The organism is Branchiibius sp. NY16-3462-2 (assembly GCF_001594145.1).
GTDB lineage: Bacteria > Actinomycetota > Actinomycetes > Actinomycetales > Dermatophilaceae > Branchiibius.
In genome coordinates, this window is the sequence record NZ_LVCF01000038.1 from 171847 (window position 1) to 282290 (window position 110444).

Consider the following 110444-nt stretch of genomic DNA (forward strand, 5'->3'; position numbering starts at 1 on the left):
GAGCGGGGCGAGCACCGCCTGCTCCTGGATCCGGAACGAATCCAGGGTGTTCTGCACGCGAGCGCGAAGGTCGCGAGCTTCCAGCGGGTCGGCCACAGGCCCATTCTCGCAAGCGCGGCGGTGTCTCACCAATCGCGGGGCGAACGGTGGACGCCCCACTGGTCCGTACACTTCCGTCATGCCCATCGATCGACCCGCCGCGACGTCGTCGCGCCCGCTGATACCGGACCTGCTGCGTCGCGCCGAACCGGCTTTCAGTTTTGAGTTCTTCCCCCCGAAGGACGACAGCGCCGAAACCCTGCTCTGGGAGTCGATCCGCCGGGTCGAGCCGGTGGCCGCCTTCGTCTCCGTGACGTACGGCGCGGGCGGAAGTACCCGCGATCGCACCGTGCGCATCACCGGGCAGATCGAAGCTCGCACCACACTGACGACGATGGCCCACCTGACGTGTGTCGGGGCAAGTGTTGCCGATCTGCGCTCGGTGATCGGGGCGTACGCCGATGCGGGCATCCGCAATGTGCTGGCTGTGCGCGGGGACCCGGCGGGTGGCCTGGGCACTCCGTGGACGCCGCATCCGGGCGGATTGGACCATGCCGATCAGTTGGTCGGGTTAGTGCGCGGCCTGGGGGACTTCACCGTAGGCGTCGGGGCTTTTCCCGACCGGCATCCGGAGTCGGCGTCGCTGGCCGACGATGTCGAGGTGCTGGTTCGCAAGGCCGACGCGGGCGCCGATTTCGCGATCACCCAGATGGTCACCGACGTCGATGCCTACCTGCGGTTGCGCGACGAGGTAGCGCAGCGGCGACCGGACTTCCTGGTCGTCCCGGGGCTGTTGCCGGTGACTGCCTACGGCCAGTTGCAGCGGATGACCAAACTGAACGGTCAACCGTTGGCCCAGTCGGTTCTCGACCGTCTCGAAGCCGTCCAGGACGACCCGGACGCGGTTCGTGCCGAAGGGATCGCCGTCTGCACCGAACATGCTGGGCGGATGCTGCAGGAGGGGGCACCCGGTGTGCACTTCATCACGATGAACCGGTCGACGGCCAGCCTCGAGGTCGTGAGCAATCTGGGTCGACGGGCCAACGTGCCCGCCGCGTCCTGATACTGATTTCAGGGCTGTGACCTGGGCGTTCGTGCAGCAGGGGAGACTGTCGGACCCCACGGCTAGCGTGGGCGGTATCTCGAACAGACGTTCGGGAACCTCCGCCGTCAGGAGCCGTGATGACCGCAACTGTTCCGCGTCCCACCCGCACGACCAACCCGCGACCGGTGCCCGCACCGGTGGCCGATCCGCAGGTCGGCGATCTGCTGGATCGCTGCCGCACCGGTCTGCTCACCGCCGGCAACGCCACCAGCGCCGCTGACCGGTTCGCGACCGCTCATCTGGCGGCGTTACGCGCGGCAGCCGCGATGCTCGCGGCCCGACCACTACCCGCGCGGCGTACCCGGTTGCGCAGTGTCTGGGACATCGTCCCCCTGGTGGCACCCGAGTTGGCCGAGTGGTGCCAGTTCTTCGCGGCCACCGCCCGGCGACGTGCGGCGCTGGAGCGCGGTTCGGCCCAGGTCAGTCCCCGCGAGGCCGATGATCTGGTGCGCCAGGTGGGTCTGTTCCTCGATGACGTGACCGCCCGACTCGGTCTTCCGCCGGTGACCTCGGCGCCGCCGTTGCTACGACCGGTGGTCTGCTGAGCGGACTTCGCTCACAAGTAGGCCCGTATGGCTACCGGATTGCTGGTGGGCGACATATCCTTTTCAGTAGTTAGTAGCAACTGCGTCATCGCCCGTTCCGCCGGGCGAGGCTATTTCATGGGAGGTCACAGTGCCGCTCTCCGATCACGAGCAACGGTTGCTCGACCAGATGGAGCGTGCGCTCTACGCCGAGGACCCGAAGTTTGTCTCCAGCATGGCTGCGGTGCCCCACCGACTGCGTCAGCGCCGTCGACTGCTGCTCGGCGCCTTGGTGCTGCTGGTCGGGATCGGCCTGGTCGTGCTCGGTGTGGCCTCGCAGTTGGTGTGGCTCGGCGCCGTTGGTTTCGTGGTGATGGTGGCCGGTGCTGCGTACGCCGTGACGCCGTCCCGGCAGACGTTGGAAGCCGTCGACGGCTCGGCCCAGCGGACGACCGGGTCCGTGAACGTCTCGAAACGACGGTTCGGCCGGAGCAAGAGCACCGGGTCGGACAGTTTCATGCAGCGCCTCGAAGAGCGCTGGGACAAGCGACGGCACGAAGACACCTGGTAGGACCCGGGTCCATCGCGGACGGGCAAGTTACTTAGGGTTGCCTTCGTGACAACGCGATTGACGGTAACCCGGACCGAAGACCTCACCCCTGGCCTGCGTCGGGTCTGGTTCCACAGCGACGACCTGTCGGCCTTCGAGGGCAGTACGGACACCGATCGCTACGTGAAGTTGATCTTCGCCAGGGGCGGTCAGCCGCTGCCGGACCCGGTGGACGTTCGCGCAATGCGGCGAGACGGCGTACCGCAGGATCAGTTGCCCGACGTGCGCACCTACACCGCGCTCTTTCCCGACGTCGCAGCCGGCACGCTCGCGATCGACTTCGTCGTCCACGGGGACGAGGGGGTCGCCGGCCCCTGGGCGGCGCAGGCCGCGCCGGGCCAGACCCTGCAGGCCAACGGCCCTGGTGGTGGTTATCGCCCCGACTCAACCGCCGACTGGCATCTGCTCATCGGTGACGAGTCGGCGGTGCCAGCCATCGCCGCTGCGTTGGCGGACCTGGGTCCCGAACCCACGGTGCGGTTGTTGCTTGCCGTACCCGATGCCGCTCACGAGGTGTCGTTGTCTCTTGGCGCTGACCAACAGGTGCAGTACGTCGCTGACCCGTCGGCGCTCGTGGCTGCGTTGCAGGAACTGCCCTGGCTGCCGGGACGCGTGCAGGTCTTCGCCCACGGTGAAGCGCAGGCCATCATGCACGGCGTGCGTCCCTACGTCTTGAAGCAACGCGGGGTGCCGCGCTCGGATGCGTCGATCTCCGGCTACTGGCGCCAGGGTCGCAGCGAGGATTCCTTCCGGGTCTGGAAGCAGGAGTTGGCTGCCGCCGAAACGGCCGGTTGAGCCCCGCCCTCCACTTGCCCCCCAGCCGCCTGGTCTTGTGCCAGGATGACGGGCGTAAGCGCGGTTCCCATCCTTGGTGCGGACGAGGTACTCGATGCCAGCTCAGAACGGCTACGGCAAGGTCGACGGTCCGGCAACGGACGCCCTTCTCAAGGCTGGCCGGTTCTTCACCAAATGGGACGAAACCGACGACGAGAGAGTCGTTTTCCGCGAAGGCGGTCGCGCCGGTGACGTGTTCTACCGGGACCGCTGGAGTCACGACAAAGTCGTCCGGTCCACCCACGGGGTGAACTGCACCGGGTCGTGCTCGTGGAAGGTCTACGTCAAGGACGGCATCATCACCTGGGAGACCCAGCAGACCGACTACCCCTCGGTCGGCCCGGATCGTCCCGAGTACGAGCCCCGCGGATGCCCGCGGGGCGCGGCCTTCTCCTGGTACACCTACTCGCCCACCCGGGTGCGCTATCCCTACGTGCGTGGCGTCCTGCTGGAGATGTTCCGCGAGGCCAACCAGCGCCTGGGCGACCCCGTCGCGGCGTGGCACGAGATCACCACCGATCCCGAGAAGCGGCGCCGCTACCAGTCGGCCCGGGGTAAGGGCGGGTTGGTGCGCAGCAGTTGGGCGGAGGCGATCGAGATTGCCGCGGCGGCCCACGTGCACACGATCAAGGAGTACGGCCCGGACCGGGTTGCCGCGTTCTCGCCGATCCCGGCGCAATCGATCGTGTCGCACTGCGTCGGGACGCGCTTCTACCAACTCCTCGGCGGCGTGATGACCAGCTTCTACGACTGGTACGCCGACCTGCCGGTCGCGAGTCCGCAGGTCTTCGGTGACCAGACGGACGTGCCGGAGTCCGGCGACTGGTGGGACGCGACGTACCTGATGATGTGGGGCTCGAACGTCCCGGTCACCCGCACCCCGGACGCGCACTGGATGGCCGAGGTCCGCTACCGCGGCACCAAGATCGTCACGGTCAGTCCGGACTACGCCGACAACACGAAGTTCGCCGACGAGTGGATGCCCGCCCAGGCCGGCACGGATGCGGCCCTGGCGATGGCGATGGGCCACGTGCTGCTGCGGGAGTTCTTCGTCGAGCGCAGCGTGGACTTCTTCACGAATTACGTACGCACCTACACCGACCTGCCCTTCCTGGTCCGGGTCGAGGAAGGCGAGGGGGAGTACACCGGGTCACACGTCGCGGGCAAGTTCCTCACTGCCGCCGACCTGGGTGCGGCCAATCCCGAAGATGCCTGGAAGACAGTGCTTTTGGACGATGCGACCGGGGAACCGGTGGTGCCGAACGGCTCGATGGGTTTCCGGTACGCCGAGTCCGGGGTCGGCCGGTGGAACCTCGATCTGGAGGGGGTCACGCCGGCGCTCTCGATGCAGGGCGACGGCAGTGAGCCGGTGGAACTGCTGCTGCCCGCCTTTGTCGATCCGGACGGGACCGGATCGGTGCTGCGCCGCGGTGTGCCCACCCGGATGGTCGGCGGCCAGCGGGTCACGACCGTGTTCGACCTGATGCTCGCGCAGTACGGCGTGTCACGCGACGGTCTGCCCGGCCAGTGGCCGTCGGGTTACGACGACGTCACTGCGCCCTACACGCCCGCGTGGCAGGCGGAGATCACCGGTGTCCCGGCCGAGCAGTGCATCCGGATCGCCCGCGAGTTCGCGACGAACTCCGAACAGTCCCAGGGCCGTTCGATGATCATCATGGGCGCCGGCATCTGCCAGTGGTTCCATGGCGACACCATCTACCGCTCGATCCTGTCGCTGCTGATCCTGACCGGTTGTATGGGGCGCAACGGTGGCGGCTGGGCGCACTACGTCGGGCAGGAGAAGTGTCGTCCGATCACCGGTTGGATCTCGCTCGCGAACGCGCTGGACTGGAGTCGCCCGCCGCGCACGATGATCGGCACCGGCTTCTGGTACATGCACACCGACCAGTGGCGCAACGACGGCTATTCGGCTGACTCGCTGAATTCGCCTCTGGCCAAAGGTCATCTAAGCGGGATGCACACCGCGGACGCCCTGGCCCAATCGGCCCGGCTGGGTTGGATGCCGTTCTATCCGCAGTTCTCCACCAACCCGATCCAGGTCGCACAGGATGCCCAGAGCGCCGTGGACGACGGCAGCGCCGCGACACCGGGGGAGTACGTCGCCGGCGCGCTGCGGGACGGACGCCTGCAGCCCTCGATCGAGGACGTCGACGATCCCCGCAACTGGCCGCGCACGCTGACCCTGTGGCGCTCGAACCTGATGGGTTCCTCGGCCAAGGGCAACGAGTACTTCCTCAAACACCTGCTCGGCACGCACCATAACGTGATGGGCTCGGAGAACCCGAATGCCCCGCGGCCCAAGGACGTTCGCTGGCACGACGAAGCGCCGATCGGCAAACTCGACCTTTTGCTGTCGGCCGACTTCCGGATGACTTCGACCACGCTGCTGTCGGACATCGTGCTGCCGGCGGCTACCTGGTACGAGAAGCACGACCTGTCCTCGACGGACATGCACCCCTTCGTGCACGCGTTCACCCCGGCCATCGACCCGCCGTGGGAGGCCAAGTCCGACTTCGAGTTGTTCCATCTGCTCGCGCAACGGTTCTCCACGCTCGCACAGACCCACCTCGGGGTCGTCAAGGATCTGGTCAGCGTCCCGGTCCAACACGACACACCCGGCGAGGTGTCCCAACCCGGCGGCCGGGTGGTCGATTGGCGCGACTCGGACGCGCCCGGCACTCCGGGCAAAGGTATGCCGGTCTTCCAGGTGGTCGAGCGGGACTACACCGCGATCGCCGACAAGCTGGCCACCGTTGGGCCACTGGCGGATTCGCTGGGGTTCACAGTCAAGAACGTCACGTTCGATGTGTCCGAGCAGACCAAGAAGCTGGCCGCTATCAACGGGGTGATGCCCAGCGGTGCGGGCGCCGGGCGACCCGCGATCGACACCGACTCGCACCTCGCCGAAGCCATCCTGATGTACTCCGGCACCACGAACGGCCAGTTGGCGGTCCAGGGCTTCCGCACGTTGGAGAAACGCGTCGGCAAGACCCTGCACGACCTGGCCGAGGGTTCGGAGGAGAAGCGGATCACCTTTGCCGACACGCAGGCCCAGCCGGTTCCGGTCATCACCTCACCGGAATGGTCCGGCTCGGAGACCGGCGGTCGGCGCTACGCGCCCTTCACCGTGAACATCGAGCGGCTCAAACCGTTCCACACCCTGACCGGCCGGATGCACTTCTTCCTCGATCACGACTGGATGCAGGATGTCGGGGAGGCGCTGCCGATCTACCGGCCACCGCTGGACATGCACCGCCTGTTCGGCGAACCGCGGGTCGGTGAGGATGGCGCGGCGCAGGTAACGGTGCGCTACCTGACGCCGCACTCGAAGTGGTCGATCCACAGTGAGTACCAGGACAACCTCTTGATGCTGTCGCTGTCCCGTGGGGGACCGACGGTGTGGATGAGCCCGGCGGACGCCGGACGTATCGACGTACAGGACAACGATTGGGTCGAAGTGCTCAACACCAACGGTGTGCTGGTCGCACGGGCCGTGGTCAGTCACCGCATGCCCGAGCACGTCGTCTACGTGCACCACGCGCAGGAGCGCACGATCGACGTACCCAAATCGGAGGCCACCGGACGCCGCGGCGGGATGCACAACTCGGTCACCCGGCTCCTGGTCAAACCCACCCACCTGATCGGCGGGTACGCCCCGTTGTCCTACACGTTCAACTATCTCGGGCCGACCGGCAACCAGCGCGACATCGTGGCGACAGTCCGCAAGCGCTCGCAGGAGGTGACGTACTGATGCGCGTCATGGCCCAGATGGGCATGGTGATGAACCTCGACAAGTGCATCGGCTGTCACACCTGCTCGGTGACCTGCAAACAGGCCTGGACCAACCGGGCCGGTACCGAGTACGTGTGGTTCAACAACGTGGAAACCCGTCCAGGACAAGGCTATCCGCGTCGGTACGAGGATCAGGAGAAGTGGCGGGGCGGCTGGACGCTGAGCAGTCGCGGCAGTCTGAAGCTCAAGGCTGGCGGTCGGGTGCAGAAACTACTGAGCATCTTCGCCAGCCCGGTGCAGCCCCAGCTGGCGGACTACTACGAGCCGTGGACCTACGACTACGACACGCTGGTCAAGGCGCCCCTCGGCGACGACTTCCCGGTGGCCCGGCCCAAGTCATTGATCACCGGGCAGAACACCAAGATCACCTGGTCGGCCAACTGGGACGACAACCTCGGCGGCAGTACGCGATGGGGCCACCTGGACCCCGTGGTGGAGAAGCTGCGCCAGGAGTCCGAGCAGGCGGTGCAGTACGAACTGGAGAAGACCTTCATGTTCTATCTGCCGCGGATCTGCGAACACTGCCTGAATCCCTCGTGCATGGCCTCCTGCCCCTCGGGCGCCATCTACAAACGGGCCGAGGACGGCATCGTGCTGGTGGACCAGGACCGGTGCCGCGGCTGGCGGCAGTGCATCACCGGCTGCCCGTACAAGAAGATCTACTTCAACCACAAAAGCGGCAAGGCCGAGAAGTGCACCTTCTGCTATCCCCGCGTCGAGGTCGGACTGCCGACGGTGTGCTCGGAGACGTGTGTGGGGCGGCTGCGCTACCTCGGGCTGTTCCTGTACGACGTGGACAAGGTCACGGACGCGGCGACGACTCCCGACGAGGGCGATCTCTACCAGGCGCAACTGGACCTGTTGCTCGACCCCGACGACCCCGAGGTGATCGCGGCGGCCCGGCGCGACGGCATCCCCGATGACTGGATGGACGCCGCCCGCCGGTCCCCGGTCTACGCGCTGGCCAAGAAGTACAAGGTGGCGTTGCCGCTGCATCCGGAGTACCGCACGATGCCGATGGTCTGGTACGTCCCGCCGCTGTCGCCGGTGGTGGATCTGCTGTCCGAGCAGGGGCACGATGCGGAGAGCAAGGACGTGCTCTTCGGCGCCATCGAGGCGCTGCGCATTCCCGCCGCCTATCTCGCCGAACTGTTCACCGCCGGCCGCACCGACATCATCACCGAGGTGCTCAGCAAACTGGCCGCGATGCGTTCCTACATGCGCGACGTGAGCATGGGCCGGGACGGCGATCCGAGCATTCCCGCGTCGGTGGGGATGAGCGAGGAATCGCTGTACGAGATGTACCGCCTGATGGCTGTGGCCAAATACGAGGAGCGGTACGTCGTGCCCACCGCCCACGTCGAACGTGCCCATGAACTGGAGGAACTCGGCTGTTCGCTGGACTACGACGAGGGTCCGGGGATGTACGAATCGGGACCCTTCGGCGAGGCCAGTGGGCGGCCTGCCCCGGTCGCGGTCGAGACGTTCAACGCGCTGAAGGAGCGGCAGACCGCTGACGCCGCGACCCGCACCGACTCCTCGGGCCAGTTGACCGGCCGGGTCAACCTCCTCAACTGGGACGGCAACGGGACACCACCGGACGGTGTCTTCCCGCAACGGGAGTCACGATGAGACTGCTACGCGGCAAGCAGCAACGCGACGACCGAGTGGTCTACCTGGTCGCCAGTCGGGTGCTCGAGTACCCCAATCCTGAACTGCTGCAGTCTGTTCCACAGTTGCGGCAGGCGCTGAGCGAGCAACCGGACGCGGCCCCGCAGCCCCTGCTCGGCGTACTTGACCACCTGGCCGGCCAGGACCTGGAAGTGCTGCGGCAGACCTACGTGGACACCTTCGATCTGTCGCGCAAACACGCGCTGTACCTGTCCTACTGGACCGACGGCGACACCCGGCGCCGCGGTGAGGTGCTGGGCCAGTTCAAACACGTCTACCGCGAGAGCGGTTTCCTGGTCGACACGCACGGCGAGCTGCCGGACTACCTGCCGATGGTGCTGGAGTTCACGGCGATCGTGGACCCCGTCGCCGGGCGCGAACTGCTGATCGCCTACCGCGCGAGCCTGGAACTGTTGCGGATCGCGCTGGTCGAGCACTCCTCGCCGTACGCCGATGCCGTGGCGGCCGTGTGCGCGACGCTGCCCGGCCGGTCCCCCCAGAACCGCGCCGAGGTGATGGCCATGGCCGGTCTGGACAAGCCGCCGGGTGTGGAACCGGTGGGCCTGGCACCGTACGGACGCACCGAGCTGCCGTTGCACGCCGTGACCGGAGGGAGCCGCTGATGGACGTGTTGCTGTGGGGCGTGCTGCCCTATCTGTGCATCGTCAGCCTGGTGGGCGGCACCATCTGGCGGTACCGCTACGACAAGTTCGGCTGGACCACCAGGTCCAGTCAGCTGTACGAGTCCCGGCTACTGCGGATCGGTTCACCGCTGTTCCACTTCGGCATCCTGCTGGTCTTCTTCGGGCACGTGGGCGGGCTGCTGATCCCGGAATCCTGGACCGAGGCGCTCGGGATCAGCGAGGGGGTGTACCACTTCAACGCGTTGTTCTTCGGGATCATCGCCGGCGTCTGCACCCTGGTCGGCATCGCCATCCTGATCTACCGCCGGCGCACCACCGGACCGGTCTTCATGGCCACGACCCGCAACGACAAGCTGATGTACGTCCTGCTGGTCGCGGCCATCGTGCTGGGGCTGTGGACGACCCTGGTCAGCGTCGGCGCGGGCAGCGAAGCGCACAACTACCGGGAGACGGTCTCGCCGTGGTTCCGCTCGGTCCTCTACCTGCATCCGGATGTGGATTCGATGGCGGCTGCGCCGATCCAGTTCCACATCCACGCGCTGGTGGGGATGCTGCTGTTTGCGGTCTGGCCGTTCACCCGCCTGGTGCATGCATTCACGGCGCCCCTGAACTACCTGTTCCGGCCCTACATCGTCTACCGCTCGCGGGACGAGGGCGCCACCGGCGCGCGGGCCGCGCGGCCGGGTTGGAGTCCGGTCGGGACCTCGGACCGGGACCGGTCCCGCTGAGCGACACCCTTCGATACGTCACCGTCGATCCGTCGATAAGGAGAAGTCCGCGATGAGTACAGCTGAGCAGCCGACTGGGGGTGAGCTGTCCGGCCAGGGCAAGAATCTGGCGCTGGCCACGTTCGCCTTCGCCGTCACCTTCTGGGCGTGGAACATCATCGGCCCGTTGGGGGTGCGCTACACCGAGGAGATGCACCTGTCAGGCACCCAGAAGGCCCTGCTGGTGGCCACGCCCGTCCTGGTCGGATCGGTCGGCCGGATCCCGGTGGGGGCGTTGACCGACCGGTACGGCGGCCGGCTGATGTTCCCGGTGGTCACCCTGCTCGTGGTGCCGTTCGTGCTCCTTGTGGCGTTGGCGGGTCAGGCCAAGTCCTTCCCGATGATGCTCATCTTCGGGTTCTTCCTGGGAATCGCCGGCACGACCTTCGCCATCGGCATTCCGTTCGTCAACCAGTGGTACACCAAGGACCGGCGGGGTTTCGCCACGGGCATCTTCGGTGCCGGTATGGGTGGTACGGCACTCTCCGCGTTCTTCACCCCGCGCATGGTGAAGGCCTTCGGCTACATGCCCACCCACCTGATCTTCGCGGTGGCTCTGGTCCTGACGGCGATCCTGTGCTGGCTGGCCATGCGGGACTCGCCGCTGTGGAAACCCAACAACGCTCCGGTGGTGCCCAAACTGAAGGCCGCGCTGAAGCTGCCGGTCACCTGGCAGATGTCGTTCCTCTACGCCGTGGCGTTCGGTGGGTTCGTCGCGTTCTCGACCTACCTGCCGACCTACCTGAAGGACATCTACGACTTCAACCTGACCGATGCCGGTACCCGCACCGCCGGCTTCGCGATCGCCGCCGTCGTGGCCCGGCCGATCGGGGGCGTGCTGTCGGACCGGATCGGGCCGCGCCAGGTCGTGGGCATCTCGATGCTGGGTACGGCGATCTTTGCCGCTGTGGTCGCCTTCCAGCCACCGTTGGAGTGGCCGGCGGGGATCTCGTTCGTGCTGCTGGCCTTCTTCCTCGGACTGGGCACCGGCGGCGTCTTCGCGTTCGTCGGCAAACAGGCTCCCGCCGCCGAGGTCGGCACCGTCACTGGTCTGGTCGGAGCCGCCGGGGGACTGGGCGGGTACTTCCCACCGCTGATCATGGGGGCGACCTTCGGCCTGGTGTTCTCCGGCTACGGGTTCGGGTTGATGCTGCTGGTGATCGTTGCGCTGATCGCTCTGGTCTTCACCTACACGGGGATCAAGGACCGCGCGCCGGCCTCCTGACCGTCAGCGAGTCGCCAGCAGGCCTGCAACCCAGATCAGCGCCACGATCACCGCGGCGGTGAGTTCGACGGCGATGCTGGTGACGACCGCCTTCACCGCGTGCTTGGTAGAGGTCCAGGCATCGGCGACGGTGCGGGTGCGACCCAGTTCGGCGATCAGCACGCCGACGACGAAGCCCACGAACAGGCCGACGACCGGGATCACGAAGAAGCCGACGATCGCGCCGATAGCCCCGATCAGGATCACCCGGCCGGGGACTCCGGCGGCGGCCATGCGTTTGCCGGGCACGGTGTACTGCACGATCCAGCCGATCGCCGCGACGACGCAGGCCGCCGCGAAGAACCACCAGGCGACGCCGCCGGTCGACCAGGCCCACAACAGGACCCCGAGCAGGCTGAGCGCCAGCCCCGGCAGCACGGGGACGATCAGCCCCACGATGCCTACGGCGATCAGAAATCCGGACAGAAGGGTGACGGGGTGCACCCGGTCAGCCAAGCACACCGAAACGCGAACGGGACGGACCCGAAGGCCCGTCCCGTTCGTTCACATCAGCCCTGGCCGGTCAGCCCTCCTTGGGCTCCACCAGCCGGTCAGTCTCATCGATGACCTCTTCAGCGATGGCCTGCAGCTTCGGCAGGTGCTCACGCCCGTGGTGGGCGCAGAACAACAGTTCGGTGTCGCCAGCAAGGCGGGCACGAATGAATGCCTGCGCGCCGCAGCGGTCGCAACGGTCCGCGATAGACAAAGTAGGGGCGAGTGCAGTCGTCATGACGGTCTTCCTCTCCTCGAAAACCCAATATCTCCTGCTGGTGCCAACAGTGAATCACGCCAAACCCTTCCCGGATCGCACCTTGGGACAGCGGTTCTGGAGAATGTGTCGTACGTCACGTGCAGCACCCCTCCATCCCAACACATCTGAAGCGGCCGCGTCGTGTGGCGTGCACAGGACCGCCCTCGAGGAGGGTTTACCCTGCGGTCGTGAGCACCGCTGCGTCTTCTGCCCAGGACTACACCGCCCGGCACCTACAGGTGCTGGAGGGTTTGGAGGCGGTCCGCAAACGGCCGGGGATGTACATCGGGTCGACCGACGAACGCGGCCTGATGCACTGTGTGTGGGAGATCATCGACAACTCCGTCGACGAGGCTCTCGGGGGGTACGGCGACGACATCCAGGTCGTCCTGCATCACGACGGAAGCGTCGAGGTCCGCGACAACGCCCGTGGTCTGCCGGTCGACATCGAGCCGCGCACCGGGTTGTCGGGGGTGGAGGTGATCTTCACCAAGTTGCACGCCGGCGGGAAGTTCGGTGGCGGCGCGTATACCGCCTCCGGTGGCCTGCACGGGGTGGGTGCGTCCGTCGTGAACGCGCTCGCGGCACGGCTGGACGTCGAGGTGGACCGCGCCGGGAAGACCTACGCGATGAGTTTCCGGCGTGGCGAGCCGGGGGTGTACGACGACAAAGGCGAGCCGTCCCCGGACGCCCCGTTCACGCCGTACGTCAACAACAGCGAGCTGCGGGTGGTCGGCAAGGCCAAGCGGGGCACGTCCGGGACCCGGATCCGCTATTGGGCGGACCCGCAGATCTTCGTCAAGAACGCCACCTACGACTGGGAGGGTCTGCTCGGGCGGGCCCGGCAGACGTCGTTCCTGATCCCGGGGCTGACCATCACCGTGCGCGACGAGCGCGGCGAGGAGCCGGTGCAGGAGCGCTTCCAGCACGACGGTGGGATCAGCGAGTTCACCGAGTTCCTGGCCCCCGATCCGGCGGTGACCGACGTGTGGCGGCTGGATGGTTCGGAGACGTTCACCGAGACGGTGCCGGTGCTGGACGGCAAGGGGCACATGGTGTCCCAGGAGGTCGAGCGCGAGTGCGGCGTCTCGATCGCGCTGCGCTGGGGGACCGGCTACGAGACCACGATGCGGTCCTTCGTGAACATCATCGCCACGCCCAAGGGCGGCACCCACCAGGCCGGCTTCGAGCAGGCCGTGCTGAAGGTGTTCCGCAAGCAGCTCGAGGTGAACTCCCGGCGGCTCAAAGTCGGCAGCGACAAGGTGGAGAAGGACGACATCCTCGCCGGAGCGACCGCGGTGGTGACCGTGCGGCTGGCCGAGCCCCAGTTCGAGGGGCAGACCAAGGAGGTGCTGGGTACGCCGGCCGTGCGGCAGATCGTCGCCCGTGTCGTCGAGCGCGAGCTCACCGCCCGCCTGACCTCGACCAAGCGGGACGACAAGGCGCAGTCGTCGCTGGTGCTGGAGAAGGTCGTCTCGGAGATGAAGGCCCGGATCAGCGCCCGCATGCACAAGGAGACCCAGCGCCGGAAGACAGCGCTCGAATCCTCCTCTCTGCCACCGAAACTCAAGGATTGCCGGTCGACCGATGTGTCCCGCACGGAGTTGTTCATCGTGGAGGGTGACAGCGCGCTGGGGACCGGTCTGGCCGCGCGCAACTCCGAGTACCAGGCGCTGCTGCCGATCCGGGGCAAGATCCTGAACGTGCAGAAGGCGTCGATCGCGGACATGCTCAAGAACGCCGAGTGCGCCTCGATCATCCAGGTGATCGGCGCCGGGTCCGGGCGGACCTTCGATCCGGAGATGGCGCGGTACGGCAAGGTCATTCTGATGAGCGACGCCGACGTCGATGGTGCGCACATCCGCACGCTGTTGCTGACGCTGTTCTTCCGGTACATGCGCCCGATGGTCGAGCAGGGTCGGGTGTATGCCGCGATGCCGCCGCTGCACCGGATCGAGACCGTTGCGCAGGGCCGGGCCAAGGGTGAGGTGATCTACACCTACACCGAGCAGCAGATGCGCACCACGATCCGCGATCTGGAGCGCAAGGGTCGCTCGATCAAGACGCCGCAGCGCTACAAGGGCCTGGGCGAAATGGACGCCCACCAGCTCGCGGACACCACGATGGATCCGCGGCAGCGCACCCTGCGGCGGGTGTCGCTGAAGGACGCCGCTCGGGCCGAGGAGATCTTCGACCTGCTGATGGGTTCGAAGGTCGAGCCGCGGCGTGACTTCCTGGTCGAGTCTGCGGATTCCCTTGAGCGAGAACGGATCGACGCCTAAGACGCGAGCTTTACTTCACCCTCCGGGGTGATGTCCCTTCGGGGGCGTGGCGCCGGTGGGTCGCTCCGGCGCTGCCATGCTCACGAGGTGAAGCAACCAGTAGGAGCCCTCCAGGAACCCAAGCGCTCGGTGACCTTGGGCATCGATCCTGCAGTCGCTCCCACGCCGCCGACGGTGCCCTGGGCACTGCGGTTGGCGCAGAACCTGTCGCTGCCGATGCCCGGCGCCGGGGACACGCTCACCTTGTGGGACGCGCTCAGCCGGCTCGCGGCGTACGACCTGACCGCGGCCCGCGCGCTCGAGCCGCACGTCGACGCGCTCTCGATCCTGGACCAGGCCGGTCTGACTCCCTCCGAGGTGGGAGGTACGGCGCGCAGCACCTGGGGGGTGTACGCCGCGGAGGGCCCGGCCGGCAAACTCACGGCCTGCCAGGACGGTGACCAATGGGTCGTCGACGGCGTCAAACCGTGGTGCTCGTTGGCGAATCAGGTCTCGCACGCGCTGGTGACCGCCTGGACAGGGTCGACGACGCGGCGGCTGTTCGCGGTGTCGATGTCGGACACGCAGGTGCTGGACGTGCCGTGGGTCTCCCGCGGGCTAACCGAAATCGTCTCTGCTCCAGTGCAATTCGATGCTGTTCCAGCGGTCCCGATCGGGGACGACGGGTGGTATCTGCATCGGCCCGGGTTCTGGTGGGGTGCGATCGGCGTCGCCGCCTGCTGGTACGGGGGAGCGGCGGGGGTCGCCGAGCGGTTGCGGCCGCGGCCGGGTCGGGAGCCCGACCAGATCGCGGGCCTGCACCTCGGTGCTGCGGATGCGGCGCTCTACGCCGCCGCCTGCACCCTGCGCGAAGCCGCCTGCGTGGTCGACGATCCCGGCGACCGCTCCCGCGACGAGCTCACCGCCCGGCGGGCCCGCGCCATCGTGCGGGCCGCCTGCGACGACATTCTGGGGCGCGTGGCGCGGGCGACCGGACCGGCGCCGTTGACCTTCGAAGAAGAGCACGCCCGGCGGGTGGCTGACCTGTCGGTGTATATCTGCCAGGACCACGCCGAGCGCGACCTTGCCGCTCTCGGAGCACTGCTCGCGTGACGACGCCGGTGTTCAACCACCGGGATACCGGTCGCAGCGAGGCGGATTGGCTGGCTTCGCCGGGTTGGCAGCAGGTGCGTCCGATCCGGCTCAGCGCGGGCGTGGGGACGCGCGGCCTGGTGGTGATCGCAGCCCATCCGGACGACGAGACCCTGGGCGCCGGTGGTGCGATCGCGCTCGCCCACGCTGCCGGGATCCCGGTGCAGGTCCTCATGGCCACGGACGGTGAAGCATCCCACCCGGAGTCGCCGACCCGTTCCCGTCGCGAACTGGCGCAGTTGCGTGAGGTCGAGGTGCGCCGTGCGCTTTCGTTGCTGGCGCCCGGGTGCGAGGTGCGCCACCTGCGGCTGCCGGACGGTCAGCTGGCCGATCACGAGTCCGAGCTGCAGGACGCGCTCGGCAAATGGGTGGCCGAGCTCGATGTGGGCTGTGTCTTGCTAGCTCCGTGGCGGGAGGACGGGCATCCCGATCATGCCGCTGCCGGCCGGGTCGCGGCCCGGGTGGCGCGGGAGTACGGCGCGGCGCTGGGTGAATACCCGATCTGGGCGTGGCACTGGGCTCGGGATGAGGACGTGCCGTGGTCGCAGCTCCGCTCGTTGCCGCTGGATGATGCGACGTTGCTGATCAAGCAGGCTGCGCTGGCCGAGCATCACTCCCAGGTCAACCCGTTGTCATCGCAGCCGGGGGACGAGACCTTGCTCGGCCCGGAGATGCTGGAACACTTCGACCGGCCGTTCGAAGGTTTCATCGACGTCTCCGGCCGGTGGGACGAATCCATCTTCGAGCGGCTGCACTCGGCAGCCGTGGATCCGTGGTCGGTGCGCAGCAGTGCGTACGAACGTCGGAAGCGGAAGCAGACCCTGGATGCACTGCCGACCGGCCGTTTCGAGCGGGCCTTCGAGCCGGGGTGTTCCATCGGTGAATTGACCGCCGCCTTGGCGGACCGTTGTGACGAACTGCTCGCGGTCGACCTCAGTGCTACGGCGGTCCGTGCGGCCAGGGCTCGCACCGCGGCACTGCCCACCGTGAGCATTGAGCAGCACGCGGTGCCCGACTGGTGGCCGGCGGGCGATTTCGACCTGATCGTGCTGTCGGAGATCTGCTACTTCCTGGACGTCCAAGGCCTGCGTCAGTTGCTGCTCGAGACGCGCTCCAGTCTGCGATCCGGTGGTCATGTGCTGCTGTGCGATTGGCGCCATCCGATCGACGGCTGGGCGTTGGATGCTGCCCGCGTCCACCGTGCCGCGCACGAGATCCTCCGACTACCAACGCATTTCACGCTGAGCACCGACGACATGATGTTGGAAGTCCTCGGTCCGGCGCCGGTGGATGGGGGAGCGGTATGACCAACCTGGGGGTCGTCGTACCGGCACGGAACGAAGCTGACCTGCTGCCGGATTGTCTTGCGGCGCTGAGTCGTTCGCGCGCAGCGCTACGTCAGTGGGCGCCCCAGGTCTCCGTCCGGTTGGTCCTCGTGCTCGACTCGTGTGTCGACGCCAGCGCGCAAGTGGCGCAGGTCTATTCGCAGATCGAGACGGTAACCGTTGACGCCGGTTGCGTGGGCGGAGCGCGCCAGGCGGGTATCGATCATCTGCTGCGATCGGGTTCGGCGGTCCTGGGTGACTGGTTCGCGTGCACGGACGCTGATTCGGCGGTTCCCGCCGACTGGCTGATCACCCATTACGAAGCGGCCCGCGCGGGCGTCGATCTGCTGCTGGGTTCGGTGCGCCCGGACCGTGGGCCGCTGAGTCCGGAGGATTTTGAGGAGTGGCAGGCACGGCACGACCTGGGCGACGGACACGGGCACGTATTCGGCGCCAACCTTGGATTCGGGGTGCGCACGTTGTCGGCTACTGGTGGCTTCCGGCCCCTGCCGGTCCATGAAGACGTCGACCTGACCGTCCGGACCCGGGACGCCGGCTTGACCGTTGTGGCTACCGGTGCCAGCCCGGTCGTCACATCGGCGCGACACAGCGGCCGCACCCCGGCCGGATTCGCGTCCTATCTGCTGCGGGAGTTCGGACCGCTACCCGATCAGGCCGCAGCTGGCTGAACGTGCCGCGTCGCAACTAGTGACGAGATCGCCACGACTTGCTGGCTCCAGCGGCCCGGCCCCCCACGACTCGTGACGAAACCGCCACAACTGGTTCGGCGAGGCGACCGTCCGTCCTTGCTTTTGCGGTACGCCTCTAGGGGCGATGCGTTGGTTCGACCACGGCCTAGCGTGGGCAAGAACCGAGGAAGGGAACGTCACGATGTCCGATAAGTCCCAGCAGCCAGCAGCGGCTCCGCCCGTGGTGGATCGCTCAACCTTTGACGCGGCCTTGGCGGAACAGGTCGCCCAGGAGAAGGAACTGACCCGTCACGGTGACCGGGTCTCAGCCAGCCGACGACGGTTACCGATGGTCGAAGTGGAGAACTATCAGTTCGACGGCGAACACGGTCCGGTCACGCTGACCGAACTCTTCGGGGACACCTATCTGCTTCTCGTCCAGAACTTCATGTTTGGCCCGGACTGGGAAAAGGGCTGTCCCAGTTGCACTTTCGCCGCTGACAACCTTCCGTTCAACATGGAACGTCTGGATGAGGAAGCGATCGCGTTCGCGATGATTTCGCATGCACCGGTGGAGAAGCTCAAGGCGTGGCGCGCGGAGCGAGGTTGGCCGTATACCTGGGTGTCGTCGTACGGGACGAGCTATCACGACGACTGGGAGTGGAACTCGACGTTTCCAGACGGGAGTAGCGGTCCGGTGCCCGGCTACTCCTACTACCTTCTGAAAGACGGCGTCCCTTACCTGACCTACACCACGCGCGCCCGGGGGACGGAGGCGATCCTGCCGGTCGCGCACATCATGGACCGCACGGCGTACGGGCGTCAGCAGGATTGGGAGGACAGCCCGACCGGCTGGCCGCAGTACCCGACGTACGGCTGAACGTGCGGCAGGATTGCTCCATGGCTTTGCAGATCGCGCAGGACCCGGCAGCTGACGAAGTGCTCGCCAACGACCCCCTTCTTGGCCGCGGGCGCTTCGCGGGTGCGGATCCCGATCATGCGGCGTTCGTACTGCGACGTTGCGAGGATGACTGAGGCGACCATCTCCCCGGCCGGTGTCGTCATGTCCTGGCCATAGTGAGCGCGACGAGTCTGCCTTCACTAATGCGTCCACGTCGGTCGCATGGGAACCGGCGGGGCTAGTCGGGCGGGATGATGTATTGGTCCACGTCGAGGCCGCAGTCGAAACTGGCCAGACGCCTCAAAGTCTCTACCGAAAGCCCTAACGCTGGCGTGGGAATGTCGATCCATGACTGGCCATCGCCTCCTACGACAACCTCGCCGTACATCGAGATGACCAGATTGATTTGCACCGACAGGTCTCGCTCGGCTGAAGCCCTCAACAATGCCTGTCGAACGGGCTCGAACGTGTCGAGCAGATCGATGATGACGGTCTCGCTGTCGGCGGTTGACGACTTAGCTGTTATCCAGCACCAGGCCGAGGCAGGGTAAGTGCGGTCCGGGCCCAAAGGGTCACCTCGTTGCCGAGTCCTGGTGGGCGTAGCTCCGAGAAGGTCAGTCAGCCATACGGAATCGACATCGTCGCCGGTATAGGGCCCGTAGATGCACAGCTCCGCGTATTGCTCGATCCGCCGTTCTGAACCTGCCGCCGATCGCACAGCATGTTTGGCATTACTCACCTGCGCTACGACCGTTCACAATTCATGCAATCCCTCACGCCGCTGCTCTCGAGCAAGCCCAGCAATCTCCCATCGCGGGTCCACGACGAGGGAGCGTTCGTCATCTCCGCATCCTGTCATCGCCTAGCCATCGACGTCGAGACAGGCGTCGTAAGAGATGAGAGGGGTCCTATTCTGGGGGCCATGGCGTTGCAGATTGCGCAGGACCCGGCAGCTGACGAAGTGCTCACCAACGACCCGTTCGGGTTGTTGGTCGGCATGCTGCTGGACCAGCAGTTCCCGATGGAACGGGCGTTCGGGGGACCGCTGAAGATCAAGGATCGCTTCGGCACCCTGTCGCCGGAGAAGATCGCCGCCGCTGACCCGGAGGCGTTTGCGGACCTGTGTGCGACGCCGCCGGCGATCCACCGCTACGGGCGCTCGATGGCAGGACGCGTGCAACAACTGGCGGTCGTCGTGTGGGATGAGTACGGAGGTGACGCGGCCTCCATCTGGACGACGGCCGGCTCCACCGCCGAGTTGCTCAAGCGGCTGAAGGCGTTGCCCGGGTTCGGGGATCAGAAGGCACGGATCTTCGCCGCGCTGCTCGGCAAACAGCTGGGTGTGCAGCCGGACGGTTGGCGCGAAACCATTGGTCCGTACGCCGAGCCGGGCAGCTTCCGCTCAGTCGCGGACGTGGTGGACGAGGCGTCGTTGCAGAAGGTCCGCGAGTTCAAGAAGGCGGCGAAGGCCGCGGCCAAGGGTTAGGTCTGCGGGTCGCCGAAGTCGACCATCCAGCGGATGCCGAACTCGTCGGTGACCTCACCGAAGAAGTCGCCCCACGGTGCCTGGTTCAGCGGCACCTCGATGGTGCCGTTCTCTGCGAGGGCATCCCACCAGCCGCGCACCACATCGGGCTCGTCGCCGGTCAGCGCGACGACACCGTTCGGCGGCAGATCCATCGAACTGGGCACGTCGGCGCCCATCAATGTGTGACCGGCTGCAGTCTTGAGGAAGCCGTGCATCACCCATTCCTTCTCGGCCTCATCGACCGGCATGTCGAACATCGAGAACGGTGCCAGGTCGAGATCACCGCCGAAGACCGCGTGGTACTTGGTCATCGCCTCCCGGGCGTTGCCGCGGAAACTCAGGTACGGGTTGAGACGGGTGGTCATGGCTCTCCTGATGTCGGGTGTTCCGACCGTAACCATGGTGGGCGTATCCCGTGGCACCCCAGCGGGTCTTCAGATTCACGAATTAGCGTCGGGATCCGTGCACCGGCGAGGCTTTCTGATCACGACCGCGTTGACTGTTCTGGGGCTCGCGAGTTGTTCCTCGCAGCGACCTGACGCGGCCACCTCGGCGTCGGCCTCGACCTCCAAGAGCACCTCGCCTGGCACGCAGCAGTTCCGGCCGCCCACGGGAATCGTCAAGGCAGCCGTACCTCACGGCACGATCTACGCGCTGCCGGGCAACGGGCGGCATCTGGCACTGACCGTCGACGACGGTACGGACGCCACCGTCGTCGCGGCGTACGCGAAGTTCTGCGCCGACACCGGAATGCGGATCACCTGCTTCGTCAACGGGGTGAACCGCGGATGGACCGACAGCCGGGCTGTCCTTGCGCCGATGGTGGAGTCCGGGCAGGTCTTCCTGGCCAATCACACCTGGTCCCACCCGGACCTTCGCACGTTGAGCGCCGCCGAGGTCAGCGACCAGGTGACGCGCAACGAGAAGTTCCTGCGATCGACCTACGGCGTGAGCGGGCGCCCGTTCCTCCGTCCCCCGTTCGGGCACTACAACGCGGCGCTGGCGCGGCAGTTGTCCGATCTGGGCTACCCGGCGATCACTATGTGGCTCGGCAGCCTGTCCGATGCCAGCGTCATCGCACCAGCGCGCGTGGTCTTCCACGCCAAACAGTGGTTCCTGCCGCAGCATCTGGTGATCGGCCACGCCAATCATCCCGCGGTGACCCACGTCTATGGACAACTCGTCGACATCATCAAGGAGCGGAACCTGCAACCGGTGACGCTGGCCGACGTGTTCAATGTCGATGCGTGAGGCCACACTGCACGTATGACACCTGAACGCACTGACCCGCCCTTACAGGCTGACGAGCCAACGATGTTGCTGGCCTTCCTTCAGTACCACCGGGACACCCTGCGGCAGAAGACCGCCGGACTGGACGCCCGTCAGCTGGACACGGTGCTCCCTCCGTCGGAGATGACTCTCGGCGGAATGGTGAAACACCTTGCCGCTGTTGAGGACAACTGGTTCCAGAATGTCCTGCGTGGAGTGACCGAGCTGCCGCCGTGGACAAACGTTGACTGGGACGACGATCGCGACTGGGACTGGCACAGTGCGCGCGACGACGATCCGTTGACGCTGTTCTCGTTGCTGGAGCAGGCGCAGGAGCGTTCTGATGTCGCCATCGGGCAGGCGCTGTTGGCCGGCGGACTGGACGCTCTGTCGGTGGGGGCGGATCGGCACACCGGCGAGTCGTTCACGCTGCGCTGGATCCTGTTGCACATGATCGAGGAATACGCGCGCCACAACGGCCATGCGGACTTGATCCGCGAGTCTATCGACGGGTCAATCGGCGAGTGAGACCTCGAAGAAGAACGACGGCTTGGCCACCTTCACGCAGGAGTCCTTGAGCTCCGGGCCCGCCACGCGGCGTACGTCGACCGGCCAGGCCCGCCCGTCGCGGTGGGTGACCTCACCCCGCCAGCCCTCGCCGTCCGGATGTAGGTCGGTGCGCAACGCGCGTAGGGATAGCTCCGAAATGCTCTGGCGCACAACGGACTCCGCGGACTGCGCCGGGGGAGCGAGCACTGACCGACCCCGGTCGTACGCCGAGTGATTGAGTTCCACCGGGATCTCACCTTTGCGTTCGGCCGGGATGATCGCTGCTGCGGAATCAGTCGTCAATCGGGCGTAGGTCTGCCCCGACGGCAACGCAATGCCCGTCGGCGCGAACCGGTGGCCGCCGGTGTGCGAGCACTCCCACACCCGCTCCGGGAACTGCTCCTGCAGGGACAGCGCGATGGGTCGACCGCGCACGGCACAACACACGTCTCGTTTGCTGTTGGTGCAGATCAGCAACGCCGGGTCGCGGGTCTCATCGAGGGTGTCAAGCGTCTCGGTCACCGCATCAGGGTCGTCACCGGCCAGTAAGGACCACGGCGTCCGCAACAACTCGGCCGGATCGTCGACGGTGCCGACCAGCAGCCACGGGTCAGTGGCGAGTCCGCCCGCGATCAGCACCGTGGGCTCGGTCGTGCCAACGTCCACGTGCCGGCCCGGCCGCCGGATGAGCAGCAGACGACCACCGTGGTCCGAACAGGCTTGTGCCAGAGCTGATCCCACCGACGGGTCGAGGTGGGACTCGGTGACAGCCTCTCGTCCCCACGGGCCGTTCTGCTCCAGGGCAACCCAGAACGCCGCCTGCGACGCCGTGCCGAGGGCGGGCAGCCCGGCGTCGTCCCATTGCGCCGAGCACGAGTCCGGGAGCGGCTGCGTCACTCGGCCTCCGGCCGCGCGGACACGCCGGGCAGGACACTGGACGACAACGCGGCAATCGGCGCAGCCGCCGGGGTTCCGCTGCCGTCGCGACGGCCCGGTTCGGTGGGCAGTGCGACCTGGGTCCCGGAGGAAGCCGCCGCTCGCACCGGTGGCGTCCCGACGTAGGCCAGGATGAGTTCGTCCTCCCCGCGCAGGAACCGGTGGGCTCGCACGCCGCCGGTCGCCCGGCCCTTGCCCGGGTACTCCTCGAACGGGGTGACCTTCACCGAGCCGGTCTCGGTGCCGGGAAGGGCGCCGGAGGAGCCGGCGATCGTGACCACTGTGGCGGCACCGGTCACCGCACCGAAGAAGACGACGCGCTGGCCGCTCGCGAGCTTGATCCCGGCCATGCCACCGCCAGCGCGACCCTGCGGTCGGACGGCGGACGCGGAGAAGTGCAGCAGCGAGGCGTCGCTACTGATGAAGACGAGTTCCTCTGTGTCTGAGGCTAGTTCGACCGCGCCGACGACCTCGTCGCCATCCTTGAGAGTGATGACTTCGAAGGAGTCCTTGGCCGGATAGTCCGGGTTGACCCGTTTGACGACACCGTCCTTCGTGCCGAGGGCGAGGCCGGGGGAGTCTGCCTGCACCGAGCACAGGGTGAGGATCCGCTCGCCCTTCGGTAGGTCGACGTACGCCCCGATCGGCGCTCCACCGGCGAGGGCAGGCGGGTCGTTCGTCGGCACCAGGGTCGGCAGTTCCAGAGCCGACAGTCGCACCACGCGTCCCGCAGAGGTGACGGCACCGAATTCGCCGCGGACCGTCGTACGCACAGCGCCGACGATCACATCGTGTTTGCGCCGGCTGCCCTCTGTTGCAAGCGGATCCACGTTCGTCGTCCGCGCCAGCAGACCCGTCGAGGACAGCAGCACGAAGCACGGGTCGTCGGTGACCTCCAGCGGCGTGTCAATCGAAGCCGGTGTGCCCGCCGACTCCAGCAGGATGGTGCGGCGCGGTGTGCCGTGGGCCTTGGCGACGTCGGCGAGTTCGCTGGAAACCAATGTCCGCAAACGGTTTTCGTCACCGAGGATGGCTTCGAGCTCTTCGATCTCGCGGCGCAGTTCCTCGGCTTCCTTCTCCAACTCGATGCGGGAGAACTTGGTCAGGCGACGCAGTTGCAGGTCGAGGATGTAGTTGGCCTGCACCTCGGTCAGGTCGAAGACGTCGATCAGCCGCGTGCGCGCCGTACCCACATCGTCGCTGGTCCGGATCACCTGGATGACCTCGTCGATATCGACCAAGGCGAGCAACAAGCCATCGACCAGGTGCAGGCGGTCCTTGCGCTTGTCCAGGCGGAACTGGGTGCGTCGGCGGACCACATCGATACGGAAGTCGACATAGACCTTGAGCAGATCCTTCAGCCCGAGCGTCTGCGGCTGGCCGTCGACCAGCGCGACGTTGTTGATGCCGAAGGACTCCTCCATCGGCGTCAGTTTGTAGAGCGTCTGCAGAACGGCTTCGGGATTGAAGCCGTTCTTGACCTCGATCACCAGGCGCAGACCGTTGTTGCGGTCCGAGAGGTCCTTGACGTCCGAAATGCCTTGCAGCTTCTTGGAACTGTGCAGGTCCTTGATCTTCTCGATGACCTTCTCGGGGCCGACCAGATAGGGCAACTCGGTGACCACGATGCCCTTGCGGCGCGGGGTGATGTCCTCGATGCGAGCGGTCGCTCGGGTCCGGAAGGTGCCCCGGCCGGTGAGGTAGGCGTCGCGAATGCCCTCGAGCCCGACGATCTGCCCGCCCATCGGCAGGTCGGGCCCGGGCACGAAACGCATCAGGTCGTCCAGCGAACAGTCCGGGTGCTTGATCAGATGCCGGGCTGCGCCGATGACCTCGACCAGGTTGTGCGGCGGCATGTTGGTGGCCATGCCGACCGCGATGCCCGAAGCCCCGTTGACCAGCAGATTGGGATAGGCCGCGGGCAACACCGCCGGCTGCATGAACTGTTCGTCGTAGTTCGGGACGAAGTCGACGGTGTTCTCATCCAGGCTCTGCGTCATCAGCAGGGCGGCAGGAGCCAGCCGCGCCTCGGTGTACCGGCTGGCGGCGGGACCGTCGTCGAGCGAGCCGAAGTTGCCGTGCCCGTCGATCAGCGGCAGCCGCATCGTGAACGGCTGCGCCATCCGGACCATCGTGTCGTAGATCGCCGTGTCCCCGTGCGGGTGGTACTTACCCATCACCTCACCGATGACCCGGCTGCACTTGACGTGCGGGCGGTCCGGGCGCAGCCCGAGCTCGGTCATCGCGTAGAGGATCCGGCGCTGCACCGGCTTCAAGCCGTCGCGCGCATCCGGCAGCGCTCGGGCGTAGATGACGCTGTAGGCGTACTCCAGGAACGCCGTCTGCATCTCGTCCTCGACGTCGATGTCGATGATGTGCTGCTGGTCGTCGGGGACGAAGCCGTCGTCGTTGTTCTTCTTGGTCGCCATCCGGGCTGGGTGCTCCTCGCGCGTGCTGACAGTCCTGCCCATCTTCCCGTACGCCGAGTGGTCACCTGCCGCCGGACACGCTGGGCCCGGTGTGCCCAGGTGGACAGCCCGTCAGTCGAACCAAGCGGCGACGGTCTTCACCCCCTGGATCACGAAGCTGACCCCACCAATGGCCATCAGTGCGAGCACGAGCATGAACGCGCTGATCCCAACGACCTCGAGCGCTTTCTCCCAGCGGCTCTGTTCGAAGTCGGGATCGCCGGAATGCTCCCACGCCAGGGCGTGACCCTCTGCGCGCTCGGCCTCCGCACGCAGTTGCGCCAACCGTTCGGCCACGACCGGCGTCGCGTCGCTCTCCGCTGCGCGCCACCCGACGACGCGCATGCGCAGCACCGGATCCGGGTAGTCGCGAGCGAAGGCGGCGAGTTCCTCCGGGTCGGCGTCTTCCGCCAGGAAGGACCAGCGGCCCGCCTGTCCCGCGTGGCCTTCCCTGCGGTAGAGGTCGGCCAACTGAAGCCGCAGGTCCTGCCGCTCGGGGTAGCTGCCCACCAGTCCGCGCAGTCGTTGCCGGGCCATGGCGACATCGCCCGCTGCCAGATCTTCGGCAATCCGGTGCTGGGTCTCCTTCTCGGCCATCCGAGGATTCTGCGGGTCAATGCCTCTCGGCAGCAACCGGTTTCCCGGCACCCCCCCCACCGGGTTCGGTGATGGATTGCCGGTTCCAGTCGTTGAAACCAGCAATCCGTGACCAAACCCGGGTAGAGCCCCCAGCGACGGCGTGCTCCTACAGGCTGTCTCGCCAGGTGACGAATTCCTGCAGCCGGTCGAAGTCGTAGTCCGGGCCACCCGTGCCGACGGTGAACTGCGTGACGCCCTGCTCCAGCAACTTCGGCCCGATCTGCGTGGCCGGACCAGCGTCGCCTGGCACGCCCAGCGAGATCTCGATGTCCGAGAAGTTTCGGCCCACCGCGTCGCAGTGCCCCTTCAACACCGAGATCTTGTGATCGAGCGTCTCGCCGGTGACGAAGGTGTGCCACACGTCGGCGTGCTGGGCGACCAGGCGCAGCGTCTTCTTCTCGCCACCCCCACCGATCAGGACCGGGATCTTGCGCGTGGGAGCCGGGTTGAGCTTGCCGAGGCGTGACTCGATCCGCGGCAGGTCGTCGCGCAGTTTGTCGAGACGACCACCCGCGGTGCCGAAGCTATAGCCGTACTCGTCGTAATCCTTCTGGAACCAACCGGATCCGATACCCAGGATGAGGCGGCCGTCACTGATGTGATCGACCGTGCGTGCCATGTCGGCGAGCAGTTCGGGGTTGCGATAACTGTTGCACGTCACCAGTGCACCGATCTCGACGCGCGACGTCTGCTCGGCCCACGCGGCCAGCATCGTCCAGCACTCGAAGTGCTTGCCCTCGGGCTCGCCATAGAGCGGATAGAAGTGATCCCAGTTGTACACAATGTCGACGCCGAGATCCTCAGCGCGGGTGACCGCGTCCCGGATCTGCGCGTACTCCGCGTGCTGCGGCTGTAGCTGAACACCGATGCGAACAGGCCGTGTCGTCATAGGCTCGATAGTAGGGACCGCGTCTGCGCAGGAACGCCCAGGTGGAGGGGATCGTGGAGGGAAATCTCGAGGCGGCGGCGCGTGCCGCGCTCGATCCGCACGTCTGGCACTACATCAGCCGGGGGTCCGGCGACAACGTGTCCGTCGACGAAGCCACCGACGCCTGGCGCCAGTACCGCTTCCGGCCGAGAGTCCTGCAGGACGTCCGGCACGTTGACACCGGCCTGGAGTTGTTCGGCCATTGGCGTACGCCGATCGGCATCGCCCCCAGCGCGTTCCACCAGCTCTACACACCGCGAGGTGAACTCGCTACTGCCGCAGCGGCTCTCGCGTGCGGCGCGCCGATGGTCCTGTCCAGCCGCACCACGACCCGCCTGGAGGACGTCGCCGCCGCGCTCGGTGGACCGTGGTGGTTCCAGGTCTACGTCATGCGTGAGCCGAGCATCACTGCCGCGACAGTACGGCGGGCGCGCGACGCGGGAGCCAGCGCTCTGGTGCTCACCGGTGACACGCCGTACGTCGGCTATGTCCCACCGACGGGCACGGCCCGGCCGCTGCCACTCACCGACGAACTGGCCCTGGTCAACGTCGCCGAACACCTCCCAGACCGCGACATCGACGACATCTGGGACCTGATCGACCAGGACGCCGGTATCACCACCGACACGATCGCCTGGTTGGTGCAGGAGTCCGGGCTCCCGGTGATCGTCAAGGGAGTCCTGCGTGGCGATGAGGCGATCCGCTGCGTCGAAGCGGGCGCCAGTGGCATCTGGGTGAGCAACCACGGTGGTCGGCAACTGGACGGTGCCGTGCCGACCGCGCACGCGTTGCCCGAGGTCGTCGCAGCAGTCGACGGGCAGGTGCCGGTCGTCGTCGACGGCGGAATCCGTTCCGGCACAGACGCATTGGCAGCACTGGCCCTCGGCGCGAGCGCGGTATTCCTCGGCCGCCCGGTCATCTGGGGCCTGGCCGACGACGCGGCAGCCGGCGCCGCGCAGGTCGTCACCCAGGTGGCCGACCAACTGCGCCACGCGATGGGCCTGGCCGGGGCGACGCGCCTGGCGGATCTCGACCCGAGTCTGGTGTTCGGCACCCCGACTTTTGGATCAGGATCCACCCTCAGAAGCTCTTGACGGGTGAATTGCGTTCCAAAAGTGGGGAAGGGCTCAGCCCGCGGGCGTGAACGGCTCCCCGAAGCGCCCGGAGTGGAAGACCTCCTCGACGCCACGTCGCGCCCGCTTGCGCGGACTACCCGTCGGCTTCTTCTCGGCGGAATACCCCAGCGCCACCACGCCCACGATGTTGCGGTCCTCGGGGATGGCCAGCGCGGAACGTACGGCGGGCAGGTCCTCCACCTGCACCCCGAAGAACAGCGCGCCCAGGTCCGCGTCCACCGCCAGCAGCAGCATCAGCATCGCCGCCATCCCGGTGTCGACATCCCAGTAGAAGACCGGCCAGTGCTCCTCCTGCCCGTCCTGGAACGGTTTGTCCTTCTCCTGGTAGCGCTTCAGATACGTCGACTTATCCGACAGGCACACGATCAACGTGGGCGCATTACGGACCCCTGCCAGCCACGATCCGGGCCAGTTCTCGCTGGCCATGGCGGCCCAGAACGGGTCCCGGTCCGGGCCCTGCAACACCACGAAGTCCCAGCCCTGGCTGAATCCCGCGCTCGGGGCCCGAAGTGACAGCTTCGCTATCTCAGCCAGCACGTCCGGCGGCACCTGACGGTCGGGGTCGTAGTTGCGGATCATCCGCCGCTTGCGGATCGCGTCTGTGAGTTCCACGTGCCACTGGTATCACGGCCGGGTATCAGGGGTGCGGACTACCCTGGGATCGTGCCGGAACCCATCGTCGATCAGCCGGTCGTCGATGCTGCCACCGAGCCGCCCCACCCGGCGCGGATCCCGTGGCGCGGCATCTCCGTCGCCCTCGGGATTGCCTTCGGGCTCATGGTCGCTGCGCTCGGGGTGTACGCCGTCACGTTGCAACCTCTGGGCGGGCAGGTGCGGCGCGGATACGCCATCGACCCGGGTCAGGTCGTCGCAGGTACGAACCTGACCAGCCCCTCGGTCGAGGCCCCGAGCCCGCAACCGCCCGAACCCGTACCGCCGGGACTGCGCAGTTGGTCGGTGTCCAACGCCGGTGCGGGTTCAGTGTTCGCCCTGGGCGCGGCTGACTGCTCGGATGACGTCTGCCCGGTTCTCCTGCGGTCATCGGATGACGGCACGTCCTGGAACGCAGTGCAGACCTTCAACAACGCGGATACCTCTAGTGCCAGAGGCGATTTCGTGCCGTCCGTGCAACCGGACCGTGCCATCACCCAGACCCGGTTCCTGGATCCCCAGCGCGGGTACGTCTTCGGTGGCGACCTGTGGCTCACCCGCGATCGCGGGCAGACGTTCAGCCGGATGCCGCACGTGGGTCAGACGGTGCTCGATGTCGCGGTCGACGCACCCAGGAACACCGTCGCGGTGCTCGCGTCGGACGGCTGTGTCCAGGGCACCTGCACCGGGCCGATATACCTGAGTCTGATCAAGCCGTCGGACAACTCGGTGTCCGGGGTGACGGCAAGTCTGGTGCCCACGATCGCGGTGAGCGCCGGATCGCTGGTGCTGTCCCACGGCAAGGTGTTCGTCCAGGTCAGCGGCAGCCCGACCGGGCCGTTCGATGCTTACGCGGTCAAGGGCGGTGCCCTGGTACCGATGAAGGGCCCGACCGCGTGCCGGGGGACCGGGATCGGTGCCCTGACCGGTGTGGCAGGAGCGCGGGGGCTGTACGCCGTGTGCGCACCCGTCGCGGCAGGTGACCGCACGTCGTACACCGTCATCCGGTCCGACAACGACGGGGGCTCATGGGCGGTGGCGTCCGTGGGCGCGCTCGTCCTGCCCGCGATCGGCCAGGTGAGCCTGGCCGCGCCGGACCCCTCGGTGCTGGTGGCCGCCAGTGGCGGTCCACGCGGCGATGTGGGCTTCGTGCCGAAGGGATACGCGGCGTTGGTGCGGTCCGACAACGCGGGGCGAACCTTCTCGCCACCCACGACACCGCCGACATCAGCCACCGGTTTCGACGATGTGATCGCCACCGATGATTCGAGGCTGTACGCCATCCCGCGCACCACCTCGGGATACTGGACAAGTGACGATGATGCGACTACCTGGCGCTACGTCGACCCGGCGGTGGAGAAGCGATGACTGACTACCCCCAGCACTGGGAGGCCGATGTCGTCCTGCGGGACGGCTCGGTGGCCCAGGTGCGGCCCATCCGACCCTCTGACGGTGACGCACTGCGCGCGTTCCACGACGCCCAGTCACCCGAATCCACCTACCTGCGCTTCTTCGCGCCGATGAAGCACCTGTCGGACAAGGACGTGCACCGCTTCACCCACGTCGACTACATCAATCGGGTCGCTCTGGTGCTGCGCAGCGGCGACCGTCTGGTGGGCGTCGGGCGGTTCGACCGGTTCGATGACGGCCGCAAGGCTGAAGTGGCGTTCAACGTCGCCGACTCCTTCCAGGGCCGTGGGGTCGGGTCGGTGCTGCTGGAGCACCTGGCCGCGATCGGTCTGGAACTCGGGGTGGAGGAGTTCGTCGCCGACGTCCTGCCGCAGAACGTCAAGATGCTGTCGGTGTTCACCGAGGCGGGTTATGCGGTGAAGCGGGCCTTCGAGGACGGCGTCGTGGCCCTGTCGTTCCCGATCGAGCCCACCTCGGCTTCGCGACAGGTCGTGGTGGCCCGGGAGCAGCGAGCCGAGGCCACCAGTCTGCGGGCGTTGCTGGCTCCGCAGTCGGTTGCCGTCGTGGGGGTCAGTGAGAAGCCGACCCGGCTGGGTCGGCGCGTGTGGCAGCAGGTGGTTGACGGCGGTTTCACCGGCGACCTCTTCGCGGTGAACTCGTCTGTGCACCAAGCGATCCCTGATGTGAAGATCTACGAGCGGGTCACGGATCTGCCGCAGCCGGTCGATCTGGTGGTGATCGCCGTACCCGCAGCCGCGACGCTGGCCGTCGTCGACGATTGCACGACGCTCGGGGTGCGCGCGGTGACGGTTCTGTCGGAGGGATTCGCCGAAGCCGGCGGGGACGGTGTGCGGTTGCAGCGCGAACTCCTGCGCCGCGCCCGCTACGGAGGTATGCGGGTGCTGGGACCCAACTCCTTCGGGCTGATCAACGCAGAGACGCCGATCCGGCTGAACGCCTCGTTGGCTGACCGGTTGCCCGACCCCGGCGGCCTCGGCCTCTTCTCCCAGTCCGGTGCTCTCGGCGTCGCCGTTCTCGACTTCGCCCAGTTGCGGGGTCTGGGCATCAGCCAGTTCGTCAACGCCGGCAACCGGGTCGACGTCTCCGGCAACGACGTGATGCAGTACTGGATCGAGCACGAGGAGACCACCCTGGTCGGGCTCTACCTCGAATCCGTCGGTAACCCGCGCAAGTTCTCCCGCATCGCGCGGCGCCTGTCCGAGCGCAAACCGGTGATCGTGATCAAACCGGGCACTTCGTCGTACGGCGTGCCCGCCGGTCACCGGGTCCGCGGCACCCACGCGGATCCCGAGGCGTTCCAGGCGATGCTGGACCAGGCGGGCGTCATCCGCGTCGACGATCTGCACCGGATGTTCGACGTGGCCCAGTTGCTGCTGCACCAACCGGCGCCACGGGGCCGCCGCGTGGCCATCGTCGGCAACTCCGATGCCCTCGGAGCCATCGCCGCCGACACCGCGGTCAGCCACGGGCTGGAGGTCACCCGCGGACCGGTGAACCTGCCTGCCGAGTCGGCTCTGGACGATATGCGCGAGGCGCTGCGTGACGCGTTCGCCGATGCATCCGTGGACGCCGTGGTCACCAACTTCATGCGCCAGCAGCAGGGCGACGGCCATGAAGTGGGCGCGATGCTCGCGGAGATCAGCTCGGTCAGCGAAAAACCCTGTGTGACAACGATCCTCGGCGTTCAGGGAGTCTCGGATTCGCTGGCGTCGGGGACTCTGGAGGACGGTAGCCGCCGGGTGGTGCCCGCCTATCCGTTGCCCGAGGACGCCGTACGCGCCCTGGCTCTGGCGGCCGGGCGCAGTGACTGGACGGCCGCTGACAGGGGCGAGTTGGTGCTCCCTGAGGGCATCGACCCCGAAGCTGCCGGCGCGTTGATCGATCGCGTCCTGGAGCAGAGCCCGCATGGCCGCGACCTGCAACCCGATGAGGTGCAGGAGTTGCTGGCGGCTTACGGCATCACGGTGTGGCCGGCGCGGCCGGTGAAGTCGGCCTCGCAAGCGGAGTCGGCGGCCAAGGACATCGGCTATCCGGTTGTGGTCAAGTCAGTGTCGCCGCGGGTGCGCAGCCAGACGATCACCGCTGTCCGCGCCGATCTGCGGCACAAGGTCGCCGTCCGTGACGCGTGGACCGCACTGCACGAAGCTCTCTCCCCGACCGGGGACGCAGAGTTGGTGGTCCAGCACATGGCCACACCCGGCGTCGCCTGCGTGGTCGAGTCCGGTGAGGACCCGCTCTTCGGTCCCGTTCTGCGGTTCGCGATCAGCGGCGCTCCCGAGGAGATGGGCGACGTCGGCTACCGGATCCCACCACTGACCACCGGCGACGTGAGCGACCTGATCGACTCGGTGCGTGCAGCGCCGCTGCTGCACAACGTCGGTGGCGGCGGAGTCATCGACCGCCCCGCCCTGGAGGACCTCATCGCACGCGTCGCGGTCCTGGCTGATCAACTGCCGCAGGTCGCTTCCCTGCGACTCAGCCCGGTCAACACCCACCCCGGCGGAGTCGACGTGCTGGACGCGCGCTGCTCGGTCGCGCCACCGCAGTCCCGTCAGGACACCGGCCGGCGGGCCCTGTCCTCCGGCTGATTCCGGTGGCTGATCCACACGCCCGCCTCACGCGCTGGGTCCGAAGTGCGAAGATGGCCAGCATGTCGGTCACTCGTCAGGTCACCTCCGCGTCGCTGCCCAAGGCACTGGTCGATGACATCTCCAACGCCGGGTACTACCCCGCGCTGGTGTGCGACGTCGTGGCGGCCGCGCTCGGCGGCGACCAGGTGGTGTCCCATCTGGTGCACTGCGAGACGACCTTCGATGCCACCACGGTCCGGCGGCACATCACCGTGCTGATCCTGACCCCGAGCCGCCTGGTGCTCGCCCACACTGACGACCACGGGCCCGCTGAGACCGAGGGCGCCGGATCCTTTGCGACTGCGACGACCGAGACGGTGCCGTTGACGGCGGTACGTGGGGTGATGCTGGCCCACGTCGTGGCCGATCCGGAGAACTACGAACCCGGTTCGCTGGGCCGCGAACTCACCGTCACGATCGGGTGGGGCACGGTGTCCCGGGTGGATCTGATGCCCGCGAGTTGTGCCGATCCCGAGTGCGAGGCCGACCACGGGTACGACGGCACCATCACCGGCGACGACGTCGCGTTACGGATCAGTGCCGACGCGGACGGTGACGCTGTCCTCCAGCAGGCGGTCCGGTTCGCCGCCGCGCTCTCGGCCGCCCTCGCCGGTTGAGCACCGACCTGCCCGTCCCCGGCTACGGCGGCAACGACCTGGCCGGGGTGCTTCCGCGCGTCGTGGCCTCGCTGGGGGTCCGCCACTCGCCGTACGCCGAGTGGTTGCCCGCCCTGGCACCGGCGCGATCCGCCGTGGTCGTCCTGGTCGACGGCCTCGGGCTGGAGTTGCTGCGCACCCGCAGCGGTCACGCGCCGTACCTGCGCAGCCTGCTCGCCACGGCACCAGACCAGGCCGGAAACGCCGGATTCCCCTCGACCACGGCGACCAGCATGGGCACCTTCGGCACGGGGTTGCCGCCCGGTCAGCACGGACTGGTCGGCTACGTGGTGCGCGACCCCGCCCGGGATGTCCTCTTCAACGAACTGGACTGGATCAACGGGCCGGATTCGCTGCGCTGGCAACCGAATCCGACGGCGTTCGAGATTGCTGGTCGCGACGGCGTCGAGGTCACGATGATCGGTGCGGACTACTTCGACGGGTCCGGACTGACCCGGGCCGCGCTGCGGGGAGCCAGGGTCGTCAGTGCCTACCGCCTCGCCGATCGGGTCGATCTAACGCTGGCGGCGCTGCGCGGCAGGGGACGACGGCTGGTCTACCTCTACTGGGGCGACATCGACCGGATCGGCCACACCAGCGGCCCTGCCTCGCTGCAGTGGGTCGAGGAACTCGAGCGGGTCGATGCCGAGTTGGCCCGGTTGGCGGCCGCGCTGCCCGGGGGAGTGTCGCTGACGATCACCGCTGATCACGGCATGGTCGATGTGCCCTTCGAGGACCGGGTCGACCTGGCCGCCGATGCCGAGTTGGTGGCCGGGGTGCACCTCACCGGCGGCGAGCCACGCGCCCCGCAGCTCTACACCGTGCCCGGTGCGGCCGCCGACGTCGCGGCGACCTGGCGCACCCGGATGGCGGACGACGCGTGGGTGCTCACCCGCGAGGAAGCCATCGACACCGGTCTGTTCGGCCCGGTCGCGGCCGGCGTCCGCGACCGGATCGGCGATGTCCTGGTGGCGATGCGCTCGACCGGCTGCGTCTACGACTCACGCACGATCAAACCGGTGCTGCTCGAACTCGTCGGCCAGCACGGCTCACTCACCGATGCCGAACTGCTCGTGCCGGTGCTGCACGCGCCGGCGTCCTGAACGAGCGGGATACTGGACCCCATGGCCGATCTGGTGTTCTTCGCCGGGACGATGGACTGCGGTAAGTCCACCCTGGCGCTGCAGATGGACCACAACCGGCGTGCTCGCGGCCACCGGGGGGTGCTCTTCTGCAAGTTCGACCGCGCCGGGCAGGAGATGATCTCCTCCCGGTTGGGCCTGCAACGCCCGGCAGTCGAAGTCGGCGACGACATGGATTTCTGGGCCTACCTGGTCGACCTCGCCGTGGGCGGGACGGTGGTGCAGTACCTCATCTGCGACGAGGCCCAGTTCTACACCGCCGCCCAGGTCGAGCAGTTGGCCCGGATCGTCGATGAGATGGACATCGACGTCTACGCCTTCGGGATCACTGCCGACTTCCGCACCCAGCTCTTCCCCGGTTCCAAGCGACTGGTCGAACTCGCCGACCGCGTCCAGGTGCTGCAGGTCGAGGCGCTGTGCTGGTGCGGCCGCCGGGCCACGCACAACGCCCGGTTGGTCGACGGCGAGATGGTCACCGAGGGGGAGCAGGTGATCGTGGGCGATGTCGACGATTTCGAAGCCCGCGCGTCGCTCCCGGATTCGGGCGATACCGCAAACCACAGTGGGACAGTGGAATACGAGGTGTTGTGCCGGCGCCACCACATGCGCCGGATGACCTCCGCACGGGCGCAGCAGGCCGCGGCCCAGGTGCTGCCGTTCGACGAAGTGCGTCCGTGACCGACGACCGCGGGCCGGACCCGCACGAGGACCAGACCCCCTTCCGGTACGCCGATGGGTCGCCGATGTGCCCCGACGAGGCTCCGACGTGGCCGCCGCTGCGCGTTCGACGCCAGGCAGTGACCGCGCCGCTGCCACAGGTCGAGCGGACCGAGCCAGCGCCCGTCGCTGACAGTGACTCACAGGACAGCGACGCGGACGACACCACCCAGACGGTGACGTCGCCGCGGAAGGGTCGACGCGTCGTACGGGCGACCAAAGCCGCACCGAGTCGGTTGTTGCACGCCACCCGGCGCGCCACCGAGGCCCAGGGCGCGGGGGAGAGCGGCCTGTCCCGGTTGATCGAGGTGCACGCCCTGAGTTCGGCCGGCGACGCGGCGCTGGCGGTCGGCCTGGCCGGCACGGTGTTCTTCGCGGTGCCCAACGGGCAGGCCCGCAGTCAGGTGCTGTTGTTCCTGCTGCTCACGATGCTGCCGTTCGCGATCATTGCGCCCCTGGTGGGTCCGATGCTGGACCGGTTCCGGCGCGGGCGGCGGTGGGCGATTGGCGCCACGCTGGCGGGGCGAGCCTTCCTGTGCTGGGTCACCGCGCAGACGATCGAGGACCATTCGAACTGGCTATTCCCTTGTGCGCTGGGCGTTCTCGTACTCTCCAAGGCTTACCTGGTGACCCGGTCGGCGGCGGCGCCCCGGTTGTTGCCGCCGCAGCTGACGTTGGTCGAGGCCAACGGCCGACTGTCGCTGGCCGGCGTCATCGGTGCCGGGGTCGGCGGTGTGCTGGCGGGGGTGGCCGCCAAGGTCGGCCCGGCGTGGTCGCTGCGAGTGGCCTTCCTGCTGTTCGTCATCGGCACGGTGCTGGCCATCCTGCTGCCGGCGCGGGTCGATTCCAGCGCGGGTGAGGAACCCACCGATCTGGTGGATCTGGCGCGTGGCCAGGGGATGTCGGCCCTGGGCATCGGGCCGGACGTGGTCACCGCGCTGCGGGCCAACGCCGGTCTGCGGTGGTTGTCCGGCTTCCTGACGATCTTCCTGGCGTTCCTGGTGCGCGCGCATCCGTTCCCCGGGTGGGAGGACCGCCAGACGTTGCTGTTCGCCCTCGTGCTCGGTGCAGCGGGTGTGGGCAATGCGCTCGGCACGGTCATGGGGGCGCTGCTGAAGATCGCCAGCCCGCGGATGATCGTGCTGGGCACGTTGCTCGCGGACGCCGTCGTCATCCTGGTCGCAGCGGTCCGGTTCAGCATCGTCACCGCGGTGCTGGTCGGTCTGGTCGCCGGCTTCGGCCAGCAACTGGGCAAGCTCGCACTGGACTCACTGATCCAGGACACCGTGCCGGAGGAGCGCCGCACGAGCGTCTTCGGCCGCTCAGAAGCACTGCTTCAGTTGTCCTGGGTCTTCGGCGGATTGGTAGCGGTGATCGTCCCGCTCAACGCGACGGTGGGCACCATCGTCGCTGCGGTGCTCGTGGTGGGGTGGACCGCCGTGGTGATCACCTGGCACACCGGTCACCGGCTCCCGGTGCCCCGGCGGGCACGGACGCGCGGCGCGAGGGCCGGGGACGTCGATCCGTTCAGTCCCGGGCGCGACGACCGAACATGATGTCGTCCCAGCTGGGCACGCTGGGCCGACCGGACCGGGACGCTGACGGGCGTTCGGGAACGTCCGTTGCGTCGTCCTCGTCGATGACCTCACCACCGACGGTGGGCGCGTCGTCGAGATCGATCTGTGTGTCCTCGTCGATGACTGTTTCGCCCTCGGAGATGTCGTCGTCGTACAACTCGGCGTCGGCGAAGTCGTCCTGGGCCAGCGCCTCGGTGAGGACCTGCTCCGGCGGCGTGGGGTCGTCGACCTGGGTGAACAGGTCGACCGTGCCGGTCACCGGATCGATCTCGTCGGCATCGGTCGGCGTGGCCTCCGGCTCCCGCGCGGGCGCGTTCTCCGCCGGCGGCTCAGTGGCTGCAGCGCTGCGCTGACGGCCCTGCTTGTTGCGTCGGTTGGCGCCCCGGCGACGGATCGCCGACACCAGATCGACGGGCGCCCCGTCCTGCTCAGGTTCCTGCTGCGGCTCTGCGGCGGCCGCCAGCGGTGCCGTGTCATCGTCCTCGACGACTGTCGGCTCGGGTTCGGCCGCAGCAGGCTGAGGGGCTGGTTCACCGCTGCGGGAGAAGGGTCCAGCAGGGCGGCCGGGTCGCCGCGGCGGGGCAGCGGCCCCGTGTTCCAGACCGCCCTCGGCGATCACGTCGTACGGCGCGGCCACCCGCCCGGCAGGGATCAGGCCGGCGGGGGAGTCGTCCTCGCTGAGCCAGCGGGACTCATCGTCGATGGGCACGGCTCGGCGGTCGGACGGGTCGAACGCCCATTCCGCCCGGCGGGCGCGCCCACCGGCCTCGAAGGCGCACACGACGGTCCACGCGTTGGTGGTGACATCGCGCACGGCGTCCCAGTCCAACTCCTCGGCGTCAACACCGCGACCCGCAAGGCGCTCGGCGACCTGCTCGGCGAAGGTGCCCTCCGGGGTCGGCAGACCCTGGACCAGTGATGAGACGTACTGTCGTTCGGAGCGGATCGGCGGTTCGTACCGCTCGACGCGGCTGACCTCCCAGCCGGTGCGTTCGGCGACCTCGTGCACGGTTCCGCCGGCGCGCAACATGGACTGGACGTCTTTGGCGGTGGCGGGTGCCGCCAACTCCGGCAACTGCGCGGCCGGCCGCGGGGCGCGGCGCAGCGTCGCACGCAACTCGTCACTGAGCGCGAGGGTGAACTCGGCCCCGTTGTCGTCGGAGAGCACCAACTGCCCGCCGTCGTCGCTCACGCGCGTGAAGTGCAGCTCACTCATCGTCCCGCCCCATGTCGGATGTGCCAGATCGGTGTGCGCCGGTGCTGGACCGGCCCACCGCCCAACGATGCCACGCCGGACCCGAAGGAATGCCGGTGGCACGCCGGAGCGGCAGTGCTCGTAGGGTTTGGATGTGTCTACTTCTCAGCCTGCGCCGGCCTCCGTCGAGCCGTACGACGCCGTCGTGCTGCTCTCGTTCGGCGGCCCTGAGGGCCCGGAGGAGGTCATGCCGTTCCTGCGACGGGTGACCGGCGGCCGGGGGATCCCCGATGAGCGGCTGGCCGAGGTTGCCCACCACTACGACCGCTTCGGCGGCAAGAGCCCGATCAACGATCAGTGCCGGGAGTTGCGCGCCGCCCTGGAGGGCGACCTGCGCCGCCGCGGCATCGACGTACCCGTGCTGTGGGGTAACCGCAACAGCAAACCGTTCCTGACCGACACATTGCGGGACGCGTACGACGCGGGCGCCCGCCGGGTGCTGGCCGTCACCACCAGCGCCTACTCCTGTTACAGCTCCTGCCGGCAGTACCGCGAGAACATCGCCGACGCACTGCAGGCGTTGCAGGACGAGGGTCGTGAACTGGTGGTCGACAAGGTCCGTCAGTACGCCACCCACCCCAGCTTCGCGCGGGTCAATGCCCGGTTGGTCACCGACGCGGTGCGCCAGATCGGGCAACCGGACGATGACAAGCTGCGGATCGTCTTCGTCACCCACTCGATCCCGGAGGCGATGGACGACACCTCCGGGCCGGGCGACGGCGAGGGAAACCTCTACGAGCACCAGCACGATGAGATCGCGCACGTGATCCTGGACGAGGCCGGCTTCACGCTGGACCGCGAACTGACCGGTGCCCTGGTCTACTGCTCGCGCTCTGGTCCGCCGACCCAGCCGTGGCTGGAACCGGACGTCAACGACCACCTGCGCTCGCTGGCCGCCGACGGCATCACCGACGTCGTGGTCGCCCCGATCGGCTTCATCTCAGATCACATGGAGGTCAAGTTCGACCTGGACGTCGAGGCGCGCGAGACCGCCGACGAACTCGGCCTGAACATGGTGCGGGTGCCCACGGTGGGGGTCGATCCCGAGTTCGTCATCGGACTGGTCGATCTGATGACCGAGCGGGCGGCCCAGGCCCGCAACGTGCCGGTGGAGATGGTCGCGTGGCCCGGTGAGGCGATGCCGCCGGTCTGCCGCCCCGGCTGCTGCCCCAATCTGCGTGAGGCACGTCCCGCCGCGTGTGGCATGGACTGATCGGCGTGGGTGAGGATCTCAGCCTGCCGGCGCTCGGAACGCTGGAGACCATCTGCCGCGAACTGGCTGTGCAGGCCGGTGAACTGATCGTGCGCGAACGACCCGAGCACCTCGCGGTCGCCGACACCAAGTCCAGCGCCACGGACGTGGTCACGATCATGGACCGGCGCAGCGAGCAACTGCTGCAGGAGCAGCTGCGGGCACGCCGCCCCGAGGACGGGATCCTGGGAGAGGAGGGCGCGTCGGTCGAGGGCACCAGCGGCATCACCTGGATCGTCGACCCCATCGACGGGACGGTGAACTACCTCTACGACATCCCGGCGTACGCCGTGTCCGTGGCTGCGTGCGTCGGTGACCCCCGTGGGGAGTGGGAGAGCGTCGCGGGTGCGGTGTTCAACCCGGTGAGCGGTGAGTTGTTCCACGCCCGCCGCGGTGGTGGGGCCTTCCTGCGCTCGACCGGTGCGGACCCATCGGTCACCGCCCTGTTCGTCAGCGGCGAGCAGGATCTCGGGCAGGCGCTGACCGGGACCGGCTTCGGGTACGACGCTGCCAAACGGGCCCAGCAGGCGCAGATCCTGACCCGGGTGCTGCCGCAGGTGCGCGACATCCGACGGGCCGGGAGTGCCGCGCTGGACCTGTGTGCCGTGGCGGCCGGTCGGCTCGACGTGTACTACGAGTCCGGGCTGAACGCGTGGGACCGAGCGGCCGGTCAGTTGATCGTCACCGAAGCAGGTGGTGTCGTGCGAGGCGCCGGGGCACAGCCGTCGCGCGACCTGACCCTCGCGGGGCCGGCGGTACTCGTGGAGGCGCTGCACGACGTACTGCAATCAGACCCGCACTGACCCGGTTGTCCGGCCGATGGAATGTACCGGCCGGTAAGGGTGTTCCTTGGCCGTGCGAGCACGTATGCTGCCGCCTCCTGGAACTGACAGCGGAGGAATCCGCCAAGGGACCCGGTGCAGCGCCGATAGCGGAGGTAGGGCAGAATTCCGGGCCGGACGGGCACATTTCAGGTACGGCGTGCGTTAGACCGCGCACAGGTGCGCATTGTTCGCGTGGGCGCACCACACAGATTTTCGAACCAGAGAACGAGAGAAGCGAGTAACCCTCGAGATGGCAACTGATTACGACGCCCCGCGCAAGACAGACGACGACATCGAGCACGACTCGATCGAGGAGTTGAAGTCGCGACGGGTCGACAAGAACGCAGCCAGCGTCGATGTCGATGAGTCCGAGCAGGCCGAAGGTTTCGAGCTGCCCGGTGCCGACCTGTCCGGCGAGGAGTTCACCGTCACGGTGATCCCGCGCCAGGCCGACGAATTCACCTGCTCCCGGTGCTTCTTGCTGCACCACCGCAGCCAGCTGGCCAAGGAGGTCGGCGGACTGCCGGTCTGCAGCGAGTGCGCGGCCTGAGCCGCCCGTGAGCGCATTGCGCATCCCGGTCAGCCGGATCGACCCCGATCTGCCGCTGCCGGCCTACGCCCGCCCGGGCGATGCAGGGATGGACCTGCTGGCCCGGGTGGGCGTTACCTTGGCGCCCGGTCACCGGGCGCTGATCCCGACCGGTATCGCGATCGCGTTGCCGGAGGGGTACGCCGGGTTCATCCACCCCCGCTCGGGCCTGGCGGCCCGGCACGGCATCACCACGGTCAACGCGCCCGGCACGGTGGACGCCGGCTACCGCGGTGAGATCCACGTGAACCTGATCAATCTGGACCCGCGGGAGTCGTTCGCGATCACCCGCGGTGACCGCATCGCGCAACTGGTCGTGCAGGCCGTGACCGTGGTGCAGTGGGAGCCGGTGGCGGCCCTGCCGGACAGCGTGCGCGGGGCGGGCGGGCACGGTTCGACCGGAGGCTTCTCCCGGAAGTAACCTCAGAAGAGGGCGACCGGGTCAGGGACCGGCCGAACAACGATTCAAAGGACAGCAGTGGGCATCTTCAAGAAGCGGGCCAAGGACGGCGCCGCGACCGGCGACACACCGGATGAGGTCATCGAGGACGCCTCCGAGCAGGTCGCGACCGGCGACTCGACGGATGAGGCTTCGCCCGAGGCTGCGGCTGAGGAAGTCGCCGAAGAGCCCGTAGCCGCCGTCGACCGCTCCGCCGGGCCGTTCGACGTCACCGAGGTCGAGGACGATGTCGAACGGGTTGACTTCGGCTCGTTGCGGTTCGTGGTGTACCCGGATCTGCAGTTGCAGGTCGACGCCGACGAGACGACCCAGCAGTACACCGGGGTGACGGCCATCGTCGAAGGATCCGCGTGTCAGATCCAGGCGTTCGCAGCCCCCAAGAGCCGCGGCGTGTGGCGCGAGATCCGCGGCGAGATCGCGGACAACCTGATCGCCGGTGGCGGGAGCACCGACATCATCGACGGCCCGTTCGGTCCGGAACTGCACGCCAAGATGCCCAGCCAGGGTCCCGACGGGCGCTCCGTGCTCGCCCCGGCCCGGTTCGTCGGCGTCGACGGTCCACGCTGGTTCCTGCGAATTGTCCTGTCCGGTAACGCTGCTGTCGACGACTCAGCCGCGCAGCCGCTGCTGGACTTCGCCCGCTCGGTGGTCGTGGTCCGCGGCAGCGAACCGCGTGCCCCGCGCGAATTGCTGGAGCTGACGTTGCCCGAGGCGCTGACGCAGGCGCCGGACGAGGCTGCCGCGCAGGACCTGAACCCGTTCGAGCGCGGTCCCGAGATCACCGAGGTGCGGTGACATGGGCCTGTCGCGAACTTTCAAAAGGCTGGCGCGCAGCGCCGAGGCACACGAGCAGGACGAACTGCGCGAGACCCTGGACGAGCTGGGCGGTACGCCGATCGACCAGGTCGCGGACAAATGCGTCACCGAATGCTGTGGCACGGTGCGGTCGGTCAGCCTACGGCCCCGTCAGAACGACGTTCCCGCGTTGGTCGTCGACCTGGACGACGGACACCGCACGATGAACCTGGTCTGGCTGGGCCGACGCACCATCGCGGGCATCGAACCGGGTGTCTTCTTGAAGGTGAAGGGTCGGGTGCTGTTCAAGAAGGGCGTGCCCACGATCTACAACCCGGCCTACGAGATCAAGCCGGTCACCCACAAGGGCTGACCGGCCCGGCTCAGAACGATTCGATCGTCCGGATCGTCTCGGGGCTGCGTCCGGTCAGGGCGGCGCCCAACTCGGCCTCCGCGTCCGAGGTGGTCAGGAACAGCAACTCATCCAACGCCTCGACGGTGTCGTCGTCGCTGGGGGCCAGCGGTTGCTCATCGCGGATGATCCCCACTAGCACCGAATCGGCCGGCAGTTTCAGCTCGCGCACCGCGCGCCCGATCGTCGGACTGTCCTCCGGCACGGTGATCTCCACCATCGTCGCCCGGCCCTGCTGGAACTGGAACAGCCGCACCAGGTCACCGACGGTGACGGCTTCCTCGACCAGAGCCGTCATCAACCGGGGCGTGGACACCGCGACGTCGACACCCCACGCGTCGTCGAACATCCACTCGTTCTTGGGGTTGTTCACCCGGGCCACGGTGCGCCCGACACCGAACTCGGTCTTGGCCAGCAGGGAGACCACCAGGTTCGCCTTGTCGTCACCGGTCGCGCAGACGACCACGTCGGAGTCCTCCAGTGAGGCCTCTACGAGGGTCGCGATCTCACAGGCGTCCCCGAGCAACCACGACGCATCGGGCACCTGACGGGTGCGCCGCTCATCGGCGTACTTGTCGATCAGCAGGACCTGGTGACCGTTGTGCAGCAACTCCCGGGCGATGGAGCGCCCGACGCTGCCGGCTCCGACGATGACAACTCGCATCATGAATCCCTTACTCAGTCAGCGGGTTTGGTGGCAGCCAGCTGGGCTTCCACGTCGGCGAGGCGGTCAGTTTGGACCAGGAGCTGCAACAGGTCGCCTTCCTGCAGGACGGTGTCCGGGGCCGGCAGCATCGCTTCGCCGAGGCGGGTGAGATACGCCACCCGGGTCCCGGTCTCGCGCTCGATGACGCGCAGCGGCGAACCGATCCAGGAGCGGTGCGGGGGCACCTCGGCGAGGGTGACGCGGCCGCTGGGGTCGGTGTGCAGTTGGACGGCGCCCTGCGGCACCAGCCGGCGCAGCACCTGGTCGGCGGTCCACCGTACGGTCGCGACGGTCGGGATGCCGAGGCGCTGGTAGATCTCGGCACGCGCCGGGTCGTAGATCCGCGCGACGACGTGGTCGACGTCGAAGGTCTCCCGGGCCACGCGGGCGGCCAGGATGTTGGAGTTGTCACCGGAGGACACAGCGGCGAAGGCGTACGCATCACGAATTCCGGCCCGCACCAGGGTTTCCCGGTCGAAGCCGACCCCGGTGACCCGGCGGCCCTCGAAAGTCGGACCCAGACGGCGGAAGGCGGACTCGTCCTGGTCGATCACGGCGACCTGTTCGCCGCGCTGCTCCAACGCGAGCGCCAGGGTGGAGCCGACCCGCCCACATCCCATGATGACGAAGTACACGCCTGGAACGGTACCGGAGTCGTCGCACGGCCAAGCCAGGCGGCATACTCTCGGCTTGTGTCAGGAACCAGTCGGGCGCTGAAGCGTCTCGTCGTGGGCCGCGCCATGCGCAGCGACCGACTCGGAGATACGTTGCTGCCCAAGCGGTTGGCGCTGCCGATCTTCGCCAGCGACGCGCTGTCGTCGGTCGCGTACGCCCCCGACGAGGTCCTCATCGTGCTGGGCAGCGCCGGCGGTGCGTTCGCCTTCACCCACTCCTGGCAGATCACCCTTGGTGTGATCTTCGTCATGGCCGTGGTCGTGGCGTCGTACCGGCAGAACGTGCACGCCTACCCCTCCGGGGGCGGTGATTACGAGGTGGCCACCGTCAACCTCGGCCGTCGCGCGGGCCTGGGCGTCGCGTCGGCCCTGTTGGTCGACTACGTCCTCACCGTGGCGGTGTCGGTGTCCTCCGGCATCCAGAACGCCTCCGCCGCGCTGCCGTTCGTGCGGGGCAAGGAAGTCATCTTCGCGGTCCTTGTCGTGGTGCTGCTGACCGCGATGAACCTGCGCGGCGTCCGCGAGTCCGGTGCCGTCTTCGCCGTCCCCGTCTATTTGTTCATGCTCGGGGTCTTCACGCTCGCCGTCGTCGGATTCGTGCGCAAGATCAGCGACAACCTGCCGCTGGCCGAGAGCGCGCAGTTCACCCTCGGGCCGCAGGAGGGGATGGACACCCTCGGGCAGGTCGCCATGCTCTTCCTGCTGCTTCGCGCGTTCTCGTCCGGCTGTGCAGCCCTGACCGGCGTCGAGGCGATCTCCAACGGGGTGCCCGCGTTCCGCAAACCCAAGAGCAAGAACGCGGCGACCACGTTGCTCATGATGGGCGGCATCGCCATCTTCATGCTGGCCTCGATCGTCACCCTGGCCAACTGGACCGGTGTGCAGATGCAGGATCCGGACCACCCGGGCAACCTGTTGCTCAACGGCAAGCCGGTCGAGAACTACCACGAGGACACCGTCCTGGCGCAGTTGGCCAAGTCGGTCTTCAGCGGCTTCACCCCGGGCCTGGTCTTCATCGCGATCATCACCGGCGTGATCCTGATGCTGGCGGCCAACACCGCGTTCAACGGCTTCCCGGTGCTCGGTTCGATCCTGGCGCGGGACGGCTGGCTGCCGCGTCAGTTGCACACCCGTGGTGACCGGTTGGCCTTCTCCAACGGCATCATCACCCTGGCCGGGATGGCCATCGTGCTGATCGTTCTCTACGACGCCGAGACGACCCGGTTGATCCAGCTTTACATCGTGGGTGTGTTCGTCTCCTTCACCCTGAGCCAGACCGGCATGATCCGGCACTGGAACCGCCATCTGCGCACCGAGACCGACCCCATGGTGCGTCGCCGGATGATGCGCTCGCGGGTGATCAACGGTGTCGGCGCTGTGATGTCGGGGCTGGTGCTGATCGTGGTGCTGCTGACGAAGTTCCTGCACGGCGCGGGTTACGCGGTCGCGGCGATGGTGGTCCTGTTCTTCCTGATGAGCGCGATCAACCGGCACTACGAGCGGGTCGGTCGCGAACTGGCGTTGGCCGAGGCCGACGACACCCAGCAGCTGTTGCCCTCGAGGGTGCACGCGATTGTGCTGGTCTCCAAGCTGCACAAGCCGACCATGCGGGCGCTGGCCTACGCCCGAGCGACCCGGCCCTCGGTGCTGGAGGCAGTGACCGTCAACGTGGAGCCGTCCGAAACCGAGGCGCTGCAGGCTGAGTGGGAGAAGCGCCAGATCCCGGTGCGCCTGAAGATCATCGCCTCGCCCTACCGCGAGATCAGTCGCCCGGTGATCCAGTACGTGAAGTCGATCCGTCGGGACAGCCCGCGGGACGTGGTGATGGTCTACCTGCCCGAGTATGTGCTGGGTAAGTGGTGGGAACAGTTGCTGCACAACCAATCCGCGCTGCGACTCAAGGCGCGGTTGCTCTTCACGCCGGGTGTGATGGTGGCCAGCGTGCCGTGGCAGCTGGACTCGGCCCAGGGCCACGAGGAGCGGGTGTTCGACGGTCCCGCACCGGGCGCCGTACGTCAGGGTCGTTGACGTGCCCGGCCGCCGATCCGCTCATCGCCGCCCGCGCTCGCGGCAGACCCGGGGCCGGTCCCTGGTCGGGACCGAACTGACGCTCGAGGTCGGCAACGTCGCCCACGGTGGGTTCTGCGTGGCGCGCGCCGATGGCCGGGTGGTCTTCGTGCGGCACACGCTGCCGGGGGAGAAGGTCGTGGCGACGGTGACCGAGGGGGACACCGAGTCCCGTTTCCTGCGTGCCGATACCACGTCGGTGCTGGACGCGTCGCCCGAGCGTCGTTCTGCCCCCTGCCCGTACGCCGGTCCGGGGGCTTGCGGGGGCTGCGACTGGCAGCACACGTCGGCGGCTTACGGACGCGTCTTGAAGGCGCAGGTCGTGGCGGAGCAGTTGCGACGACTGGCGGGTCTGGACCTGCCGGTGACCGTGGAGCCGGTGCCGGGGGACACCGACGGGCTGCGCTGGCGGACCCGGGTGGAGCTGGCTACGGCCCCGACGTTGCGATTCGGCATCCGCAAGCATCGGTCGCACGACGTGGTGGCTATTGACGACTGTCTGATTGCGGTCGAATCCGTCGCTGCGACAGGGATTTTCGATTCGCCGGCTGATCAGGGTGTCAGTGGAGCGGACATCGCGGTCGGTTCTGACGAAGTAGTCGTCGTTGAACTGCCCAACCATGACCCGGTGCCGTCGGTGCGCCAGGAGGTCCTGGACCGGTCGTTCCAGGTCTCGGCGCGTGGCTTCTGGCAGGTGCATCCCGGTGCCGCAGCGACCTTCACCTCGGTGGTGCTGGAGGCGTTGGCTCCGCAGCCGGGGGAGCACGTGCTCGACTTGTATTGCGGCGTAGGGCTTTTCACCGCCTTCCTAGCCGCCGCGGTTGGGCCGTCAGGCCAGGTGCTTGGCGTCGAGGGCGACCACCGGGCGGTGCAGGACGCTCAGGACAACATTCCAGCTAACGCATCCGTCGTGGCCTCGGACGTGGCCGCGTTCTTCGAATCCGGTCAGGTGGAGACTTCGCTCGGAGCGGTCGATCTGCTGGTGCTGGATCCGCCGCGGTCCGGAGCGGGACGTGAGGTCATGCAAGCCGCGCTGGCCCGCAAACCCCGCCGCGCGGCGTACGTCGCGTGCGATCCGGCCGCTCTCGCCCGGGACCTGGCCTACGCGGCCGAGCACGGTTACCGACTGGCCTCGTTGCGGGCGTTCGACGCGTTCCCGATGACGCACCACGTCGAGTGCATCGCGATCCTCGAACCCGCCTGACCGTGTCCCCTGGTTCCTACGTTCGCGGCGTCAGAGTTGCATGGGCAGTCAGAGTTTCAGGCGAGTCAGCACCTCTCGCGGTGTAAGAACCGCGACGGCGAGATTCTCGGCCGCGTGTAGGTCATCGTCGCCGGTGGCAATCACGTCCGCGGCGGCACGAAGTGCAAGAGCTACGAGGTAATCGTCCTTGCGGTCGCGCGTAGCCCGGGGTGGATCAGGAATGTCCGCGTGCCACTCACCGAGTCGACGCATCTGCTCCTCGAATGCGGCGCCGGCTCCCGGTTTCACGTACTTGGCCAGCTTGGGTCGGCCGAGCACGTCAATCACCTCGCCTACCAAGTGCGCGGTCACAATGGGAACAAGGGTGCCGTCGTCAATGAGGCCAAGAATGGCTCCGGGAGCGCCAGAGGGCGTGATCGTGGTGGAGATGAACACGTTCGGGTCGATGACGATTCGACGCGGTGGTGCACCCGTCACCCCGCGGTGCGCTCCGAACGGGCAGCCGCGAGTTCGGCCTGGGCCAGCGCCATCGCCTCGTCTTCAGAGATTTCTTCGCCAGTCCGGTATGCGGCCATGGTCTCGGCCAAGCGACCACCTCCGAGGCCGCGTCGGATGGCCGCGGCCAGCACTTCGCTGCGAGATTGTCCAGACTCCGCCGCCTGAGCGTCAAGCAACTCAACGAGGTCGTCGTCGACGTTGACCGGAAGAATGGTCATTGCAGGACTCCCCTCGGCAGGCTGGCGGGATTGGTGCGTTCGCATTCTATCCGCGTGAGTACGGCGGTCGGCTGACCATGTGCGGGTATACCGCGACTTCGTCTCGTCGCGGTTTCGTCAACAGTTGCGGTGTCTGGGCTTGATCACCCAATGATTGGTGGTGGTTTCGTCAATTGTCGAGGCGTGCCCTACGACTGGTTCAACGGTGCCAGCGCTTCGCCGAGTTGGGTGACGCGGCCCTCGACGTGACCGTTGGCGATCAGGTTCACCGTCACCCCGTCGACGCCGCGGTCGAGCAGCGACTGGACACCAGCCGCCACCTCCGAACTGTCGCCGATCAGCACCGACCCAGCGCGCTGGCCCGCCTCCGGGTGATCCGCGACGAACGCGTCGAACTCCTGCTGCGCCTGCTCGTGGGTCGGGGCGATGCAGGCGCTGGCCTGGATGCTGACAGTGATCTCCGAGCGGTCGCGGCCGAGGCGTTCGCAGTGACCGGCCAGCGCGTCCAGCTTGCGCGGGATCTCATCCGGTGCGCAGATCAGGTTGGACTCATCGCCGTACTGCGCCACCAGACGCAGCGTCTTCTTCTCGCCGGCGCCACCGATCAGGACCGGGATCGGGCTGAGCGGTGCGGGGTGGTTCATCGCGTCATGGACTGTGTAGTACTTGCCCTCAAGAGACGGGTTCTCGCCGCGCAGCATCCCGGTAAGGATCTGCAGCGATTCCTCCAGCTTCTCGAATCGCTCTGTGAACGTGTCGAATTCGTAGCCAAGACTGTTGTGTTCGAGCTCGAACCAGCCGGCACCGATACCTAATTGGGCGCGGCCACCGGACACCACATCGAGCGCCGTCACTTCCTTGGCCAGCAGCGTCGGGTTGCGGTAGGTGTTGCCGGTGACCAACGCCGACAGCCGCACGCGTTCGGTGTGCTGCGACAGCGCCGACAGCAGCGTGTAGCACTCGAGCATCGGCTGGTCCGGAGAGCCGATCATCGCCAGTTGGTAGAAGTGGTCCATCACCAGGACCGTGTCGAAACCCGACGCCTCGGCCTCGCGGGCCTGGCGCACCACGGTCGGAAACAGCTGATCGGGCGCGCTGTCGGGGTAGCTGAAGTTGGGGATCTGGTAGCCCAAACGTGTCATGTCTTCGACGCTACTCGCGCAGGAACTCCCGCGCGCCGCGCAATCGGGTGGCCAGGCTGGCCTGTGTAGCACTGCTGTCCAGACGTACGTCGCGTGGTCGCCACCGCTCCATGTCCTGGGTTCGCGAGGGGAGGCAATCGGGATCCAGCCCGTCACGGGTCGCGATCAGCTGGCCCAACTCGAGCCGGGACACCGCATCGGCGCCTCCCACGTGGTGGATGCCACTGCGATCGCCCAGGGCCAATTCCAGCAGCGCAGACGCGAGATCGGCCACGTGCACCGGGCAGCGGAACTCATCGGTGAACAGGAATCCCGCACCGCCAGAAGCCAGTTCGTGCACGAACTGCTCCGGCTGCGACCGGCCGTCGGAGCTGATGATCAGCGACGACCGGGCGATGATCGCGCCCGGGTCGATCGTCGCAACGGCGACCTCGGCGGCTGCCTTCGCTGCGCCGTACGGGGTAATAGGAGACGGATCGTCGCTCTCGAAATAGGGGGAGGGTTGACCCGCGAACAGCGCGTCCGAACTCACGTGCACCAGGCGGGCACTCACGGCAGAGGAAACGCTGGCGAGCCGGGCGGCACCCAGCGCGGCGACCTGCCAGTCCGCGCCGGCGTACGCCGCATTGATGATGATCTCGGGCCGCACGTCGGCGAGAACGTCGCTGACGTCTGAGGGGGAGCGCAGGTCCAGATGCCGCCACGTCACCCACGGCTCCCCGGGCCACCTCGCGAAGGTGCCGACCGGATCGTGACCCTGCTCGAGGCAGCGCAGCAGCAACTCGCCACCCAGCAGACCGGTCCCGCCGACGATGAGGATGCGCACCCGCCGATCGTAGGGCCGCAGGGCTGCCGGGACGCCGGTCGCGGTGGGAGGATCGGAGGGAGCCACACCCCACGTCAGGTTAGGTCTGCCTTCGCTGAAAGACCGCGGGCCGATGTGAGAACATTATCTTGACGTCAAGATAAATCGATCGGACGAAGGAGTCGTCGTGAGCAGCGACAGCTTTGGTGCCAAGGGCACGCTGGAGGTAGGGGACAACTCCTACGAGATCTACCGGATCAACACCGTCGAGGGGAGTGCGACGCTGCCGTTCAGCCTGAAGGTGCTGCTGGAGAACCTGCTGCGCACCGAGGACGGCGCTAACGTCACCAAGGAGCAGATCAGCGCCCTGGGCAGCTGGGACGAGAACGCCCAGCCCGACACCGAGATCCAGTTCACCCCCGCGCGCGTGATCATGCAGGACTTCACCGGTGTGCCGTGTGTTGTGGACCTGGCCACCATGCGCGAGGCCGTCGTCGACCTCGGCGGTGACGCCACCAAGATCAACCCGCTGGCTCCCGCCGAAATGGTCATCGACCACTCCGTCATCATCGACGTCTTCGGCCGCCCGGATGCCTTCGAGAAGAACGTCGAGATCGAATACGGCCGCAACCGCGAGCGCTACCAGTTCCTGCGGTGGGGCCAGACCGCGTTCGATGACTTCAAGGTCGTCCCCCCGGGCACCGGCATCGTGCACCAGGTCAACATCGAGCACCTCGCCCGCACCGTCATGACCCGCGACGGCAAGGCCTACCCCGACTCCTGCGTCGGCACCGACAGCCACACCACCATGGTCAACGGCATCGGCGTCCTCGGCTGGGGCGTCGGCGGTATCGAGGCCGAGGCGGCCATGCTCGGCCAGCCGGTCTCGATGCTGATCCCGCGCGTCGTCGGCTTCAAGCTGAGCGGCAAGATCCCCGCTGGCGTGACCGCGACCGACGTCGTGCTCACCATTACCCAGATGCTGCGCGAGCACGGTGTGGTCGGCAAGTTCGTCGAGTTCTACGGCGAGGGTGTCGCGTCCGTGCCGCTGGCCAACCGCGCCACCATCGGCAACATGAGCCCCGAATTCGGTTCCACCTGTGCGATTTTCCCGATCGACGAGGTCACGCTGGACTACCTGCGCCTGACCGGCCGCTCGGACGAGCAGGTCGCGTTGGTCGAGGCCTACACCAAGGAGCAGGGCCTGTGGCACGACCCGTCGGTCGAGCCGCGCTTCTCCGAGTACCTCGAGCTGGACCTGTCGACGGTCGTCCCGTCGATCGCCGGCCCGAAGCGCCCGCAGGACCGCATCGTGCTGGCCGAGGCCAAGGACTCCTTCCGCAAGGTGCTGCCGACGTACGTCGCGCACGAGGAAGGCCCGGCCAAGGACGATGAGTCGTTCCCGGCGAGCGACCCCGGCGACCTGGCCGGTTCCGGTGGGGAGAAGCCGAAGAACGGTACGGCGAACGGCCGGGCCTCCAAGAAGGTCACCGTGACCGACGGTGGCAACACCTTCGAGATCGACCACGGCATCGTCGCGATCGCCTCGATCACCTCCTGCACCAACACCTCGAACCCGTCGGTGATGATGGCGGCCGCGCTGCTGGCCAAGAACGCCGTCGACAAGGGCCTGGCGTCCAAGCCGTGGGTGAAGACGTCGATGGCCCCCGGTTCGCAGGTCGTCACGGGCTACTACGAGAAGGCGGGTCTGTGGCCCTACCTGGAGAAGCTCGGCTTCTACCTGGTCGGCTACGGCTGCACCACCTGCATCGGTAACTCCGGTCCGCTGAACGACGCGATCTCCGCAGCGATCAACGAGAACGACCTCGCGGTCACCTCGGTGCTGTCGGGTAACCGTAACTTCGAGGGCCGGATCAACCCCGACGTGAAGATGAACTACCTGGCCTCGCCGCCGCTGGTCATCGCCTACGCACTCGCGGGCACGATGGACTTCGACTTCGACACCGACCCGCTGGGTCAGGACAAGGACGGCAACGACGTCTTCCTGAAGGACATCTGGCCCAGCCCGGACGAGGTCGAGTCGACCATCGCCTCCTCAATGGACCGCGACATGTTCATCAAGGACTACGCCGACGTCTTCGCCGGTGACGAGCGGTGGCAGTCGCTGCCCACCCCCGAAGGTGACACCTTCGAGTGGGCGGAGGACTCGACGTACGTGCGCAAGCCCCCGTACTTCGAGGGCATGGCGCACCAGCCCAGCCCGGTCAGCGACATTTCCGGCGCGCGCGTGCTGGCCAAGCTGGGTGACTCGGTGACCACCGACCACATCAGCCCGGCCGGTTCGATCAAGGCCGACAGCCCGGCGGGTCAGTACCTCACCGAGCACGGCGTGGAGCGCAAGGACTTCAACTCCTACGGCTCGCGGCGCGGCAACCACGAGGTCATGGTCCGCGGCACGTTCGCCAACATCCGGTTGCGCAACCAGTTGCTGGACGACGTCGAGGGCGGTTACACCCGCGACTTCACCCAGGACGGGGCGCCGCAGGCGTTCATCTACGACGCCGCGGAGAACTACGCCAAGGCCGGCACGCCGCTGGTGGTGCTGGGTGGCAAGGAGTACGGCTCCGGATCGTCGCGTGACTGGGCCGCCAAGGGCACCCGGTTGCTGGGCGTGAAGGCCGTGATCACCGAGTCGTTCGAGCGCATCCACCGCTCCAACCTGATCGGTATGGGCGTGCTGCCGCTGCAGTTCCCGCAGGGCGAGAACGCCGACTCCCTGGGCCTGGATGGCACCGAGACCTTCGACATCACTGGCGTGAAGGCGCTCAATGAAGGTACGACGCCGCGCACCGTGCACGTGAAGGCCACCAAGGAGGACGGCTCGGTCGTGGAGTTCGACGCGGTGGTGCGCATCGACACTCCCGGAGAGGCCGAGTACTACCGCAACGACGGCATCCTGCAGTACGTGCTGCGTTCGCTGGTGAAGTAGGCCCGATTACGTACGCCGCGAAGGGGAGTCCCGCTGGGGGGCTCCCCTTCGTCGTGCTTGGGTGAGCCCGTTGACGTATGGCAACTATAGTTGCTGAACCTCTACTATAGTTGCCATAGGAGGTAGTCGTGGACTCACGCCATCCGCTAGCAGTCATTACGCCCACCCTGGACGGCGACGTCTTGATGTGTCTGGCGCGCGCAGAGGAGAGCTTCACCCCGGGGCAGCTACAACGAATGCTGCCTGACGCTTCGGTGCACGGTATCCGGAAGGTCCTCAATCGGCTTGCGGCTCAAGGAATTGTGGCGACTTCGCGGGGCGGAGGCGCTGCGGTCATGTATTCGCTGAATCGGGATCACCTCGCCGCGAATGCCGTGATGGATCTGGTGTTCCAAGCACAGCGGTTGGCTGATCGGCTTGAATCCGCGCTGAGTAGATGGCAGGTAAAGCCCTGGTACGCGGCCCTTTTCGGTTCATGGGCGCGTGGATCCGCGCAGGGAGATTCCGATGTAGACATTTTCTTGGTCCGGCCGGCCGCAACCGACGACGAGGTGTGGGATGCGCAGGTGCTCGACCTCGAGCAGGCAGTCACGAAGTGGACCGGAAATGATGCGCAATGCTTCACGGTCGACCGAGCAGATCTCAAGTCTCTGAACAACGATCCGGTTCTTGGCTCGATTCAACACGAAGGGCTCACTCTCCACGGGAGCAAGAGTGACTTCTCGCGCCAGTTCCGGGCCGTATCTCCGCAGCGCGCATGAGGACAAAGCGCTCCAGCCCGGCGGTGATCGCGGGACGTCTCGCCAAAGCCGCCCAGTTCGCAGATGTCGCGCGCGGCCTGACCACTGATTCGGAGGCGGACTCGGCGGACGCATTCGTCGCGCTTGCAGTGCTGTCGGGAATCGCATCGTCTGACGTGATCTGTTGCGTTCGTCTTGGCGAATACTCCAGCGGGCAAAGCCATTCCGAGACGGTGTCCTAGAGACCGCAACACGCCTCAGCTAGGTCCGAGACCGCGCTTTCTACACCCGGTCGAGCAGCCAGGCGTGACTCACCAGTTGGTGCGATCGGTTGCCAACGCGGCGTACGCATATCCGTCGACCCAGCCCAACTCGTGATGCCACGAGTCCTGCACGCCATGCCGCTCGCGGCGCATGCCAGCCTTCTCCAGCACCCGGGCGGACGCACTGTTGTCGGCGAAACACCCTGCGGTGACACGGCGTAGACCAAGATCGACGAACGCCGCGTGCAGTAGTCCCCGCGCGATGGCGGTCGCCACTCCGCGCCCGGAGCACGCCGGCCGCACGATATAGCCGATCCCCGCCTCCGTCCCTTTGGGCCAGCCGGGCTGATGCATCCCGTCGGCGAGTTCGAGGAATCCCATCCCCACGGCGCTGCCGTCGAGGATCGCCACACAGGAGAAGTCGGTGTCGCTGGTGGCGACGGCCGACCACTCGGCCCGGAAGGCCTCCGGATCAACGTGGGTCCGCAGCATCCACCGGTTCACGTCCGGCAGGTTCCGGAACGCCAGGAGGTCCTCGATCTCAGAGGCCGATGGATAGCGCAGGGTCAGTCCATCAACCAGTTTTGGCCAGGGTCGCGGCATGCGACTCATCCTGCGAGCCGCCAGGATCGCTGTCGACCGATTTTCGACCCAGGTGGCGGGTCAGCCGACTGGCCGGACCGCCTCGGCCAGCCGATCGGCGTACTCATCGGGTTGTTCGATGTAGGAAAAGTGGCCGGACCGCTCGAACGAGACGACCTCGCCGCCGTCGACCTGCGAACGGAAGGCATCGATGATCGCCGGTGGACAGACCAAATCCTTGGATCCCACGAAAAGGTATGAACGGCAGGCAAGTTGGGCCAGACGAGGTGTGCGATCGCGGTAGAGGTCCCCAACAAGCGGTAGGTGGCTGACGCCTTTGGCCCAGTCCAGGTCGGTGGGAGCCTGGCTGGCAAGTTCAAGGTAGGTCGCCAGGCCGTTCTCGTCATAGGTGAACAACCGCAGGTAGTCCGGGCCCAGTTCCTGCATGGCAGACAGCACCTGCGGGTCGAACATCAGCCGCTGCGGCGACTGCGCTGCCCTGCGGCAGATCCCGGCCGCCTCCGACTTGCCGGCAGCTTCCAGGAGACTTGCGGCGACTGGCAGTCGATAGCGGTCCGTGGCGTCGCAGTCCCACGAGGGGCAGTCGAAGACCGCCACCTGGATCGACTCCGGATGCTGGAGCGCATAGTCCAGCAGGTAGCCACCGCCGGCGGAATGACCCACCGCGCTCCACCAGCCGGTCACCGACGCTGGTCATGAAGTCCCAGCATGAGTTGCCGGGGCCACCGTGGACGAAGAGAACCGGCACAGCATCTCGTGGCCCGCGGTCATCGACGTACACATGGACATCGTTGATCTCGATGAGGCCGCTCACGCACGCTCCTTGGTCTGCCGGATGGTCCCCAGGGTGTTTTCAGGCCCGGAAGTCCCCAGCGTAAGAACTTTCGGTGTCCAATAGGTGATTGGAAACAATTTCCCGACCGGAGGTTCGCACTGTGTCTGCTCCATCGTCCCGTCAGTCCGTCCGCAGCAGCGTCGCTACGGGTCGTCTTCCCAACCTCAGCCGTCGTCAGCTCGTCGTCGGGGGCGGTGCCCTGGCCGCCGGTGGACTGCTGCTCGGCGGGCCGGCCGGAGCGGCATCTGCCACAACCCGGGCGGTCACCAGCACCGATCAGAAGATCGCCAACCACCACTTCCGCGCACCGTTCGATTTCCTGCGTGGCAGTCGCGACGGCGCCATCCCGACCCGGCTGGGCCTGCGTCTTGGCCACACCAGCAAGACCCGCACGTACGCCGATCTGGCCCCTGGCAGCCCCACCGTCACCTATGACTACGGCTCCTGGACGTCACCGTGGCTGAGCAGTGGTTTCGCCCTCAACGAGTTGATCAGTTCGTGGAACGCCGACACTCCGAACGGCACCTGGATCGAGTCCCAGGTCCGCGGTGTGGATGAGACCGGGACGACCTCCGACTGGTTCGTGCTGGGTCGCTGGTGCAGCAACGACCTGGCCGACGGTGGCGCGATCAGCCGCACCTCGGTCGACGACCAGGCCACCGACATCGCGACCGTGTGGACCGACACGCTGCACGTCTACAGCGGCCACACCTTTAGCAAGGTCCAGTTGCGAATCCTGTTGATGCGCAAGGCCGGAACCCGGTTGACCCCAACCGTCAGCTTCTTCGGTGCGGTCGCCTCGAACCTGCCGGACGACGTACCGTCGACCAGCTCGTTCGGGCTGCGCAGTGGGATCGCGCTCCCGGTACCGCCCTACTCCCAGGAGTTGCACGAGGGGCAGTACCCGCAGTGGGACAACGGCGGCGAAGCGTGGTGCTCGCCGACGTCGACCTCGATGGTGGTCGCCTACTGGCGCCGTGGCCCGTCCGCCAAGGACCTTGCCTGGGTCGAGCCCAAGGTGGACCCGCAGGTGGCGTACGCCGCGCGCAACACCTACGACGCGGCGTACGAAGGATGCGGCAACTGGCCGTTCAACACGGCGTACGCCGGGCGGTGGGGTCTGGAGGCGTACGTCACCCGGCTGCGCAACCTGCGGGAGGCCGAGCCGTTCCTCCGTGCTGGCATTCCGCTGATCACCTCGATCGCCTTCGAGCCCGGCGAGCTCGACGGTGCGGGTTACAGCACCGACGGTCACTTGATGGTGCTGGCCGGCTTCACCGACAAGGGCGACGTGGTCATGAACGACCCCGCTAGTCACCTGATCAAGTCCGATGCAGCCGTCCGCACGACCTACCGGCGCGACCAGTTCGAGAAGCTCTGGCTGGCGGCCAGCGGCGGCACGGCGTACGTCATCCACCCGCCCCACCTGCGCGCCAGGCACTGAGGGAGCCGCCCAGCGGGCGCGCGCGTCGTAGACTCAGGGGACTTTGAGGAAAGGCGTGCGTACCTGTGGGACTGCTCGACGGCATTAACGGCCCGGCCGACGTCAAGGCGATCCCGGCGGAGAGGTTGGACGATCTCGCTGCGGAGATCCGGACGTTCCTGGTGGAGTCGGTGTCGCGCACCGGTGGTCACCTGGGACCCAACCTCGGCGTGGTCGAGCTCACCATCGCCCTGCACCGGGTCTTTGACAGTCCGAAGGACGCGATCGTCCTGGACACCGGCCACCAGTCGTACGTGCACAAACTGCTCACCGGTCGGCACGACTTCTCCAAGCTGAAGAAGCAGGGCGGTCTGTCGGGTTATCCCAACCGCGCTGAGTCCGAGCACGACGTCGTCGAGAGCTCGCACGCCTCTACGTCGCTGTCGTGGGCAGAGGGCATCGCGAAGGCACGCGTGTTGTCCGGCCAGAGCGACCGGCACACGGTGGCCGTCATCGGAGATGGCGCGCTCACCGGCGGGATGGCCTGGGAGGCGCTGAACAACATCGCCGTCGACACGGATCTGCCGCTGGTGATCGTCGTCAACGACAACGAGCGGTCCTATGCCCCGACGATCGGTGGGCTCGCCGATCACCTGGCAGCGCTGCGCACCACCCGCACCTACGAGCGGATGCTGGACTGGGGCAAGGACACGCTGCAGCACACACCGGTCGTCGGACAGGCGATGTTCGAGACGCTGCACGGGGTGAAGAAGGGCCTGAAGGACATCGTCGCCCCGCAACAGGGGATGTTCGAGGACCTGGGGCTGAAATACGTCGGGCCCGTCGACGGACACGACGTCGGTGCGGTCGAGCAGGCGCTGACCCGCGCACGGGACTTCGGCGGCCCCGTCCTGGTGCACGTCATCACCCAGAAGGGCCGGGGCTATCAACCGGCGCTGGAGGACCTGGCCGACCACATGCACGGCATCGGCAAGATCAACCCGGAGACCGGGCTGCCGTTCGAGGTGTCGGGGAAGATCTGGACGGACGAGTTCGCCGAGGAGATGGTGCGCGTCGGCCAGGAGCGTCCCGACGTCGTCGCGATCACCGCTGCCATGCTGATCCCGGTCGGGTTGGACAAGTTCGCCGCGGCCTACCCCGAGCGGGTCTTCGACGTCGGGATCGCCGAGCAGCACGCGGTCACGATGGCCGCCGGACTGTCCTTCGGCGGCATGCATCCGGTCGTCGCGATCTACTCGACCTTCCTGAACCGGGCCTTCGACCAATTGCTGATGGAGGCCGCGCTGCACAAGCAGGGCGTCACCCTGGTGCTTGACCGCGCAGGGATCACCGGCTCGGACGGTCCGTCGCACAACGGCATGTGGGACATGGCGATCGCCTCGATCGTGCCCGGGCTGCGCCTGGCTGCTCCCCGCGACGGCCAGCAGGTCGTCCTTCAGGTGCGCGAGGCGCTCGATGTTGACGATGCACCCACGGTGGTGCGTTTCCCCAAGGGTGACGTCGCCGAGCCGCTGACGGCCGTCGCCCAGCGCGGAGGGCTCGACGTCCTGCTGGACACCCCGGACGCACCCGATGTGCTGCTCGTCGGAGTGGGTGCGATGTGTGCGACAGCTCTCGGTGTCGCGGAAAAGCTTGCGGCGCAAGGGATTACCTCGCGAGTCATCGACCCGCGGTGGGTGCTGCCCATCGCACCGGCTCTGGTCGAGGAGGCCCGCGCCGCCGGCCAGGTGGTCGTGATCGAAGACGGCCTGGTGACCAACGGGGTGGGGCAGGCGCTGGGCTTCGCGTTGCGTGATGCTGCCGTAGCCACCCCGTTGCGCACGTTCGGTGTGCCGCAGGAATTCCTGGAGCACGCCTCCCGTGGGCAGGTGCTGGACGCCATCGGCCTGACCCCGGACGTCATCGCGACGAAGCTGATCGCCGACCTGACCTGAGCCTCAGTCGACCCACTGACTCCGCTGGGTCAACACGTCCTTCAGCAGGTCGGCGCGATCGGTAAGGATGCCGTCGACACCCAGGTCCAGCAGTCGTGCCATGGTGTCCGCGTCATTCACCGTCCACACGTGCACCTTCACTCCGGCGGCGTGTGCCCGAGCAAGCAGCGACGGCGTGAGGATCCGCAACCGGCCGTGCCACTCGGGGATCTGCAGGATGTCGACTCCACCAAACGGCCTGTGCCGCAACGGTGTCCAGCGCAACAGTTTGGCGCCCGCGATGACCGACTGCCCCGCTGAGGTCACCACTGGTTGCGACAGCCGGGCCAGCACCGCCCGGCGCCGTTGATCGGAGAAGGCGGCCACACAGACGCGGTCGTGCGCCCGGTGTTTCTCGATGGTCGCGGCTAGGGGGCCGATCGCCGTACCTGCCTTGCAGTCGATGTTGACCCGCAGATCGGGCCAGGTCTCGAACAGCTCGTCCAGGGTGGGGATGGGCTGGGTGCCGCCGATCCGGGCTTGGCGTACGGCGCTCCACGGCAATGCGTTGATCGCCCCTGACCCGTCGCTCACCCGGTCCAGGGTGTCGTCATGGAAGGCGACCAACACGCCGTCGGCGGTCGCGTGCACATCGGTCTCGACGTACCGGTAGCCCAGGTCAACGGCCGCAGCGAAGGCGGCCCGGGAGTTCTCCCAGCCGTCACGGGAGAAGCCACGATGCGCCATCGCGATCGGGGCGGGCCAATCGAGGAAGCCGCTCACGCAGGGATTATGTCGCGCGGATACGCTCGCGGGGTGTCACTTAACCAGCAGGAGATGGTGATCACGAGCAGCGAACTGCAGGCCAACCTGTCGCTGTGCGGACTCAGCGTCGAGCAGGTCGCCGCGGACCTGGTGCTCGCTCCTGACTATGTCCGTTCACTGCTCGCACTCTCCGGCGCTCAGGATCCGGCCGACGTGTGGTTGCTGCGGGACTACCTCGAGCAGGCGGTGGTCGACTCCGGCGGGACGCCACGGCCGTTCACCGTGCTCACCGAGGACAGCCGGCACCTGGCGCGCCGCTGGTTCCGGCTGCGCGAGGCGCCGCGCCACGCGTGGTGAGGTTCAGGCGAAGGTGATCTGCAGGTCCGGGTTGCGCACCGCGGCGCGCGCCGCGGCGGTGCGGTGCCAGGCCGCGGTGTACCCCGCATAGCGTGGCAACGCCCGGATGAAGGAGCGGTCATCGGTGTAAACCGTCACCTGCTCCTGCTCGGACATTCCGCTCACGACGGCGTCAGTGAACCGGCCGATAGCCTCGACGACTTCCTGCAGGTCGTCGGGCAGGCGTTCGTCGCCGGCAAGAATCCGGCGAAGGCGCGGTACGTCGATCTCGAGCAGCCGTGCCGCGGCGACCTCGGACAGATCCAGCAGTTGCAGTGCACCGGTCAGTTCGGCCGATCGCAGAAGTGTTGCCATGTCACCAGCGTGGCAAACAAGTGACCTGCGTCACGTCCTACGAAGCGACTGAAATTCATCCTCTTTTTAGCGGAGGTAAAGGAGTCGTTCACTTGCGCAATCGTTCCGCGGCCTCCGGCTGCGCGCTCCGCCGCGCGATTAATCAATCGCGGAGCTGTCTGCCGCGATTCGTCGACCTCGCTGCTACGGCGCCGACTCCGCTGCGCTCCGTCGACACCTACGCGCTCGCTCCTCCTCAATCGCGGAAGGCTTGTATGTCCGCGCCGATCTCGTTCAGCCGCGAGAACAGCTCCTCGTAGCCACGATTGATCACGTAGATGTTGCGCAGCACGGACTCGCCGGGCGCCGCCAGCATCGCCAGCAGGATCACCACTCCCGGGCGCAGGGCCGGCGGGCACATGATCTCCGCCGAGCGCCACTTGGGTGTCGGGCCGTTGATCAGGATCTTGTGCGGGTCCATCAACCGCACGTTCGCGCCGAGCGTCCCCAGCTCGGTCAGGTAGATCGCGCGGTTCTCGTAGACCCAGTCGTGGATCAGCGTCTCGCCGTTGGCCATCGCAGCAATCACCGCGAAGAACGGCAGGTTGTCGATATTGACGCCGGGGAACGGCATCGGGTGGATCTTGTCCTTGGGCGCGGTCAGCGTCGAGGGGATCGTGGTCAGATCCACCAGGCGCGTCGCGCCGTTGGCCGAGGTGTATTCGTCGCTGGTCTCGTACTTCAACCCCATGTCGGCCAGGATCGTCAGCTCGATCTCCATGAACTCGATTGGCACCCGGCGGATCGTGATCTGCGAGTCGGTGACGATCGCCGCGGTCAGCAGCGACATCGCCTCGATCGGGTCCTCCGAGGGGCTGTACTCGATGTCCACGTCGATCTCTTCGACCCCGCGAACGGTCAGCGTCGTCGTCCCGATGCCCTCGACCTGCACACCCAGTTCGCCCAGGAAGTAGCACAGGTCCTGGACCATGTAGTTCGGGCTGGCGTTGCGGATGATCGTCGTGCCCGGGTAGCGCGCGGCGGCGAACAACGCGTTCTCGGTGACCGTGTCCCCGCGCTCGATCAGGATGATCGGCCGCGTCGGGTGCACCGAGCGGTCGACCTTGGCGTTGTAGTGCCCGTCGCGCGGAACCACGTCCAGCCCGAAAGACCGCAGTGCGTGCAGGTGCGGCTCCACCGTGCGCTCACCCAGGTCGCAACCACCCTGCATCGGCAGCTTGAACTCATCGAACTCGTGCAGCAACGGCCCGAGGAACATCAAGATAGTGCGCGTACGCCGAGCCGCGGCTTCATCCATCGCCTCCAGTTCCAGCCGGGCCGGGGGAGTGATCTCCAGATCAGAGGAGTCCGGCAGCCAGCGGGTCTTCACTCCGATGGAGTTGAGCACCTCGGTGATCCGGTTGACCTCTTCGATCCGGGCCAGGCTGCGCAGGGTCGTCTTGCCCTTGTTCAGCAGCGCGGCGCACAGGCAGGCGACTCCGGCGTTCTTGCTGGAGCGCACATCGATCGTGCCGGACAGCTGACGACCACCATTGATCCGCAGGTTGATCGGCCGGTTCGGATCGGGCAGTCCGACGACGTCGGTGTCCAGGGCCTCACTGATCCGGGTCAGCATCTCCAGACTGACGTTCTGCTTGCCCTGCTCGATGCGCGCGATCGCGCTCTGGGACGTCTGCAGCGCCTCGGCCAACTCGGCCTGCGTCAGCTTCTTGTGCATCCGCGCGTCACGGACCAGACCTCCGATACGCGACAGCGTCTGCGCCGTCGATTCGGAGGCAGTAGTCGTCAAGGTGTCGGTCATGCGGACCAATGTAACTCATATATGAGATAAGGCCGATCGCCCGACACGCGTGTGTCGGGCGATCGGCCTCAACGGACTGGGTCATATGCCCCAGGTGGTATGACCAGGGTCACGCACCGGTCGGCACGGAGGCAACGCCCGCCGGCAGGAAGCGCTGTCCGTTGACCTTCTCGGAGACGCCGAGACGGTCCAGCAACGGCGTCACGCCACCGTTCCAGAACGGGAATCCGGCGCCGGTGATCATCGCCAGGTCGATGTCCTGGGGCGCCGCGACGACACCCTCCTTCAGCATCAGGCCAACCTCCTGCGCCAACGCGTCCAGCGTCTGCTCCCGCACCTGCTCGCTGGTCAGCACGACCGGGTTGGCCGGTGCCTCGAACAGTTCCAGCACCGACGGGTCGACCTTGCCGTCGGGACCGTAGAAGCCGGGCTTCTTGGCCTCGACGACCTTCGCCAGGTTCGGCGAGGTGTAGAAGCGGTCGGGGAAGGCGCCGTGCAGCGTCTCGTTGTTGTGCAATGCGATCGCCGGACCGACCAGGCCGATCAGCACGAACGGCGGCATCGGAGCGATCCCGGCGAACGCCGCGTCCGCGACCTCGATCGGGGTGCCCTCGTCGACAATCTTGCCGACCTCACCCATGAACCGGCCCAGCAGGCGGTTCACCACGAACGAGGGCGAGTTCTTGACCAGGATGCAGGTCTTACCCAGACCCTTGCCGGTCGCGAACGCCGTCGCCAGGGTGGCGTCGTCGGTGTGCTCGCTCTTGATGATCTCCACCAGCGGCATCACGGCCACCGGGTTGAAGAAGTGGAAGCCGACGACCCGCTCCGGGTGCTTCAGGTCGGCCGCCATCTCGGTAATGTCCAGCGACGAGGTGTTCGTGGCCAGGATGCACTCGGGGGAGATGACCTCCTCGCACTGGGCGAAGACCGTCTTCTTGACCGACATCTCCTCGAACACGGCCTCGATCACGAAGTCCGCGTCCGCGAACGCCGCCTTGGACGTCGAACCGGTGACGATGCCCTTGAGGAAGTTGGCCTTGTCCGGGTTGACCCGGCCCTTCTCGGCCAGCTTGTCGACCTCGGCGTGCACGTACGCCACGCCCTTGTCGACGCGGTCCTGGTCCAGGTCGGTCAGGACGACCGGCACACCGAGCCGGCGGGCGAACAGCAACGCCATCTGGCTGGCCATCAGGCCCGCACCGACGATGCCGATCTTGGTGACCTTGCGGGCCAGCGACTTGTCGGGAGCGCCCGCCGGCCGCTTGGCCCGCTTCTGCACCAGGTCGAAGGCGTACAGGCCGGCGCGCAGCTCGTCGGACATGATCAGGTCGCCCAGCGCCTGGTTCTCGGCTTCGAACGCGTCCTCGCGGGTCGCCGTACGGGCCGAGGCGATCAGGTCCAGCGCACGGTAGGGCGCCGGAGCAGCGCCACCCACGCGCGCATCGACCTGCTTGCGCGCCTCGGCGAGCGTGCCCTCCCAGGTCGCCTCGCTGAAGTCGACCTCCGGGCGCTGCACCTGCTCACGGCCGGCGATCACGTCGGCGGCGAACTTCAGCGAGTCCTCCAGGAAGGTGACCGGCTCGAAGATCTTGTCGGCGACGCCGAGCTTGAATGCGGCCGGGCCGTTCAGCATCCGGTTGTTGGACAGCGGGTTGGAGACGATGAGCGTCAGAGCGTTCTGTACGCCGATCAGCCGGGGCAGCAGGTAGGTCCCGCCCCAGCCGGGCACCAGACCCAGGAAGCACTCCGGGGTCGCATACGCCGGGACACCGGAGGAGATGGTGCGGTAGTCGGCGTAGAGCGGCAGCTCGACACCGCCGCCCATCGACGCACCGTTGATGAAGCCGAACGTCGGCACCGGCAGGTCCGCCAGCTTGCTGAACGTCGCGTGGCCCATCCGCGCGATCTCCAGCGCCTGGTCCTTCGAATAGATGGCCGGGACCGCGGTCAGGTCGGCACCGACGGCGAAGATGAACGGCTTGCCGGTGACGCCGACACCGACGATCTCCTTGGCCGCGGCGCGCTCGCCGATGGTGTCCAGGGCTGCAGACAGTTCCGAGAGGCCCTGGGCGCCAAAGGAGTTGGGCTTGGTGTGGTCGAACCCGTTGTCGAGGGTGATCAGCACGAAGGTGCCCTCACCGCCGGGCAGGGTGATGTCCTGCACGTGCGCGTGGGTCACGACCTCATCGACGGTGGGAAGTGCGGTGGTGGTCATGTCAGGCAACCTCTCCCGCAGCAGCGGAGCTGCTGACGCTCGAAACGTAGTCCTTGTGGTGCGGGTTCTCCCAGATGACGCTGCCGCCCATACCCAGGCCGATACACATCGCGGTCAGGCCGTAGCGCACCTCCGGGTGCTCCTCGAACTCCCGGGACAACTGGGTCATCAGCCGCACACCGGAGGAGGCCAGCGGGTGGCCGGTGGCGATGGCGCCGCCCCACGGGTTGACGCGCTCGTCGTCCTGGTCGATACCGAAGTGGTCCAGGAAGGCCAGGACCTGCACGGCGAACGCCTCGTTGAGCTCGAAGAGGCCGATGTCCTCGATCGTGAGGCCGGTCTTCTCCAGTGCCTTCTCGGTCGCCGGGACCGGGCCGACACCCATGACCTCGGGCTCGACGCCGACGAAGGCGTAACCCACCAGGCGCATACCGATCGGCAGGCCGAGTTCGGTCGCTGCTTCCTCGGAGGCCAGGATGCACGCAGTCGCACCGTCGTTGAGGCCGGCCGCGTTACCCGCGGTCACGTGCCCGTGCGCGCGGAACGGGGTCTTCAGGTGCGCCAGGTCCTCCAGCGTCGTACCCGGACGCGGCGGTTCGTCCTGTACCGCCAGACCCCAGCCCTTCTCCTGGTGCTGGGTCGCAACGGGCACCAGGTCGGTCTGGATCTTGCCGTTGGCGTAGGCCTTGGCCAGCTTCTCCTGGCTGCCGACGGCGAACGCGTCGCAGCGCTCCTTGGTGATGGCCGGGAACCGGTCGTGCAGGTTCTCGGCCGTGGAGCCCATGACCAGGGCGGAGGGGTCCACGATCTTCTCGGCGACGATGCGCGGGTTGGGGTCGACGCCCTCACCCATCGGGTGACGGCCCATGTGCTCGACGCCGCCGGCGATCGCCACGTCGTACGCGCCGAAGGCGATCGAGGAGGCGGTGTTGGTGACCGCGGTCATCGCGCCGGCGCACATCCGGTCCACCGAGTAACCCGGGGTGGACTTGGGCAGGCCGGACAGCAGAGCAGCGGTACGACCCAGGGTCAGGCCCTGGTCGCCGATCTGGGTGGTCGCCGCGATGGCGACCTCTTCGACCTTCTCGGCCGGCAACTGCGGGTTGCGGCGCAGCAGGTCACGGATGCATTTGATGACGAGGTCGTCGGCGCGGGTCTGGGCGTAGATGCCCTTCTCCCCGGCCTTGCCGAACGGGGTACGAACCCCATCGACGAATACGACTTCCGAGAGCGTGCGGGGCACGGTGCCTCCAACGGTGAGACGACGGGAACGCCCCTATCCTATCGCCCTTGTTACTCGCCAGTAGCAGTGTCCGGTGCGGGCTCGGCCGTTGCGGCTTCCCTGATCACCGGGAGGGTCAGGTCGACCTGCCACGGACGGGCGCCACGCTCGGTGAGAAAACTGCGAATCGTGTTGTCGTCCAACGGATCTGGTAGTTGCCACAGGATCCGGCGAAGCGTATCCGGCTGCAGGATGTTCTCGACCGGCACGTGGCGTTCCTCGCTGATCGCCCCCAGTTGCTCCCGGGCGGACGCCAGGCGGGCGGCGGCGGCCGGATCCCGGTCGCCCCAGGACCGGGCCGGCGGGGGTGCGTCGGTGCGCGGCGGCGGACCGGGCAGGTCCGCGGCGGGCAGGACGTCAGCCCGACGTACGGCGTCCAGCCAGTCGCGCTGGTAGCGCGGCACGCCCGTGTGGGCGGGTCGGGCCTTCCCGCGCCGGGAGGTCGCATCGGTGCGGATCGCGGCCAGGTCGGCGGCGCTCTTAGGGTCCTGTTTGGCGACCTCGATCAGCACGGCGTCCGGCAGCACCCGGCCAGGGGAGGTGTCGCGATCCTGGGCGATGCGGTCACGGGTCTGCCACAACTCGCGGACCCGGCCCATGACGCGCCGGTCCCGCACCGTATGCAGACCGGAGGTGCGCCGCCACGGGTCCTCCCGGACCGGCGGACCGGTGAAATGGGTCAGGGCCTCGAAGTCCTGCAACGCCCAGTCGAGTTTGTCCTGGGACTGTAGGTCGGCGTACATCGCATCACGCACCTCGACCAGCAACTCCACGTCGAGCGCGGCGTACCGCAGCCACGGCTCGGGTAGCGGGCGGATCGACCAGTCCGCCGCAGAGTGCTCCTTGGCCAGGCTCACGCCCAGGTAGTGCTCGATGACCGCGGCCAGGCCGACCCGGGGCAACCCTGCCAGGCGGGCGCCGACCTCGGTGTCGAACAGGCTCGCCGGCCGCAACCCGACCTCGGCCAGGCACGCCAGGTCCTGGGTTGCGGCATGCAGGATCCATTCGGCGCCGCCGATGGCGTCCTGGACCGGCGACAGGTCGGGGATGGCGGCGGGATCGAAAAGGAACGTGCCGCTGCCGGTCCGGCGCAGTTGCACCAGATAGGCGCGGTTGCCGTAGCGGTAGCCGGAGGCGCGCTCGGCGTCGATGGCGATCGGGCCGGTTCCGGCCGCGATGGCATCGGCCGCGGTGAGGAGGTCGCGTTCGGTGGCGGTGACCGGGGGAAGGCCGTCGCGCGGCTCTTCCAGCACGGGGAAGTTCTCGGTGTCGTCAGCCACCATCAGCGGCGCGGTCGGGGTAGCGCGATGACGCCTTCCGGGAGCGGCGGCAGTCCGGCGAGGGTGCACAGCAGACCGACCCACGCGTGCAGATGGGTCGTGAGCTCGAGCTCAGTGGGTGACCACGAAGCGCGCACCTCGATCTCGGTGCTGGTCCCGCTCTCGCTCAGCCCGCCGTACCCACTGGACACCACATGGGTGACCGTGCCGGAGGGCGCGTGGAACTGGGCCTCGTGGCTGCCGAGCGACTCCAGGAGCCAACTCCAGCCGACGTCGTTGAGCAGCGGGTCCTCGCCCAGTTCGGGTTCGAGGCTGGCGCGGGCGAACGTGACCACGCGCCACGCGCCCTGCCACGGCTCGGGCGCCGCCGGGTCGTGCAGCACCACGAACCGGCCGGAGGCGAGTTCGTGCTCCTCCTCCGGACTGTCGGGCGCCAGCACGTCGGCGGTCAGGGCCATGGCGTACGGCGCGACCCGGCTGGGTGCCGGGACCTCGGTCAGCACTACCTCGGGGCGAACGGCCACTCCCGCCAGGTCGTGAACGACCTGGTCGAACGTCGACTCGGGAGTCGAACTGATGTCTCTGCTCGGCACCTGATCAGCGTAGGTCGCTGCGCCCATGGGATGTGGCAACGGCGCGCCGTGCGACGATCGCCCGGTGACCCTCGAACTACCGACCGCCGGCGATCCCCGAGACAGTGACCTGGTGCGGGCTGCCCGCGGCCTGCCCGTACGCCGGACCCCCGTGTGGTTCATGCGCCAGGCGGGGCGGTCGCTGCCGGAGTACCGCGAGGTCCGCGAGGGCACCTCGATGCTGCAGGCCTGCCGCACTCCTGACCTGGTCACGGAGATCACGTTGCAGCCCGTGCGCCGGCACGGGGTCGACGCGGCCATTTTCTTCAGCGACATCGTCGTGCCGTTGCAGGCCGCCGGTGTCGACGTGCAGATCGTGCCTGGTGTTGGTCCGGTCGTCGCCCACCCGATCCGCACTGCGGCCGACGTCGCCGCGCTGCCGTCGCTGGACGCCGACGCGATCGAAGACATCGCGACGTCGGTACGGCAGATCACGGCTGAGCTCGGCGGCGTGCCGCTGATCGGGTTCGCCGGGGCGCCGTTCACGCTGGCCAGCTACCTGGTCGAGGGCGGGCCGTCGAAGAATCACGAGCACACCAAGGCACTCATGGCCGGTGCACCGGATCTGTGGAATGCATTGTGCGCCAAGCTTGCTCAGATCTCGGGGACCTTCCTGCGGGTGCAAGCATCGGCCGGTGCATCGGCCGTGCAGCTCTTCGACTCGTGGGTCGGCGCGTTGTCATTGCCGGACTACCTGCGGCACGTGCAACCACACAGCGCGGCGGCGCTGTCGGCGGTCGCGGATCTCGACGTGCCCCGGATCCACTTCGGTGTGGGCACCGGTGAACTGCTGCGGGCGATGGGGGAGGCCGGCGCGGACGTGGTTGGTGTCGACTTCCGGGTGCCGCTGGACGTCGCCGCGGCCCGGCTGGGCGATCGGTTCGCGGTGCAGGGCAACCTCGACCCTGCGTTGCTCTTCGCGCCATGGCAGGCACTGCAACCGGTGATCGCCGATATCCTGACCCGGGGTAAGGCCGCGCCCGGGCACATCTTCAACCTCGGTCACGGTGTGCTGCCCGACACCGACCCCGACGTCCTGACGCGTGTCGTCGAAGAGGTCCACACCCTCTCGGCATAGGCGACCCTGAGATGCGGCGGGCCGGTCGGCGGTGAGACGGTAGAGGCATGGCGGACATCGTGGTCGTCGGAGCCGGGATCACCGGTCTGGCCGCGGCCGAACGCATCCTGCACCAGGAACCCGGCGCGGACATCCTGGTGCTCGAAGGATCCCCACGTGTCGGCGGCAAGCTTCACATCGGTGAACTCGCGGGCCAGCAGATCGACCTCGGGGCCGAGGCCGTACTGGCCCGTCGTCCCGAAGCAGTCGCGCTCATCGATCAGCTGGGGCTGACCCGCGAATCACCGGCTGCCGTGGGCGCCAGCCTCTGGAGTCGCGGGGCGCTACGGGCGATGCCGCAGGGCACGCTGATGGGGATTCCGTCCGACGCCGGCGCACTGACCGAGATCCTGGACGCCGGGGAGGTAGCGCGCGCCGCCGCGGAGCAACCGGTGCAGATCGACGGCGACCTGAGCCTGGGTTCCCTCGTGCAGCAGGCGCTTGGTCCGGCAGTCGTCGACCGGTTGATCGAGCCGCTGCTGGGCGGCGTCTATGCCGGGGACGCGCGGGCCTTGTCGGCCCGCGCTTGTCTGCCCGCGGCGTACGACGAGGTCGCCTCCGGTGGCACCCTCACGGCACTGGCGGCGCGGGCAGCCGCCGCACCCCGCTCCGATGCGCCGGTCTTCGCCAGCCTCGCCGGCGGGATCGGGGGCCTGCCGATCGCTCTGGCGCAGCACCTGGCCGCCAAGGGCGTCACGATCGAGACGGACGCCATGGTGCGCGAACTGCGCTCTGTAGCAGACGGTTTCGAGCTCACCGTCGGCTCGGCGCGGTCACCGCGGACGGTGCGAGCATCGGCCATCGTGCTGGCCGCACCCGCGGCGCCGACCTCACGGTTGCTCGGCGACATCGCCCCCGCAGCGGCCCAAGCACTGGCCGCGATCGACTACGCCTCGATGGTCCTGGTCAGCTATGCCTTCGAGCGCGGCACCATCCCCGGTGACACCTCCGGGTTCCTGGTGCCCCCGATCGACGGCCGGGACATCAAGGCCTCCACCTTCTCCAGCGCCAAGTGGCCGTGGCTGCGGCAGGCGCTGCCGGCGTACGACGTGGTGCGGGTCTCCTTCGGTCGCGCCGGAGAGGTGCGCACCCTGCAACGCACCGATGAGGACCTGGCCGCCGCCGGACTGGCCGATTTGTCCGAGGCTCTCGGGCGCCCGTTGCCTGCGCCGGTCGACACCCGCGTGCAGCGCTGGGGCGGCGGGTTGCCGCAGTACGCCGTGGGCCACCTCGACCGGGTCGCCGCAGTCCGCGCGGACCTGCCCCAGGGACTGGCCGTTGCCGGCGCCGCCTACGACGGTGTCGGGATCCCCGCCTGTATCGCCTCCGCGCGCCGCGCGAGCGAGGAACTGCTCACCCGGGTTTCCGGGACCACGCAAGAAAGCGAAGAATAGAGATATGTCTGATCAGACGCCCGATGTCGAAGCCATCAACGCCTCGATCCGTTACTGCATGTACTCGGTGTTCAAAGCGGCCCGTGAGTTGCCGGCCGAGCGGGAGACCCTCGTCGCCGACACCGCCGCGTTCTTCGACAAGTTGGCGACCGAGGACGTCGTGGTCCGTGGCCTGTACGACGTGGGCGGGCTGCGCGCGGACGCCGACCTGATGATCTGGTGGCACGCGGACGATGTGGAGTCGCTGCAGGCCGCCTACCGCGGATTCCTTGCCACGCCGCTGGGTCGCACGTTGGACCCGGTGTGGAGCAACGTGGGCCTGCACCGCCCGGCGGAGTTCAACCGTTCGCACGTGCCGGCGTTCCTCGCGGGGGAGCCGGCGCACAAGTATCTCTGTGTCTACCCGTTCGTGCGGTCCTATGAGTGGTACGTCCTGCCCGAGGACGAGCGGCGCGAGATGTTGCGCGAACACGGTTTGGCCGCAAGGGATTACGCCGACGTGCGTGCCAACACGGTGTCGTCGTTCGCCCTCGGTGACTACGAGTGGCTGCTGGCCTTCGAGGCCGACGAGTTGTACCGGATCGTGGACCTGATGCGCGAACTGCGCAACACCCGAGCCCGGTTGCACGTGCGTGAGGAACTGCCGTTCTACACCGGACCGCAGACGAGCGTCGCGGAGTTCGCTGCTCGTCTGCGGTAGGGGAGTTTCCTGCGACTTTTGGAACGCGATCCACCCCTCGTGATGATTTCGGGGTGCATTCCGTTCCAAGAGTTGCGCAGATCAGTCCTGCGGGGTCAGACGCAGGCTGATCGAGTTGATGCAGTAGCGCTGGTCGGTCGGGGTGGGGTAGCCCTCACCCTCGAACACGTGACCCAGGTGCGAGCCGCAGTTCTTGCAGCGCACCTCGGTGCGGACCATGCCGTGTGAGCGATCCTCGATCAACTCGACGTTGTCGGCCTCGCTGGGCTCATAGAAGCTGGGCCAGCCGCAGTGGCTGTGGAACTTCTGCTTGCTGCGGAACAACTCAACGCCGCAGGCGCGACACGAGTAGACGCCTTCGGTCTCGGTGTCGGTGTACTCACCGGTGAAGGCCCGCTCGGTGCCTGCCTGCCGCAGCACGGCGTACTCGGCGGGGGACAACTGGTCGCGCCACTCCTTGTCCGACTTGTGGATCCGGTAGGCGGTGGTGGCCGGGAACTGGTCGTTCACGACGTACTCCTTCTCACTGGTAGGGAACGTCCGCTCTGATCAACAGTGTGACCGCGGCGAACGTTCCCGACGGGTGGGATCGGGCCTCAACCCAGCCAGCTGGGCCATAACTGCAGGCGCACCACCTGCGGGTCGTGGTCGGAATCCTGGTCGGAGAACTCCGCGTTGGTGTGCACCACGTCGTAGCGGTACGCCGGGCCGGAGAACGGCAACGGGATCTGCAGTCCCTTGCTGATCAGAATGTGGTCCAGCACCTGGGAGTTGCCCTCGTAGTCGTAGGTGTACCGCTCGTTCGCCGGCAGGGTCCGGGGCAGATCGGTCAGTGCGGTGCGGCCGCTGCCGACCAGGATGTCGGCGGTCTGGCTGAACTCGAAGTCGTTCAGGTCGCCGAGCACGATCACCTTCGCCAGCGGGTCGGCCTTCAGCAGCGAGTCGACGAAGCCGCGCACGACCGTCGCCTGGTTGTGTCGCTGGGTCTCGGAGGACCGCAGCGGCTGCTGGAACCGGCCGAACAACGGGTCGTCGCCGCCCTTGGAGTTGAAGTGGTTGGCGATGACGAACAGCTTCTGACCCTTGTAGCTGAACTGGCCGACCAGCGGCTTACGCGACGTGGTCCACGCCCCGTTCGTGGGGTCGATGCGGCCGGGGGAGGCGGACAGCTTGGTGCTCCACCCCTTGCCCACCACGCTGGTGGCCGTTGTTGCGTCGCCACCGGGGATGTCAGTGAAGCTCACGCCGCGGTCGGTCCGGAAGATGAAGACCTGCCGGATGTTGCCGCCCGGCTGACCGCCGTCGGTGTCGTTGGTCGGGTTGATCCAGCGGGCCTGGTACGACGGGCCGCCCGCCGCCGTGATCGCCGCGATCAGCTTGGTGATCGTGTCGGTAGAGTCCACCGTCCCGTCGTCGGTGGCGCCGCTGTTGTCCTGGATCTCCTCCAGAGCCACGATGTCCGGTGCCTTGAGGTTGCCGACGATCTGCCCGGCAAGTCGGTCGAACTTGGTCTGCGGGTCGCTGGGGGCGAGGTTCTCGACGTTGAAGGTCGCGACGGCGACCTGGCCCTTGCTGGCTGCCGAGGTCGACTCCCGTTGCAGCCCAGCGGATTTCAACGTGCCCGTGCTGGTGGCCAGCAGGTGGAAGTTGCCGAAGCTGTAATCGAGTACGCCGACCGTTGACCCTTCGTAGACGTCACCGACGTTGGCGGTCGGCACGGAGCCCGAAGGCAGCAGACTGTCGTCCAGGATCAGCCGCATGGCGTTCGGCTGGTCGTACCCGCCGTACACCACGCCGCCGCGTGCGGACCGGGTGGCGGTCACGTTCTGCCCGGGGATCACGGGCGTCTCGCCGTAGGAGGGGTTGGTCGGCCCGACGGCGACAGCGTCGTCCAGTTCGACCCGCATCCCCTCGAGGGACTCATCGAAATCGATCGCGCTCTTGGTGGGGTCGAAGGTGCCGGCGGTCTCGACGTCACCCGGGTCACCGTCCTTGACGGTCTGCTGGGGTGCGATCCGATCCTTACCGATGACGACCGGTGCCGGCAGCGGGTTGCCACTGCTGGTGATGGCCGTGGTCGGGTTGGTCAGTTCGGTGGTCGTGAGGTTTGCGGTGCCGCTGCTACCACCGGGGCGGTATTCGCTGACCGTTCCCGCGGCGGTGACGGCATCGCCGACCTTGGCGCTCGGGGCGTTCTTGGTGAAAACGAACAGTCCTTCGCTGGTCGCGGGGTCGTCGTCCGGCGTCGTGGACTGGATCCAGTAACCGGTCTTGCTGGTGGCGGTGACGACACCGGCGACGTTCTTGACCGCTTTGCCCTCCAGCGGGGAGCGGTGCGCGGCGCCCTGGATCTGCTCGATGGTGGCGTCCTGGCCGGTGGGCGGCGGTGGGGGCGTCGTGCCGCCACCGCCACCGGTCGTGCCGCACTGGCCGACGGCGCTGGCGGAGTTGTTCGGGGCCGGCGCCGCGGTCACGAAGTCGGTCGCGTTGTTGTCGGTGTCGGTGCAGCCGCTGGTGCGGACATCGGCCAGGGTGTTGCTCGGGGCGGGGGCCGGGGCCGTCTCGGAGACTGACGCCGTGCTGCCGTAACCCAGCAGGTCGATCGTGGTCCCGTCGGCGTCCACGATCGCCACCCGGCCGGCAGTAGCCGACATCGCGATCGTGCCCGTGGCGTCCGGGGTGGGCAGCGCGGGCGCCGCGGTGTTGGAGCCGTCGGCTTCCTTGATCAAGTAGTGATGTCCGGCGTCGATGCTGCCGGACAGCGCGGTGCTCGTGGCCGTGGTCCCTGCGGCCGACCAGTACTGCAGCTTCCAACCGGTCAGGTCCACGGCCGCACCGGAGCGGTTGTACAGCTCGACGAAGTCGGAGGCGTACGGCGCCCCGGAGTTGCCGCCGCCACCGAAGGCCTGCGCGATGACCACGCTGGAGGACGCGGCTTGGGCGTGCGGAGCGAGGGCGATCGCCGGCAGAGCGGCGATCGGGACGGAGCACAAGAAAGCAAGAGCGCGACGGCGCGGCATGACGGACCTTCCACGGGGTGGGGGAGTAGGTGCGGGCGGGGCAGTCGTTCGACCGACCCTGGGCAACGCTAGGAAGTCCGCTCTCGTGATGGGGTCTTGCGACGGTGAGCGTTCGGTAAACAGTTGGTGGCTGGCCAAACTTTCCGCCAACTGCCCATCGCTGCCGCAAGTTCCTGCATTCACCGGACGGGGCGCCCCGCGCACTACTACCGTCGGGCCGATGGTGAGGCGCATCTGATCGGTGCCGCGGGGCCCAACCCAGCGGGTGGTTCGAGGAGCACAACCATGATCGAAGGCTTGACGCACCCGGGCTGCGAAGCATTGCGCGGCATCTCGGCACCGGTGACGCTGGTGGGGGATCCGGGGTACGACGAGGCGCGGCGGATGTGGAACCTGGCTGTCGACCTGCGGCCGGCCGCGGTTGCCTCGCCGCGGTCCCTGTCGGAAGTGACGGAGTTGGCGCGCGTCGCGACAGCCGCGGGGTTGCACCTCGCGCCGGTGGGGACGGGTCATGGGGTGGGCGGTTTCACCGGTGTCGACCTCAGCGACACGGTCATCGTGCGGATGCAGGACTTCACCGGCGTTCGCATCGACGTGGATCAGCAAGTAGCTGTGGTGACAGGCGGGACCCGGTGGTCGGCCGTGATCGAGGCGGCGAGCGCCAACGGTCTCACCGCCGCGCACGGGTCGGCCCCCGATGTCGCCGTCGCCGGTTTCGTCCTCGGCGGCGGGCTCTCCTTCTACGGTCGCCAGCATGGGGTCAGCGCCAACCACGTCCGGTCGGTGCAGGTGGTGCTGGCCGACGGGTCGGTGGTAACGGCGAGCGCTACCGAGTTGCCGGAGCTCTTCTGGGCGCTGCGGGGTGGTGGTGGCACCTTCGGCATCGTCACCGAGGTGCAGATCGAATTGCTGCCCTACGCCGACGTCTTCGCCGGGATGCTGCTGTGGGACCGCAGCCGCGCCAGTCAGGTCGTGCCGGCCTGGGCCGAGTGGTCCCGGCAGGTGCCGGACTCGGTCACCACCTCGTTGCGGATCATGAGCTTCCCGCCTCGTCCCGAGCTACCGCCCTTCCTGTCCGGTCGCGACATCGTCGTGGTGGACGGCGTGTTTCTGCAGCCGGACGATCAGGCGGCCGCTCTGCTCGAGCCGCTGCAGGCGCTCAACCCGGAGCTGGACACCTTTGCCCGGACCCCGGCGGTGGGTGTCCTCGCCATGCACATGGACCCGCCCGCACCGACCCCCGGCGTGATGAAGCACTGCGTGCTGGACGCGTTCGACGAGGCCGCCGTCGACCGCTTCCTGGCCCAGGTGGGTGACGGCACCCGGCACGGACTGTTGCTCGCGGAGATCCGGCACCTCGGTGCGGCATTCGCTGTGACGCCGAACGGCGCGGGTGTCTTCGGTTCAGTCGCTGGTTCCTACCTGGCCCAGGCAGTCGCGGTACCTATGCCTCCTCCCAATGCGCCCGCTGCCAGGGCAGCCGTCCAGGACTTCATCCTCGCGCTGCGGCCCTGGTCGTCGGCTGCGCTGGTTCCGACGTTCACCGACGAGCGAAGGGCGGAGCTGTTCTGCCCGACCGATGTCGCCCGGCTACGGGGCGTCAAGCAGGCGATCGATCCCGCGGGGACATTCGTCAGCGCTTTGGAGCTCTGAGTCGAGCTCGGCCCATCGAGGAGGGCCGTAGGTGATCGGCGGGCCCTAGGCTGCTGGTCATGGCCTCAAAACCGGCTGCCACCGTCACCGTCGACGATCGCGAGGTGCGCGTCAGCTCACCCGACCGGGTCGTCTACGAAGCCACGTCCCGCACTCCGGAGATCACGAAACTGCAAGTGTGCGAATACTTCTCGTCCGTTGGCGCCGAGCTGATGACTGCGTTGGGGGAGCGTCCGACGGCGATGGAGCGCTGGCCCGACGGATGGCGCGAGGGGATGCGCCTGGCCACCGGTCCGCAGGATCGCGAAGGCGACGGTTTCTACCAGAAGCGTCTGCCCAAGGGGGCGCCGCCGTACGTCGAGACCGTCCAGGTGCGCTTCCCCAGCGGGCGCACTGCCGATGAGTTGTGCCCGACCGAACCGGCCACCTTGGTGTGGGCGGCCCAGATGGGTGCCCTGACCTTCCATCCCTGGCCCGTACGCCGACCTGACGTTGATCACCCCGACGAGTTGCGCCTGGATCTGGATCCGCAACCCGGGACAGACTTCGCGGATGCGCAGCGGGTCGCGGCGTTGGCGCGAACTGTCCTGGAGGACCTCGGGATTCGCGGTTTCTGCAAGACCAGTGGCAACCGGGGCATTCACATCTACGTCCGGATCGAGCCTCGCTGGGGTTTCGAAGACGTACGTCACGCCGCGATCGGTTTCGGCCGGTTGCTCTCGCAGCGTGACGACGGGGTGACGACCGCGTGGTGGAAGGAAGAGCGTGGCGAGCGGATCTTCATCGACTTCAACCAGAACAACCGGGACCGGACGATTGCCTCGGCCTGGTCGCTGCGGGCCCGGCCCGGTGCGCCGGTGTCGACGCCGATGACCTGGGAGCAGCTAGCGGCCGTGAAGGACCCGCGGGAGTTCAACCTGACGACCGTGCCTGACTTCGTCGCCGAGCACGGCAACGCGTGGGAGACGATGGACAACGAGGCGTTTTCTTTGGAGCCGTTGCTCGACCTGTGGGAGACGTTGCCCGGCGGCGAACTGAACTTCCCGCCGGACTATCCGAAGATGCCCGGAGAGCCGCCCCGCGTGCAGCCATCGAAGAAACGCGCCGACCACTGGGACGCCGACGGCAACCGGATCGAGGACTGAGTTCATGGATCTGCCTGTGATGCCACCGGTTTCGCCGATGTTGGCCAAGTCCGTCAAGGAGATTCCTGACGTCGGGCACGTCGAGCCCAAGTGGGACGGGTTCCGCACGATCGTCTTCCGCGATGGCGATGAGGTGGAACTCGGCAGCCGCAACGAGAAACCGATGACCCGGTACTTCCCGGAGTTGGTCGAGGCACTGAAGGCGAATCTGCCGCAGCGATGCGTCGTCGACGGGGAGATCGTCGTGATTGCCGGCGACCGTCTGGAGTTCGAGGTGCTGCAGCAGCGGATCCATCCCGCGGCCAGCCGGATCGCCAAGCTGGCGCAGGAGACTCCGGCCTCGTTCATCGCCTTCGACCTGCTCGCGGTGGCTGACGAGGACCTGATGCAGGCGCCGTTCGAGCGGAGGCGCGCACTGCTGGAGACCGCCCTGGCGGACGCCCACGACCCGGTGTTCATTACGCCGAAGACGAACGACCCTGCCGTTGCGAAGGATTGGTTCACGCAGTTCGAGGGCGCGGGTCTGGACGGCGTGGTCGCCAAGCCGCTGGACGGCACCTATCAGCCGGACAAGCGCACCATGTTCAAGATCAAACACGAGCGCACCGCCGACTGCGTCGTCGCGGGGTACCGATTGCACAAGACGTCCACCCCCGAGAAACCGCTGCTCGGCTCGCTGCTGCTCGGCCTCTACGACGGCGACCGGTTGCAGCACGTCGGCGTCGCGGCCTCCTTCACCGCGGTGCGGCGCGCGGAGCTCATCGACGAGCTCGAACCCTTCACCCACCACGTCGACGAGCACCCCTGGCTGGAGTGGAAGGAGTGGGCGATCGCCAATCCCGACCGCGTGCCGGGCACCCAGAGCCGGTGGAGTCAGGGCAAGGACCTGTCCTTCGTGCCGGTCCGGCCGGAGCTTGTGGTCGAGGTGGCGTACGAGCACATGCAGGGCAATCGGTTCCGGCACACCGCGCGGTTCCGCCGCTGGCGTCCGGACCGGGATCCTCGCTCCTGCACCTACGAACAGCTCGAGGAACCGGTCGATTTCAGCCTCGCGGACATCCTGGTCACTGGTCAGGGACAATAGGGGTATGAGTCGCCGACGTGTCATCGCCGGATCGGTTGCCGCCAGTGTGGCGGGCACCGGGGTGCTGGGCACCGCCGCTGGACTCAGCATCGCCTCCTACTTCGCCCGTCAGGTGCTTTCACCCAGACCGGCAGCGCCCGATGTGGAGATCCTGGCCTACGACGATCACACGGTGACCTTGAGTGCGACGCCAGCGACCGGATCGCCGGGGCGGTACAGCCTCTATTGGGACGATCGCGACTCCCACGCCCGGGTCGGTGAGGTGCTCGAGCGCACGGATGCGCACGTCGTACGCGAATTGATCGGGGTCGACTTCGGCGAGTTGCACGAGGGGCCAGGCAGGTTCACCGGCTACTACTACGCGGGACCGCCGGCCACGACGTTTCCGTTGCCGATCGAGGACGTTTCCATCGACGGTCCGCTGGGGGACTACCCGGCGTGGATCGTGCGCGGGCCGCAGAGCCGGGGTGACCGGTGGGCGGTCCTCGTCCACGGTCGGGCCGCTGCGCGCGCCGAGACCTTGCGCGCCGTCGGTGCGCTGACCGACGTCGGCTGGACGTGTCTGAGCCCCAGCTATCGCAACGACCAGGACGCACCGGCTGACCCGGCCGGGCGATACGGATTGGGACTGACCGAGTGGCGCGACGTGGAGGCGGCGGTCGCCTTCGCCTACGCGCAGGGTGCCGACGAGGTCATGCTCGCGGGTTGGTCGATGGGTGGTGCGGTGTGCTTGCAACTGCTGGACCTTTCCCCGTACGCCGAGGGGATCAGCCGCGTGGTGCTCGACGCGCCCGTGGTGGATTGGCAGGAGACGATCGATTTCCACGCCCGCTTGAACCGGGTGCCGATGCCGCTGAACCGGCTGGCGCAGCGTGCGGTTGCCAGTCCCGCCGCGCACGGCCATTTTGCGGGTTTGGCTGAGCCGCTTGATCTTCCGGCGACCAACTGGGTCCGCCGGGCCGCTGAGTTGCGAACTCCGGCGTTGATCATTCATTCCCAGGACGACGACTTCGTGCCCTACGGCCCGTCGGCGGCGTTGGCGACGGCCCGCCCCGATCTGGTGCGATTGGAGCCGTGGCAGGTCGCATTGCACTGCCGGGAGTGGAACACCGAGCCGCAGCGCTGGGAACGCGTGGTCCGGGAGTTCGCGAGCTGAATCACCGGCGCGTGTGCCAACGCGCCAGAAGTGTCCCCTCCTCTTCCAGCAGTCCCGCCAGCTCTAACCGGACCGTGGTCGCGTCGCCGTGCAGAATCCGGCCGCCGTTACCCGCGACGGCCAACGGGCTTGTGGTGAGGCACAATTCGTCGAACTGGCCGGTGCTCAGGAGTTCACCGGCCAGCGTCGGACCGCCCTCGGCGAGGATGTGCGCGTAACCCCGGGCGTGCAGGTCGGCCACGACGCCGGGCAGTCCCGCGTCGCCGACCGCGACGGTGAACACCTCGCCACCCCCGCGCGTGTCGAAGCCGTCCGGCAGCCCCCGACTGGTCACGACAGCCATCGCCGGATGCGGCGGCCGCCCGGAGCGCAGACCCGACCACGCCGGTTCGGTCTGCGCAGCGGCGTACCCCTCGGCCGAAACGGTCCCGGCTCCGACCAGGATCACATCGGCCCACGCCCTGAGCAGCGCGAACACCCGGTGGTCCGCGCCGGTATTGATGGACCCGGACAAACCGTCGGCGCCGACTGCCGAACCATCCACCGTCGCAACCATGTTCAGACGCAACCAGGGACGATCGGCCGGCACATCGGCGTACCGCTCGATCAGGTCATGGTCGGAAAGATTTCGATCCGGTGTACCGGTCAGAAGATCACGCACATTCCGATTGAACCGTGCCACGATGGGATATGGCCAAAGGCAAATCGAAGAAGTCCAAGAAATCCAAGAAGAAGCAGCCGGCGGAATTGTGCGACCGGGTCGCTGACGCGCTTGTCGTCGGCGAGGGGTTCGATCTGAGCCAGGTCGACCCAGCCTCCACCCCGGAACTGGACGGCAAGGAGAAGGACGCCGTCAAGCTCCAGACGAAGACCTCCGCTGAGGTGGGGGATCTCCAGGAGCGGATGTACGCCAACAAGGGGACCGGGCCGGCGCTGCTGCTGATCGTCCAGGGGATGGACACCGCCGGCAAGGGCGGGATCATGCGGCACGTCGTGGGTCAGGTCGATCCGCAGGGCATCCACCTGACCTCGTTCAAGGCCCCGACCAAAGAGGAACTGTCACACCCGTTCCTGTGGCGGATCCGCAAGGCGCTGCCGGCGTCGGGGATGATCGGGGTGTTCGACCGGTCGCAGTATGAAGACGTCCTGATTGCGCGAGTGCGCAACCTGGTTCCGCCGACGACCTGGAAGCGGCGCTACAGCCAGATCAACGCCTTCGAACAGGCCACCACCGACCGCGGCATCCACATCATCAAGGTGATGCTGCACATCTCGCCGGAGGAGCAGGCGCGGCGCCTGACCGAGCGGGTGAGCCGACCGGACAAGTACTGGAAGTACAACCCCGGCGACGTCGACGAACGTGCCCTGTGGCCGGCCTACCAGGAGGCCTACCAAGCGGCACTCGAAAAGTGCTCAACGCAGGTCGCACCCTGGTACGTCGTGCCGGCGGACAACAAGTGGTACGCGCGGTTCGCCGTACACAACCTGTTGTTGCGCCAGTTGCGGACACTCCAATTGGACTGGCCGCCAGCCGATTTCGACCCGAAGGTCGAAAAGAAGCGGATCGCCGAGAGCCTGCCGGAGGCCTAACTCTTCGGTGGTGTGACCGCGGCCTCGGCCGGGCGTTCCTTGGCCTTCTCCGGGTTGGCCGGCGGCCGCTCACGATCCTGCGGGACCGGGGATTGCAGGACCACGATCGAGCGTGATTGAAGGGTCAGGCGCGAGCCCTCGGGCAGGTCCTCGGCGACATCGGTGGGGTTGTCGTCGTGGGTGTGCAGCGCGATGCTCCACGTCTCCTCGGTCACGCCCTTGGGCAGGATGAACTCGACATCCTCATCTGCTGCGTTGAACAGAAGCAGGAAGTTGTCATCGACCACCCGTCGCCCACGCGGGTCGGGGCCCTCGATGGCATCGCCGTTGAGGAACACCCCCAGGCTACGGGCGAAGCCGGTGTTCCAATCTTCGTCGGTCATGACGTTGCCCGCCGGATTCAACCAGGCGATGTCCCCGGCGTCGCCACCGTGCGCGTCGCCCACGAAGAAGCGGCGCCGGTGGAAGGTCGGATGGGTGCGGCGTAGAGCGATCAGGGCGCTGGTGAAGTCCAGCAGATCCTCGTTCTCCTCGGACAGATCCCAGTTGATCCAGGTGATCTCGTTGTCCTGGCAGTACCCGTTGTTGTTGCCGTTCTGGGTCCGGCCCAGCTCGTCGCCGTGCGCCAGCATCGGGACGCCTTGACTCAACAGGAGAGTGGCCAGGAAGTTGCGTTGCTGGCGCTGGCGCAGCTCGTTGATCTCTGCGTCGTCGGTCGGCCCCTCGACGCCACAGTTCCAGGATTCGTTGTCGTCCGAACCGTCCTTGTTGTCCTCGCCGTTGGCTTCGTTGTGCTTTTCGTTGAAGGACACCAGGTCGCGCAGCGTGAAGCCGTCGTGGGCGACGACGAAGTTGACCGACGCGATCGGGCGGCGACCCGAATGCGCATACAGATCGCTGGATCCGGTGAGCCGGGAGGCGAATTCGCCGAGGGTCGATGGTTCCCCGCGCCAGAAGTTGCGCACTGTGTCGCGGTAACGGCCGTTCCATTCCGACCACAAAGGCGGGAAGTTTCCGACCTGATAGCCGCCGTCCCCGAGGTCCCACGGCTCGGCGATCAGCTTCACCTGGGAGATCACCGGGTCCTGCTGGATGATGTCGAAGAACGCCGACAGCCGGTCGACTTCATGGAACTGCCGGGCCAGGGTGGCGGCCAGATCGAAGCGGAAGCCGTCGACGTGCATGTCAGTGACCCAGTACCGCAACGAGTCCATGATGAGTTGCAGCACGTGCGGGTGGCGCATCAGCAGGCTGTTGCCGGTGCCGGTGGTGTCGTAGTAGTGGCCCTGGTCGCCGTCGACCAGCCGGTAGTACGCCTGGTTGTCGATGCCGCGGAAGGCGATGGTCGGGCCGAGTTCGTTGCCCTCGGCGGTGTGGTTGTAGACCACGTCGAGGATGACCTCGATATTCGCCTCGTGCAGCGCCTTGACCATCGTCTTGAATTCCGCGACCTGCTGTCCGTCCTGCCCCGCGGCGGAGTAGGCGTTGTGCGGGGCGAGGAAGCCGATGGTGTTGTAACCCCAGTAGTTCGACAGCCCCTTGTCGATCAGGGTCGTGTCCTGGACGAACTGGTGCACGGGCAGCAGCTCGATCGCCGTGACGCCGAGGGAGGTGAGGTGCTCGATGATCGCGGGGTGCGCGATGCCCGCATAGGTGCCGCGGATCTCCTCCGGCACGTCCGGGTGGGTCATGCTCAGGCCCTTGACGTGGGCCTCGTAGATCACGCTCTCGTGGTACTCGTGCTTCGGCGGGCGGTCGTGACCCCAGTCGAAGAACGGGTTGACGACGACAGACAGCATGGTGTGACCCAGTGAGTCGGCGTCGTTGAAGGCTTCGGGGTCATCGAATTTGTAGCTGAACAGCGACTCGTCGCCGTCGATCTGCCCCTCGATGGCCTTCGCGTAGGGGTCCAGCAACAGTTTGCTGGGGTTGCACCGCAGGCCGTTTTCGGGCTCGTAGGGGCCGTGCACCCGGAAGCCGTAGCGTTGACCGGGCTGTAGCGCAGGCACATACCCGTGCCACACGTGGGCATCCACCTCGGTCAGATCGAGGCGCTCCTCGACCCCTTGGTCATCGATGAGACACAACTCGACGCGTTCGGCTACTTCGGAGAACAGCGCGAAGTTGACCCCACTGCCGTCGTACGTAGCGCCAAGCGGATAGGGATGCCCTGGCCAAATCTGCATGGCCCCATTGTGGTGCACGGGAATCGATGCCTCGCACGGCTACCGTAGGAAGGGGTGCGAGCAACCGCGAGAGGATGGAGATCGGGTGTCGGTGACGACGCGGCTGCGAGCCGGTGTGCTCGCGGTGGTTGACCGCGTCCCCGGTGGCCGTACCCTCCTCGAACTGGTGCTGCGGACGATCAAGGTCTGCATGGACAACCGGGTCACCGGATTGGCCGCAGAGGCAGGCTTTTTCGCGTTGTTGTCGATGCCGCCGTTGCTGTTCGGTCTCCTGGGTGGCGTGGGCTATCTGAGCGGCTGGCTGGGTGCGGACACGGTCAACCTGGTGCTGGAGAGCATCCGCGAGTACGCCGAACGCTTCCTGACCGAGCAGAGCCTGCGCGATGTGCTGATGCCCACACTGACCAAGGCGCTCGACACGCCGAGGCCGGACATTATTTCGGTGGGTTTCCTGGTGTCGCTGTGGTCCGGATCGCGCGCCCTGAACGTCCTGCTGGACACGGTGTCGATCATGTACGGTCAGGGCGGCCGACGAGGGATCGTGCGGACCCGGATCATGTCCCTGTCGCTGTATTTCATGGTGATCCTGGTCGGGGCCATCGTGGTGCCGCTGATTGTCATCGGCCCGGGACTGCTGTCGGACTGGCTACCGAACGAGTTGCGATGGCTGATGATCCTGTACTGGCCGCTGGTGGCGGGCCTGACGGTGGCCGGGTTTGCGACGTTGTTCTACCTCTCGACGCCGCACCGGACGCCTTGGAAGCGGGACGTGCCGGGCGCCGTACTCACCCTGATCATCTGGCTACTGGCCTCGGTCGCCTTGCGCTACACGCTGGCCAATTCCGTGGCAGGTGCAAGTACGTCGATCTATGGGCCCCTCGCCGCATCGATCGTGGTGCTCATCTGGCTGTACTTCCTGGGGATCGCGGTCCTCATCGGGGCGGCGTTCAACGCCGCCACGATGCAGAAATGGCCGGTGGACACCCGGGACCCGGTGCACATCTGGGTCCAGCAGCGCATCGAAACCTCCGTGGCGCGCCGCCGGGCGCTCACCGACCCTACGGCGCCCACGGAGCCGGTGCTGCTGCGTCGCGCGGCGGTCCGGTTGCCCAGGTCCCGGGCGCGGGCGCAGGAGCCCCCGACGTACGACGATGAGGACGTGTCGCGTTTGGATTCGTCTCGCGCGATCGGTTAGTCTCAGGCGGCACGAAGCGCTGAAACGGCGCGGGTTGCAGGTGCGGACATAGCTCAGTTGGTAGAGCGCAACCTTGCCAAGGTTGAGGTCGCCGGTTCGAGCCCGGTTGTCCGCTCTCGTGGTCGCCTGTCGGCCGCGCCTGGTGGAGTGGCCGAGAGGCGAGGCAACGGCCTGCAAAGCCGTCTACACGGGTTCAAATCCCGTCTCCACCTCGGACCCCCGTTTTGGTGTGGGGGAGTGCACTCGGATAGAGTTCACGACGTTGTCCAGCCGGTAACGGCGCGGACAGCAGGCGGACATAGCTCAGTTGGTAGAGCGCAACCTTGCCAAGGTTGAGGTCGCCGGTTCGAGCCCGGTTGTCCGCTCTGACGATCGCTTCGGCGGTCGGCATTGGGCGATTGGCGCAGCGGTAGCGCGCTTCCCTGACACGGAAGAGGTCACTGGTTCGATCCCAGTATCGCCCACCATCGTATTCGGCCCCTGACCAGCGGAAACGCAAGGTCAGGGGCTTTTTCGTTGCCGCGCGTGCCCTCAGTATGTCCCGTAACTGCTGTTATCCGTGAGGCGTGGCGTGAGATTGCTCTGACCCGCGACGACTGGCGCGGGGTTGCTGGCATTTCGGCGAAGTCGCGCAAACGCGTGCTAGTTGCGTCGCGGGGGAGCGATCGCGGCACACTCGCGAGGCGTCACCAAGGATGATGGGGCTATGAGCGCATTGACTGCCATCGATGAGGATCTCCTGCGCCGGGCGATCGACCTGTCCGCGTCAGCGGTGCAGCATGGCAACCACCCGTTCGGTGCGCTGCTTGCCGACGGTGCCGGCAATGTGCGGTTGACCGCGGAGAACACGGTCAACACCGATCGCGACGTCACCGGCCACGCTGAGACCAACTTGGTGCGAGCCGCGTCGCGATCTGGTCTGCTTGACCACGACGCAGCGGGGTTGACGCTCTTCACCAGTTGCGAGCCGTGTGCGATGTGCTCGGCCGCTGCCTATTGGGGCGGGATCGGCCGCGTGGTGTTCGCCATGGCCGAGACCACTCTCTATGGGGTCACCGACGCCCACCCGGAGAATCCCACCCTGGCGTTGCCCAGCCGGACGGTTTTCGCTGCGGGACAGCGGAACACGGTCGTCGAGGGCCCGTTCCTGGAGGAGCTGGCGGCCGTGCCGCACGCAGGCTTCTGGCGCTGATGGGGTGCCCGGGTGTCCTCAGAAAGGACGCCCAGGTGTCCGATTACACGAGAACGGACTCGTTGTCCCGGGGCGTCGCGTCCTGGCTACGCCGCGGAGACGAAGCATAGAAGTCCATGTCGTCGTAGCCGGTGGGTAGCGGAATGCCGAACTCGGTGCGGGCGTACTCCGGAATCGTGTAGAGCACGGTCTCCGCGTCGTATTGCGCTTCGTTACGCGGAGTGTCCGCAAAGGGAAAACCGCCCGTCATGTCGGGCTGGTAGTCCTCTTTGAATCGACGCATGTTCTCGGCGTTCTCTCCGGTCAGAAGCGCGTTCGCGTCGGCGGCCGCGTAGTTGGCGCATAGGTCGTAGAGGGTCCAACCGGCTCCCACAGCAGCGTGAATCGTGCCACCGCTGTACAAGCCTTCCTGCCCGGGGAAGAACACCTCGAGATGCAACTTGGGGTGACCCCGGCGGTACTGCACGATGTCGTCGGGAAGGAAGTCGTAGTGAACCTGGTAGCCGGTCGCGAAGACGATGACGTCGACATCCTCGGTAGTCTCGTCGCCGAAGTGCACGGTCGAGCCATCGATCCGGACGATGTCAGGTCGACGGGTGAGGAGACCATGGGTGAAGGCGTGCAGCACCGTGTTACTCACAATCGGGTGGGTTTCGCCGATCGGACCCTCTGGCACCGGCAGCCCGTAGGCGCTCAGATCGCCGACGGTGGCAACGATCAGATCCATGAAGTCCTCGGGCTTCATATCTGCCATCCACGGTCGCTGCGCGATAGCGGCGCGACCGTCGAGGAAGTCCGGCAGCGCGACGCCGAAGATCTGCTTGGGGAAGAACCAGTACGGCCTGCGGGTCGACAGGAACGCCGCCGAAGCGTGGAAGGCCGCATCAGAGGCGATGTCCACTCCGCTGTTTCCGGCGCCGACAACCAGGACGCGCTTGCCGTCGAACAGCTTGGGGGAGCGGTAATCCTTGGAGTGAATGGCCGTTCCGGTGAACCCGGCCAGTCCTTCGATCTGCGGCAGTTGCGGTCGCCACTGGGTGCCGATCGCGCTATAGACACCGCGGTAGTCACGCATCTCGCCGGTGGACAGTCGCACGCGGTAGTAGCGCCCCTGGTCGCTGTCGATGGGTTCTACCTGCTCGACGGAGGTGTCGAACTGGCACAACTCGTCCAGTTCGAACTCCCGGGCAAAGTCGCGGATGTAGTCGCGTAGTTCCGACCACTTCGGGTACATCGCAAGCTCGTCGGACATCGGGTAGCCGACGAAGCCACCGGCGATACGCGAGGAGATCATGCTGCACGTCTCGTACATCGGGGTGCCCGGATTGTCGATGTCCCAGAGGCCGCCGACGGAGTGGTGCCGCTCGACGATGTCGACATCGATGCCGTAGCGGCGGAAGGCTCTCGCCGCGATCAGGCCGTTCGGGCCGGCGCCGATGATGAGGAAGCGGGTGGGCAGGGTCATGAGTGCGTTCTCCTTGATGAGATGGGGTTGGTGGCAGGCGGAAGCGATGTCAGGTGAGGATGGCTCCGCCGTCGACCGACAGGGTCTGGGCGGTGATGTTCTTCGCGCGGTCGCTGAGCAGGAAGCCGACTGCTTCGGCGACGTCCTGGGGTTCCTGGGGACGCCCCATCGGAATCAGTTGCGCGACCATTCCCGCGAAGACCGTCTCGTGGGGAACGTCGCGCACACTCGGATCCAGCTCTTTGAGAGCGTCGATCGCCGTCCGCCACATGTCGGTGTAGATGACCCCGGGCATCACACTGTTCGAGCGGATTCCGCGGGGCGCACCGATGCGGGCAACGCTGTGGCTCAGTTCAATGACGGCTGCCTTGGATGAGCCGTAGTCCGTAAGAAGGTCATTGCCGGAGCGTGCTGCGACCGACGACAGATGGACGATCGAAGCGGGAGGTGCAGCGTGCGCCAGGAACTGCTGTGACATCAGGAACGCACCGCGAACGTTGATCGCAAAAGTCCGGTCCCAATGCTCTGACGTCATGGTCTGGAGCGGGATGAACGTTCCAACACCGGCGGCGTTGACCAGGCCTTTCAGATCCCCTTCCGCCACAGCGGCCTCGACCGTGGCGGCGACGTCCCCGGGGCTGCTCACGTCGCACACGACGGGCAGCACCCGTGCCCTGCCAGCGTGGCTCCATTCATCGGTAACGGCCGCGAGCTGCTCGCCCCGGACGTCGGCGGCGATGATGACGTCGTAGTCATCGACCAGTCGGGCGACGATGGCCGACCCCAGGCCGCCGGATGCGCCGGTGACGATGGCGGTGTCACTCATGGTGTCCTCTCATGATCAATCCGCGGTGCGTGCGCCTCGCGTTGTTCGAGTGTTGTGCGTCACATTGGGTGGCGTACAGGTCGAATCCCGTGGGCCTGCGTACGCCGGTGTTAATGCGGTCGGCCACGTAGGTGCCTAGCCTTGACCCACCTGCAATGAAGGAGGTGCTGGCCGTGTACGAGAACGCCGCCCGTCTCGACATCGGCCTGCGCGGACTTCACGCCTTCGTGGTCCTGGCCGAGGAAAGGCACTTCAGCCACGCTGCTGCTCGACTTTTCGTGACGCCGCCCGCGCTCAGCCAGCAGATCCGTCGTATCGAGTCGTCGCTCAACGTGCGCCTGATCGATCGCGAGGCGCGGCCCCTTGAACTCACCGACGCAGGGCGTCTGCTGCTGGAACATGCTCGGCGGATCCTTCAGGAAGGTGAGGACCTGGCCGGCGGCCTCGCCCGGGTGCGCCGTCGCGAATCATCAACGCTGAGAATCGGATTCGTGACGGGAGCAGCGGGGGCGCTCACGGGGAGCATCCTCAATGCGCTGACCTGTGCCTTTGAGCTGGAGCAGATCGCCTGGACCAAGCAGACGGCAGCCGTGGCGTCGGGTGAGGTCGACGCCGCGTTCGTACGTCCGCCGCTGCCAGCGACCGGCGGGATCGAGTTGCTGACCGTTGTCGTCGAGCCGCGACTGGCGATGCTTCCGCCGGGCCACCCGTTGGCCGGGCGGTCATCCTTGTCGGTTCTCGAACTTAACGGCGAGGTGCACGTAACGACCGATCGCATGCCATCGGAATGGCTCGCCTGGTGGTCGGTTGACCCGCGCCCCGACGGCCGGCGGGTGACGTTCGGACCGGTCGTCCACACCATGGACGAACAGGTCCAGACCGTTGCCGCCGGCCTGGCCGTCGGTATCACGGCCGCATCGATCGCCGATCTCTACGCAGGATCGGGGGTCGTTTTCGTTCCCTTGGACGATGTCGAGCCATGCACCGTCGCGTTGTGCACACGGTCCCGGGACAGCCACCCAGGAGTCACCGAACTGCGGCGGGTCGTGTCGGAGCTGGGCGCGGGGCACGCGGCGATCTAGCTGCCGCCGGCCGCACCCGAGGTGTTGGGGGTGCGCTGCACGGCCGAGGACCTTGAGCCGGTTGACTGATCCGGCGGGTTACGAAGCGCTCTGTGCGAGATCAGCGAGTTCCTCGCGCAGTTGCCGTTTGAGGATCTTGCCCGAGGGGTTCTTCGGCAGAGCGTCGGTGATCACCACATACTTCGGCGTCTTGTAGCCGGCCAGCACACCTCGGGCGTGTGCGATCAGGTCGTCTTCGGTGGCGCTCTCGCCGTCCTTGAGCACCACGACCGCCGTGACCGCTTCGACCCAGTGCGGATGCGGTACGGCGAATACCGCCACCTCGGCAACCGCGGGGTGGGTGTAGATCGCTTCCTCGACCTCTCGCGTGGCGACGTTCTCGCCACCGGTCTTGATCATGTCTTTCTTGCGATCGACGACGTAGAGGTAGCCATTGATGTCCATGTAGCCCAGATCGCCGGAGTGGAACCATCCGCCACTGAACGCCAGGGCTGTCTTCTCTGGTTGTTCGTAATAGCCGAGGGTGGCATGTGGTGTGCGGTGGCAGATCTCACCGATCTCACCCGGTGCGACCTCGTGGTTGTCGTCGTCGAGGATCCGGGTCTCCACGTTCAGCGCGGGACGGCCGGCGGAACCGGCTCGCGCCACCTGGTCCTCAGGCCCGAGAAGGGTTCCCAGCGGCGCGATCTCGGTCTGTCCGTAGAAATTCCACAACCGGGTTTCCGGTAGACGCTCGTGCATCTCCTTCAGGATCGCCACCGGCATCGGTGACGCTCCGTAATAACCCTTCGCCAGCGATGACAGATCGGTCGAGTCGAACGCCGGCGAGCGCAGTAACCCGATCCACACCGTGGGCGGGGCGAAGAACTTGGTGACGCCGTACTTCTCGATGGCGGACAGCACCGCAGTCGGCTCGGGCGCGGGCAGGATGATCGAGGTGGCCCCGAGGTAGACGTCCACGCCGAGAAAACAGTCCAACTGGGCGCAGTGGTAGAGCGGCAGCGTGTGCAACTCGACGTCGTCCGCGCTCATCTCGCCGCCCACGACGCACGACACGTAGTGCCACATCAGCGAACGGCTCGACAGCAGAGCGCCTTTCGGGCGTGACTCGGTGCCCGAGGTGAACATCATGCGCACCGGATCGTCGTCGGCCACGTCGATGGGTGGGCATCCCCCGTCGTACGACGTCCACTGGCTGAGTGCCGACCACCCGTCGGGCGCGGCGCCGATAGCCATCCGCACCGCCACCGGTCCTGCCTCCGCGATGGCCTTTTCGGCAGTGGGAATCAAGGCGTCCTCTACCACGAACCCCGTGGCACCCGAATGCTGCAGGATGAAGGCGATCTCGCTCGCGGTGAGCATGAAGTTGATCGGCACCAGGATCACCCCGGCCCGCGCGGCGGCGAAGTCCAGGACGGCGTACTGCCAGCAGTTGTGCGCCAACAGGGCCAGGCGGTCACCCTTGGCCAGGCCCGCCGACACGATGGCCGCGGCGGTCCGGTCGACCGTGGCCTCCAACTCGGCGAACGTCAAGGTCGTATCACCGTCGATGATCGCTGCCTTGTCCGGGAAACGCTGGGCGCTGCGACGGGTCATATCACTCAGACTGTGCCGACGGGCGATGGCGATCTCTGGCGATTCGGGAGTGGTCACGGTGTCTCCTTCGACCTCGTAGCGGCTGCTGAGTCGAACGTACCTTCCGGGCTCGCCGACGCCCAGTGGTCAGGCGGCAGGTAGCTGCCAGCCCGGGCCTGTTGCTGCGAGCTGCACGAGAGACGTGTCGGGTGCGACCGCCGTCAATGACGAAGCGAAAAGCTCTGCGGGAGAGTGCATCCAGTCCAGCCGCCGCAGGTTCAACCCCACCGCGTGCAGCGTGCCGTAATGAATCGGAACCACGAAGCGAGGTCGTACCACCCGGCAGACTTTCGCGGCGCCAACGGCGTCCAGGTGGCCGGCCGACAGGCGTGGTCCCCAGCCGTGAATGGGCAGCAGCACGACATCGATGCGCCCGCCGGCCCACTCGGCCAGGTGTTCCATCTCGGGGTAGTCAGCGGTGTCGCCGGCGAACCAGACGGTCCCCGACGGGCAGCGCAACAGGAAGCCGTGCGCATCGATCGGTCGTCCCGGCAACGGGCGGGCGTGGTGTTCGGCGGGGACGAGACGGACTTCCGTGGCGCCTGACCCCGGTATGCGCTGCCAGTCCGAGGAGATCCCTGCACTCCCGATGCCCCTGTCGGACAACCAGTTCGCGACGTTCGCCGACGCGAGGACGGGCGTCTCCGGCAGCAGTCGCAGGGAGGCAACGTCGGCGTGGTCCAGATGGAGGTGCGACAACAAGATCGCATCCACACCTGACCAGTCGGCGGCACGCGGCGGGGGAGTGACCCGGCGCAGGAGGCCAACGTGGTTGCGCAGCAAGGGATCGGTGAGGACCCGGGTGCCGTCGAGGTCGATAACGACGGTCGAGTGCCCCAGCCAGCGGACATCGATCACGACGATGCGTCCAGCGCCGCACGCCACCGCTGGAGTTGCCGGTGCAGCGCCACCGGTCCGACCGGGATATCGGACCCGTCGACCTCGGACAACAGGTCCGGATCCAGCGGCCACGCACTGGGATGCACCAGCAACGCCTGGTTCTGCGGGCCACCGATTCCACCGTGCGAACCCACCTGGTGCTCGAACGCGTGGATCCGACCGCGATCATCCACCGTCGAAATGATCACCAGGTCACCCGAGCGGGTCACGCCGTGCAAGCGGATCAGGTCGGGCGCCGTACGGGAGGGATAGCCGATCAGCGGATCGTCACCCTCCACCGTCCCGGTGGTCAGGTGACGGAGACCCGACGGGCCGAAGACGATCGGTTGACCGTCGTCCTCGGTGACCATCACCAGGCCAACACCGGGCGTCGCTACCAGCCCGGGGATCAGCCGCGGCCAGCGCTGTGTCACCTCGGCCAGCGCTGGTCGCTGCGCCAGCCGGGGGAACCACACCATTCCCAGATTGCCCCCGCCGGTGACCGCCACCTCTGGCAGCTTCGCGGGTGGGTCGTCCTGGTTCCGGTCAGGACCGAGAACGGGACCCTCAGGAGGCCGATCACCCTTGCCCACAAGGGAATTGATCAAGGCGTTGACCGGACCCCACTCCTCGCCCGCAGTGTGCGCGATGATCGAGACCTCGTCCGGCGACGCCGACATCAAGGACGTCACGTGGTCGGGGAAGGAGGTCCCGGTGAGTTGGGCGAACGTCTCGCCCAGGCTCTGGCCATGGTCGGAAATCACCACCAGCTCGTACTCGCGGTTGCTGGAGTGCGCGACCTGCTGCAGCAATGCAAGAGCCCCGTCCAGTCCCTCGAGCGCGCGCATCGACTCCGGCCGTTCGGGACCAGCGTGGTGCGCGATCTCGTCGTAGTCCACGAAGTCGACGAAGATGATCGGCCGTCCGGCGGACATTTCTTGCGCGATGATCGACAGGTTCAGCTTGCGTAGCAAGACATTGGTGAGACCGCGCAGTGCGACATAGCTGCCCGACCGGGAGATCCGTGGTTGCACATCGCGAACCTTCTGCTGGTGGGCCTGGTAGAGCTCCTTGACCATCTCGCCGACGGTCAGGACCAGGGCGCCCGGCAGGAGGAGGGGCCGGGAGAAGAAATTGACGTACGTCGCGCCCGAGCCCAGCCCGCGACTGCCCGTGGCGTGGCTGATGGTCAGGTAGGCCTGCGAGGCTTCGCCGCCGAACGTCGTACTGATCGCAGTGCCGCCATCGCGCAACAGACCCTTACCGGGTGAGAACCGTTCCTCGATCAAGCGGGCATCGGACGGTCGGCTCACGGCCAGCAGGCGCCCGGTGTCGCGGTCCCACCACCGGAACGCGGGCACCTGGGCGTCGTCGCCGTGCAGCACCCCGGCCATGGTGGCCGGTGTGGTCGAGGGCACCGTCTTCCACCAGGTGTCCAGCCGATGCGTGCTGCCCAGCCAACGGTCCAGGTTGGGTGCCTGACCAGCCTCGATGGCCCGGTTCAACACGTCCGGAGAGACCCCGTCGAGTTGCACCACGAGCAACCCGCGACCCCCGGTGCGCGGCGACGTGCGCTTCCGGGTGGCGGCCCCGACGATGTAGCTGCTGTCGGTCGAGCCGACCAACCACCGGGCCAGCGCCAGGATCGCGGCAGCCACCACCATCGCTTTGGTCACCGGCCACCAGCCGACCTCGGTCCCACCCGCGGCGACGATGACGACAACGACGAAGACAGCCAATTGCGCTCCGAGGCCGAGAACAAGGGCCAGGATGGCGCTGCCCCGGGCTGCCACCCGCCGCAGGATCGGGCTGAGTACGAGTTCGATGAGAGCGAATCCCACGGCCAGCGTCAGGAGCAGCAACGGGAAGCTCCGCACGCTGTCGATTCCCGCGACCGCCAGGCCGACGCTGAACGCGAGGCCGGCCAGCAGGACCGACCAGAACGCCGTGAAGACGTCCCTCAGGCGTGGCCGGGGTGACGAAGATGCAGCAGTGGCGTTGTGGTCGGCCCAACCCGACGCTGGCAGCGAGGTCACGTGCCCATTCTCCTCAGCGCTACTCCCGGGTTAGGTCGTTGGCGTCACCATCTCATGACCGCGTAGCTGGTCCAGCCGTCGCAACCGGTCCCGACCGGAGTCGGCGAGGCGGGAGACTGCGTCGCGTAAGAGCAGTTCCACGACCACCGCGGTCGAGGTGATCCCACCGAAAGGGGAGGCCGACCAATCCGGAACCGTGAGGACGACGTCCGCGTCGGTGGCGGCAGGGGACATGCTGTGGTCGGTGACCAGGATGACGGTTGCTCTGCGCGTCCGGGCGTAGCTGACGACGTCGATGGTGGAGGTCTGGTAGGTCGCGACGTCGAAGGCCATCAGTACGGAGCGCGCGTCGAGGTCGACCAACAGGCTGGCATCCGTGCCGAGGGGGTCCCGCAGGAAGTGTGCGCCCGGACGGACGGTGTTGAGTGCCGCTGCGAAGAGTTCAGCGACAGTGCCGGTGAATCGGCCACCGACACAGAGCACCTCACGGTTGAGGTCGCACAACGACGTGAGGGCGGCCTCCCATTCCGAAGGGTGCTGGGCGCGAGCGGTATCGATGACCGAGTCGGCGAGCGCGCTGGCGGCCTCGGCGATGGGACTACCGCCGGCTTCCGTGGATCGGTCGGTGCGCGGCGTGCGGGCGAGGACATCGGCCGCGATCTCATCGCGAAGTCGCAGTTGGAGGTCGGCAAAACCGTTGTAACCCAGCGATGTTGCGAATCGGACCACTGTGGGTGCGCTGACTCCGGCGGTCTTGGCCAGCGCCACTGTGCTGCCCAGACCGGCGCGCGGATAGTCCGCCAGTAGCGCGCGCCCGACCTTCCGCTCGGCGGGACTGAGGTCCCCGAGGTGATCGCGGATGGTGTCGGTGATCATGCGGCCAGCCCGCGACTATCGATGGAGAGTTCGAGGGAGGCGAGGTCGACCGTGCTGATCGAGTCCTCCGGCAGCGGTGTCCAGGAGTCGCTGCCCAGGCCAGCGGAAGTGAACACCCAACCTCCCCCCGCGACAGCGCGGTAGCTCATCCGGAAGTAGACCTCGGAGTGGTCCAGCGGCATCTCTTCCGGACCGAGACCGCTGGCCCGGAAGTCCTCCCAGGGCACCTTCGCCAAGCTGCTGGAATGGATAACACACAGCGAATCTGCTGTGAGGGCAACGGCGTTCAGGCTAGCCTCGGGGTACGCCGATCGGAGAGTCCGCACGGTGCGCGCCGCCGCGTCGCTCAGGTCGCCGGACTCCGACAGATGGCGTCGCAACAACATGAAGTACATCTCGCTGTCGGTCGTGCCGCTCAGAGCGGCCCGCTCGTCATCGGTCAACAACTGGCGCAGGGCATCGGTCGGGACGATGGATCCGTTGTGCGCCAGCGCTAGTGTCCCGTCGGTGAACGGGTGGGCGTTCATCGGACTGATGGCCATGGCATCGGTGGCCAGTCGCAGGTGGACGATGCGCGCACCGGCCGGGTCCCCCTCCAGCACCCGCTGGAGGCGGTCCTGCGTGTGGGCCGGCGAGGCGTCCCGCATCCGCTGGATCGATTGGCCGGGTGCATCGACCCACGCCGATCCCCATCCGTCGTCGTGCAGCAGGGACATCCGCTCAAAGCGCCGGGTCTGCGGCGCACCGAGCACCTGACGGGTCGTGACGGCGGTCGGCGTGGCGTGCGCGAGGAGTCGGCACACAGGTCCTCCGGTTGTTAAGGCGATGTAACGATGTCTACAAATATCAACTCGTTGCTCGAATTGTACGAATTACGACACCCGGTAGCGGGAGGATGTGGCGCATGGTGACTGATCCGACCGCCCTCGCGGCCCAGCGAGCCGAACTCGCCAGGGAGGGCGTGCGGTGCGTTGCCGGCTGGGCTACCAACGCTTCCAACCTGTTGCACGCCAAGACGATGCCGCTGGAACGGCTCGCCGATTTCGTGACGTCGGGGGCCGGGATGAGCCCGGTCTACAACGGCTACAGCCTGGATGCGAGCATCCAGTTCACGCCTTTCTACGGTGCGGTCGGCGATCTGCGGTTGCGCCTGATCCCCGAAACCGTGCGCGTTCTCGGCGACGGTCTGGCGATCGGCGCCACCCGCGCGGTGGATCAGGACGGTGTCGCCGACGAGTGCGCACCGCGCAACATCCTCGAACGAGTGGTGGCTGATGCCGCGGACGCGGGATTTGCTCCACTGATCGGGCACGAGCTCGAGTTCACCCTGGTCAATCCGGACGGTTCGTTGATCGATGTCCCGGCGTGGACGCCGTACGGCCTGGGTCCCGTCGTCGGGCTCCAGGGGTTCATCGATGACCTGATCACCCAAGGCGCTACGGCCGGAGTCAGTTTCGAGCAGGTGCATGCCGAGTACGGGGCGATGCAGATCGAGGTGTCATTGCCGCCCGCAGACCCGGTTGTCGCTGCTGACACGGTCGTGGTCGCCAAGACCGTCATCGGACGCGTCGCCCGCCAGCACGGGATGTTGCCCAGTTTCTCGCCGGTGCCGATCGCCGGTGGGGTCGGCAACGGCGCCCATCAGCACTTCTCGCTCTCGCGTGGCGGCAGTTCGATCTTCGCAGGGGGCGACGGCGCGCGAGGAATGACCGCCGCGGGTGAACATGCGGTCGCGGGACTCCTGGCGTCGCTACCCGAGGCCCAGGCGGTCTTCGCCGGTTCGGTGTTGTCCGGCACGCGGCTGGCCCCCGGTCTGTGGTCCGGTGCCACCGTCTGCTGGGGCACGGAGAACCGGGAGGCGAGTATCCGTTTCCTGCAGGGCGGTTCGGCTAATCCGCACGGTGCGAACGTCGAGGTGAAGATCATCGATCCCTCCGCGAACCCCTATCTGGCGTCCGCGGTGATCCTCAGCCTTGCCATCCGCGGCATCGACCGTGCGGCCGCGCTCCCGCCCGAGACCACGGACGACCCGAGCAGTCTCGACGACGATGCCCGTGCCGCCGCCGGGCTGACGGTCCTGCCGACCGATCAGCAAGCCGTGCTGGACGCGTTCGAAACCTCAGCCGTGATGAGTGAGATTCTTGGACCCCAGTCGGTTGCCGCCTTACTGGCGGTGCGCCGGCACGAGCAGGATGTGTACGGCGATCAGGACCCGGGCGAGCGCAGCGACGCGTTGCGCTTGGCGTGGACGGTGTGAGCGCCGACCCGGGCCTACGCGAGGCGGTCGAGCAGCTGCCGCTGATCGACCACCACGTGCACGGCGCCTTGAAGGACACACCGACCCGTGACCAATGGGCGAATGCCTTCATCGAGGCCGACACGGAACCCTTTCCGCCGCAACTGGATCCGCTGGACACGCAACTCGGGTTCGCCGTACGTGCATGGTGCGCCCCCGTCCTGGACCTGCCCCGGCACGTCGACCCGCAGATCTACTGGCAGCGACGAACGCAACTGGGCGAGGCAGAGGTCAACCAGCGGTTCCTTACGGCCGCGGGCGTCGAGCGGTGGTTGGTCGACACCGGTTTCGCGACGGACACCATCCTGGACCCCGAGCAGCTGAGCAGGATCTCCGGGCGGCCGGCCGATGAGATCGTGCGGCTGGAGGTTCTTGCGGAGCAGTTGCACGCCGATGGCACCAGCCCGGCCGACTACCCGGACGCCTTCCGGGAGCTCCTGAGTAGCCGGACCCGCCATGCGGTGGGCACGAAAACGATCATTGCCTACCGCTGCGGCTTTGACGTCGACCTCACACGACCGTCGGACGCGGCGGTGACGAGGACGTATGCCCAATGGCATCAGGCAGATTCACGCCTCACGGATCCAACCCTCATTGCCTTCGGGATGCACGAAGCGACCCGGGCGGGGCTTCCGCTGCAGATCCACGTCGGCTTCGGCGACCGCGACCTGGACCTGCGGGCCGCTGATCCGCTTCTGCTCACCGACTTCCTGCGTGACCCGCAGGTGCAGCAGACCAGCGTGCTGCTGTTGCACTGCTACCCCTACGAACGCGCTGCGGGATACCTGGCCCAGGGGTTCCCCAACGTCTACCTCGACGTGGGTCTGGCCGTGAACTACCTGGGAGCGCGGTCGGCCGCCGTCATCGCCCGGTCCCTGGAGATGGCTCCGTTCAGCAAGATCCTGTATTCCTCCGATGCCTACGGGCCTTCGGAGTTGCACTACCTCGGCGCGCGCTTGTGGCGCACCGGCCTCACCAAGGCACTGTCGCAGTTCGTCGCCAGCGACGAATGGTCCGTGGACGACGCCGTCCGCATCACCCACCTCATCGGCTCCGGCAATGCTCGCCGGGCCTATCCAGCTCTGAGTGTCGAGGAGCAATCGGTATGACTAGCAACGAAACCAAGACCACCACCGGTGGTCTGCGTCGCACGCTGTCGGTATGGGAGGCCATCGGTGTCTCCGTCGCGCTGATGGCGCCATCGATGGCCGTCAACATCAACCCGCAGGGCATCAGCAACAGCGTCGGTCGTGCTGTGCCCCTGGCGTTCGTCCTGGCAACGGTGAGCGTGCTGCTCATCTCGTGGACGTTCGTGCGACTCACCCAGCGCTTCCATCACGCGGGCTCCGTCTACGGCTTCGTCGGTGCCACCCTCGGTCCGCGAGCGGGTATCTTCGCTGGCTGGTCCCTGGTCGGCACCTACCTCTTCTACGCCGTCGTAACCTCCACGGCCGCAGGACGTTTCATCAGCGAGGAGCTGTCCGCGTGGGGCGTTTGGAAAAACGCGCCGGACTGGAGCGCATTCATCTTCACACTACTCGCGCTGGCCATCGTCGTGCTCCTCGCCACCCGGGAAGCGCGCAACTCCACCCGGCTGCTTCTGGTCATCGAAGCCGTCACGGTGACCTTGATCGTCCTGGTGTCGGTCGTTGTCCTGGCCAAACTCCTGGGCGGGGGCGGCCCGAGCGGCCAGAAATTCGACATGTCCGTCTTCTCCCTTCCGCCGGGCCTCGGTGCGTCAACGGTCTTCCTCGGTGTGGTCTTCGGTCTGCTGTCCTTCGCCGGCTTCGAGTCGTCCGCAACGCTGGGGGAGGAGGCCAAGAATCCGCGGCAGGACATTCCGCGCGCGATCCTGGGCACGGCGATCTTCGGTGGTGTGTTCTTCGTGGTGATCACGGCTATCGAGATGATGGGTTTCGGCACCAACGACAAGGGAGTTGCCGCGTTCACCTCCTCGGAGTCGCTGCTGGCTGATCTGTCCGGGGACTACCTGGCGGGCTGGGTGGGTCACGTCATCACGATCGGTGCGACGGTCAGCGCGATCGGTTGCGCCCTGGCCTGCGTCGTGGGTGCCTCACGCCTGATCTTCGCGTTGTCCCGCGACGGCGCCGGGATCCGGTCCCTCAGTGAGGTCGACGAGCGGCACGGAGTACCGGTGCGAGCTGTGGGCGTCGTCGCCGGCGCCGCAGCGCTGATCGTGCTCCTGGCCTGGATTGTCCTGCGGGCACAGACTTTTGACGTGTTCCTCTACTCCGGCACGATCGGCACGTTGATCCTGATCGTGGTCTACATCCTGGCGACTGTCGGCGCCTATCGGTTGTGTTTCACCACGTCCGGACCGGGTATGGGCGACCTGCAGGTCCGACGGTGGGAGCTCATCATCCCGGTGCTCGCGATCCTCGTGCTCGCCTACACGCTCTTTCGCAACGTCTACCCGTTCCCGTCCGGCGCGGGTTGGTGGGGCCCCGCCCCGGCCATCGCCTGGCTGCTCGCGGTGCTGGCGCTGGTCGTCGTACGCCGATCGGCCACCGAGGAGGCGGGTGAGAAGCTCACAGCCTCGGAGGGTCTGACGGCGGCGGGTTCGAACTAGCACGATTGGGAGTTCGCTGAACCTCCGATCGATGTCCGCTGGGTGGCCGCACCCACCATGCGGCAGAGGATCATTCGGCGTTCACGTCATCGCCAGCTGTGCGTTGCGCGGACCGAGTTTGCTGCCTGGTTATGGCCTCTCTCGATCGTCGTCGCTTCCTCCAACTCGCCGGCGCCACCGCCGCCACGTCCGCCCTGATGGGCACCATCGACAAAGCCGCTGCCCTGCCGGCCAACCACCGCACGGGCTCGTTGCGCGATGTCGAGCACGTGGTGATTCTGATGCAGGAGAACCGTTCCTTCGACCACTACTTCGGGTCGCTGCGGGGCGTGCGCGGCTTCGGTGACCCCACGCCGGCAACGCTGCCCAACGGCAAGAGTGTCTGGCACCAGCCCAAGCTCCTCGGCGAGGTCCTGCCCTTCCACCCCAGCAAGGAGCAGTTGGGGCTGGCCTTTCTGGAGGATCTGGACCACAGCTGGACCGGGGGTCACGCGGCGTTCAACGCCGGCAACTACGACCGTTGGATCGCCGCCAAGACCGCCACCACGATGGCCTATCTGACCCGCGAGGACATCCCGTTCCACTACGCACTGGCGGACGCCTTCACCATCTGCGACCAGTACCACTGCTCGTTGCTCGGGCCCACCGACCCCAACCGCTACTACATGTGGAGCGGCTGGGTCGGCAACGACGGGAAGGGCGGTGGCCCGGTCATCTCCAACGATGAGCAGGGCTACAGCTGGACGACCTACCCAGAGCGGCTGGAGCAGGCCGGCGTGTCCTGGAAGATCTACCAGGACATCGGGACCGGACTGGATTCGGACGGAAGTTGGGGGTGGACCAGTGATCCGTACATCGGCAATTACGGGGACAACTCGTTGCTCTACTTCAACCAATACCGCACGGCGGCAGCAGGATCCGCGCTCTACGAGAAGGCTCGCACCGGCACCAACGTCAGCGCATCCGGCACCTACTTCGACCAGTTCCGCGCGGACGTCGCCGCCGGCACGCTGCCGCAGGTCTCTTGGATCGTGGCACCGGAGGCTTTCACCGAGCATCCGAACTGGCCGGCCAACTACGGCGCCTGGTACGTCTCGCAGATCCTGGACGCGCTGACCTCCGACCCGCAGGTGTGGGCCAAGACCGCGCTGTTCATCACCTACGACGAGAACGACGGCTTCTTCGATCACATCGTGCCGCCGCACCCGCCGGTCTCGCCGGAGCACGGCGGCTCCACGGTGCCCACCACCAACGAGCACTTCCCGGGGTCACTCGAAGGTCCTGCGGGGCCGTACGGTCTCGGTCAGCGGGTTCCGATGCTCGTCGTATCTCCCTGGAGCAAGGGCGGATTCGTGTGCAGCGACGTGCTCGACCACACCTCGATCATTCGCTTCCTCGAGCAGCGATTCGAAGTCGCCGAACCCAACATCACCCCGTGGCGGCGGGCGGTGTCCGGCGACCTGTTGGCCGCGTTCGACTTCTCGCGATCGTCCACGAGTGTCCCGGCGCTGCCCTCGACCGCCGGGTACCAGCCGCCGGACAAGGACCGGCACGCCGACTACGTGCCAACCCCGCCGCTCGACCAGTCCGTGCCTCGCCAGGAGCCGGGCACCCGCCCCGCGCGGGCGCTGGGTTACCGGTTGGAGGTCGACGACCAGGCCAAGCCTGGTGCTCTTACGGTGCAGGTACGCAACTCCGGCTCACGGGGTGCGGTGCTGCAGGTGCGGTCGACCACCGATCTGAGCGGACCCTGGACCTACACCGTGGGGGCCCGAACGGATCTGAGGTTCGTGCTGCATCCGCTGGTGCCCGTCTACTCCTATGAGGCCCATGGCCCGAACGGCTTCTTCCGGTCGTGGAGTGGCAGCAACCTGGCGGCCAATCCGGTGGTGACGACCCGGGTGTCGGGGGAGCGGCTGAGGGTGAGCGTGCACAACCCCGGGCCGGACACCACGATCACGAGCGTCACGGGGGTGCGCCACCCGATCAGCCGGACACACGCCGTACGTCATGGGCAGGACTGGACGTTCGAGGTGGACGCTCGCGCCGAGTCGGGTTGGTTCGACGTCACCCTGCGTTCCAGCGCGGATCCCAGTTTTGCCCGACGCTTGCGCGGGCGTCTGGAGAACGGCCGGGAGAGTTCGACGGACCCGGCACTGGGCTGACCGACTCAGCCCAGCGTCGGCTGCAATTCGATCGTCACCGCGTTGTCGGGACCAGCCGAGACGGCGTTCAGTAGCGGCGTCGTGAGGCCGCAGTTGCTGAACTTCGGAATGGTCAGGTTGCCCTTCAGGTGCACCGGGCCGAAGACGTTCAGGTACCCGCTCGGCAGCTTGTCCAGGGTGCCGGTCAGCGTCAGATTGGTCTGCGACGTGGTGCACGAGCCGCTGACCAGGTTCACCGGCAGCCCCAGGGCGGTGACCTTCGTGATCTGCAGCTTCAACGGCTGGACCAGGTTGATCTGGTTCTTGGCACCGCTGAGCGTTCCCTTGGCCGGACCCACCGGGATCACCTTGACGTCGATCGCGGCCAGCTTGAGATTGCCCAGCTTGGCACCGGTGGTGACGCTCGCGCGGCCCGGCTGAGGGGTGATCTGAGAGGTGAGCGGCTGCGGCTCGGTGCCGAGTTGAGTCGTCGACACCTCCGTGGTGTGGAAGGCGATATCGGTGTTGAGTTTCTTCAGGTGGGTGGTGATGGTGCCTTCGTGGTGCAGCACCCAGGTGTACTCGTCCGCCGAGGCGCTGGGGGCCATCGCGACCGTTGCCGCGATGGCGGCGGCGGTGAGGCCGGCGCCGGCGTAGACGCTGCGACGGGCGGTGGTTGACGACAGATGGCTCGGGCGGAACATGACGACTCCTTCTCGGCGGTGCACCGACGCTGTGTGCGTTAGTGCGGCTGATGGGTACCTGAAGTGACGCTAGGTGGCTGCCGTCACATTCTCAAACCGAAGCTACCGATCGGTAGGGTCGCGCGGCGGCTGGTCGAAGTCCTGACCTGCGGCGATGTGCCGATCGTAAATGTTCGGTAAACAATGTAAAGCAGTCGTGCTGCTACGCCCCGGCGCCAGAGGACGGTCCACGGCACAATGGCGCCGATGGACGGTGAACCGCACGCGCGATTCCGGGAATGGCGCGCCCGTCAGGCAGTGCAGATCGAACACGATCCGTGGGTGCTCGACGAACCGGGATTCTGGGTCGTGGCCCTGGGCTTCGCGGGCGAGCTGACTGCGGTGCGCTTCGATGACGTACGGCGAGTCCCACCGCCCGCGCCACCCTCGCCCGGCCGTGCGCGAGCCAAGTCGGCGCCGGCGGGGCAGTGGCGCACCTCCCTGGACCGATCGGCGTACGTCCAGGGGGTTCAGACGGTGCGGGACGCGATCGCCGACGGCACGGTCTACCAGGTCAACGTCTGCCGGGTCCTCGAGCGGGAGGTGCCGGCCGGGTTCGACCTGGACCGCCTGGATGCGGCTGTCCGCCAACGCAGTTCAGGCCGGTACGGCGCCCGGGTCTTCGTGCCCGCCGCGGACCTGGACATCGTGTGCGCCTCGCCGGAGTTGTATCTGAGCAGGGACGGCGAGCAGGTGACCTCCGGTCCGATCAAGGGCACGGCGGTGACCCTGGCGGCGATGCTGGACAAGGACTACACCGAGAACGTGATGATCACCGACCTGGTGCGCAACGACCTGCAGCGGGTCTGCCAGGCGGGAACCGTGCGCGTCGACGGGTTGTGCCTCCCGGAGGAGTACCCCGGCAGCGTGCACCTGGTGTCGCACGTGAGCGGGACACTCGCGGCGGACACGCCGTGGGCGCAGGTGCTGGCGGCCTCCTTCCCGCCGGGTTCGGTGTCCGGAGCGCCGAAGCACACGGCACTGCAGATGATCTCCGCGATCGAGCCGGTCGATCGTGAGATCTACTGCGGCGCAATCGGGTACGTCGACAACCGGGACCCGTCGCGGCCGCGCGCGGAACTCGCGGTAGCCATCCGGACGTTCTGGCGGGCAGGACGAACCCTGCGGTTCGGGGTCGGCGCCGGCATCACGTGGGCATCGGATCCGCAGGGGGAGTGGTGGGAGACTGACCTCAAAGCCAGGTGGTTGGTGGAGCTGGCCGACGCCGTCATTGCAGACAGCCCGGAGCGGGCGTAGGAGGACACAGTGGGTATGCGGGTGTGGGTCAACGGGCGCATCGTGGGCGACGAACCGAGCCTAAATGCGCTCGATCACGGCGTCACGGTCGGTGACGGTGTCTTCGAGACCTGCAAGGTGGTCGACTCCGGGGTGTTCGCGTTGCAACGCCACCATGAGCGACTGGACCGCTCGCTGCAGGCGATGGGCCTGCCCGCCGCGGACCGGGGGATTCTCGATGAGGCGATCGGCGCCGTACTGCAAGAGCCCATCACCTTCGGCCGGTTGCGCTACACCGTCACCGCGGGGGTCGGCCCGATGGGTTCGGACCGCGGCGACGCGCCGCTCAGTTACGTGGTCGCGGCGGCGGAGGCCGCGCCGTTCCCACCGACCGCCAAGATCGTCGTCGTGCCGTGGACCCGCAACGAGCGGGGCGCCCTGGCAGGGGTGAAATCCACGTCGTACGGCGAGAACGTGCTGGCGCTCAAGCGTGCCAAGGCCGAGGGCGGCAGCGAGGCGATCTTCGCCAACACCCGCGGCGAACTGTGCGAGGGCACCGGCAGCAACATCTTCGTGGTCATCGACGGGGTCGCTGTGACGCCGCCGCTGACGTCCGGTGCGTTGGCCGGGATCACCCGGGGTCTGGTACTGGAGGCGGCAGCCGCCACCGGGATCCCGACCGCAGAGCGGGACCTGCCGATCGGCGTACTCGACACCTGCGACGAAGTCTTCCTGACCTCCACCACGCGCGACATCCAACCGGTGCATGCCGTCGGTGAGCGAACGGTTGCTGCGCCCGGCCCGGTCACGGCGCGATTGCAGGCGGCTTTCGCGGAAGTGTCGCGGGAGATGGGCGTGACCCGGTTCGCGCCAGTATGAGTCAGCGCACGCCGAAAGACAGCAAGTGGTGGGTGGATGCGGACGAGGATCCGTGGGCCTGGCGGCGGGCGCTGAAGTCCAACTGGACCACGATGATCATCTACCGAACCATCGTCATCGTCGTCGGTCTGGCGATCGTGGTGCTCGGGGTCATTCTGCTGCCGTTCCCGGGCCCGGGATGGCTGATCATCTTCCTCGGCCTGGGGGTGTTGGCCTCGGAGTTCGAGCCAGCCGCCAAACTGCGCTCGTATGCGATCAAGCAGGTCAAGAAGTGGAACGAGTGGCAGAAACAGCAGTCCTGGTGGGTGCGCGCACTGCTCGGTCTCGCGTTGTTCGTGTTCGTCGTGGCGGTGTTCTACGCGCTCTTCGCGATCAGCGGCGTGCCGGCGTATTTGCCTGATGGCGTTGAGAATTGGCTGCGCGGGCTACCTGGCCTGCACTGAACTAGGAGTCACCTACGATCGGTGAAGTGGGGAACACGCAGCGCTCTCGCTTCATACGCGGGCTGTTCGAGGTCGCCGGTGTAGATAGCAACTTGCACTTCCGCCATTTCTATAAGTAGCTACAGCTCACACACTCAGGTCGTGTCTTCGCGCAAAGATGACGTGAGGTAGCCCTTGGCCGATAGGGCGCGATCCGCGTAGGCGATCGTGTGGGGAGGTGGTAACTGAGCGGCGATGAGAGGAAATACGGTCTAACCCACCTTGAGGCCGTTTGCTTCTCGTATCCGTCGCGCTACTTCGGAGATATGCGTCGTGAGATCCGCACTCCATGTAGTCATGGGTAGGTGTCTTTTGATTATGTTTCGGGCGATTGTTACCTTGCTCGGCCCGGCTGAAGAATCTTTGAAATTCTTACCTAGAGGCGATTTCCATAGACCTGATGGATACGCATAGTCTCGATCAGGATATTCGTCCTTTAGCGCCGACTTTAAGTCGGTCGACGAGATATAATTCTCGATCGTGTATCCCTCTGTTACCCAACTCATCGCTCCAATGTCGTCGAGTTCGCTAAGGATCCTCAATTTGGTTTCGTTGAGCGGTTCGTCATGCTTTCTTCTATCAGAGTCCATTACTACGGCAATATTTCGGTTGACCCTCATTAAATTGATCAGTTCATTGGTCTCTCTGTCATCGGCGGATAAATGGTTCAGCATAGCACCGCCATAGAACATGATTGAGTAGTGGACTCCCTCAATAAGTTCACCGTCGCACTGGCTCAGCCAATGGGCGATATACAGCCGGTCAGTTGGCCCTTCTACCCAGATGATGAAGTTGGACTGCACGATATCTGACGCTCGGTTTCCAAGATCAGATATTGCGATCGCTAGTTCTCGGCTCTCCGCGATAGAAGTCGCTTCAGTCCACCTATCCTGCCGAATAAGGTGAGTTATCGATGAGAACTCAGCGTTAATCATGGGGGCGGAATGTGTCGATATCAGATAGTGGTTGTCAGTTGATGCCTCTAGATATTGAACGAGCATTCGCTGAAGTGTCGGATGGAGATGGAGCTCAGGCTCTTCAATACACACTAGGTGATCCACTTTGAGTGTTGCCACGGCAGCATGGAAGATTACCTCAGCAATACCTGTCCCTAGTTGTTCAAGACGAGTAGCGGTATATGTAGACGTCATGACATTGATTGTTGACTTGGAGTCAGGAATTTGGATCGTCGCCCGGTCATCGTCGAGGACCGCTCTAATAAAGCTATTCAGACGGTGCCACTTTGCAATATCACTTTCGTAGTTCTCTGCATCAGGATTTGCGAGAGATGCAAGTCTTTGAATTAAGCCGCGTCCAGAAACAGTCGAGTCGACGCCGTGAGTTCCCTCCGCGTCGATGCGCCTAAACGTATCGATCCAGTGGATCGGAGGGATGAATTCCCACGGCTTCCATTGGCCAAGAATTAGATTTGTATAGTTTTCAAACGGTACACCTGATGATTGTGATAGTGTAGCTTGACTCATTTGTTGTAGTTGTTCCGATGTGTAATTACTAGCGACAGCCATACCTTCTTCAAACTGCTTCTTGCTCGCTTTGAGAGGCACTTCTCCCAGCATGTCACCTTCGAAATCAAACCACGTAGTATTGGTGTTTCCCCGTGAATAGGCTGAAGTCGAAAATAGAGCACTGAGTGCCGATGAGCCTGGTAGAAGTTTTGCTTGAACGTCTGGCGTCATCTTTAACCCAATAGATATGGTTTGCGAGCCTTCCCATCCGCGGGGAACGTCACTTTCCGCGGCGAAGAAGGGTGTGTCAGATTGTTGAAGCCCATTTCGTAATTTGTGCAATACCTGAGATGCAAAAGCCAACGTGTTTGATTTGCCTACGTCGTTCTTCCCTACTACGAGGTGAATTTTTTCCATTGGTCCAATCTGTTGCATACCGCCACTGCCGAAACTGCGGTAGCCGTTGATTCCGAAACCGGCAAAATCATCTAGAGCCATACGACTTATTATAGCCGCCTGCGTACCAACCAGATGGTGTAGCCAGCATGTCTGTCGGCACAGTGATCCGAGTTTCCGGCCATAATCGACCCTCGCACCGTCTTTGACCGGCATGACTCCAAGACTACTTAGTTCAGACCTATAACGAGGGCCTCCCTGAGGTACTCGCCACCGGACCACCAAGCCCGCCTGCACATAAGGGGGCACGCGGATGGGAAACACAGCTGACAGTCGCTGTGCGACTCATCAGGAAGTGCAGGACGTGAAGGTCTTCATAGTCGTGGCATCGCTCATATCTGAGTCGGTACATTCTTCACAACGCTCTCATGACGCTCCCGTGTTGCGACATGCGCTCGCACGCCAGCACGCGAGTTGCGGCCGACGGTGCTTTGTGTCGAGGAACAAAGCGGTGGTGATAGTTGTCCTCGAACTGGACCTGACCGAGGCGTTTGGCGTCGTTGATGGTGAGGGCCGGCACCGCCCGCGCCTGGGCGTGTCGGGCCCGATAGGTCGTCACGTCGACCTGCACGTCCTGCTCTCGCAGCTCGCCTGCAGATCGACACGGACCGCGAAAGCCCCCGCGCGCAGGGTGTCAGTGAAACTCTCACGATTGGCGGCTGCGGGGGTCGGGTCCCGCGCGAAGAAGGACGTCGCTGCCCGCGGCATCGCCACGTCCTCACGCAGCCTGCGGTTCTCGGCCCCGCGTCGCTTGATCTCCTCAGTCTCCCCGGGGCCAGTCCCGGGCGACGCCGGCCTCGACATGCGCCTGGGGTACCCATCGGCGCACGCTTTAAGCACTCACGCCTAGCTGCTTACCAACCGCGGTCGTGGCCGCGGTCAACGAGGGGTAGTCCTACTGGTGCTTAACCACCAAGCAACCCGTCCGAGGCTTCAACTCTTCAGCGGTCCTCTTCGGCACGGCGTGCATCCCTCCAACTCACAAGGGTGCGGCATCAAACCTGGGACTTTACACGGCTGCTCGGCGTAGAGCGCACGCTAAAGGGCCGTTCGTCGGGCAGGATCTGAGCATGCGCGATGAAGCGACAACCGGCGGCATGCTGATCGGGGTGACCCGGGAGCGAGCCGGTGAGACCCGGGTGTCGGCGACACCGACGACCGTCAAGCAGTTGATCGGACTCGGTTACCAGGTGGTCGTCGAGGCCGGTGCGGGGGACTTGTCCTCGTTCACCGATGCGGCGTACGTCGAGTCCGGGGCTGCCGTCGGCACCGCCGCCGACGTGTGGGCCGCGGACGTGGTCTTCCGCGTCAACGCTCCATCGATGGACGAAGTCGCCCAGCTTCGTCCTGGCGCAGTCCTGGTCTCGCTGATCGCACCGGCGCTCAACCCGGAACTGGTGGAAGCACTTCGGGCGCAGGACGTTACGACACTGGCGATGGACGCCGTACCCCGGATCTCCCGTGCCCAGTCTCTGGACGTGCTCTCCTCGATGGCCAACATCGCGGGCTACCGCGCGGTGATCGAAGCGGCCCACGCCTTCGGTCGTTTCTTCACCGGACAGGTCACAGCGGCCGGCAAGGTGCCCCCGGCGAAGGTCCTGGTTGCTGGCGCGGGTGTCGCGGGTCTTGCCGCTATCGGCGCGGCGTCCGCGCTGGGCGCGGTCGTACGGGCTACCGATCCGCGCCCGGAGGTCGCCGACCAGGTGAAATCCCTGGGCGGTGAGTACCTCCCGGTGGTGGTCGACGAAGTGGCCGAGCAGTCCGGCACCGGTTATGCCACGGCGACCTCGCAGGCGTACGACGAAGCCGCCGCCAGGTTGTACTCCCAGCAGGCGGCCGACGTCGACATCATCATCACCACTGCGCTGATCCCGGGGCGGCCCGCGCCGCGCCTAATCACGGCCGACGACGTCGCCGCAATGAAGGCGGGCTCAGTGATCGTGGACATGGCCGCCGCCCAGGGCGGCAACGTGGCCGGTTCGGTCGCCGGCGAGGTGGTCACGACACCGAACGGGGTCACCATCATCGGGTACGCCGATCTGGCCGGGCGGCTGCCCGCGCAGGCCTCCCAGCTGTATTCGACCAACCTGGTCAACCTGCTCAAACTGGTGACCCCCGCCAAAGACGGTGTCCTCACTCTCGACCTCGACGATGCCGTCCAGCGGGGGCTGACGGTGACCCGCGACGGCGAGACGCTGTGGCCGCCCCCTGCGGTGCAGGTATCCGCGGCACCAACGAGCGCGCCGCCGTCGCAGGTGGTCACGACCCATCCCGCCCCGGTGGACCAGCCCGTCGCGTTCGGTGCCCGGCTCGGCGTCGTGATCGCCGGCTTCATCGCGCTCTTCCTGGTCAATGCGTACGCACCCGCTCCGATCCCGCAGCACTTCACGGTGCTCGTCCTGGCGATCGTGATCGGCTTCTACGTGATCGGGCACGTGGCCCACGCGTTGCACACGCCGCTGATGTCGGTCACCAACGCGATCTCCGGGGTGATCGTCGTTGGTGCTCTGATTCAGCTGGCCCAGGACAACCTGGCGATCCACCTGCTGGCGGGGGTGGCGGTGTTGCTCGCCTCGATCAACATCTTCGGTGGCTTCGCCGTTACCCGGCGGATGCTGGCCATGTTCAGCAAGGGGAACTGACCATGTCCGTCACCTCGATCGCGGTCGCCGGATACCTCGTCGCCGCCCTGCTCTTCATCCTCTCGCTAGCTGGTCTCTCCAAACACGAAACCTCCCGTCGCGGCTGGGGATTCGGCGTCGCCGGCATGGTCCTCGCCCTCGTGGTCACCATCATTTCCGCGGTCGACGAATCCCCTGTACGGGCGACGACGGTCGCGATCATCCTGGTGGCAATGGTCGTCGGTGCGGTGATCGGTCTGTGGCGTGCCCGGATCGTCCAGATGACCGGGATGCCTGAACTCATCGCGCTGCTGCACTCGTTCGTCGGTCTCGCGGCGGTCCTCGTCGGGTGGGCGAGCTACATCGAGGTGGAGCAGAACAATTCGGCCGGTCTGGCCGGCTCACTGCTGCGCATCCACCACGCAGAAGTCTTCATCGGTGTCTTCATCGGAGCGGTCACGTTCACCGGTTCGATCGTCGCCTTCCTGAAACTGTCCGGCCGGATGAAAAGCGCGCCGCTGATGCTGCCGGGCAAGAACGCTCTCAACGTCGGTGCCCTGGTGCTGTTCGTGGCGCTCACCGTCTGGTTCGTCATCCACCCGGCGCTCTGGCTGCTGATCCTGGTCACCCTGGTTGCGTTGGCCCTCGGCTGGCACCTGGTCGCCTCGATCGGCGGCGGTGACATGCCGGTGGTGGTCTCGATGCTGAACTCCTACTCCGGGTGGGCCGCGGCCGCCTCGGGCTTCCTGCTGGACAACGACCTGCTGATCGTGACCGGCGCTCTGGTGGGCTCCTCGGGTGCCTACCTGTCGTACATCATGTGCCGGGCGATGAACCGCTCCTTCGTCTCCGTCATCGCCGGCGGCTTCGGCATCGAGGCGCCTGCGTCATCGGACGTGGACTACGGGACGCACCGTGAGATCAATGCCGAGGCGGTCGCCGATCTGCTGGCCGGTGCGAGCAGCGTGGTCATCACCCCGGGCTACGGAATGGCCGTTGCCCAGGCGCAGTACGGCGTGGCCGATCTCACCCGCCGGCTGCGGGAGGCGGGTGTCGCCGTACGTTTCGGCATTCATCCGGTCGCCGGGCGGCTGCCCGGCCACATGAATGTGCTTCTGGCAGAGGCAAAAGTGCCCTACGACATCGTGCTCGGGATGGACGAGATCAACGACGATCTGGCCACCACCGACGTGGTCCTGGTGATCGGGGCCAACGACACGGTCAACCCGGCCGCTGCTGAGGACCCGGGCTCGCCGATCGCCGGCATGCCGGTGCTGCAGGTCTGGGAGGCCACCGACGTCATCGTGTTCAAACGGTCGATGGCCGCCGGGTACGCGGGTGTCCAGAATCCGTTGTTCTTCCGGGATAACACTCAGATGCTGTTCGGCGATGCCAAGGACCGGGTCGGCGACATCTTGGCGGCGCTCGGCCGGTAGCACGCCATGGAGGAGAACAGCCCTCTGACGGCGTTTCCGCAGTTCAGAGGGCTTCGGGTTTGGTGGACGTAAAGGGACTCGATCAGATTCTCTGTGCACTTCGCCGCTCAGCGACTGGCCGGCTACCGAGACGGGCTGGCGGCGGGTCGTACCTACGATGACCGACTGACAGCGCATGAGCGAGACCCGGGTGAAGGGCAAGTGACCTCCGCCGCGTTCGACGCGCTGCTGGACTCTGGTGTCACGCAGAAATGCGATCATCTGTCTGGTCGATCCGTTAGCTGCACCGGCATCTGCAGCCTATACCGACGCGGCGTGCGAGTCCCGGATGACGTCGCGATGACTGGCTACGAGGACGAGGGGACCGCCCGCTTTCACTCACCACTCACGTCGGTGCGACAGTCCTACCCGCGAATGGGCGAACGGGCGGTCAAGCTGTTGATGCAACTCATCGATGGCTCTCAACTGCCTGCCCCGTGAGGAGGTGCCGACCACATCAATCATCCGAAGGCGACACTGACGGACCCCTGAGGTAGGCGCGAATCAGCCAGACGGACCGGGAAGGTCGTGTCGATGGCAACCTCATATGGACATGCCGTCGTCCACCGGCGGCCCGACCGCAGTTTTCACCGCGATTACGGTTGCCCCAGCTATTGTTGGGTTGAGTTTGACCTGTACCCGGTGTCTCGGACGGTTTCGGTTGGTTGATTATGCCGCAGCCGCGGCACGGTTGCGAAGATCTTCGTCCTCGACCGGGATCGGTAGCCCAGCGCCGAGTGGCGCCGGTAGGGGCGCGACCTTGCCCATCGAGCCCAATAACCCTGCCTGACGCAACCGGCTACCAAACAGCCAGGACGTGTACTGAGTGCCCCGGTCCGAATGGACAATGGTGTCAATGGGTTTGCGGTGCGCCCGGGCC

General features: G+C 66.9%; 99 protein-coding genes, 4 tRNA genes and 1 pseudogene (1 of these 104 running past the window's edge). 63 read left to right on the forward strand and 41 right to left on the reverse strand.

Annotated features, from left to right (window positions below; genetic code table 11):
* Nucleotides 1-96 carry the beginning of a polyprenyl synthetase family protein gene (locus AZH51_RS12625; RefSeq protein WP_291524812.1) on the reverse strand. It extends 987 nt beyond the left edge of the window, so 96 of the gene's 1083 nt are visible here — the first part of the coding sequence; its start codon is at nucleotides 94-96; the stop codon falls past the left edge of the window.
* A gap of 82 nt (nucleotides 97-178) precedes the next feature.
* On the opposite strand from AZH51_RS12625, the gene AZH51_RS12630 reads away from it, so the two are divergent.
* The 9 genes from AZH51_RS12630 (at nucleotide 179) to AZH51_RS12670 (ending at nucleotide 11232) form a co-directional block, all read left to right on the forward strand.
* On the forward strand, nucleotides 179-1102 hold the full coding sequence (locus tag AZH51_RS12630; RefSeq protein ID WP_291524815.1) for a methylenetetrahydrofolate reductase: 924 nt from the start codon (nucleotides 179-181) through the stop codon (nucleotides 1100-1102).
* Between the two features lie 119 nt (nucleotides 1103-1221).
* Complete coding sequence (locus AZH51_RS12635; RefSeq protein ID WP_291524817.1) at nucleotides 1222-1689, forward strand: SAV_6107 family HEPN domain-containing protein; 468 nt, start codon at nucleotides 1222-1224, stop codon at nucleotides 1687-1689.
* 130 nt (nucleotides 1690-1819) lie between these two features.
* Nucleotides 1820-2239, forward strand: coding sequence for a DUF3040 domain-containing protein (locus AZH51_RS12640; RefSeq protein WP_291524819.1), 420 nt, complete (start codon nucleotides 1820-1822; stop codon nucleotides 2237-2239).
* A gap of 45 nt (nucleotides 2240-2284) precedes the next feature.
* Nucleotides 2285-3073: a siderophore-interacting protein gene (locus tag AZH51_RS12645; RefSeq protein WP_291524821.1), complete on the forward strand. Its 789-nt coding sequence runs from the start codon at nucleotides 2285-2287 to the stop codon at nucleotides 3071-3073.
* A gap of 94 nt (nucleotides 3074-3167) precedes the next feature.
* Nucleotides 3168-6884 (forward strand): nitrate reductase subunit alpha, encoded by a 3717-nt coding sequence (locus AZH51_RS12650; protein ID WP_291524823.1) that lies wholly within the window; start codon nucleotides 3168-3170, stop codon nucleotides 6882-6884.
* Nucleotides 6884-8557 carry a nitrate reductase subunit beta gene (gene narH / locus AZH51_RS12655; RefSeq protein WP_291524825.1) on the forward strand — a complete coding sequence of 558 codons (1674 nt, stop codon included), beginning with the start codon at nucleotides 6884-6886 and terminating at the stop codon, nucleotides 8555-8557. Before AZH51_RS12650 ends, narH begins: the two co-directional genes overlap by 1 nt.
* Nucleotides 8554-9219 (forward strand): nitrate reductase molybdenum cofactor assembly chaperone, encoded by a 666-nt coding sequence (gene narJ, locus AZH51_RS12660; protein ID WP_291524827.1) that lies wholly within the window; start codon nucleotides 8554-8556, stop codon nucleotides 9217-9219. The genes narH and narJ overlap by 4 nt, the downstream gene beginning before the upstream one ends.
* Nucleotides 9219-9968: a respiratory nitrate reductase subunit gamma gene (gene narI / locus AZH51_RS12665; protein WP_291524829.1), complete on the forward strand. Its 750-nt coding sequence runs from the start codon at nucleotides 9219-9221 to the stop codon at nucleotides 9966-9968. Before narJ ends, narI begins: the two co-directional genes overlap by 1 nt.
* A gap of 52 nt (nucleotides 9969-10020) precedes the next feature.
* The gene (locus tag AZH51_RS12670; RefSeq protein ID WP_291524831.1) at nucleotides 10021-11232 is read left to right on the forward strand and encodes a NarK/NasA family nitrate transporter; all 1212 of its coding nucleotides are present in this window, start codon (nucleotides 10021-10023) and stop codon (nucleotides 11230-11232) included.
* Nucleotides 11233-11235: 3 nt separating this feature from the next.
* Here AZH51_RS12670 and AZH51_RS12675 read toward each other — a convergent pair whose 3' ends face one another.
* Both AZH51_RS12675 and AZH51_RS12680 read right to left on the reverse strand, forming a co-directional pair.
* Entirely contained in the window at nucleotides 11236-11715 is a 480-nt protein-coding gene (locus tag AZH51_RS12675) for a DUF456 domain-containing protein (protein ID WP_291524833.1), read from the reverse strand.
* A gap of 79 nt (nucleotides 11716-11794) precedes the next feature.
* Complete coding sequence (locus tag AZH51_RS12680) at nucleotides 11795-12001, reverse strand: hypothetical protein (RefSeq protein ID WP_291524835.1); 207 nt, start codon at nucleotides 11999-12001, stop codon at nucleotides 11795-11797.
* Nucleotides 12002-12210: 209 nt separating this feature from the next.
* On the opposite strand from AZH51_RS12680, the gene AZH51_RS12685 reads away from it, so the two are divergent.
* The 6 genes from AZH51_RS12685 to AZH51_RS12710 all read left to right on the forward strand — a co-directional run bounded on the left by AZH51_RS12685 (nucleotide 12211) and on the right by AZH51_RS12710 (nucleotide 18484).
* The gene (locus tag AZH51_RS12685; protein WP_291524837.1) at nucleotides 12211-14304 is read left to right on the forward strand and encodes a DNA topoisomerase IV subunit B; all 2094 of its coding nucleotides are present in this window, start codon (nucleotides 12211-12213) and stop codon (nucleotides 14302-14304) included.
* Nucleotides 14305-14391: 87 nt separating this feature from the next.
* A complete protein-coding gene (locus tag AZH51_RS12690) occupies nucleotides 14392-15396 on the forward strand; it encodes an acyl-CoA dehydrogenase (protein WP_291524839.1) in 1005 nt (334 codons plus the stop codon).
* A complete protein-coding gene (locus AZH51_RS12695) occupies nucleotides 15393-16742 on the forward strand; it encodes a bifunctional PIG-L family deacetylase/class I SAM-dependent methyltransferase (RefSeq protein WP_291524841.1) in 1350 nt (449 codons plus the stop codon). Before AZH51_RS12690 ends, AZH51_RS12695 begins: the two co-directional genes overlap by 4 nt.
* On the forward strand, nucleotides 16739-17449 hold the full coding sequence (locus AZH51_RS12700; RefSeq protein WP_291524843.1) for a glycosyltransferase: 711 nt from the start codon (nucleotides 16739-16741) through the stop codon (nucleotides 17447-17449). Before AZH51_RS12695 ends, AZH51_RS12700 begins: the two co-directional genes overlap by 4 nt.
* A gap of 202 nt (nucleotides 17450-17651) precedes the next feature.
* Nucleotides 17652-18329 (forward strand): DUF899 family protein, encoded by a 678-nt coding sequence (locus AZH51_RS12705; RefSeq protein WP_291524844.1) that lies wholly within the window; start codon nucleotides 17652-17654, stop codon nucleotides 18327-18329.
* A 20-nt stretch (nucleotides 18330-18349) separates the two neighbouring features.
* Nucleotides 18350-18484, forward strand: coding sequence for a hypothetical protein (locus tag AZH51_RS12710; protein WP_291524846.1), 135 nt, complete (start codon nucleotides 18350-18352; stop codon nucleotides 18482-18484).
* A 104-nt stretch (nucleotides 18485-18588) separates the two neighbouring features.
* Here AZH51_RS12710 and AZH51_RS12715 read toward each other — a convergent pair whose 3' ends face one another.
* Nucleotides 18589-19089, reverse strand: coding sequence for a DUF4279 domain-containing protein (locus tag AZH51_RS12715; protein WP_291524848.1), 501 nt, complete (start codon nucleotides 19087-19089; stop codon nucleotides 18589-18591).
* Between the two features lie 183 nt (nucleotides 19090-19272).
* Here AZH51_RS12715 and AZH51_RS12720 point away from each other — a divergent pair, with 183 nt between their 5' ends.
* On the forward strand, nucleotides 19273-19836 hold the full coding sequence (locus AZH51_RS12720; protein ID WP_291524849.1) for an HhH-GPD-type base excision DNA repair protein: 564 nt from the start codon (nucleotides 19273-19275) through the stop codon (nucleotides 19834-19836).
* Here AZH51_RS12720 and AZH51_RS12725 read toward each other — a convergent pair.
* Nucleotides 19833-20243 carry a VOC family protein gene (locus AZH51_RS12725; protein ID WP_291524851.1) on the reverse strand — a complete coding sequence of 137 codons (411 nt, stop codon included), beginning with the start codon at nucleotides 20241-20243 and terminating at the stop codon, nucleotides 19833-19835. The genes AZH51_RS12720 and AZH51_RS12725 overlap by 4 nt on opposite strands.
* Before the next feature lie 97 nt (nucleotides 20244-20340).
* Here AZH51_RS12725 and AZH51_RS12730 point away from each other — a divergent pair, with 97 nt between their 5' ends.
* Nucleotides 20341-21129: a polysaccharide deacetylase family protein gene (locus tag AZH51_RS12730; RefSeq protein ID WP_291524853.1), complete on the forward strand. Its 789-nt coding sequence runs from the start codon at nucleotides 20341-20343 to the stop codon at nucleotides 21127-21129.
* 15 nt (nucleotides 21130-21144) lie between these two features.
* On the forward strand, nucleotides 21145-21675 hold the full coding sequence (locus tag AZH51_RS12735; protein WP_291524855.1) for a DinB family protein: 531 nt from the start codon (nucleotides 21145-21147) through the stop codon (nucleotides 21673-21675).
* On the opposite strand, the gene AZH51_RS12740 is transcribed toward AZH51_RS12735, so the two are convergent.
* The 4 genes from AZH51_RS12740 to AZH51_RS12755 form a co-directional block, all read right to left on the reverse strand.
* Nucleotides 21661-22593 carry a sucrase ferredoxin gene (locus AZH51_RS12740; RefSeq protein WP_291524857.1) on the reverse strand — a complete coding sequence of 311 codons (933 nt, stop codon included), beginning with the start codon at nucleotides 22591-22593 and terminating at the stop codon, nucleotides 21661-21663. The two genes, AZH51_RS12735 and AZH51_RS12740, sit on opposite strands and share 15 nt — an antisense overlap.
* A complete protein-coding gene (locus AZH51_RS12745) occupies nucleotides 22590-25061 on the reverse strand; it encodes a DNA topoisomerase (ATP-hydrolyzing) subunit A (protein WP_291524859.1) in 2472 nt (823 codons plus the stop codon). The genes AZH51_RS12740 and AZH51_RS12745 overlap by 4 nt, the downstream gene beginning before the upstream one ends.
* Before the next feature lie 111 nt (nucleotides 25062-25172).
* Entirely contained in the window at nucleotides 25173-25697 is a 525-nt protein-coding gene (locus AZH51_RS12750; RefSeq protein WP_291524861.1) for a DUF6584 family protein, read from the reverse strand.
* A gap of 148 nt (nucleotides 25698-25845) precedes the next feature.
* Entirely contained in the window at nucleotides 25846-26628 is a 783-nt protein-coding gene (locus tag AZH51_RS12755; protein WP_291524863.1) for an LLM class F420-dependent oxidoreductase, read from the reverse strand.
* Between the two features lie 53 nt (nucleotides 26629-26681).
* On the opposite strand from AZH51_RS12755, the gene AZH51_RS12760 reads away from it, so the two are divergent.
* Nucleotides 26682-27761 carry an alpha-hydroxy acid oxidase gene (locus tag AZH51_RS12760; protein ID WP_291524864.1) on the forward strand — a complete coding sequence of 360 codons (1080 nt, stop codon included), beginning with the start codon at nucleotides 26682-26684 and terminating at the stop codon, nucleotides 27759-27761.
* Nucleotides 27762-27794: 33 nt separating this feature from the next.
* Here AZH51_RS12760 and AZH51_RS12765 read toward each other — a convergent pair whose 3' ends face one another.
* Entirely contained in the window at nucleotides 27795-28415 is a 621-nt protein-coding gene (locus AZH51_RS12765; RefSeq protein ID WP_291524866.1) for a nitroreductase family protein, read from the reverse strand.
* 51 nt (nucleotides 28416-28466) lie between these two features.
* Here AZH51_RS12765 and AZH51_RS12770 point away from each other — a divergent pair, with 51 nt between their 5' ends.
* The 6 genes from AZH51_RS12770 to AZH51_RS12795 all read left to right on the forward strand — a co-directional run bounded on the left by AZH51_RS12770 (nucleotide 28467) and on the right by AZH51_RS12795 (nucleotide 36586).
* Nucleotides 28467-29822: a hypothetical protein gene (locus tag AZH51_RS12770; protein ID WP_291524868.1), complete on the forward strand. Its 1356-nt coding sequence runs from the start codon at nucleotides 28467-28469 to the stop codon at nucleotides 29820-29822.
* The gene (locus AZH51_RS12775) at nucleotides 29819-32473 is read left to right on the forward strand and encodes a GNAT family N-acetyltransferase (RefSeq protein ID WP_291524870.1); all 2655 of its coding nucleotides are present in this window, start codon (nucleotides 29819-29821) and stop codon (nucleotides 32471-32473) included. The genes AZH51_RS12770 and AZH51_RS12775 overlap by 4 nt, the downstream gene beginning before the upstream one ends.
* A 62-nt stretch (nucleotides 32474-32535) precedes the next feature.
* Nucleotides 32536-33132 (forward strand): DUF5998 family protein, encoded by a 597-nt coding sequence (locus tag AZH51_RS12780; RefSeq protein ID WP_291524872.1) that lies wholly within the window; start codon nucleotides 32536-32538, stop codon nucleotides 33130-33132.
* Nucleotides 33129-34274, forward strand: coding sequence for an alkaline phosphatase family protein (locus tag AZH51_RS12785; protein WP_291524874.1), 1146 nt, complete (start codon nucleotides 33129-33131; stop codon nucleotides 34272-34274). The genes AZH51_RS12780 and AZH51_RS12785 overlap by 4 nt, the downstream gene beginning before the upstream one ends.
* A gap of 21 nt (nucleotides 34275-34295) precedes the next feature.
* Nucleotides 34296-34991 carry a thymidine kinase gene (locus AZH51_RS12790; RefSeq protein WP_291524877.1) on the forward strand — a complete coding sequence of 232 codons (696 nt, stop codon included), beginning with the start codon at nucleotides 34296-34298 and terminating at the stop codon, nucleotides 34989-34991.
* On the forward strand, nucleotides 34988-36586 hold the full coding sequence (locus tag AZH51_RS12795; protein WP_291524879.1) for an MFS transporter: 1599 nt from the start codon (nucleotides 34988-34990) through the stop codon (nucleotides 36584-36586). Before AZH51_RS12790 ends, AZH51_RS12795 begins: the two co-directional genes overlap by 4 nt.
* On the opposite strand, the gene sepH is transcribed toward AZH51_RS12795, so the two are convergent.
* Entirely contained in the window at nucleotides 36558-37823 is a 1266-nt protein-coding gene (gene sepH / locus AZH51_RS12800) for a septation protein SepH (RefSeq protein ID WP_291524881.1), read from the reverse strand. The genes AZH51_RS12795 and sepH overlap by 29 nt on opposite strands.
* Nucleotides 37824-37956: 133 nt before the next feature.
* On the opposite strand from sepH, the gene AZH51_RS12805 reads away from it, so the two are divergent.
* From AZH51_RS12805 to AZH51_RS12830, 6 genes are all read left to right on the forward strand, one after another.
* The gene (locus tag AZH51_RS12805; protein ID WP_291524883.1) at nucleotides 37957-39075 is read left to right on the forward strand and encodes a ferrochelatase; all 1119 of its coding nucleotides are present in this window, start codon (nucleotides 37957-37959) and stop codon (nucleotides 39073-39075) included.
* A gap of 5 nt (nucleotides 39076-39080) precedes the next feature.
* Nucleotides 39081-39917, forward strand: coding sequence for an inositol monophosphatase family protein (locus tag AZH51_RS12810; RefSeq protein ID WP_291524885.1), 837 nt, complete (start codon nucleotides 39081-39083; stop codon nucleotides 39915-39917).
* Nucleotides 39918-40188: 271 nt separating this feature from the next.
* Nucleotides 40189-40488, forward strand: a complete 300-nt coding sequence (locus AZH51_RS12815; protein ID WP_109684373.1) for a DUF4193 domain-containing protein — start codon at nucleotides 40189-40191, stop codon at nucleotides 40486-40488.
* 7 nt (nucleotides 40489-40495) lie between these two features.
* Nucleotides 40496-40948 carry a dUTP diphosphatase gene (dut, locus tag AZH51_RS12820; RefSeq protein WP_291524888.1) on the forward strand — a complete coding sequence of 151 codons (453 nt, stop codon included), beginning with the start codon at nucleotides 40496-40498 and terminating at the stop codon, nucleotides 40946-40948.
* Between the two features lie 57 nt (nucleotides 40949-41005).
* Nucleotides 41006-41782 (forward strand): DUF3710 domain-containing protein, encoded by a 777-nt coding sequence (locus AZH51_RS12825; protein ID WP_291524890.1) that lies wholly within the window; start codon nucleotides 41006-41008, stop codon nucleotides 41780-41782.
* A gap of 1 nt (nucleotide 41783) precedes the next feature.
* The gene (locus tag AZH51_RS12830; protein WP_291524892.1) at nucleotides 41784-42155 is read left to right on the forward strand and encodes an OB-fold nucleic acid binding domain-containing protein; all 372 of its coding nucleotides are present in this window, start codon (nucleotides 41784-41786) and stop codon (nucleotides 42153-42155) included.
* A gap of 10 nt (nucleotides 42156-42165) precedes the next feature.
* On the opposite strand, the gene AZH51_RS12835 is transcribed toward AZH51_RS12830, so the two are convergent.
* Both AZH51_RS12835 and AZH51_RS12840 read right to left on the reverse strand, forming a co-directional pair.
* The gene (locus AZH51_RS12835; protein WP_291524894.1) at nucleotides 42166-42858 is read right to left on the reverse strand and encodes a TrkA family potassium uptake protein; all 693 of its coding nucleotides are present in this window, start codon (nucleotides 42856-42858) and stop codon (nucleotides 42166-42168) included.
* 14 nt (nucleotides 42859-42872) lie between these two features.
* Nucleotides 42873-43535, reverse strand: coding sequence for a TrkA family potassium uptake protein (locus tag AZH51_RS12840; RefSeq protein WP_291524896.1), 663 nt, complete (start codon nucleotides 43533-43535; stop codon nucleotides 42873-42875).
* A 57-nt stretch (nucleotides 43536-43592) separates the two neighbouring features.
* On the opposite strand from AZH51_RS12840, the gene AZH51_RS12845 reads away from it, so the two are divergent.
* Complete coding sequence (locus tag AZH51_RS12845; RefSeq protein WP_291524898.1) at nucleotides 43593-45602, forward strand: APC family permease; 2010 nt, start codon at nucleotides 43593-43595, stop codon at nucleotides 45600-45602.
* 1 nt (nucleotide 45603) lies between these two features.
* The gene (locus tag AZH51_RS12850; RefSeq protein WP_291524900.1) at nucleotides 45604-46845 is read left to right on the forward strand and encodes a class I SAM-dependent RNA methyltransferase; all 1242 of its coding nucleotides are present in this window, start codon (nucleotides 45604-45606) and stop codon (nucleotides 46843-46845) included.
* Between the two features lie 48 nt (nucleotides 46846-46893).
* Here the strand turns inward: AZH51_RS12850 and AZH51_RS12855 are convergent, their stop codons facing one another.
* The 4 genes from AZH51_RS12855 to AZH51_RS12870 all read right to left on the reverse strand — a co-directional run bounded on the left by AZH51_RS12855 (nucleotide 46894) and on the right by AZH51_RS12870 (nucleotide 49529).
* Nucleotides 46894-47322, reverse strand: a complete 429-nt coding sequence (locus tag AZH51_RS12855) for a putative toxin-antitoxin system toxin component, PIN family (RefSeq protein WP_291524902.1) — start codon at nucleotides 47320-47322, stop codon at nucleotides 46894-46896.
* The gene (locus tag AZH51_RS12860) at nucleotides 47319-47561 is read right to left on the reverse strand and encodes a ribbon-helix-helix domain-containing protein (protein ID WP_291524904.1); all 243 of its coding nucleotides are present in this window, start codon (nucleotides 47559-47561) and stop codon (nucleotides 47319-47321) included. Before AZH51_RS12860 ends, AZH51_RS12855 begins: the two co-directional genes overlap by 4 nt.
* Before the next feature lie 188 nt (nucleotides 47562-47749).
* Nucleotides 47750-48703, reverse strand: a complete 954-nt coding sequence (locus tag AZH51_RS12865) for an LLM class F420-dependent oxidoreductase (protein ID WP_291524906.1) — start codon at nucleotides 48701-48703, stop codon at nucleotides 47750-47752.
* A 10-nt stretch (nucleotides 48704-48713) separates the two neighbouring features.
* Nucleotides 48714-49529 (reverse strand): sugar nucleotide-binding protein, encoded by an 816-nt coding sequence (locus AZH51_RS12870; protein ID WP_291524908.1) that lies wholly within the window; start codon nucleotides 49527-49529, stop codon nucleotides 48714-48716.
* Between the two features lie 139 nt (nucleotides 49530-49668).
* Between AZH51_RS12870 and acnA the strand changes: the two genes are divergently transcribed.
* Together acnA and AZH51_RS12880 are read left to right on the forward strand one after the other, a co-directional pair.
* Complete coding sequence (gene acnA, locus AZH51_RS12875; RefSeq protein ID WP_291525010.1) at nucleotides 49669-52458, forward strand: aconitate hydratase AcnA; 2790 nt, start codon at nucleotides 49669-49671, stop codon at nucleotides 52456-52458.
* A gap of 128 nt (nucleotides 52459-52586) precedes the next feature.
* Complete coding sequence (locus AZH51_RS12880) at nucleotides 52587-53219, forward strand: nucleotidyltransferase family protein (protein ID WP_291524910.1); 633 nt, start codon at nucleotides 52587-52589, stop codon at nucleotides 53217-53219.
* Between the two features lie 290 nt (nucleotides 53220-53509).
* Here the strand turns inward: AZH51_RS12880 and AZH51_RS12885 are convergent, their stop codons facing one another.
* Both AZH51_RS12885 and AZH51_RS12890 read right to left on the reverse strand, forming a co-directional pair.
* Nucleotides 53510-54064 carry a GNAT family N-acetyltransferase gene (locus tag AZH51_RS12885; protein ID WP_291524911.1) on the reverse strand — a complete coding sequence of 185 codons (555 nt, stop codon included), beginning with the start codon at nucleotides 54062-54064 and terminating at the stop codon, nucleotides 53510-53512.
* Nucleotides 54065-54124: 60 nt separating this feature from the next.
* Nucleotides 54125-54748, reverse strand: coding sequence for an alpha/beta hydrolase (locus AZH51_RS12890; RefSeq protein WP_291524914.1), 624 nt, complete (start codon nucleotides 54746-54748; stop codon nucleotides 54125-54127).
* Between the two features lie 251 nt (nucleotides 54749-54999).
* Between AZH51_RS12890 and AZH51_RS12895 the strand changes: the two genes are divergently transcribed.
* Together AZH51_RS12895 and dxs are read left to right on the forward strand one after the other, a co-directional pair.
* Nucleotides 55000-56343, forward strand: coding sequence for a C39 family peptidase (locus AZH51_RS12895; RefSeq protein ID WP_291524916.1), 1344 nt, complete (start codon nucleotides 55000-55002; stop codon nucleotides 56341-56343).
* 65 nt (nucleotides 56344-56408) lie between these two features.
* The gene (dxs, locus tag AZH51_RS12900; protein WP_291524918.1) at nucleotides 56409-58277 is read left to right on the forward strand and encodes a 1-deoxy-D-xylulose-5-phosphate synthase; all 1869 of its coding nucleotides are present in this window, start codon (nucleotides 56409-56411) and stop codon (nucleotides 58275-58277) included.
* A gap of 3 nt (nucleotides 58278-58280) precedes the next feature.
* Here the strand turns inward: dxs and AZH51_RS12905 are convergent, their stop codons facing one another.
* The gene (locus AZH51_RS12905) at nucleotides 58281-59039 is read right to left on the reverse strand and encodes a glycerophosphodiester phosphodiesterase (RefSeq protein ID WP_367188049.1); all 759 of its coding nucleotides are present in this window, start codon (nucleotides 59037-59039) and stop codon (nucleotides 58281-58283) included.
* A gap of 33 nt (nucleotides 59040-59072) precedes the next feature.
* Between AZH51_RS12905 and AZH51_RS12910 the strand changes: the two genes are divergently transcribed.
* The gene (locus tag AZH51_RS12910) at nucleotides 59073-59378 is read left to right on the forward strand and encodes a DUF2316 family protein (protein WP_291524920.1); all 306 of its coding nucleotides are present in this window, start codon (nucleotides 59073-59075) and stop codon (nucleotides 59376-59378) included.
* Between the two features lie 3 nt (nucleotides 59379-59381).
* Here the strand turns inward: AZH51_RS12910 and AZH51_RS12915 are convergent, their stop codons facing one another.
* From AZH51_RS12915 to AZH51_RS12940, 6 genes are all read right to left on the reverse strand, one after another.
* Nucleotides 59382-59732 (reverse strand): hypothetical protein, encoded by a 351-nt coding sequence (locus AZH51_RS12915; RefSeq protein WP_291524922.1) that lies wholly within the window; start codon nucleotides 59730-59732, stop codon nucleotides 59382-59384.
* Nucleotides 59733-59967: 235 nt separating this feature from the next.
* The gene (locus AZH51_RS12920; RefSeq protein ID WP_291524924.1) at nucleotides 59968-61533 is read right to left on the reverse strand and encodes a UDP-N-acetylglucosamine 1-carboxyvinyltransferase; all 1566 of its coding nucleotides are present in this window, start codon (nucleotides 61531-61533) and stop codon (nucleotides 59968-59970) included.
* A gap of 109 nt (nucleotides 61534-61642) precedes the next feature.
* Nucleotides 61643-63751 carry a 3-hydroxyacyl-CoA dehydrogenase NAD-binding domain-containing protein gene (locus AZH51_RS12925; protein ID WP_291524926.1) on the reverse strand — a complete coding sequence of 703 codons (2109 nt, stop codon included), beginning with the start codon at nucleotides 63749-63751 and terminating at the stop codon, nucleotides 61643-61645.
* A gap of 1 nt (nucleotide 63752) precedes the next feature.
* On the reverse strand, nucleotides 63753-64994 hold the full coding sequence (locus AZH51_RS12930; protein ID WP_291524927.1) for a thiolase family protein: 1242 nt from the start codon (nucleotides 64992-64994) through the stop codon (nucleotides 63753-63755).
* A 50-nt stretch (nucleotides 64995-65044) separates the two neighbouring features.
* The gene (locus AZH51_RS12935) at nucleotides 65045-66316 is read right to left on the reverse strand and encodes an HRDC domain-containing protein (protein ID WP_291524929.1); all 1272 of its coding nucleotides are present in this window, start codon (nucleotides 66314-66316) and stop codon (nucleotides 65045-65047) included.
* Nucleotides 66316-66906, reverse strand: coding sequence for a DUF3000 domain-containing protein (locus AZH51_RS12940; protein WP_291524931.1), 591 nt, complete (start codon nucleotides 66904-66906; stop codon nucleotides 66316-66318). The genes AZH51_RS12935 and AZH51_RS12940 overlap by 1 nt, the downstream gene beginning before the upstream one ends.
* A 64-nt stretch (nucleotides 66907-66970) precedes the next feature.
* Between AZH51_RS12940 and hemE the strand changes: the two genes are divergently transcribed.
* The 3 genes from hemE to hemQ are packed head-to-tail and all read left to right on the forward strand — an operon-like array spanning nucleotide 66971 to nucleotide 70156.
* On the forward strand, nucleotides 66971-68023 hold the full coding sequence (gene hemE / locus AZH51_RS12945; RefSeq protein ID WP_291524933.1) for a uroporphyrinogen decarboxylase: 1053 nt from the start codon (nucleotides 66971-66973) through the stop codon (nucleotides 68021-68023).
* A gap of 47 nt (nucleotides 68024-68070) precedes the next feature.
* Complete coding sequence (hemG, locus tag AZH51_RS12950) at nucleotides 68071-69456, forward strand: protoporphyrinogen oxidase (RefSeq protein ID WP_291524935.1); 1386 nt, start codon at nucleotides 68071-68073, stop codon at nucleotides 69454-69456.
* A gap of 4 nt (nucleotides 69457-69460) precedes the next feature.
* On the forward strand, nucleotides 69461-70156 hold the full coding sequence (gene hemQ, locus AZH51_RS12955; protein WP_291524937.1) for a hydrogen peroxide-dependent heme synthase: 696 nt from the start codon (nucleotides 69461-69463) through the stop codon (nucleotides 70154-70156).
* Between the two features lie 81 nt (nucleotides 70157-70237).
* Here hemQ and msrB read toward each other — a convergent pair whose 3' ends face one another.
* Nucleotides 70238-70666, reverse strand: coding sequence for a peptide-methionine (R)-S-oxide reductase MsrB (gene msrB / locus AZH51_RS12960; RefSeq protein ID WP_291524939.1), 429 nt, complete (start codon nucleotides 70664-70666; stop codon nucleotides 70238-70240).
* An 86-nt stretch (nucleotides 70667-70752) separates the two neighbouring features.
* Complete coding sequence (locus tag AZH51_RS12965; RefSeq protein ID WP_291524941.1) at nucleotides 70753-73176, reverse strand: lamin tail domain-containing protein; 2424 nt, start codon at nucleotides 73174-73176, stop codon at nucleotides 70753-70755.
* Between the two features lie 285 nt (nucleotides 73177-73461).
* Between AZH51_RS12965 and AZH51_RS12970 the strand changes: the two genes are divergently transcribed.
* From AZH51_RS12970 to AZH51_RS12985, 4 genes are read left to right on the forward strand one after another with little or no spacing between them, the layout of a single operon-like run.
* Nucleotides 73462-74829 carry an FAD-binding oxidoreductase gene (locus AZH51_RS12970; protein WP_291524943.1) on the forward strand — a complete coding sequence of 456 codons (1368 nt, stop codon included), beginning with the start codon at nucleotides 73462-73464 and terminating at the stop codon, nucleotides 74827-74829.
* 59 nt (nucleotides 74830-74888) lie between these two features.
* Entirely contained in the window at nucleotides 74889-75974 is a 1086-nt protein-coding gene (locus AZH51_RS12975) for a DNA polymerase domain-containing protein (RefSeq protein ID WP_291524945.1), read from the forward strand.
* Between the two features lie 4 nt (nucleotides 75975-75978).
* Nucleotides 75979-77058, forward strand: a complete 1080-nt coding sequence (locus tag AZH51_RS12980; protein WP_291524947.1) for an ATP-dependent DNA ligase — start codon at nucleotides 75979-75981, stop codon at nucleotides 77056-77058.
* A 4-nt stretch (nucleotides 77059-77062) separates the two neighbouring features.
* Nucleotides 77063-78214: an alpha/beta hydrolase gene (locus tag AZH51_RS12985; protein ID WP_291524949.1), complete on the forward strand. Its 1152-nt coding sequence runs from the start codon at nucleotides 77063-77065 to the stop codon at nucleotides 78212-78214.
* Nucleotide 78215: 1 nt separating this feature from the next.
* Here the strand turns inward: AZH51_RS12985 and AZH51_RS12990 are convergent, their stop codons facing one another.
* The gene (locus AZH51_RS12990) at nucleotides 78216-78875 is read right to left on the reverse strand and encodes a dihydrofolate reductase family protein (RefSeq protein ID WP_291524950.1); all 660 of its coding nucleotides are present in this window, start codon (nucleotides 78873-78875) and stop codon (nucleotides 78216-78218) included.
* A gap of 29 nt (nucleotides 78876-78904) precedes the next feature.
* Between AZH51_RS12990 and AZH51_RS12995 the strand changes: the two genes are divergently transcribed.
* On the forward strand, nucleotides 78905-79804 hold the full coding sequence (locus tag AZH51_RS12995; RefSeq protein WP_291524952.1) for a PPK2 family polyphosphate kinase: 900 nt from the start codon (nucleotides 78905-78907) through the stop codon (nucleotides 79802-79804).
* On the opposite strand, the gene glgX is transcribed toward AZH51_RS12995, so the two are convergent.
* Nucleotides 79801-81990: a glycogen debranching protein GlgX gene (gene glgX / locus AZH51_RS13000; RefSeq protein WP_291524955.1), complete on the reverse strand. Its 2190-nt coding sequence runs from the start codon at nucleotides 81988-81990 to the stop codon at nucleotides 79801-79803. The genes AZH51_RS12995 and glgX overlap by 4 nt on opposite strands.
* Nucleotides 81991-82075: 85 nt before the next feature.
* Here glgX and AZH51_RS13005 point away from each other — a divergent pair, with 85 nt between their 5' ends.
* The 6 genes from AZH51_RS13005 (at nucleotide 82076) to AZH51_RS13030 (ending at nucleotide 84377) form a co-directional block, all read left to right on the forward strand.
* Entirely contained in the window at nucleotides 82076-83185 is a 1110-nt protein-coding gene (locus tag AZH51_RS13005) for a YihY/virulence factor BrkB family protein (RefSeq protein WP_291524956.1), read from the forward strand.
* A 42-nt stretch (nucleotides 83186-83227) separates the two neighbouring features.
* Nucleotides 83228-83300, forward strand: a tRNA-Gly gene (locus tag AZH51_RS13010).
* Between the two features lie 26 nt (nucleotides 83301-83326).
* Nucleotides 83327-83397, forward strand: a tRNA-Cys gene (locus AZH51_RS13015).
* Between the two features lie 80 nt (nucleotides 83398-83477).
* A tRNA-Gly gene (locus tag AZH51_RS13020) sits at nucleotides 83478-83550 on the forward strand.
* Nucleotides 83551-83577: 27 nt separating this feature from the next.
* A tRNA-Val gene (locus tag AZH51_RS13025) sits at nucleotides 83578-83652 on the forward strand.
* A gap of 239 nt (nucleotides 83653-83891) precedes the next feature.
* Nucleotides 83892-84377 carry a nucleoside deaminase gene (locus AZH51_RS13030; RefSeq protein WP_291524959.1) on the forward strand — a complete coding sequence of 162 codons (486 nt, stop codon included), beginning with the start codon at nucleotides 83892-83894 and terminating at the stop codon, nucleotides 84375-84377.
* A 43-nt stretch (nucleotides 84378-84420) separates the two neighbouring features.
* Here AZH51_RS13030 and AZH51_RS13035 read toward each other — a convergent pair whose 3' ends face one another.
* Both AZH51_RS13035 and AZH51_RS13040 read right to left on the reverse strand, forming a co-directional pair.
* Nucleotides 84421-85842, reverse strand: coding sequence for an NAD(P)/FAD-dependent oxidoreductase (locus tag AZH51_RS13035; protein WP_291524961.1), 1422 nt, complete (start codon nucleotides 85840-85842; stop codon nucleotides 84421-84423).
* A gap of 49 nt (nucleotides 85843-85891) precedes the next feature.
* Nucleotides 85892-86668 carry an SDR family NAD(P)-dependent oxidoreductase gene (locus AZH51_RS13040; RefSeq protein ID WP_291524962.1) on the reverse strand — a complete coding sequence of 259 codons (777 nt, stop codon included), beginning with the start codon at nucleotides 86666-86668 and terminating at the stop codon, nucleotides 85892-85894.
* A gap of 155 nt (nucleotides 86669-86823) precedes the next feature.
* On the opposite strand from AZH51_RS13040, the gene AZH51_RS13045 reads away from it, so the two are divergent.
* A complete protein-coding gene (locus tag AZH51_RS13045; RefSeq protein WP_291524964.1) occupies nucleotides 86824-87750 on the forward strand; it encodes a LysR family transcriptional regulator in 927 nt (308 codons plus the stop codon).
* 78 nt (nucleotides 87751-87828) lie between these two features.
* On the opposite strand, the gene AZH51_RS13050 is transcribed toward AZH51_RS13045, so the two are convergent.
* The 5 genes from AZH51_RS13050 to AZH51_RS13070 all read right to left on the reverse strand — a co-directional run bounded on the left by AZH51_RS13050 (nucleotide 87829) and on the right by AZH51_RS13070 (nucleotide 93979).
* Entirely contained in the window at nucleotides 87829-89403 is a 1575-nt protein-coding gene (locus AZH51_RS13050; RefSeq protein WP_291524966.1) for an acyl-CoA synthetase, read from the reverse strand.
* A 69-nt stretch (nucleotides 89404-89472) separates the two neighbouring features.
* Nucleotides 89473-90243 carry an MBL fold metallo-hydrolase gene (locus AZH51_RS13055; protein WP_291524968.1) on the reverse strand — a complete coding sequence of 257 codons (771 nt, stop codon included), beginning with the start codon at nucleotides 90241-90243 and terminating at the stop codon, nucleotides 89473-89475.
* Nucleotides 90240-92300, reverse strand: a complete 2061-nt coding sequence (locus AZH51_RS13060) for an alkaline phosphatase family protein (RefSeq protein WP_291524970.1) — start codon at nucleotides 92298-92300, stop codon at nucleotides 90240-90242. The genes AZH51_RS13055 and AZH51_RS13060 overlap by 4 nt, the downstream gene beginning before the upstream one ends.
* Nucleotides 92301-92330: 30 nt before the next feature.
* Nucleotides 92331-93176 (reverse strand): MurR/RpiR family transcriptional regulator, encoded by an 846-nt coding sequence (locus AZH51_RS13065; protein WP_291524972.1) that lies wholly within the window; start codon nucleotides 93174-93176, stop codon nucleotides 92331-92333.
* Nucleotides 93173-93979: a class II glutamine amidotransferase gene (locus AZH51_RS13070; protein WP_291524974.1), complete on the reverse strand. Its 807-nt coding sequence runs from the start codon at nucleotides 93977-93979 to the stop codon at nucleotides 93173-93175. The genes AZH51_RS13065 and AZH51_RS13070 overlap by 4 nt, the downstream gene beginning before the upstream one ends.
* A 101-nt stretch (nucleotides 93980-94080) precedes the next feature.
* Here AZH51_RS13070 and AZH51_RS13075 point away from each other — a divergent pair, with 101 nt between their 5' ends.
* The 4 genes from AZH51_RS13075 to AZH51_RS13090 all read left to right on the forward strand — a co-directional run bounded on the left by AZH51_RS13075 (nucleotide 94081) and on the right by AZH51_RS13090 (nucleotide 100227).
* Nucleotides 94081-95433 carry a glutamine synthetase family protein gene (locus tag AZH51_RS13075; RefSeq protein ID WP_291524976.1) on the forward strand — a complete coding sequence of 451 codons (1353 nt, stop codon included), beginning with the start codon at nucleotides 94081-94083 and terminating at the stop codon, nucleotides 95431-95433.
* Nucleotides 95430-96581, forward strand: coding sequence for an amidohydrolase family protein (locus AZH51_RS13080; protein WP_291524977.1), 1152 nt, complete (start codon nucleotides 95430-95432; stop codon nucleotides 96579-96581). Before AZH51_RS13075 ends, AZH51_RS13080 begins: the two co-directional genes overlap by 4 nt.
* Nucleotides 96578-98062 (forward strand): APC family permease, encoded by a 1485-nt coding sequence (locus tag AZH51_RS13085; RefSeq protein ID WP_291524979.1) that lies wholly within the window; start codon nucleotides 96578-96580, stop codon nucleotides 98060-98062. The genes AZH51_RS13080 and AZH51_RS13085 overlap by 4 nt, the downstream gene beginning before the upstream one ends.
* Nucleotides 98063-98193: 131 nt before the next feature.
* The gene (locus AZH51_RS13090) at nucleotides 98194-100227 is read left to right on the forward strand and encodes a phosphocholine-specific phospholipase C (protein ID WP_291524981.1); all 2034 of its coding nucleotides are present in this window, start codon (nucleotides 98194-98196) and stop codon (nucleotides 100225-100227) included.
* A gap of 5 nt (nucleotides 100228-100232) precedes the next feature.
* On the opposite strand, the gene AZH51_RS13095 is transcribed toward AZH51_RS13090, so the two are convergent.
* Nucleotides 100233-100910 carry a hypothetical protein gene (locus AZH51_RS13095; RefSeq protein WP_291524983.1) on the reverse strand — a complete coding sequence of 226 codons (678 nt, stop codon included), beginning with the start codon at nucleotides 100908-100910 and terminating at the stop codon, nucleotides 100233-100235.
* Nucleotides 100911-101156: 246 nt separating this feature from the next.
* Between AZH51_RS13095 and AZH51_RS13100 the strand changes: the two genes are divergently transcribed.
* From AZH51_RS13100 to AZH51_RS13110, 3 genes are read left to right on the forward strand one after another with little or no spacing between them, the layout of a single operon-like run.
* The gene (locus AZH51_RS13100; RefSeq protein ID WP_291524985.1) at nucleotides 101157-102206 is read left to right on the forward strand and encodes a chorismate-binding protein; all 1050 of its coding nucleotides are present in this window, start codon (nucleotides 101157-101159) and stop codon (nucleotides 102204-102206) included.
* A gap of 15 nt (nucleotides 102207-102221) precedes the next feature.
* A complete protein-coding gene (locus AZH51_RS13105) occupies nucleotides 102222-103064 on the forward strand; it encodes an aminotransferase class IV (RefSeq protein ID WP_291524986.1) in 843 nt (280 codons plus the stop codon).
* Nucleotides 103061-103507 carry a TIGR02611 family protein gene (locus tag AZH51_RS13110; RefSeq protein WP_291524988.1) on the forward strand — a complete coding sequence of 149 codons (447 nt, stop codon included), beginning with the start codon at nucleotides 103061-103063 and terminating at the stop codon, nucleotides 103505-103507. The genes AZH51_RS13105 and AZH51_RS13110 overlap by 4 nt, the downstream gene beginning before the upstream one ends.
* 251 nt (nucleotides 103508-103758) lie before the next feature.
* Here the strand turns inward: AZH51_RS13110 and AZH51_RS13115 are convergent, their stop codons facing one another.
* Both AZH51_RS13115 and AZH51_RS13120 read right to left on the reverse strand, forming a co-directional pair.
* Nucleotides 103759-105624: an AAA family ATPase gene (locus tag AZH51_RS13115; protein WP_291524989.1), complete on the reverse strand. Its 1866-nt coding sequence runs from the start codon at nucleotides 105622-105624 to the stop codon at nucleotides 103759-103761.
* Nucleotides 105625-105823: 199 nt separating this feature from the next.
* Nucleotides 105824-106039 carry a hypothetical protein gene (locus AZH51_RS13120; RefSeq protein WP_291524990.1) on the reverse strand — a complete coding sequence of 72 codons (216 nt, stop codon included), beginning with the start codon at nucleotides 106037-106039 and terminating at the stop codon, nucleotides 105824-105826.
* 499 nt (nucleotides 106040-106538) lie between these two features.
* Here AZH51_RS13120 and AZH51_RS13125 point away from each other — a divergent pair, with 499 nt between their 5' ends.
* The 3 genes from AZH51_RS13125 (at nucleotide 106539) to AZH51_RS13135 (ending at nucleotide 110005) form a co-directional block, all read left to right on the forward strand.
* Complete coding sequence (locus AZH51_RS13125; RefSeq protein WP_291524991.1) at nucleotides 106539-108110, forward strand: Re/Si-specific NAD(P)(+) transhydrogenase subunit alpha; 1572 nt, start codon at nucleotides 106539-106541, stop codon at nucleotides 108108-108110.
* A gap of 2 nt (nucleotides 108111-108112) precedes the next feature.
* Nucleotides 108113-109525: a Re/Si-specific NAD(P)(+) transhydrogenase subunit beta gene (pntB, locus tag AZH51_RS13130; RefSeq protein WP_291524993.1), complete on the forward strand. Its 1413-nt coding sequence runs from the start codon at nucleotides 108113-108115 to the stop codon at nucleotides 109523-109525.
* Nucleotides 109526-109726: 201 nt separating this feature from the next.
* Nucleotides 109727-110005, forward strand: a complete 279-nt coding sequence (locus AZH51_RS13135; protein WP_367188050.1) for a substrate-binding domain-containing protein — start codon at nucleotides 109727-109729, stop codon at nucleotides 110003-110005.
* A 228-nt stretch (nucleotides 110006-110233) separates the two neighbouring features.
* On the opposite strand, the pseudogene AZH51_RS13140 reads toward AZH51_RS13135, so the two are convergent.
* Nucleotides 110234-110444, reverse strand: a pseudogene (locus AZH51_RS13140) (hypothetical protein); the annotation flags it as partial.

Bases quoted from the DNA above. Each gene is read 5' to 3' on its own strand.
- AZH51_RS12700 (WP_291524843.1), top strand. From the start codon at position 16,739: ATGACCAACCTGGGGGTCGTCGTACCGGCACGGAACGAAGCTGACCTG.
- AZH51_RS13065 (WP_291524972.1), bottom strand. From the start codon at position 93,176: ATGATCACCGACACCATCCGCGATCACCTCGGGGACCTCAGTCCCGCC.
- AZH51_RS12630 (WP_291524815.1), top strand. From the start codon at position 179: ATGCCCATCGATCGACCCGCCGCGACGTCGTCGCGCCCGCTGATACCG.
- hemQ (WP_291524937.1), top strand. From the start codon at position 69,461: ATGTCTGATCAGACGCCCGATGTCGAAGCCATCAACGCCTCGATCCGT.
- narI (WP_291524829.1), top strand. From the start codon at position 9,219: ATGGACGTGTTGCTGTGGGGCGTGCTGCCCTATCTGTGCATCGTCAGC.
- AZH51_RS12995 (WP_291524952.1), top strand. From the start codon at position 78,905: ATGGCCAAAGGCAAATCGAAGAAGTCCAAGAAATCCAAGAAGAAGCAG.
- AZH51_RS12755 (WP_291524863.1), bottom strand. From the start codon at position 26,628: ATGACGACACGGCCTGTTCGCATCGGTGTTCAGCTACAGCCGCAGCAC.
- AZH51_RS12735 (WP_291524855.1), top strand. From the start codon at position 21,145: ATGACACCTGAACGCACTGACCCGCCCTTACAGGCTGACGAGCCAACG.
- AZH51_RS12680 (WP_291524835.1), bottom strand. From the start codon at position 12,001: ATGACGACTGCACTCGCCCCTACTTTGTCTATCGCGGACCGTTGCGAC.
- AZH51_RS13090 (WP_291524981.1), top strand. From the start codon at position 98,194: ATGGCCTCTCTCGATCGTCGTCGCTTCCTCCAACTCGCCGGCGCCACC.
- AZH51_RS13125 (WP_291524991.1), top strand. From the start codon at position 106,539: ATGCGCGATGAAGCGACAACCGGCGGCATGCTGATCGGGGTGACCCGG.
- AZH51_RS12710 (WP_291524846.1), top strand. From the start codon at position 18,350: ATGGCTTTGCAGATCGCGCAGGACCCGGCAGCTGACGAAGTGCTCGCC.
- AZH51_RS12885 (WP_291524911.1), bottom strand. From the start codon at position 54,064: ATGCCGCGACCCTGGCCAAAACTGGTTGATGGACTGACCCTGCGCTAT.
- AZH51_RS12865 (WP_291524906.1), bottom strand. From the start codon at position 48,703: ATGACACGTTTGGGCTACCAGATCCCCAACTTCAGCTACCCCGACAGC.
- AZH51_RS12915 (WP_291524922.1), bottom strand. From the start codon at position 59,732: ATGGCAACACTTCTGCGATCGGCCGAACTGACCGGTGCACTGCAACTG.
- AZH51_RS12790 (WP_291524877.1), top strand. From the start codon at position 34,296: ATGGCCGATCTGGTGTTCTTCGCCGGGACGATGGACTGCGGTAAGTCC.
- AZH51_RS12835 (WP_291524894.1), bottom strand. From the start codon at position 42,858: ATGCGAGTTGTCATCGTCGGAGCCGGCAGCGTCGGGCGCTCCATCGCC.
- narH (WP_291524825.1), top strand. From the start codon at position 6,884: ATGCGCGTCATGGCCCAGATGGGCATGGTGATGAACCTCGACAAGTGC.
- pntB (WP_291524993.1), top strand. From the start codon at position 108,113: ATGTCCGTCACCTCGATCGCGGTCGCCGGATACCTCGTCGCCGCCCTG.
- AZH51_RS12970 (WP_291524943.1), top strand. From the start codon at position 73,462: ATGATCGAAGGCTTGACGCACCCGGGCTGCGAAGCATTGCGCGGCATC.
- AZH51_RS12975 (WP_291524945.1), top strand. From the start codon at position 74,889: ATGGCCTCAAAACCGGCTGCCACCGTCACCGTCGACGATCGCGAGGTG.
- AZH51_RS12925 (WP_291524926.1), bottom strand. From the start codon at position 63,751: ATGACCACCACCGCACTTCCCACCGTCGATGAGGTCGTGACCCACGCG.
- AZH51_RS12860 (WP_291524904.1), bottom strand. From the start codon at position 47,561: ATGACCATTCTTCCGGTCAACGTCGACGACGACCTCGTTGAGTTGCTT.
- narJ (WP_291524827.1), top strand. From the start codon at position 8,554: ATGAGACTGCTACGCGGCAAGCAGCAACGCGACGACCGAGTGGTCTAC.
- AZH51_RS13075 (WP_291524976.1), top strand. From the start codon at position 94,081: ATGGTGACTGATCCGACCGCCCTCGCGGCCCAGCGAGCCGAACTCGCC.
- AZH51_RS12980 (WP_291524947.1), top strand. From the start codon at position 75,979: ATGGATCTGCCTGTGATGCCACCGGTTTCGCCGATGTTGGCCAAGTCC.
- AZH51_RS13110 (WP_291524988.1), top strand. From the start codon at position 103,061: ATGAGTCAGCGCACGCCGAAAGACAGCAAGTGGTGGGTGGATGCGGAC.
- AZH51_RS12650 (WP_291524823.1), top strand. From the start codon at position 3,168: ATGCCAGCTCAGAACGGCTACGGCAAGGTCGACGGTCCGGCAACGGAC.
- AZH51_RS12965 (WP_291524941.1), bottom strand. From the start codon at position 73,176: ATGCCGCGCCGTCGCGCTCTTGCTTTCTTGTGCTCCGTCCCGATCGCC.
- AZH51_RS12750 (WP_291524861.1), bottom strand. From the start codon at position 25,697: ATGGCCGAGAAGGAGACCCAGCACCGGATTGCCGAAGATCTGGCAGCG.
- hemG (WP_291524935.1), top strand. From the start codon at position 68,071: ATGGCGGACATCGTGGTCGTCGGAGCCGGGATCACCGGTCTGGCCGCG.
- AZH51_RS13105 (WP_291524986.1), top strand. From the start codon at position 102,222: ATGCGGGTGTGGGTCAACGGGCGCATCGTGGGCGACGAACCGAGCCTA.
- glgX (WP_291524955.1), bottom strand. From the start codon at position 81,990: ATGCAGATTTGGCCAGGGCATCCCTATCCGCTTGGCGCTACGTACGAC.
- AZH51_RS13030 (WP_291524959.1), top strand. From the start codon at position 83,892: ATGAGCGCATTGACTGCCATCGATGAGGATCTCCTGCGCCGGGCGATC.
- AZH51_RS12985 (WP_291524949.1), top strand. From the start codon at position 77,063: ATGAGTCGCCGACGTGTCATCGCCGGATCGGTTGCCGCCAGTGTGGCG.
- AZH51_RS12780 (WP_291524872.1), top strand. From the start codon at position 32,536: ATGTCGGTCACTCGTCAGGTCACCTCCGCGTCGCTGCCCAAGGCACTG.
- AZH51_RS12635 (WP_291524817.1), top strand. From the start codon at position 1,222: ATGACCGCAACTGTTCCGCGTCCCACCCGCACGACCAACCCGCGACCG.
- AZH51_RS12705 (WP_291524844.1), top strand. From the start codon at position 17,652: ATGTCCGATAAGTCCCAGCAGCCAGCAGCGGCTCCGCCCGTGGTGGAT.
- AZH51_RS12720 (WP_291524849.1), top strand. From the start codon at position 19,273: ATGGCGTTGCAGATTGCGCAGGACCCGGCAGCTGACGAAGTGCTCACC.
- sepH (WP_291524881.1), bottom strand. From the start codon at position 37,823: ATGAGTGAGCTGCACTTCACGCGCGTGAGCGACGACGGCGGGCAGTTG.
- AZH51_RS13045 (WP_291524964.1), top strand. From the start codon at position 86,824: ATGAAGGAGGTGCTGGCCGTGTACGAGAACGCCGCCCGTCTCGACATC.
- AZH51_RS12725 (WP_291524851.1), bottom strand. From the start codon at position 20,243: ATGACCACCCGTCTCAACCCGTACCTGAGTTTCCGCGGCAACGCCCGG.
- AZH51_RS12920 (WP_291524924.1), bottom strand. From the start codon at position 61,533: ATGACCGACACCTTGACGACTACTGCCTCCGAATCGACGGCGCAGACG.
- AZH51_RS12830 (WP_291524892.1), top strand. From the start codon at position 41,784: ATGGGCCTGTCGCGAACTTTCAAAAGGCTGGCGCGCAGCGCCGAGGCA.
- AZH51_RS12745 (WP_291524859.1), bottom strand. From the start codon at position 25,061: ATGGCGACCAAGAAGAACAACGACGACGGCTTCGTCCCCGACGACCAG.
- AZH51_RS12935 (WP_291524929.1), bottom strand. From the start codon at position 66,316: ATGGTGGCTGACGACACCGAGAACTTCCCCGTGCTGGAAGAGCCGCGC.
- AZH51_RS13095 (WP_291524983.1), bottom strand. From the start codon at position 100,910: ATGTTCCGCCCGAGCCATCTGTCGTCAACCACCGCCCGTCGCAGCGTC.
- AZH51_RS12815 (WP_109684373.1), top strand. From the start codon at position 40,189: ATGGCAACTGATTACGACGCCCCGCGCAAGACAGACGACGACATCGAG.
- AZH51_RS13040 (WP_291524962.1), bottom strand. From the start codon at position 86,668: ATGAGTGACACCGCCATCGTCACCGGCGCATCCGGCGGCCTGGGGTCG.
- AZH51_RS13100 (WP_291524985.1), top strand. From the start codon at position 101,157: ATGGACGGTGAACCGCACGCGCGATTCCGGGAATGGCGCGCCCGTCAG.
- AZH51_RS13035 (WP_291524961.1), bottom strand. From the start codon at position 85,842: ATGACCCTGCCCACCCGCTTCCTCATCATCGGCGCCGGCCCGAACGGC.
- AZH51_RS12670 (WP_291524831.1), top strand. From the start codon at position 10,021: ATGAGTACAGCTGAGCAGCCGACTGGGGGTGAGCTGTCCGGCCAGGGC.
- AZH51_RS12775 (WP_291524870.1), top strand. From the start codon at position 29,819: ATGACTGACTACCCCCAGCACTGGGAGGCCGATGTCGTCCTGCGGGAC.
- AZH51_RS13085 (WP_291524979.1), top strand. From the start codon at position 96,578: ATGACTAGCAACGAAACCAAGACCACCACCGGTGGTCTGCGTCGCACG.
- AZH51_RS13115 (WP_291524989.1), bottom strand. From the start codon at position 105,624: ATGCCGGTCAAAGACGGTGCGAGGGTCGATTATGGCCGGAAACTCGGA.